At 65.7% G+C, this 113,314-nt stretch carries 102 protein-coding genes, 3 tRNA genes and 3 pseudogenes (2 of these 108 running past the window's edge); 43 read left to right on the top strand and 65 right to left on the bottom strand.

What is annotated here, in order from left to right; genetic code table 11:
* Positions 1–543, top strand: the 3' portion of a protein-coding gene (locus C722_RS0120010) for a response regulator (protein ID WP_017642222.1). The gene continues 2,226 nt to the left of window position 1, outside the view; only the last 543 of its 2,769 coding nucleotides appear in the window; its start codon lies off the left edge, out of view; the stop codon is at positions 541–543.
* Between the two features lie 4 nt (positions 544–547).
* Here the strand turns inward: C722_RS0120010 and dinB are convergent, their stop codons facing one another.
* From dinB to C722_RS0119995, 3 genes are all read right to left on the bottom strand, one after another.
* Complete coding sequence (dinB, locus tag C722_RS0120005) at positions 548–1,645, bottom strand: DNA polymerase IV (protein WP_017642221.1); 1,098 nt, start codon at positions 1,643–1,645, stop codon at positions 548–550.
* A gap of 93 nt (positions 1,646–1,738) precedes the next feature.
* On the bottom strand, positions 1,739–1,972 hold the full coding sequence (locus tag C722_RS0120000; RefSeq protein WP_017642220.1) for a hypothetical protein: 234 nt from the start codon (positions 1,970–1,972) through the stop codon (positions 1,739–1,741).
* A gap of 32 nt (positions 1,973–2,004) precedes the next feature.
* Entirely contained in the window at positions 2,005–2,322 is a 318-nt protein-coding gene (locus tag C722_RS0119995; protein ID WP_017642219.1) for a hypothetical protein, read from the bottom strand.
* Between the two features lie 173 nt (positions 2,323–2,495).
* Here C722_RS0119995 and C722_RS26475 point away from each other — a divergent pair, with 173 nt between their 5' ends.
* The 5 genes from C722_RS26475 to C722_RS0119970 all read left to right on the top strand — a co-directional run bounded on the left by C722_RS26475 (position 2,496) and on the right by C722_RS0119970 (position 7,486).
* Positions 2,496–2,642, top strand: coding sequence for a hypothetical protein (locus C722_RS26475; protein WP_017642218.1), 147 nt, complete (start codon positions 2,496–2,498; stop codon positions 2,640–2,642).
* Between the two features lie 92 nt (positions 2,643–2,734).
* Positions 2,735–2,811, top strand: a tRNA-Met gene (locus C722_RS0119985).
* A gap of 191 nt (positions 2,812–3,002) precedes the next feature.
* Positions 3,003–5,660, top strand: coding sequence for a bifunctional lysylphosphatidylglycerol flippase/synthetase MprF (mprF, locus tag C722_RS0119980; RefSeq protein ID WP_026083982.1), 2,658 nt, complete (start codon positions 3,003–3,005; stop codon positions 5,658–5,660).
* A gap of 7 nt (positions 5,661–5,667) precedes the next feature.
* Positions 5,668–6,942 carry a virulence factor family protein gene (locus C722_RS0119975; protein ID WP_017642216.1) on the top strand — a complete coding sequence of 425 codons (1,275 nt, stop codon included), beginning with the start codon at positions 5,668–5,670 and terminating at the stop codon, positions 6,940–6,942.
* A 238-nt stretch (positions 6,943–7,180) separates the two neighbouring features.
* Positions 7,181–7,486 (top strand): hypothetical protein, encoded by a 306-nt coding sequence (locus C722_RS0119970; protein WP_017642215.1) that lies wholly within the window; start codon positions 7,181–7,183, stop codon positions 7,484–7,486.
* A gap of 46 nt (positions 7,487–7,532) precedes the next feature.
* On the opposite strand, the gene C722_RS0119965 is transcribed toward C722_RS0119970, so the two are convergent.
* The gene (locus tag C722_RS0119965) at positions 7,533–9,374 is read right to left on the bottom strand and encodes a potassium transporter Kup (protein ID WP_017642214.1); all 1,842 of its coding nucleotides are present in this window, start codon (positions 9,372–9,374) and stop codon (positions 7,533–7,535) included.
* 306 nt (positions 9,375–9,680) lie between these two features.
* Here C722_RS0119965 and rimO point away from each other — a divergent pair, with 306 nt between their 5' ends.
* Positions 9,681–11,006 (top strand): 30S ribosomal protein S12 methylthiotransferase RimO, encoded by a 1,326-nt coding sequence (gene rimO / locus C722_RS0119960; RefSeq protein ID WP_026083981.1) that lies wholly within the window; start codon positions 9,681–9,683, stop codon positions 11,004–11,006.
* A 7-nt stretch (positions 11,007–11,013) separates the two neighbouring features.
* Here rimO and cadR read toward each other — a convergent pair whose 3' ends face one another.
* The 3 genes from cadR to C722_RS0119945 all read right to left on the bottom strand — a co-directional run bounded on the left by cadR (position 11,014) and on the right by C722_RS0119945 (position 13,426).
* Positions 11,014–11,484, bottom strand: coding sequence for a Cd(II)/Pb(II)-responsive transcriptional regulator (gene cadR, locus C722_RS0119955; RefSeq protein WP_017642212.1), 471 nt, complete (start codon positions 11,482–11,484; stop codon positions 11,014–11,016).
* Positions 11,485–11,673: 189 nt separating this feature from the next.
* On the bottom strand, positions 11,674–11,853 hold the full coding sequence (locus tag C722_RS0119950; protein ID WP_017642211.1) for a hypothetical protein: 180 nt from the start codon (positions 11,851–11,853) through the stop codon (positions 11,674–11,676).
* Positions 11,854–12,022: 169 nt separating this feature from the next.
* On the bottom strand, positions 12,023–13,426 hold the full coding sequence (locus C722_RS0119945; RefSeq protein WP_017642210.1) for a hypothetical protein: 1,404 nt from the start codon (positions 13,424–13,426) through the stop codon (positions 12,023–12,025).
* Between the two features lie 136 nt (positions 13,427–13,562).
* On the opposite strand from C722_RS0119945, the gene C722_RS0119940 reads away from it, so the two are divergent.
* On the top strand, positions 13,563–13,814 hold the full coding sequence (locus tag C722_RS0119940) for a CsbD family protein (protein ID WP_017642209.1): 252 nt from the start codon (positions 13,563–13,565) through the stop codon (positions 13,812–13,814).
* Between the two features lie 81 nt (positions 13,815–13,895).
* Here the strand turns inward: C722_RS0119940 and C722_RS0119935 are convergent, their stop codons facing one another.
* The 3 genes from C722_RS0119935 to tesB all read right to left on the bottom strand — a co-directional run bounded on the left by C722_RS0119935 (position 13,896) and on the right by tesB (position 16,711).
* A complete protein-coding gene (locus C722_RS0119935) occupies positions 13,896–14,264 on the bottom strand; it encodes a response regulator (protein ID WP_017642208.1) in 369 nt (122 codons plus the stop codon).
* Positions 14,265–14,289: 25 nt separating this feature from the next.
* Entirely contained in the window at positions 14,290–15,738 is a 1,449-nt protein-coding gene (locus C722_RS0119930) for an ATPase domain-containing protein (RefSeq protein WP_017642207.1), read from the bottom strand.
* Positions 15,739–15,850: 112 nt separating this feature from the next.
* Positions 15,851–16,711, bottom strand: a complete 861-nt coding sequence (gene tesB / locus C722_RS0119925; protein WP_017642206.1) for an acyl-CoA thioesterase II — start codon at positions 16,709–16,711, stop codon at positions 15,851–15,853.
* Between the two features lie 171 nt (positions 16,712–16,882).
* On the opposite strand from tesB, the gene C722_RS0119920 reads away from it, so the two are divergent.
* The 7 genes from C722_RS0119920 (at position 16,883) to C722_RS0119890 (ending at position 24,759) form a co-directional block, all read left to right on the top strand.
* Positions 16,883–18,499: a histidine kinase famiy protein gene (locus C722_RS0119920; protein WP_017642205.1), complete on the top strand. Its 1,617-nt coding sequence runs from the start codon at positions 16,883–16,885 to the stop codon at positions 18,497–18,499.
* Positions 18,496–19,128 (top strand): exopolysaccharide biosynthesis protein, encoded by a 633-nt coding sequence (locus C722_RS0119915; protein ID WP_017642204.1) that lies wholly within the window; start codon positions 18,496–18,498, stop codon positions 19,126–19,128. The genes C722_RS0119920 and C722_RS0119915 overlap by 4 nt, the downstream gene beginning before the upstream one ends.
* Positions 19,125–20,051: a histone deacetylase gene (locus tag C722_RS0119910; protein WP_017642203.1), complete on the top strand. Its 927-nt coding sequence runs from the start codon at positions 19,125–19,127 to the stop codon at positions 20,049–20,051. The genes C722_RS0119915 and C722_RS0119910 overlap by 4 nt, the downstream gene beginning before the upstream one ends.
* A gap of 12 nt (positions 20,052–20,063) precedes the next feature.
* Positions 20,064–20,840 carry an NYN domain-containing protein gene (locus C722_RS0119905; RefSeq protein WP_017642202.1) on the top strand — a complete coding sequence of 259 codons (777 nt, stop codon included), beginning with the start codon at positions 20,064–20,066 and terminating at the stop codon, positions 20,838–20,840.
* A 155-nt stretch (positions 20,841–20,995) separates the two neighbouring features.
* Positions 20,996–22,237 (top strand): zinc-dependent alcohol dehydrogenase, encoded by a 1,242-nt coding sequence (locus C722_RS0119900; protein ID WP_017642201.1) that lies wholly within the window; start codon positions 20,996–20,998, stop codon positions 22,235–22,237.
* Between the two features lie 53 nt (positions 22,238–22,290).
* Positions 22,291–23,535, top strand: a complete 1,245-nt coding sequence (locus tag C722_RS0119895) for a TIGR03862 family flavoprotein (protein ID WP_017642200.1) — start codon at positions 22,291–22,293, stop codon at positions 23,533–23,535.
* A gap of 108 nt (positions 23,536–23,643) precedes the next feature.
* Positions 23,644–24,759: an FUSC family protein gene (locus C722_RS0119890; protein ID WP_037064367.1), complete on the top strand. Its 1,116-nt coding sequence runs from the start codon at positions 23,644–23,646 to the stop codon at positions 24,757–24,759.
* Positions 24,760–24,777: 18 nt separating this feature from the next.
* Here C722_RS0119890 and C722_RS0119885 read toward each other — a convergent pair whose 3' ends face one another.
* The gene (locus C722_RS0119885) at positions 24,778–26,670 is read right to left on the bottom strand and encodes a hypothetical protein (protein WP_017642198.1); all 1,893 of its coding nucleotides are present in this window, start codon (positions 26,668–26,670) and stop codon (positions 24,778–24,780) included.
* A gap of 138 nt (positions 26,671–26,808) precedes the next feature.
* Here C722_RS0119885 and C722_RS0119880 point away from each other — a divergent pair, with 138 nt between their 5' ends.
* On the top strand, positions 26,809–28,119 hold the full coding sequence (locus C722_RS0119880; RefSeq protein ID WP_017642197.1) for a DEAD/DEAH box helicase: 1,311 nt from the start codon (positions 26,809–26,811) through the stop codon (positions 28,117–28,119).
* Between the two features lie 468 nt (positions 28,120–28,587).
* Here the strand turns inward: C722_RS0119880 and cysS are convergent, their stop codons facing one another.
* Complete coding sequence (gene cysS, locus C722_RS0119875; RefSeq protein ID WP_017642196.1) at positions 28,588–29,973, bottom strand: cysteine--tRNA ligase; 1,386 nt, start codon at positions 29,971–29,973, stop codon at positions 28,588–28,590.
* Positions 29,973–31,661 (bottom strand): glutamine--tRNA ligase/YqeY domain fusion protein, encoded by a 1,689-nt coding sequence (locus tag C722_RS0119870; protein ID WP_017642195.1) that lies wholly within the window; start codon positions 31,659–31,661, stop codon positions 29,973–29,975. The genes cysS and C722_RS0119870 overlap by 1 nt, the downstream gene beginning before the upstream one ends.
* A 145-nt stretch (positions 31,662–31,806) precedes the next feature.
* On the opposite strand from C722_RS0119870, the gene C722_RS0119865 reads away from it, so the two are divergent.
* The 3 genes from C722_RS0119865 to C722_RS0119855 all read left to right on the top strand — a co-directional run bounded on the left by C722_RS0119865 (position 31,807) and on the right by C722_RS0119855 (position 34,023).
* Positions 31,807–32,301: a peptidylprolyl isomerase gene (locus C722_RS0119865; RefSeq protein ID WP_007158996.1), complete on the top strand. Its 495-nt coding sequence runs from the start codon at positions 31,807–31,809 to the stop codon at positions 32,299–32,301.
* Entirely contained in the window at positions 32,298–33,026 is a 729-nt protein-coding gene (gene lpxH / locus C722_RS0119860; protein ID WP_017642194.1) for a UDP-2,3-diacylglucosamine diphosphatase, read from the top strand. The genes C722_RS0119865 and lpxH overlap by 4 nt, the downstream gene beginning before the upstream one ends.
* Before the next feature lie 184 nt (positions 33,027–33,210).
* Positions 33,211–34,023: an HDOD domain-containing protein gene (locus C722_RS0119855; RefSeq protein WP_017642193.1), complete on the top strand. Its 813-nt coding sequence runs from the start codon at positions 33,211–33,213 to the stop codon at positions 34,021–34,023.
* A gap of 73 nt (positions 34,024–34,096) precedes the next feature.
* Here C722_RS0119855 and C722_RS0119850 read toward each other — a convergent pair.
* From C722_RS0119850 to aroC, 13 genes are all read right to left on the bottom strand, one after another.
* A tRNA-Ser gene (locus C722_RS0119850) sits at positions 34,097–34,186 on the bottom strand.
* A gap of 533 nt (positions 34,187–34,719) precedes the next feature.
* Positions 34,720–35,457 (bottom strand): proteasome-type protease, encoded by a 738-nt coding sequence (locus tag C722_RS0119835; RefSeq protein ID WP_017642191.1) that lies wholly within the window; start codon positions 35,455–35,457, stop codon positions 34,720–34,722.
* Between the two features lie 94 nt (positions 35,458–35,551).
* Positions 35,552–36,352: a transglutaminase family protein gene (locus C722_RS0119830; protein WP_017642190.1), complete on the bottom strand. Its 801-nt coding sequence runs from the start codon at positions 36,350–36,352 to the stop codon at positions 35,552–35,554.
* Entirely contained in the window at positions 36,349–37,302 is a 954-nt protein-coding gene (locus C722_RS0119825; RefSeq protein WP_017642189.1) for an alpha-E domain-containing protein, read from the bottom strand. Before C722_RS0119825 ends, C722_RS0119830 begins: the two co-directional genes overlap by 4 nt.
* A gap of 62 nt (positions 37,303–37,364) precedes the next feature.
* On the bottom strand, positions 37,365–38,774 hold the full coding sequence (locus tag C722_RS0119820; protein WP_017642188.1) for a circularly permuted type 2 ATP-grasp protein: 1,410 nt from the start codon (positions 38,772–38,774) through the stop codon (positions 37,365–37,367).
* Between the two features lie 257 nt (positions 38,775–39,031).
* On the bottom strand, positions 39,032–39,373 hold the full coding sequence (locus tag C722_RS0119815; RefSeq protein WP_017642187.1) for a ribonuclease E inhibitor RraB: 342 nt from the start codon (positions 39,371–39,373) through the stop codon (positions 39,032–39,034).
* A 104-nt stretch (positions 39,374–39,477) separates the two neighbouring features.
* Positions 39,478–40,329: a polyamine aminopropyltransferase gene (gene speE, locus C722_RS0119810; protein WP_017642186.1), complete on the bottom strand. Its 852-nt coding sequence runs from the start codon at positions 40,327–40,329 to the stop codon at positions 39,478–39,480.
* 96 nt (positions 40,330–40,425) lie between these two features.
* Positions 40,426–40,638, bottom strand: a complete 213-nt coding sequence (locus C722_RS0119805; protein ID WP_026083979.1) for a PLDc N-terminal domain-containing protein — start codon at positions 40,636–40,638, stop codon at positions 40,426–40,428.
* Positions 40,639–40,743: 105 nt separating this feature from the next.
* Positions 40,744–41,430, bottom strand: coding sequence for an acireductone synthase (gene mtnC, locus C722_RS0119800; RefSeq protein WP_017642185.1), 687 nt, complete (start codon positions 41,428–41,430; stop codon positions 40,744–40,746).
* Positions 41,427–41,978 carry an acireductone dioxygenase gene (locus C722_RS0119795; RefSeq protein ID WP_017642184.1) on the bottom strand — a complete coding sequence of 184 codons (552 nt, stop codon included), beginning with the start codon at positions 41,976–41,978 and terminating at the stop codon, positions 41,427–41,429. The genes mtnC and C722_RS0119795 overlap by 4 nt, the downstream gene beginning before the upstream one ends.
* A complete protein-coding gene (locus C722_RS0119790; protein ID WP_017642183.1) occupies positions 41,975–42,589 on the bottom strand; it encodes a methylthioribulose 1-phosphate dehydratase in 615 nt (204 codons plus the stop codon). Before C722_RS0119790 ends, C722_RS0119795 begins: the two co-directional genes overlap by 4 nt.
* Positions 42,590–42,785: 196 nt before the next feature.
* Positions 42,786–43,949 (bottom strand): MFS transporter, encoded by a 1,164-nt coding sequence (locus tag C722_RS0119785; RefSeq protein ID WP_017642182.1) that lies wholly within the window; start codon positions 43,947–43,949, stop codon positions 42,786–42,788.
* 14 nt (positions 43,950–43,963) lie between these two features.
* On the bottom strand, positions 43,964–45,055 hold the full coding sequence (gene aroC / locus C722_RS0119780; protein WP_017642181.1) for a chorismate synthase: 1,092 nt from the start codon (positions 45,053–45,055) through the stop codon (positions 43,964–43,966).
* Positions 45,056–45,190: 135 nt separating this feature from the next.
* Between aroC and C722_RS0119775 the strand changes: the two genes are divergently transcribed.
* The 10 genes from C722_RS0119775 to C722_RS0119730 all read left to right on the top strand — a co-directional run bounded on the left by C722_RS0119775 (position 45,191) and on the right by C722_RS0119730 (position 56,205).
* The gene (locus C722_RS0119775; protein ID WP_017642180.1) at positions 45,191–46,159 is read left to right on the top strand and encodes an alpha/beta hydrolase; all 969 of its coding nucleotides are present in this window, start codon (positions 45,191–45,193) and stop codon (positions 46,157–46,159) included.
* A 44-nt stretch (positions 46,160–46,203) separates the two neighbouring features.
* Positions 46,204–46,983: a hypothetical protein gene (locus C722_RS0119770; protein WP_017642179.1), complete on the top strand. Its 780-nt coding sequence runs from the start codon at positions 46,204–46,206 to the stop codon at positions 46,981–46,983.
* 144 nt (positions 46,984–47,127) lie between these two features.
* Positions 47,128–49,509, top strand: coding sequence for a penicillin acylase family protein (locus tag C722_RS0119765; RefSeq protein ID WP_017642178.1), 2,382 nt, complete (start codon positions 47,128–47,130; stop codon positions 49,507–49,509).
* 242 nt (positions 49,510–49,751) lie between these two features.
* Positions 49,752–50,948: a CmpA/NrtA family ABC transporter substrate-binding protein gene (locus C722_RS0119760; protein ID WP_017642177.1), complete on the top strand. Its 1,197-nt coding sequence runs from the start codon at positions 49,752–49,754 to the stop codon at positions 50,946–50,948.
* Between the two features lie 11 nt (positions 50,949–50,959).
* On the top strand, positions 50,960–51,532 hold the full coding sequence (locus tag C722_RS0119755; protein WP_017642176.1) for an ANTAR domain-containing response regulator: 573 nt from the start codon (positions 50,960–50,962) through the stop codon (positions 51,530–51,532).
* A 133-nt stretch (positions 51,533–51,665) separates the two neighbouring features.
* On the top strand, positions 51,666–52,907 hold the full coding sequence (gene alaC / locus C722_RS0119750) for an alanine transaminase (RefSeq protein ID WP_017642175.1): 1,242 nt from the start codon (positions 51,666–51,668) through the stop codon (positions 52,905–52,907).
* 94 nt (positions 52,908–53,001) lie between these two features.
* Complete coding sequence (locus C722_RS0119745) at positions 53,002–53,196, top strand: hypothetical protein (RefSeq protein WP_017642174.1); 195 nt, start codon at positions 53,002–53,004, stop codon at positions 53,194–53,196.
* Positions 53,196–53,951, top strand: coding sequence for a hypothetical protein (locus C722_RS0119740; protein ID WP_017642173.1), 756 nt, complete (start codon positions 53,196–53,198; stop codon positions 53,949–53,951). Before C722_RS0119745 ends, C722_RS0119740 begins: the two co-directional genes overlap by 1 nt.
* Positions 53,952–54,074: 123 nt before the next feature.
* Positions 54,075–54,590, top strand: a complete 516-nt coding sequence (locus tag C722_RS0119735) for a DUF4142 domain-containing protein (RefSeq protein ID WP_017642172.1) — start codon at positions 54,075–54,077, stop codon at positions 54,588–54,590.
* A 403-nt stretch (positions 54,591–54,993) separates the two neighbouring features.
* On the top strand, positions 54,994–56,205 hold the full coding sequence (locus C722_RS0119730; protein ID WP_017642171.1) for a NarK/NasA family nitrate transporter: 1,212 nt from the start codon (positions 54,994–54,996) through the stop codon (positions 56,203–56,205).
* A gap of 38 nt (positions 56,206–56,243) precedes the next feature.
* On the opposite strand, the gene C722_RS0119725 is transcribed toward C722_RS0119730, so the two are convergent.
* The 6 genes from C722_RS0119725 to C722_RS0119700 are packed head-to-tail and all read right to left on the bottom strand — an operon-like array spanning position 56,244 to position 63,657.
* Entirely contained in the window at positions 56,244–56,816 is a 573-nt protein-coding gene (locus C722_RS0119725) for a GNAT family N-acetyltransferase (RefSeq protein WP_017642170.1), read from the bottom strand.
* Positions 56,813–57,349 carry a GNAT family N-acetyltransferase gene (locus tag C722_RS0119720; RefSeq protein ID WP_017642169.1) on the bottom strand — a complete coding sequence of 179 codons (537 nt, stop codon included), beginning with the start codon at positions 57,347–57,349 and terminating at the stop codon, positions 56,813–56,815. The genes C722_RS0119725 and C722_RS0119720 overlap by 4 nt, the downstream gene beginning before the upstream one ends.
* Complete coding sequence (locus tag C722_RS0119715; RefSeq protein WP_017642168.1) at positions 57,346–58,998, bottom strand: ABC transporter ATP-binding protein; 1,653 nt, start codon at positions 58,996–58,998, stop codon at positions 57,346–57,348. The genes C722_RS0119720 and C722_RS0119715 overlap by 4 nt, the downstream gene beginning before the upstream one ends.
* Positions 58,995–60,452: an ABC transporter permease gene (locus C722_RS0119710; RefSeq protein WP_017642167.1), complete on the bottom strand. Its 1,458-nt coding sequence runs from the start codon at positions 60,450–60,452 to the stop codon at positions 58,995–58,997. Before C722_RS0119710 ends, C722_RS0119715 begins: the two co-directional genes overlap by 4 nt.
* Before the next feature lie 5 nt (positions 60,453–60,457).
* Positions 60,458–61,435: an ABC transporter permease gene (locus C722_RS0119705; RefSeq protein WP_017642166.1), complete on the bottom strand. Its 978-nt coding sequence runs from the start codon at positions 61,433–61,435 to the stop codon at positions 60,458–60,460.
* Positions 61,432–63,657 (bottom strand): ABC transporter substrate-binding protein, encoded by a 2,226-nt coding sequence (locus C722_RS0119700; protein ID WP_017642165.1) that lies wholly within the window; start codon positions 63,655–63,657, stop codon positions 61,432–61,434. Before C722_RS0119700 ends, C722_RS0119705 begins: the two co-directional genes overlap by 4 nt.
* 87 nt (positions 63,658–63,744) lie before the next feature.
* Here C722_RS0119700 and C722_RS0119695 point away from each other — a divergent pair, with 87 nt between their 5' ends.
* On the top strand, positions 63,745–64,266 hold the full coding sequence (locus C722_RS0119695; protein WP_017642164.1) for a cupin domain-containing protein: 522 nt from the start codon (positions 63,745–63,747) through the stop codon (positions 64,264–64,266).
* On the top strand, positions 64,257–65,087 hold the full coding sequence (locus C722_RS25175; protein ID WP_017642163.1) for a GNAT family N-acetyltransferase: 831 nt from the start codon (positions 64,257–64,259) through the stop codon (positions 65,085–65,087). Before C722_RS0119695 ends, C722_RS25175 begins: the two co-directional genes overlap by 10 nt.
* A 343-nt stretch (positions 65,088–65,430) precedes the next feature.
* Here the strand turns inward: C722_RS25175 and aroQ are convergent, their stop codons facing one another.
* From aroQ to C722_RS0119660, 6 genes are read right to left on the bottom strand one after another with little or no spacing between them, the layout of a single operon-like run.
* Positions 65,431–65,877, bottom strand: a complete 447-nt coding sequence (gene aroQ / locus C722_RS0119685) for a type II 3-dehydroquinate dehydratase (RefSeq protein WP_017642162.1) — start codon at positions 65,875–65,877, stop codon at positions 65,431–65,433.
* A gap of 8 nt (positions 65,878–65,885) precedes the next feature.
* Complete coding sequence (aroE, locus tag C722_RS0119680; protein ID WP_017642161.1) at positions 65,886–66,704, bottom strand: shikimate dehydrogenase; 819 nt, start codon at positions 66,702–66,704, stop codon at positions 65,886–65,888.
* On the bottom strand, positions 66,701–67,933 hold the full coding sequence (locus C722_RS0119675; RefSeq protein ID WP_017642160.1) for a CaiB/BaiF CoA-transferase family protein: 1,233 nt from the start codon (positions 67,931–67,933) through the stop codon (positions 66,701–66,703). The genes aroE and C722_RS0119675 overlap by 4 nt, the downstream gene beginning before the upstream one ends.
* Positions 67,930–68,388: a MaoC family dehydratase gene (locus tag C722_RS0119670; protein WP_017642159.1), complete on the bottom strand. Its 459-nt coding sequence runs from the start codon at positions 68,386–68,388 to the stop codon at positions 67,930–67,932. The genes C722_RS0119675 and C722_RS0119670 overlap by 4 nt, the downstream gene beginning before the upstream one ends.
* A gap of 8 nt (positions 68,389–68,396) precedes the next feature.
* Entirely contained in the window at positions 68,397–68,792 is a 396-nt protein-coding gene (locus C722_RS0119665) for a VOC family protein (protein ID WP_017642158.1), read from the bottom strand.
* Positions 68,789–69,739: a ketopantoate reductase family protein gene (locus C722_RS0119660; RefSeq protein ID WP_017642157.1), complete on the bottom strand. Its 951-nt coding sequence runs from the start codon at positions 69,737–69,739 to the stop codon at positions 68,789–68,791. The genes C722_RS0119665 and C722_RS0119660 overlap by 4 nt, the downstream gene beginning before the upstream one ends.
* 93 nt (positions 69,740–69,832) lie before the next feature.
* Here C722_RS0119660 and C722_RS0119655 point away from each other — a divergent pair, with 93 nt between their 5' ends.
* Positions 69,833–70,741, top strand: a complete 909-nt coding sequence (locus tag C722_RS0119655) for a LysR family transcriptional regulator (protein ID WP_017642156.1) — start codon at positions 69,833–69,835, stop codon at positions 70,739–70,741.
* A 66-nt stretch (positions 70,742–70,807) separates the two neighbouring features.
* Here C722_RS0119655 and C722_RS0119650 read toward each other — a convergent pair whose 3' ends face one another.
* From C722_RS0119650 to C722_RS0119635, 4 genes are all read right to left on the bottom strand, one after another.
* Entirely contained in the window at positions 70,808–71,254 is a 447-nt protein-coding gene (locus C722_RS0119650; RefSeq protein ID WP_017642155.1) for an Hsp20 family protein, read from the bottom strand.
* A gap of 129 nt (positions 71,255–71,383) precedes the next feature.
* On the bottom strand, positions 71,384–71,542 hold the full coding sequence (locus C722_RS26470) for a hypothetical protein (RefSeq protein WP_017642154.1): 159 nt from the start codon (positions 71,540–71,542) through the stop codon (positions 71,384–71,386).
* The gene (locus C722_RS0119640; RefSeq protein ID WP_017642153.1) at positions 71,539–72,123 is read right to left on the bottom strand and encodes an alpha-ketoglutarate-dependent dioxygenase AlkB; all 585 of its coding nucleotides are present in this window, start codon (positions 72,121–72,123) and stop codon (positions 71,539–71,541) included. The genes C722_RS26470 and C722_RS0119640 overlap by 4 nt, the downstream gene beginning before the upstream one ends.
* Positions 72,124–72,126: 3 nt before the next feature.
* Positions 72,127–72,393, bottom strand: a complete 267-nt coding sequence (locus C722_RS0119635) for a hypothetical protein (protein ID WP_017642152.1) — start codon at positions 72,391–72,393, stop codon at positions 72,127–72,129.
* A 250-nt stretch (positions 72,394–72,643) separates the two neighbouring features.
* Here C722_RS0119635 and rapA point away from each other — a divergent pair, with 250 nt between their 5' ends.
* On the top strand, positions 72,644–75,478 hold the full coding sequence (gene rapA / locus C722_RS0119630; RefSeq protein ID WP_017642151.1) for an RNA polymerase-associated protein RapA: 2,835 nt from the start codon (positions 72,644–72,646) through the stop codon (positions 75,476–75,478).
* 414 nt (positions 75,479–75,892) lie between these two features.
* On the opposite strand, the gene dhbA is transcribed toward rapA, so the two are convergent.
* The 4 genes from dhbA to C722_RS0119610 are packed head-to-tail and all read right to left on the bottom strand — an operon-like array spanning position 75,893 to position 80,340.
* Entirely contained in the window at positions 75,893–76,648 is a 756-nt protein-coding gene (dhbA, locus tag C722_RS0119625) for a 2,3-dihydro-2,3-dihydroxybenzoate dehydrogenase (protein WP_017642150.1), read from the bottom strand.
* A gap of 10 nt (positions 76,649–76,658) precedes the next feature.
* Positions 76,659–77,522: an isochorismatase family protein gene (locus C722_RS0119620; RefSeq protein WP_017642149.1), complete on the bottom strand. Its 864-nt coding sequence runs from the start codon at positions 77,520–77,522 to the stop codon at positions 76,659–76,661.
* An 8-nt stretch (positions 77,523–77,530) separates the two neighbouring features.
* The gene (locus C722_RS0119615) at positions 77,531–79,156 is read right to left on the bottom strand and encodes a (2,3-dihydroxybenzoyl)adenylate synthase (RefSeq protein ID WP_017642148.1); all 1,626 of its coding nucleotides are present in this window, start codon (positions 79,154–79,156) and stop codon (positions 77,531–77,533) included.
* A complete protein-coding gene (locus tag C722_RS0119610; protein WP_256204553.1) occupies positions 79,153–80,340 on the bottom strand; it encodes an isochorismate synthase MenF in 1,188 nt (395 codons plus the stop codon). Before C722_RS0119610 ends, C722_RS0119615 begins: the two co-directional genes overlap by 4 nt.
* 283 nt (positions 80,341–80,623) lie before the next feature.
* Here C722_RS0119610 and fepB point away from each other — a divergent pair, with 283 nt between their 5' ends.
* Positions 80,624–81,592: a Fe2+-enterobactin ABC transporter substrate-binding protein gene (gene fepB, locus C722_RS0119605; protein ID WP_017642146.1), complete on the top strand. Its 969-nt coding sequence runs from the start codon at positions 80,624–80,626 to the stop codon at positions 81,590–81,592.
* 62 nt (positions 81,593–81,654) lie between these two features.
* Here the strand turns inward: fepB and entS are convergent, their stop codons facing one another.
* The gene (gene entS / locus C722_RS0119600) at positions 81,655–82,884 is read right to left on the bottom strand and encodes an enterobactin transporter EntS (protein WP_017642145.1); all 1,230 of its coding nucleotides are present in this window, start codon (positions 82,882–82,884) and stop codon (positions 81,655–81,657) included.
* Positions 82,885–83,010: 126 nt separating this feature from the next.
* Here entS and fepD point away from each other — a divergent pair, with 126 nt between their 5' ends.
* The 3 genes from fepD to C722_RS0119585 are packed head-to-tail and all read left to right on the top strand — an operon-like array spanning position 83,011 to position 85,804.
* Positions 83,011–84,006 carry a Fe(3+)-siderophore ABC transporter permease gene (gene fepD / locus C722_RS0119595; RefSeq protein ID WP_017642144.1) on the top strand — a complete coding sequence of 332 codons (996 nt, stop codon included), beginning with the start codon at positions 83,011–83,013 and terminating at the stop codon, positions 84,004–84,006.
* The gene (gene fepG / locus C722_RS0119590) at positions 84,003–85,001 is read left to right on the top strand and encodes an iron-enterobactin ABC transporter permease (RefSeq protein ID WP_017642143.1); all 999 of its coding nucleotides are present in this window, start codon (positions 84,003–84,005) and stop codon (positions 84,999–85,001) included. Before fepD ends, fepG begins: the two co-directional genes overlap by 4 nt.
* On the top strand, positions 84,998–85,804 hold the full coding sequence (locus C722_RS0119585; protein ID WP_017642142.1) for an ATP-binding cassette domain-containing protein: 807 nt from the start codon (positions 84,998–85,000) through the stop codon (positions 85,802–85,804). The genes fepG and C722_RS0119585 overlap by 4 nt, the downstream gene beginning before the upstream one ends.
* On the opposite strand, the gene C722_RS0119580 is transcribed toward C722_RS0119585, so the two are convergent.
* The 6 genes from C722_RS0119580 to C722_RS25170 form a co-directional block, all read right to left on the bottom strand.
* Positions 85,801–89,739, bottom strand: a complete 3,939-nt coding sequence (locus tag C722_RS0119580; protein ID WP_017642141.1) for an enterobactin synthase subunit F — start codon at positions 89,737–89,739, stop codon at positions 85,801–85,803. The genes C722_RS0119585 and C722_RS0119580 overlap by 4 nt on opposite strands.
* Before the next feature lie 11 nt (positions 89,740–89,750).
* On the bottom strand, positions 89,751–89,957 hold the full coding sequence (locus C722_RS0119575; RefSeq protein ID WP_017642140.1) for an MbtH family NRPS accessory protein: 207 nt from the start codon (positions 89,955–89,957) through the stop codon (positions 89,751–89,753).
* Positions 89,958–89,978: 21 nt separating this feature from the next.
* Complete coding sequence (gene fes, locus C722_RS0119570; protein WP_017642139.1) at positions 89,979–91,232, bottom strand: enterochelin esterase; 1,254 nt, start codon at positions 91,230–91,232, stop codon at positions 89,979–89,981.
* A gap of 83 nt (positions 91,233–91,315) precedes the next feature.
* Positions 91,316–93,505: a TonB-dependent siderophore receptor gene (locus C722_RS0119565; RefSeq protein WP_017642138.1), complete on the bottom strand. Its 2,190-nt coding sequence runs from the start codon at positions 93,503–93,505 to the stop codon at positions 91,316–91,318.
* Between the two features lie 288 nt (positions 93,506–93,793).
* Positions 93,794–94,057, bottom strand: coding sequence for a hypothetical protein (locus C722_RS0119560; RefSeq protein ID WP_017642137.1), 264 nt, complete (start codon positions 94,055–94,057; stop codon positions 93,794–93,796).
* Positions 94,058–94,360: 303 nt separating this feature from the next.
* Positions 94,361–94,642, bottom strand: coding sequence for a hypothetical protein (locus C722_RS25170; RefSeq protein ID WP_017642136.1), 282 nt, complete (start codon positions 94,640–94,642; stop codon positions 94,361–94,363).
* A gap of 371 nt (positions 94,643–95,013) precedes the next feature.
* On the opposite strand from C722_RS25170, the pseudogene C722_RS27190 reads away from it, so the two are divergent.
* From C722_RS27190 to C722_RS0119545, 3 genes and pseudogenes are all read left to right on the top strand, one after another.
* Positions 95,014–96,141: pseudogene (locus C722_RS27190) on the top strand (HAMP domain-containing protein); the annotation flags it as partial.
* A 144-nt stretch (positions 96,142–96,285) separates the two neighbouring features.
* Positions 96,286–96,999, top strand: coding sequence for a methyl-accepting chemotaxis protein (locus tag C722_RS27185; RefSeq protein WP_371099828.1), 714 nt, complete (start codon positions 96,286–96,288; stop codon positions 96,997–96,999).
* A gap of 14 nt (positions 97,000–97,013) precedes the next feature.
* The gene (locus tag C722_RS0119545) at positions 97,014–97,934 is read left to right on the top strand and encodes a substrate-binding domain-containing protein (protein ID WP_017642134.1); all 921 of its coding nucleotides are present in this window, start codon (positions 97,014–97,016) and stop codon (positions 97,932–97,934) included.
* Between the two features lie 91 nt (positions 97,935–98,025).
* Here the strand turns inward: C722_RS0119545 and C722_RS25165 are convergent.
* The 3 genes and pseudogenes from C722_RS25165 to C722_RS0119530 form a co-directional block, all read right to left on the bottom strand.
* Positions 98,026–101,069 (bottom strand): annotated as a pseudogene (locus tag C722_RS25165) (autotransporter domain-containing protein).
* A gap of 272 nt (positions 101,070–101,341) precedes the next feature.
* Positions 101,342–101,866 (bottom strand): GNAT family N-acetyltransferase, encoded by a 525-nt coding sequence (locus C722_RS0119535; RefSeq protein WP_017642131.1) that lies wholly within the window; start codon positions 101,864–101,866, stop codon positions 101,342–101,344.
* Positions 101,867–102,015: 149 nt separating this feature from the next.
* Positions 102,016–102,258, bottom strand: coding sequence for a DUF1654 domain-containing protein (locus C722_RS0119530; RefSeq protein ID WP_017642130.1), 243 nt, complete (start codon positions 102,256–102,258; stop codon positions 102,016–102,018).
* A 553-nt stretch (positions 102,259–102,811) separates the two neighbouring features.
* Here C722_RS0119530 and C722_RS27180 point away from each other — a divergent pair.
* The 3 genes and pseudogenes from C722_RS27180 to C722_RS0119520 form a co-directional block, all read left to right on the top strand.
* Positions 102,812–103,870: pseudogene (locus C722_RS27180) on the top strand (methyl-accepting chemotaxis protein); the annotation flags it as partial.
* Positions 103,856–104,728, top strand: coding sequence for a methyl-accepting chemotaxis protein (locus C722_RS27175; protein ID WP_371099827.1), 873 nt, complete (start codon positions 103,856–103,858; stop codon positions 104,726–104,728). The pseudogene C722_RS27180 and the gene C722_RS27175, both read left to right, overlap by 15 nt.
* A 175-nt stretch (positions 104,729–104,903) precedes the next feature.
* Positions 104,904–106,895: a bifunctional diguanylate cyclase/phosphodiesterase gene (locus tag C722_RS0119520; protein WP_017642128.1), complete on the top strand. Its 1,992-nt coding sequence runs from the start codon at positions 104,904–104,906 to the stop codon at positions 106,893–106,895.
* Between the two features lie 211 nt (positions 106,896–107,106).
* On the opposite strand, the gene C722_RS0119515 is transcribed toward C722_RS0119520, so the two are convergent.
* From C722_RS0119515 to tolA, 9 genes are all read right to left on the bottom strand, one after another.
* Positions 107,107–107,505 carry a hypothetical protein gene (locus tag C722_RS0119515; RefSeq protein WP_017642127.1) on the bottom strand — a complete coding sequence of 133 codons (399 nt, stop codon included), beginning with the start codon at positions 107,503–107,505 and terminating at the stop codon, positions 107,107–107,109.
* A gap of 245 nt (positions 107,506–107,750) precedes the next feature.
* Positions 107,751–108,230: a hypothetical protein gene (locus C722_RS0119510; RefSeq protein ID WP_017642126.1), complete on the bottom strand. Its 480-nt coding sequence runs from the start codon at positions 108,228–108,230 to the stop codon at positions 107,751–107,753.
* A gap of 259 nt (positions 108,231–108,489) precedes the next feature.
* Positions 108,490–108,565, bottom strand: a tRNA-Lys gene (locus C722_RS0119505).
* A 59-nt stretch (positions 108,566–108,624) separates the two neighbouring features.
* Positions 108,625–109,299 carry a 7-cyano-7-deazaguanine synthase QueC gene (gene queC / locus C722_RS0119500; protein ID WP_017642125.1) on the bottom strand — a complete coding sequence of 225 codons (675 nt, stop codon included), beginning with the start codon at positions 109,297–109,299 and terminating at the stop codon, positions 108,625–108,627.
* A 2-nt stretch (positions 109,300–109,301) separates the two neighbouring features.
* Positions 109,302–109,952, bottom strand: a complete 651-nt coding sequence (gene queE, locus C722_RS0119495) for a 7-carboxy-7-deazaguanine synthase QueE (RefSeq protein WP_017642124.1) — start codon at positions 109,950–109,952, stop codon at positions 109,302–109,304.
* 71 nt (positions 109,953–110,023) lie between these two features.
* The gene (gene ybgF, locus C722_RS0119490) at positions 110,024–110,851 is read right to left on the bottom strand and encodes a tol-pal system protein YbgF (RefSeq protein ID WP_017642123.1); all 828 of its coding nucleotides are present in this window, start codon (positions 110,849–110,851) and stop codon (positions 110,024–110,026) included.
* 6 nt (positions 110,852–110,857) lie between these two features.
* A complete protein-coding gene (gene pal, locus C722_RS0119485) occupies positions 110,858–111,379 on the bottom strand; it encodes a peptidoglycan-associated lipoprotein Pal (RefSeq protein WP_017642122.1) in 522 nt (173 codons plus the stop codon).
* A 59-nt stretch (positions 111,380–111,438) separates the two neighbouring features.
* Entirely contained in the window at positions 111,439–112,737 is a 1,299-nt protein-coding gene (tolB, locus tag C722_RS0119480) for a Tol-Pal system beta propeller repeat protein TolB (RefSeq protein ID WP_017642121.1), read from the bottom strand.
* Positions 112,734–113,314 carry the 3' portion of a cell envelope integrity protein TolA gene (gene tolA, locus C722_RS0119475; RefSeq protein WP_026083970.1) on the bottom strand. It continues 526 nt past the right edge of the window, so 581 of the gene's 1,107 nt are visible here — the last part of the coding sequence; its start codon lies off the right edge, out of view; the stop codon is at positions 112,734–112,736. The genes tolB and tolA overlap by 4 nt, the downstream gene beginning before the upstream one ends.

Genomic DNA, 113,314 nt, shown 5'->3' with positions numbered 1-113,314 from the left:
GGCACCCCAGTGCCCATCGTCGCCCTTACCGCCCACGCCATGGCCAACGAGAAACGCGCCCTGCTGCAAAGCGGCATGGACGACTACCTCACCAAGCCCATCAGCGATCGGCAACTGGCCCAGGTCATTCTCAAATGGACCGGCCTGCGCCTGCTGCACAGCTCGGCGCCCGAGGTCACCAGCCTCAACAGCGGCGGCCAGGACATTTCCACGCTGGCGGTGATGGATGCGGACGAAGGCCTGCGCCTGGCGGCCAACAAGCCGGACCTGGCCAAGGACCTGCTGAGCATGCTGCTCGCCTCCCTGGCCGCGGATCGCCAGGCCATTCGCCAGGCCCGCGAAGACGGTGACCGCATCGCCCTCATCGAGCGCGTCCACCGCCTGCATGGCGCTACCCGCTATTGCGGCGTGCCCCAGCTGCGCGCTGCCTGCCAGCACAGCGAAACCCTGCTCAAGCAGGGCGCCCCGACCTCCAGCCCGGCGCTGGAAGAACTGGACGCGGCCATCGTCAATCTGTCCACCCAGGCCAAGAGCCCGCTCTAGCGGGCTAGTCCTCGAACAGCCGCAACTGCAGCGCCGCCTCGCGCAGATCGGTCAGGCGCACGCCCACGCCGAGCAGGCGCACCGGTCGATTGCCCCGCCGATAGGCCTGCTCCAGCAGCCGCCGATAGCTGTCGAGATCGCGCCCGGCGCCCTGCTGTTCCAGGGTGGTCTGGGTGAAGTCGTGGAACTTGACCTTGATGAAGGGCCGCTCCGGGCGATAGCGATCGGCCAGGCGCGTCAACCGCTCTTCGAGCTTGGCCAGCAACTCGGGCAACTCCTTGGCACAGGCGGCGGCATCGGGCAGGTCGCGGTCATAGGTGCGCTCGACGCTGGCCGATTGCCGCTGGCTGTCCACCTTGACCTGGCGCTCGTCGATACCATGGGCCAGTGCCCAGAGGCGCTCGCCGAAGCTGCCGAATTCACGCAGCAGATCGAAGCGCGACCAGGTCTGCAGATCGCTGCACAGGACGATGCCACGGCGCTTGAGCTTGTCGGCGGTGACTTTGCCGACGCCATGCAGCTTGGCCACCGGCAGCACGGCGACGAAGTCGTCCACCTCATGGGGCGCGATGACGAACAAGCCGTTGGGCTTTTTCCAGTCACTGGCGATCTTGGCGAGAAACTTGTTCGGCGCGACGCCCGCCGACACCGTGATGTTCAACTCCTGCCAGACCCGGCGGCGGATGTCGCGGGCGATCAGGGTGGCGCTGCCATTGAACAGCTCGCACTGGGTGACATCCAGGTAGGCCTCATCGAGGGACAGCGGCTCGATCAGCTCGGTGTAGTCCTGGAAGATGGCGTGGATCTGCCGCGACACCTCCTTGTAGACGTCGAAGCGCGGCTTGACGAAGACCAGGTCGGGACAGAGCTTTTGCGCCTGATGGGACGACATGGCGGAGCGCACGCCAAAGGCCCGCGCCTCGTAGTTGCAGGTGGCGACCACCCCACGGCGATCAGGGGTTCCGCCTACCGCCAGCGGCTTGTTGCCCAGGCGCGGATCATCGCGCATCTCGATGGACGCATAGAAGCAGTCACAGTCGACATGGATGATCTTGCGCTGACGCTTGGGTGGGAGCTGGGCGGGGGAATTGTCCGGAGCCATGGAGAAAGATGCCGGGCCGGGCACTGCGGCTGATTATCCGTACAGTAAGCCAAGACCGCCCGGATTTGTCCATGGCGGACGACGAATCGCCGGTTAACCGACGTCCTGCAGCAGGCGCTGCCGATGCACGACCTCTTCGCGCAGCTCGTCGACCACCGCCTTGAGATCATGGGCATGGTGCAACTGATCGTAATAGAGGTGGCGCTCGGCGATGACCCCATCCGGGGTGGTGATCATCAGGCGCGCGAAATGCTCACTGCGCTCGAAGAACTCGATACGCCCCAGACCCTGGAGATGCTGAAGCAAGGTTTCCAGCAGGAGATTCATGGCGACCCCTTGGACTTTCCTGGTCAAACGGTTCAGTCGCGTTGCCCATCGTCGAAAGGTGCACTCTCGTCGTCGGCGATGACGATCCGCTCTTCGAAATGGCCGGATCGAACATGGCGGGACGTGGTGTCCAGCAGCGCCTGCGCGGAAACGCGCAGTGTCTTCATGTCGTCGACGAGCAATTCGACTTTTTCCACGACTTGAAGTGCCATATCGGCGGCGCCATTGGCACTACTGCCGGTCAACGCCAGCGAAAGATTGCACAACTGGGCGACGAGCGTCGCGATGTCGTGCTCCATCACGCGCATGATGCGCTGGTCCAGACCACTCGAATCCTGAGAAGGGTGCATGAGGTTCTCCATAACACCCAGCGAGGATAGCACATGGCCACCACCCGCTTGAGCGACCACGCGGCGTTTTGCTATCACCGTCTCACTTGTCAGCGCGGTGGACTCTCATCGGCTTTTCGGACTCTTTGCCGTCCTCATAGGTCGACTGAGGACGTACATCTAGGAGACCACCCATGAAACGCCCTCTATTGTTATCCTCCGCCCTGCTCGTCACCCTGGCGCTCGGCGGTTGTTTCGATCGCGATCAATCGGATCAGCAGAATCGCTCCAGTGGTGAAAAGGCCTCGGTCCAGATGCAGAAGAGCGACGGGGACAAGTGACCTCGACCCTGCCTGACTAAATTAAGCCTTTGAAGAATATTAAATTTTTCCTTGACGAATTTTTTCTTGGCCCTATACTGAGCCACATCGGACGCGGGATGGAGCAGTCTGGTAGCTCGTCGGGCTCATAACCCGAAGGTCGTTGGTTCAAATCCAGCTCCCGCAACCAAATTCGAAAAAACCACTCTCTTGAGTGGTTTTTTTTTTGCGCTGAATTTGACCGGGGTCAGATCCCAGCGGTGCGAACTCTGTAGCTACGCGAGCTACAAAGGTTGGTATAGAGCTTTTTTATCTGTACAAGGCTTGGCAAACCGCGCGCGACCAGTAATCTGACGCGCGTTCCTGTCTAGAGGAGTTTGCATGACTGCACCTGATCCAGCCAAAGAGGTCTCCTCGAAGCCGGCATCCCCTGCGGACCATCCTGTTTCGCCCCCTCAAGCACTGCCCTGGCGCCTGCTGGAGCGGTTGACGGCCTATCGACAACCCATCGAATTGGGTGTGACCCTGGTGTTGTTCGCCGCCGCGCTGGTGGTCTGCTGGCATCTGCTGAGCAGCATCGACGGCGAGGCGCTCCACGATGCCCTTCACGATATCCCACATTCATCCCTGATCGGCGCGCTGATCGCCGCCGCGGCCGGCTTCACCATCCTGCTCGGTTACGAGTGGTCGGCCATGCGCTTCGCCGACGTCAAGCTGCCGGCCCGCGCCTGGACCATGGGCGGCCTCACCGCCTTCGCCATCGGCAACGCGGTCGGGCTCTCCATGTTGTCCGGCGGCTCGGTACGCTATCGCCTCTATGCCCGTCAGGGCCTCAGCGCCCTGGAAGTGGCGCGGATGACGGTGTTTTCCAGTCTGGCGCTGGGCACCGCCCTGCCGCCACTGGCCGCCATCGCCGCGCTGACCAACCTGCCCGCCTCCACCCAGGCCCTGCGCGTACCGGAAGCGGTGATCGTTACCGCGTCCGCCGTGATCCTGATCGGCTATGCGATCGGCATCCTGGCGCTGCGTCGCTGGCGAGCACCTGAGCAGCCCTGCGCCCATGCCCTGCATTTCCGCATCGGCAAGCGCGCCCTGCGCCTGCCGACCCTGCGGCTGTCCGCGCTGCAACTGGTGATCACCATCCTCGATGTGACCGCCGCGTCGATGGTGCTCTATCTGCTGCTGCCGACGGCTCCGCCCTTCGGTGCCTTCCTGCTGGTCTATCTGCTGGCGCTGGCCGCCGGGGTGCTCAGTCACGTTCCGGGCGGTGTCGGCGTATTCGAGGCTGTCCTGCTGGCGGCCTTCGCCAACGAGCTGGGCGCCGCCCAATTGGCCGCGGCGCTGGTGGTCTACCGCCTGTTCTATGTGCTGCTGCCGTTCGTGATCGCCTGTCTGGTGCTGCTGTTCAGCGAAGGCCGGCGCCTGCTGTCGAACAGTCCTGCGGTACGGGTCGCCTCGGGACTCGCGGCACCCATCCTCGCCATCCTGGTTTTTTTTTCTGGGGTGGTCCTGCTTTTTTCTGGGGTCACCCCTGAAATAGACACCCGCCTGGAGGGCATGGATTTCCTGCTGCCCCAGCGGTTGATCGATGCCTCCCACCTGGGCGCGAGCCTGATCGGCGTCGTCTGTCTATTGCTGGCGCAGGGATTGCGCCGGCGCCTCTCCGCGGCTTGGGCGGTGACCTTGGTCTTGCTGTTGCTGGGCTGCCTGCTGTCCCTGTTGAAAGGTTTCGACTGGGAGGAAGCCTCCATTCTGGCGATCACGGCCGCGCTGCTCGCCATCTTCCGCAAATCCTTCTATCGCCGCAGCCGGCTGATGGAACAGCCCTTCTCGCCGCTGTACGTGACCGCCAGCATCTGCGTGGTCGCCGCCTCGGTGTGGCTGCTGCTGTTCGCCTATCAGGACGTGCCCTACGACACCCGCCTCTGGTGGCAATTCGCGCTGGATGCCGATGCGCCACGCGGCCTGCGTGCCGCCCTGGGCAGTTCGGTCCTGCTGCTGATCATCGCCCTGGGCTGGCTGCTGCGCGCCGCGCCGCCGCCCATCGAAGCCCCCACCAGCGCCGAGCTCGAGCGGGCCTTCGGCATCGTGCGCAAATCCAGTCAGCCGGATGGCGGCCTGGTGATGACCGGTGACAAGGCCCTGCTCTTCCACGACAGCGACGATGCCTTCCTGATGTACGGACGACGGGGCCGCAGCCTGATCGCCCTCTTCGACCCCATCGGTCGCTCCCAGCCACGCGCCGAGCTGATCTGGAAGTTTCGTGATCTCTGCGACCTGCACCATGCCCGACCGGTGTTCTATCAGGTGCGCGCCGAAAATCTACCCTTCTATATGGACATCGGACTCACCGCGCTCAAGCTCGGCGAAGAGGCGCGCGTGGACCTGCACGCCTTCGATCTCGACAGCAAGGGCAAGAAGGACCTGAGATACACTTGGAATCGTGGCCAGCGCGACGGCCTGGCCATCGAATTCCATGCCCCGGGCGAGGCGCCACTGGACGAACTCAAGGCGATCTCCGACGTCTGGCTGGAAAGCAAGCAGGTGCGCGAGAAAGGCTTTTCCCTGGGTCGTTTCGACCCTGCCTATCTCCAGCACTTCCGCATCGCCGTGGTGCGCTTCCAGGGCAAGGCGGTGGCCTTCGCCAACCTGCTGGAAACCGAACGTCCGGATCTGGCCAGCATCGACCTGATGCGGGTCACCGCGGATGCGCCCAAGCAGACCATGGAATTCCTCATGCTCGGGCTGATCCTGCACTTCAAGGCCGCCGGCTTCGCCCGCTTCTCGCTGGGCATGGTCCCGCTGGCCGGCCTGCATCCCCGCCGTGGCGCCCCTATCACCCAACGCCTGGGCGCCATGGTGTTCAGACGTGGCGAACAGTTCTATAACTTCCAGGGACTGCGTCGCTTCAAGGACAAGTTCGATCCGGAGTGGGAGCCGCGCTACATGGCGGTACCCGCCGGCCTGGACCCCCTGGTCGCCTTCGCCGATACCGCCGCCCTAATCGCCGGGGGTTACACCGGCCTGGTCAAACGTTGAGACTCCTATGCTGAAACGTGCACTCGCAGTACTGCTCGTCATCCTGCTGATCGCGGGGGGCCTGGGCTGGTGGTGGCTCCATCGTTGGCCGTCGGCGCCCCAGGTCAAGGTCCTGGAGCAGCCGGATGGTCGGCTGCTGACCATGGCCGCGCCCAAGGGCGAGCCCCATGCCCGCGTGGTGCTGGCCACGCCGTCGGACCTGCAGCTGGCGGATGCCGATCTGCTGGGCCTGGCCACCAACACCGGCGCCGAGATCGTCCAGTACGAGGTCAGGGTATCCAATGGCTGCCAGGCGCAGAGCGATGACTTCGCCAACGCGGCCAAGCAGCTGAGTGGCGCCCCGACCTTCGTCGGCGGCATCGGCCCAGGCGCCGCCCGCGCCTGGCGCTGGCTGACCACCCAGGACAATCCGAAGGCCGCGGCCCTGAGCGTCGGCTTCAACCTGGAAACCCTGGATTGCCCGGATGCCCTGCCGGCCAAGGCAGCCGCGGGTCAATGGCACATCGCCTGGAACGATCATCCGACCGACGATTCGGCCATCTTCGTGCGCCAGCAGAGCAACGCCGATCTGACCATCGCCGACTACGGCACCGCCCTGCCGGTGGTCCTGCGCACCCAGCTCAAGAATCGTCTGCTGGGCCAGCACAACGACATCCCGACCATCGAGATGCCGGCCGATCCAGACGTCAAGCCCGGTCACCCCGACGTGGTGACCATCTTCTACTCCGGTGACGGCGGCTGGCGCGACATCGACCGTCTCTCGGCCCAGGCCATGAACGAAGCGGGTTATCCGGTCGTCGGCGTGGATTCCCTGCGCTACTTCTGGCAGCACAAGAGTCCCGAGCAGGTCGCCGCCGACCTCGCCAACCTGATGCAGGAATACCGCGAGAAGTGGAACGCCAAGCACTTCGTCCTGGCCGGCTACTCCTTTGGCGCCGACATCCTGCCAGCGGTCTACAACCGCCTGCCCAAGGCCGATCAGGACCAGGTGACCTCGCTGCTGCTGCTGGCCTTCAGCCGCAAGAGCAACTTCGAGATCGCCGTGGAAGGCTGGCTCGGCAAACCGGGCGACGAGGCCGATACCCTGCCGGAAACCAGCAGAATTCCCGCCGCCAAGCTGTTCTGTGTCTATGGCGAGGAAGAGAAGGACGACAGTGGTTGCACCCAGCCGGGTCAACCGGGTGAGAAGCTGGGCCGCCCGGGCGGTCATCACTTCGACGAGAACTACGACAAGCTGGCCGACTTCATGGTCAAGGCCATCGAGGCCCGTACGCCGCAATAGCCACCAGATAGACCGGGCTTGAAGCCTGTTCAAAGTCTAGCGAGCTAGAGCTAAGCAAGGCGAAGATGGCTGAGGAAGCGGAGTTTACGATTGGTAAATGAGCATTCCGAAGCCATCTTCAACGCCGCTTAGCCGACGCGCAGCAGACTTTGGACTGGCTTGGGTCCCGGACGAACGGCCGGAACAAGGGGGCGGTCTCCAACGGTCTATGGCTGCAACAGCCACGGAGACCTCTGTCATGAGCACACCGCTTTCCGCCGACGCCGCCAGCAAGATCCTGGTGGATGCCTTCCAACCCCTCGGCTGCGTGGTATCGTCCGGCGCGGATGGCCATGACCTGGCGCTGGGCGTGGTGGATGCCCAGGGCAAGACGCTCTATACCGAGGAACAACTCAGCGAGACGGACTACAGCGATCCACTGCGCCTGGCTGGCTACATAGGCACGGTGCGCAGCGAGCTGGAAGGCCGCGGCCAGACCCTCGACAGCTGGCAGATGCCCTTCATCACCGATCCTGACACCCTACCGCCGTCGGTATTCAACTAGGCGAAGAAAAGGCCCCTGCTGGGGCCTTTGTTCTTTCTGCGCTCGGCTAGATCTCGACCTGGGTGCCCAACTCGATCACCCGGTTCACCGGCAGCTTGAAGAATCTCAGGTTGCCGTTGGCGTTCTTCATCAGGAAGACGAAGAGATTCTCGCGCCAGGGCGCCATGCCGAGGCGCTTGGAGGCGATCACCGTTTCCCGGCTGAGGAAATAGGTGGTGCGCATCGGGGTGAAATCCAGGCCTGGATAAGGGCAGTGGCTCAAGGCCAGGGGGATGTCCGGCTCGTCCATGAAGCCGTAGTGCAGCACCACGCGATAGAAGCCGTCGCCGAAGTCCTCGACCTCCATGCGCTCGCCACGCGATACCCGCGGGCGATCCTCGTAGCGCACCGTGAGCAGCACCACCTGCTCGTGCAGCACCTGGTTGTGCAGCAGGTTGTGCAGCATGGCATGGGGGACCACGTCGGTCCGGGCGGTGAGGAACACCGCGGTGCCCTTGGCGCGGAACGGCGGTTGGGCACGGATGCTGCTGATAAAGATCGGCAATGGCAGCGCGCCGTCGTCCAGGCGCTCCACCACCAGTTGCCGGCCCCGCTTCCAGGTGGTCAGCAGGATGAAGATGACGATACCGGCGATCACCGGGAAGGAGCCGCCGGAAAAGATCTTCGGCGCATTGGCCGAGAAGTACAGGACGTCCACCAGCAGGAAGCCGATCAGCAACGGCACCATGATCCAGCGCGGCCATTTCCACAGCAAGAGGATCACCGCCGACACCAGGCAGCTGGTGATCAGCATGGTGCCGGTCACGGCCACGCCATAGGCCTCGGCCAGGTTGGCCGAGGACTGGAAGGTCAGGATCAGGAAGATCACCCCCAGCATCAGCGCCCAGTTCATCAGCGGGATGTAGATCTGCCCCTGCTCCTGGCTGGAGGTGTGCTGGATCTGCATGCGCGGAATATAGCCCAGCTGGATGGCCTGGCGGGTCATGGAGAAGGCGCCGGTGATCACCGCCTGGGAGGCGATGACGGTGGCCAGGGTCGACAGCCCGATCATCGGCAGCAGCAGCCATTCCGGGGCCAGCAGATAGAAGGGATTACGGACCGCGGAGGGATCGGCGAGCAGCAGCGCGCCCTGACCGAAGTAGTTGAGCACCAGCCCCGGCAGCACCAGCAGCAGCCAAGCCCGGGCGATGGGTTTGCGCCCGAAGTGGCCCATGTCGGCATAGAGTGCCTCGGCCCCGGTCAGGGCCAGCACGGCCGCGCCCAGGACGATGAAACCCTTCACCGGATTGGCGGCAAAGAACTCCACTGCCCAATAGGGATTGAAGGCCTTGAGCACCTCAGGCTGCTGGACGATGCCATAGACGCCCAGGGCGCCCAGGGTGGTGAACCAGAGCACCATCACCGGGCCGAAGAACTTGCCGATGGTGGCGGTGCCGCGCTTCTGGATGGCGAAGATGCCGACCAGGATCACCAGGGCGATGGGCACGACCCAGGCTTCCAGACCGTCGAAGGCCAGCTCCAGCCCCTCCACCGCCGACAACACCGAGACCGCCGGAGTGATCATGCTGTCGCCATAGAAGAGCGCGGCGCCGAACAGGCCGAGCAACACCAGGGTGGTGGCCAGGCGCGGCGAGCCCTGAGCGGCGCGACGGGCCAGGGCGGTGAGAGCCATGATGCCGCCCTCGCCCTGGTTGTCGGCGCGCATGACGAAGGTGATGTACTTGAGGGTGACGACCCAGATGAGCGACCAGAAGATCAGCGACAGGATGCCGAGCACGCTGTCGTGGTTCAGCGCCAGGCCATAGTGCGGCGAGAAGACTTCCTTGAGGGTATAGAGAGGACTGGTACCGATGTCGCCGTATACCACGCCGGTGGCGAGCACGATCATTCCCAAGGCCGAAGGGGCTTTACCACCGTGCTCGTGTTCCGGACGGCTCATGCAGGGCTCCTAGAGTCTAAAATCGGCGCATCCTGCGCCGAAGCGGCGTCAGGATCAAGTTGAAAAGGCCGGTAGCGTGGCGCGGGCAACCTCTCGGCGCAGCGCTTCAAGGACCATAGACTCTCTGGTCGGCAAAAAGCTCTGTGCGGTCGCCAGGACCGGCGTACCCCTTCCAAGCAGCGGCAGAGATGGCTAGAATCGCGCGTTTTTTGATCAAGGCGCCTCCTGAGCGCCCGCCGAGGTTAGCCCATGTCCATCCAAACGTCCGCCCCCAAGGTCGGTTTCGTCAGCCTCGGCTGTCCCAAGGCCACCGTCGACTCCGAACGCATCCTTACCCAGCTGCGCATGGAAGGCTACGAGATCGTACCGACCTATGAAGACGCCGACGTGGTGGTGGTCAACACCTGCGGTTTCATCGACAGCGCCAAGGCCGAATCCCTCGACGCCATCGGCGAGGCCATCGCCGAGAACGGCAAGGTGATCGTCACCGGGTGCATGGGGGTCGATGAGGGCAACATCCGCGGCGTGCACCCCAGCGTGCTGGCGGTGACCGGTCCGCAGCAGTACGAGCAGGTGGTCAGCGCCGTCCACGAGGTGGTGCCGCCGCAGTTGGAGCACAATCCGCTGATCGACCTGGTCCCGCCCCAGGGCATCAAGCTGACCCCGCGCCACTATGCCTATCTGAAGATCTCCGAGGGCTGCAACCACAGCTGCAGCTTCTGCATCATCCCCTCCATGCGCGGCAGGCTGGTCAGCCGCCCGGTGGGTGACGTGCTGTCCGAGGCCGAGCGGCTGGTCAAGGCGGGCGTGAAGGAGCTGCTGGTGATCTCCCAAGACACCAGCGCCTACGGCGTCGATCTCAAGTACAAACTGGACTTCTGGAACGGCCAACCGGTCAAGACGCGCATGCTGGAACTCTGCGAGGCGCTGTCGGGCATGGGGGTCTGGGTGCGCCTGCACTATGTCTACCCCTACCCCAACGTCGACGACGTCATTCCGCTGATGGCCGCCGGCAAGCTGCTGCCCTATCTGGACATCCCCTTCCAGCACGCCAGCCCCAAGGTGCTCAAGTCCATGAAGCGCCCGGCGTTCGAGGACAAGACCCTGGCGCGCATCAAGCGCTGGCGGGAGATCTGCCCGGAGCTGACCATCCGCTCCACCTTTATCGTCGGCTTCCCCGGCGAGACCGAGGAAGACTTCCAGTACCTGCTGGACTGGCTCACCGAAGCCCAGCTGGATCGCGTCGGCTGCTTCCAGTATTCGCCGGTCGAGGGCGCGCCGGCCAACGAGCTGGGCCTGGACCCGGTACCAAACGAGATCAAGCAGGAGCGCTGGGAGCGCTTCATGGCGCACCAACAGGCCATCTCCGCCGCGCGCCTGCAGCTCAAGATCGGTCGCGAGATCGAGGTGCTGATCGACGAGGTGGACGAGCAAGGCGCCATTGGCCGCTCCTACGCCGATGCCCCGGAAATCGACGGCAACGTCTATGTCGACAGCGCCAATCCCCTCAAGCCAGGCGACAAGGTCTGGGTGCGGGTCACCGACGCCGACGAGTACGACCTCTGGGCAGAGGCGCTCTGATCCCTAGCTAGTCATGCAGACGGTGGGTGCCGGGCACATGGGCGTGCCCGGCCGCACTGCAGCTGGCGGTGGTCGCCGATGGCGCCGCCGGCTGACCGAGTTCGCGCAGGATGCCGCAACGGTCGCCTTCGCCTTCCCCCTGGCACTGCCGTCTCAGGGTCACCAGCTGTTCGCGCAGCTGATTCAACTCGCGAATGCGCACCTCGACATGATGCAGATGGGCGCCGATCAGGGCGTCCACCTGGGCGCACCCCGGCGTGGCGGTATCCCGTAGCGCCAGCAGCGCCCGGATCTCTTCCAGGGTCATGTCCAGGGAACGGCAATGACGCACGAAGATCAGGCGCTCGACCTGATCCTCGTCATAGCTGCGGTAGTTGCTGCTGCTACGCGCCGCCGGGCGCAGCAGGCCTTCACGCTCGTAGTAGCGGATGGTCTCGACCGCGCAGTCGGTGCGCCGGGCCAATTCGCCAATCTTCATCGTGCCTTTCTCGCTCCGCTGACATCCGGACAGCCTGCCGCGCTCGCGGCCCTGGGGCAAGGGTTCTGGAACTACCGGCAAGCGGTGGGAAGAGACGTTGGCGACCGCTCAGCCGGTGCGGACGGGCAGGCAGATAGAACGACGCCCCGGCGATGAGTGGATCGCCGGGGCGTCGCGACAAACATCAGACTAGTTGGCGTTGTTCTGGTACAGCGCGGAAGCACGGGCGGGATGTTCCGACTGGAATTGCGCTTGGGCATTGGCCCGGATCGATTTGCTGGACAGGTCGCGACTGGCCGCGGATGCGGTACCCGACAGCAGGCCCATGAACAGGACGGCAACGAGCGCTTGGATACCCAGGACTTTCATAGCGAATACCTCTTGGTTGTGCTGTTTCGATAGACACAGCGTACTCCCAGTACTAATCCGCCAAAAAGTCGCTTTTCCGTGAGTGATATTTACCTATTAGGCAAATATCACCAGGGAACGTCTTGATACTGCCTCGGACATTCGCTCATCGGCCAGGCGCGCTGCCCACCTATTGCAACTCGCTCAGCTGTTTTTCCAGGCCCATGGCCTGGCCTGCCCCGACACTGGTCAGGTGGAACAAGCCATAGGCCTCCAGATAGGTCCAGCGACTCAAAGGACCATTGCCTGAGATGCCATGTCGGCATTCGAGAGTCTTGGCCCTGCCACTGAGAGTAGCCAGCACCTTGCGCGCCTCACCCTCGCCCACCACCTTGCAGGACAGCTTGATCTCCCGCTGCTCCGCGCCCTTCAGATTGCCGGTCAGGGTCTGCCGGGCTTGGTAGCCGACCTGGCTGCCCACCGCGAGCCTCCGCCAGTCGCCGCTGAAGCTCAGTCGATCCAGGCTGGCGAGTTCTTCCACCGGCAGATTGCCGTTGTCGAGGCGGGTGCGGCGTACCAGGTCGATCAGCCCGCGCCAATTGAGCGAGTCGACCCGTGCCGCCCTGCCCTGGGCGCTGAAGCGCAACAAGCCTGGCTGCGCGCCAGGGCTGACCCGGACCTCTTCGCGATAGGCCTGGGTCTGGCCTTCGTAACGGCTCTCGCCCGCCTCTACGAAGCGCTGCACGGCCATGGCTGGCGCGGGTAGCGCCAGCGCCTTGAGCGCCTGCAGAGGCTGAGCCTGGGCCGCGGGCAACTCGCCAGCGGGCGACGGTGCAGCCGGCGTTGTCGCGGCGGCCTTGATCCCGCCCAGGCGTGGCGTGGCCAGTAAGGCATCCCGGCGGTCACAGGCGGCTTCCAGCAGGGTGCGCCGCTCGACGGGAGCGGCAGCGAAGGTCTCTTGCCCCTGGGCGCCTGGCTGGCTGTCAGTTATCCGCCCGGCGTCATCCAGGCCGTAACGCGCCAGCAGCAGATAACGGCGCGCGGTACAGTCGGCGGCCAGGGATTCGCGCCACTGGCGCACCGGAGCGCCATAGCGCGGCGTCTGCAGCTGGACGGGCAACTGTTGGCCTCCCCAGAAGCGGCGCACCCCGTTGGCGTCCACCAGGCTGTTGCGGTCGATGACCAGGGTGTCGCCACCGGCGCCGCTGGCGAGGACACGCCAATCCTCACTGGCCGGCTGGGCGCAGAGCGCAGCCACGTCTGGACGCTGCTTGAGCGCCTCGACCTTGGCGGCGCTCAGCGCCAGGGGCGCGGCATAGCCATTCACCCGTCCGGGATAGACGCGCTGATCGCCCTCCAGAAAGAGCAATTCGGCCTGTTCATCCACGCAATCCAAGGCCACCAACGCGGCGCCGCCATCCGCCAGGGCCAGCGCCAGTTGCAGGCGAGAGCCCTGGCGCAGGATGCTTTCAGCCACAACGGGCCGGGTGAAGAGCTCCTCGGCATCGGTCACCGGTTCGGCAGGCGGCTGCTGGGTGCTGCAACCGGCCAGCAGCGACAGCAGGCAGAAGGCGTAAATACGGTTGGAGATCATGGTTCCTCTCGGCTGAAAACCGCGATGGCTGTCGCGAACAGCAAATTGACCTGAACGAAATGCGTCTGGCGCGGATCAATAAGGGAAGCATGCCGCTTGGCATGACCTCTCCCGTTTCCCAACATGAGGTGCATTCATGAATACCGATCAGATCATAGGCAATGCCAAGGACGCTACCGGCAAGGTCCAGGACAGCTTCGGCGCCGCGACCGGCAATGCCGATTGGCAAGCCGAGGGCAAGGCCCGTCAACTGGAAGGCAAGCTGCAGGAGCAATATGGCCAGGCCATCGACTGCGCACGCAACGTGACCGCCGACAAACCCTTCACTGCCCTGGCCATCGCCGGCGGTGTCGGTTTCGTTCTGGGCGTACTGCTGTCGCGCTCCTGATCGGAGACGCGGGGCTGGCCGATGCGCCAGCCCCAAAACGAAAAGGCCTGCTCAGACAGGCCTTTTTGTTTTGGGACTCGCTCAGGATTCCAGCGCAACGAGGTGCTTGCGCACCGTGTCCACGATATCGCCGATGTTGAAGGGCTTTTGGAACACGGCATCGAACAGCTCAGCGCTTTCCTGGGCCAGGTGCGCCTGGGCACCGCTCATCAGGATGATGGGCAGGTGTTGTAGGCCCTGGCGTTCGCGCAGGGCCTCCGCCAATTCGCGGCCATTCATCACCGGCATCATGAAGTCGGTGATGACCAGCGACGGTAGTTCTCGATCGAAGACATCAAGCGCTCGGCGGCCGTTGCTCGCCTTGACCACCATGTAGCCTTCGTCTTCAAGAGCGAAGGCCAGGATGTCCGCTATCAGAAATTCGTCATCGACTACCAGTATCGTCGTCATGTGGAGACTCTCCCAGCCGACGCGATCATGGTTGTATTGAGGGCATGGCTGAACCGGAAAGCACCTTCACCATGTCTTTGAACGCCTTTTTCAGTTCGATTCCCGAGTTGTCTATCACCATCTCGCGTAGCGAGGGGTCATAAAGGCTATCCCGCACCTTGAGGATGGACAGAACTCTTTTGATCTCCGCCTCGGCCTCGACGAATCGCAGCAAAATCAGATTGTCCACCATGCTGGAAAGTTCGGGAGCCGGCGCTGCTATATCCGCGCCAAACATGTCCCGTAATTCCCAAGTAGCTAGAACTGTGACGCCCTGGGTACGCAGCTCGTTCAGTAATGCACTGAAGTATTCGATGAGCCGCCCCTGGGGCAAGGCGAAGCGGGCAATGGCGCCCAGACTGTCGATCACCAGCCGTTTGATGCCGTGCTGCTGGACCAGCGCAAGCAGCTTCAGACCCACTTCATCAAGGCGCAACTCGGTCGTGGGCTGCCAGTGCATGTGCAGTGCGCCCTGATCGATACGGCCGGCCAGATCGAGCCCCAGGGCGTCGGCCTTGAGCTGCAGCCGCTCCGGCGGTTCATAGAAGCTGAACATCAGACCGGGGGCCTCGGACGTGCAGGCGGCCAGGAAATTCAGCGAGATGGACGTCTTGCCGGCACCCGAGGGCCCCATGAGCAAGGTGGTCGAGCTTTCCGGTAGCCCGTTCTCGATCATCGCATCCAGCGAAGCCACGCCGCTGGTTACGCGCTGGTTCCCAATGCGATAGGTCGCGCCCACCGAGGGATCGCGATAGAGAGTTTCCAACCGTGGAAACACGGTGATGCCGGCATCGGAGATGGTGAATTCGTGGAAGCCCGGCAACGCGCCACTACCGCGAGTCTTGCGCAGTGCCAGACGGCGGATGGTGCGACTGCCGATCTCTTCCTCGTGCAGATCCAGCACGCCATCGACCATGGTGTGCTCCGGGCTACCGTCTTCGAGACGCGCGCTGGTGAGAAAGATCACCGTGCAACCGGCAAAGGCCGCATGCCCCTGCAACTCGGCGATGAACTTCTTGGTGTCGATGGGCGTTTCCGCACGCGACCGAGCGTTGAGCAGACCATCCACCACCAGCAGACTGGCCTTTTGCCGGCTGATTTCCCGCCGCAGGAGACGCACGACCTCATCCAGCCCCTCGCCTTCCATGGTATCGAAGGCGCTCAGGTACTGGACCTGATCCCCGATGCAGGAGCGGTCGAAGAAATCCAGCGTGGAAAAGAATTGGAACATCCGCTCATGGGTTTCCGACAGCATGGTTGCGAACAGCACCCGGCCACCGCCGCGCACATGGTTGAAGGCGATCTGATTGGCCATGATCGATTTGCCGGAGCCCGGACGGCCCTGGATGACATAGGACGCGCCTGCAACCAGGCCTCCCTTCAAGATCTCATCCAGCCCCTGGATACCGGTTACGACGCGCTCGAGTCGATTCAAGAACGATGCCTCAAACTAATGATGTGTCTGGGACGCCTAACTAGGCGCCCGGTGCTTCGCAGGCAAGAGCCTATAAGGGTGCTACCGAAATAGCCAGCTAGAGGGCTTGGTCTCAGCCGCGTTTGCGAATCAGTCCTTCCTGGGCCACTGAGGCCACCAGCTGTCCCGCGCGGTTGTAGATGCTGCCGCGGCACAGACCGCGAGCCCCGCCGGCCCAGGGACTGTCGATGGCGTAGAGCAACCAGTCGTCCAGGCGGAAATCGCGGTGGAACCAGACCGCATGGTCGAGGCTGGCGATCTGCAGCGAGCGATCCCAGAAACTGGTGCCGTGGGGCAGCAGCGAGCTGGGCAGCAGATTGAAGTCCGAGGCATAGGCCAGCAGATAGCGATGCAGCGCCGGCTGGTCCGGCAGATCGCCGGTGGCGCGGAACCAGACGTGGCGAACCGGCTCGGTGGGCTCCGGCTTGAAGGGGTCGGTAAAGACCACCGGGCGCATCTCGATCGGCCGCGGCCCGAGCAGCTTGTCGCGTAAGGGCGCAGGAATCAGCTCGGCGTACTTTTGCGCGTGGGCGATCTCCGATTGCAGCGTCTCGGGCGCGGGCACGTCCGGCATGGTGGTCTGGTGCTCGAAGCCCGGCTCTTCGATATGGAACGAAGCGCTGCAGAAAAAGATCGGCTGTTCACCCTGGAAGGCAGTGACCCGGCGGGTGGAAAAGCTGCCCCCGTCGCGGATGCGATCCACCTGGTAGGTCACTGCCTCCACGGCCGAACCGGCGCGCAGGAAATAGCCATGCAGGGAGTGCACCTGGCGCGCCTCGGGCACGGTCTGGCTGGCCGCTGACAGCGCCTGCCCCAGCACCTGCCCGCCAAAGAGCTGGGGAAAGCCGAGATCCTGGCTCCCGCCGCGATACAGATCGGGGGCCAGGGATTCGAGGGTCAGCAGTTCGACCAGGTTGTCCAGCACCTTACTCATGGGAAGGGTTCCTTGACAGAGAGCGATCATCATACGCAAAACCGGTCAAATCCTGTGCGTTCGCCGTGCTTCCAGACACATTACTCATCGTATGACGATAACTGGTGGAGCTTGTGGCCCCATAAGCGGTCACAATGAGGGTACCGCTGTCCGCTCGCAGGCTTCCTCCCCATGACCGAAACCGCCAACGCCTCGTCTCCCCATCCGTCCGCGGCCAAGATCGCGGAGCTGGGCAAGGGTCTCGGGCACGACGACATCTTCTTTGCCGCCGTGAAAAAGACCCGGATGCCGATGATCGTGACGGATCCGCACCAGCCGGATAATCCGATCATCTTCGCCAACGAGTCCTTCTTGCGCACCACGGGCTACGCGCTGGACGAGGTCATGGGCCGTAACTGCCGCTTCCTGCAGGGGCCGGACACGCGCCCGGAACATATCGCTGAAATCCGCAGCGCGCTGCGCGAGCAACGGGATTGCGACATTGAATTGCTGAACTACCGCAAGGACGGTTCGACCTTCTGGAATGCGCTGTTCATCTCCCCGGTGCTTGATCCCCAGGGCCAGCTGCTCTACTACTTCGCCTCGCAGCTGGACGTCTCCCGCCGCCGCGACGCCGAGGATGCCCTGCGACAGGCGCAGAAGATGGAAGCCCTCGGCCAGCTCACCGGGGGCATCGCCCACGACTTCAACAACCTGCTGCAGGTGATGGTCGGCTACCTGGACATCCTGAGGATCAATCTGGATCGTCCGGAACTGGACAAGGACAAGGCCAAGCGCCATGTCGACAACACCCGCGACGCGGTGAATCGGGCAGCCACCCTGACCCAGCAGCTGCTGGCCTTTGCCCGCAAGCAGCGCCTGACCGGGCGCGCGGTGGACCTGAACAAACTCATTGAGGCCCGTCAGGGCCGCCTGTCCCAGGCACTGGGCGGGCCCTTCCGCTTCATCTTCCGGCCGGCTCCGGCCTTGTGGAATTGCCGGCTCGATCCGATCCAGCTGGAGACGGCGCTGCTCAATATCGTCGATAACGCCCGCCTGGCCATGCAGGAGCGCGGTACCGGCACCCTGACCCTGGAGACCCTCAACGTCGAGGTCAATGGTCAGGATCTGGCCCACGGCGGCCTGGCCCAGGGGCACTATGTCTGCATCGCCCTGACCGACACCGGCTGCGGCATGTCCACCGACGTGCTCGGTCGGGCCCTGGATCCTTTCTTCACTACCCGTGACGAAGGTCAGGGCAGCGGCTTGGGCCTGTCCATGGTCTATGGCTTTCTCAAGCAGTCGGGCGGCCTGGTGAGGCTCTATTCGGAAGTCGGCATAGGCACCTCGGTGCGTCTCTACTTCCCGGTCTCCGAAGAGGAGGCGCGCGACCATCCGGCGCCCCTGCCGACCCCGCACGAGGACGGCGGCGGTTCCGAGACCATCCTGGTGGTGGACGATCGCCCGGACGTGGCGGCCCTGGCCCAGGCCATTCTGGAAGAGACCGGCTACCAGGTGCTGGTCGCCCACAATGGCCAGCAGGCGCTGGACATCCTTGCCCGCGAGCCTGCCATCGACCTGCTGTTCAGCGACCTGATCATGCCCGGCGGCATGAATGGCGTGATGTTGGCCAAGGAGGCGCAGCGGCGCCAACCCGAGCTGCGCATCCTGCTCACCACGGGCTATGCCAACAACGCCCTGGAACTGGAGGAAGGCAACGGCGAGCGCTTCCCCATTCTCAACAAGCCCTATGGCCGCCAGGATTTGACCCGCTGGATCCGCCGTATGCTGGACAACGCCCAGCCATGAAGGACGAGGCCCTGGAGCGCGAGCCCGCCAGCTGCGACACCGGGCAGGATGGCCCGGTGGATCTCCAGAGCTTTCTGGCCTGTCTGGAGCGGGTGGGCAACAGCCCCAGCCAGGTCTCGGTGCAGCACCTGATCGATGCCATCGGCAGTCGCTCCTTTGGTCCCATGATCCTTTTGCCAGGGGTACTGGCGATCTCGCCGCTGACCGGCATTCCCGGCATCGCCACCGCCATCGCCGTCTTCGTCATGCTGGTGAGCGGCCAGTTGCTGATGGGGCGTGACCACTTCTGGCTGCCGCGCTGGGTGCTGCAGCGCTCGATCTCGCGCGGCAAATTGCGCAAGTCGCTGCGCCTGCTGCAGCGGCCGGCGCGCTGGGTGGACAAGGTGGTCAAGTCGCGCCTGCGGGTACTCACCTCGCGGCCCGCGCACTTCGTCACCGCCCTGCTCTGCATTCTCATCGCCGCGACCATGCCGGTGCTGGATCTGGTGCCCTTCGCCAACACCACGGCCGGGCTGGCGCTGACCTCTTTCGCCCTGTCGCTGATCGCCCGTGACGGCCTGCTGTTCCTCCTGGCGCTGGGTTTCTGCACCGGTATCCTCTGGTTCATCCTGGAGCTCCTGGTGTTTTGAGCGCCCGCCTGCCGCTGGTCTACCACGAGGACTACAGTCCGTCCTTCCCCGCCGGCCATCGCTTTCCGATGGAGAAATTCCGTCTGCTGCACGAGCACCTGAGTGCCAGCGGCATCCTGGGCGCCGATAACTGGCGGCGCCCTGACCGCTGTCCGGACGAGTTGCTGGCGCTGGCCCATGCGCCGGACTACATCCGGGCCTTCCAGGCCGGCGAACTGGCACCGCCGCTGCAGCGCCAGCTGGGCCTGCCCTGGAGCGAAGCCCTGGTGCGCCGGACCATCCGCGCGGTGGGCGGCTCCTTGCTCACCCTAGAGCTGGCGCTGCGCCATGGCCTGGCCTGTCACCTCGCCGGAGGGACCCACCACGCCCACCATGACTATCCGGCCGGCTTCTGCATCTTCAACGACCTGGCGATCCTGGCGCTGTCGCTGCTGGAAAGCGGTCGCGCCGGGCGGGTGCTGATCCTGGATTGCGATGTGCACCAGGGCGACGGCACGGCGCGCATCCTCGCCGAGGTCCCTGACGCCATCACCGTCTCCCTGCACTGCGCCACCAACTATCCAGCGCGCAAGGCGCAAAGCGACTGGGACATCCCCTTGCCCCGCGGTCTGGACGACGCCGGCTACCTGCGGGTGCTCGACGACGCCCTGGGCTATCTGCTGCCCCTCTATCAGCCCGACGTGGTGCTCTACGATGCCGGGGTGGACGTCCATCGCGATGACGCCCTGGGCTATCTGGACCTCACCGATGCCGGTCTCGCCGCCCGCGACGGCTTGGTCTTGCGGCGTTGCCTGGCGGCGGATATACCGGTCGTAGGGGTGATCGGTGGCGGCTATTCGGCCGATCGCCTGGCGCTGGCCCGCCGGCACGGCATCCTCCATCACACCGCGACCCAGGTCTGGCAGGAGCTGGGTCTGAACTGAACGGGAGCTTCAATGAGCAAGACCGCCAAGACCTCCGAATCCAGCCAGGCGCGCCTGGCGGTGCTGATCGATGCGGACAACGCACCGGCCGCCATCGTCGATGGCCTCATGGCCGAGATCGCCCGCTTCGGCGTGGCCAGCGTCAAGCGCATCTATGGCGACTGGACCCAACCGCAACTGAACAGCTGGAAGAAGGTGCTGCTCGACCACTCCATCCAGCCGGTGCAGCAATTCGGCTACACCAAGGGCAAGAACGCCACCGACAGCGCCCTGATCATCGATGCCATGGACCTGCTCTATACCCGTCGTTTCGACGGCTTCTGCCTGGTCTCCAGCGACAGCGACTTCACCCGCCTGGCGGCGCGGCTGCGCGAGGAAGGCCTGACGGTCTACGGTTTCGGCGAGGAGAAGACACCGGATCCCTTCGTCTCGGCCTGCGACAGATTCATCTACACCGAGATCCTCAGGTCGAAGCCACGCGAAGAGGCTCGCGAAACCACCAGCGCCACCGACAAGCCCGCGACCACCAACCGTGGCAAGCCCAAGTTGAACACCATTCTCAAGCTCATCGAACAGGCCGTGGAAGACGCCTCCGACGAAGGCGGCTGGGCCAACCTGGGCATGGTCGGGGCCAACCTGGGCAAGGTGCGTCCGGACTTCGATGCCCGCCTCTATGGGCATCGCAAATTCAGTGGCCTGGTGAAGGCCCATGGCGACAGGTTCGAGGTGCAGGAACGCGATCCTGCTGATGGCAGCGCGGGTAAGGCCGTGTACATCCGCAACCGCTGACACCGTTCCGCCTGCCCGGCTCTGGCCCGGGCTTTGGCGGCGAAAAGCCACAATCGGTCGCCATCAAGGTGCCATACCACCGGTCCGACATCGCGGAACCGCTCGGCTGGCGGCGGCCTCCACCTCTAGGTAAACGCTACCCAACGGAGACCGCCATGCGAGCCTTGACCTACCACGGTGCCCACGATGTCCGCGTCGATACCGTTCCCGATCCGACCATCCAGGACGCCGACGACATCGTCCTGCGGGTGACGGCCACGGCCATCTGCGGTTCGGACCTGCACCTCTACCGCGGCAAGATCCCCACCGTCGAACACGGCGATATCTTCGGCCACGAATTCATGGGCATCGTCGAGGAAACCGGCCCGGCCGTCACCGCCGTGCAGAAGGGCGATCGGGTGGTGATTCCCTTCGTCATCGCCTGTGGCAGCTGCTTCTTCTGCAACCAGGATCTCTACGCCGCCTGCGAGACCACCAACACCGGCCGCGGCGCCATCCTCAACAAGAAACAGATCCCGCCGGGGGCGGCGCTGTTCGGCTTCAGTCACCTCTATGGCGGCGTACCGGGCGGCCAGGCCGAATACGTGCGCGTGCCCAAGGCCAACACCGGTCCCTTCAAGGTGCCCGGCACCCTGGCTGACGAAAAGGTGCTGTTCCTGTCCGACATCCTGCCCACCGCCTGGCAGGCCGTGCTCAACACCGGCATCGGCCAGGGTTCGAGCATCGCCATCTATGGCGCCGGACCGGTCGGCCTGCTGTCGGCCGCCTGTGCGCGGATGCTGGGTGCCGAGCGTATCTTCATGGTCGATCACCACCCCTATCGCCTGGCCTATGCCCAGCAGACCTATGGCGTCATCCCGATCAACTTCGACGAGGACGACGATCCGGCGGCCACCATCATCGAGCAGACGCCCGGCAAGCGGGGTGTGGATGGAGTCGTGGATGCCGTGGGCTTCGAGGCCAAGGGCAGCACCACCGAGACCATCCTCGCCAACCTCAAGCTGGAAGGCAGCAGCGGCAAGGCCCTGCGCCAGTGCATCGCGGCCGTGCGGCGCGGTGGCACCGTGAGCGTGCCCGGGGTCTATGCCGGTTTCATCCATGGTTTCCTGTTCGGTGATGCCTTCGACAAGGGCCTGACCTTCAAGATGGGCCAGACCCACGTGCAGCGCTATCTACCGGAACTGCTGGAACACATCGAGCGTGGCGACTTGGCGCCGGAGGCCATCATCACCCACCGGATGTCCCTGGAGCAGGCGGTCGAGGGCTACAAGATCTTCGACAAGAAGCAGGAGGACTGCCGCAAGGTGATCCTGACGCCGGGGCGGACCGAACCGCTGATTCCCGAGCGGCTGGAAGAACCCCTGGCGGCACCCCTGGGTCAGGCTGGCGTGGTCTAAGAACCTAGCACCTCGCGTACAATGGCGGTTTTCCGTAGCTCCTGGATGCCGCCATGTCTCTCTCCCCCGCCGCCCCTGCCGTCGCTGTCATCGGGGGTGGCCCCGCCGGGCTGATGGCGGCCGAGACTCTGGCCGCCGCCGGCATCCCGGTGGATCTCTTCGATGCGATGCCTTCCGTGGGCCGCAAGTTTTTGCTGGCCGGCGTGGGTGGCATGAACATTACCCATGCCGAGGAGCAGGCCGCCTTTCGCCAGCGTTATCGCGAGCGCGAGAGCGGAGTCAGCCCCTGGCTCGACAGCTTCGACAGCGATGCCCTGCGCGCCTGGATCCATGAGCTGGGCATCGAGACCTTTGTCGGCACCTCGGGACGCGTGTTTCCCGCCGACATGAAGGCCGCGCCCCTGCTGCGTGCCTGGCTGCATCGGCTGCGCGACCAGGGCGTGCGCATCCACACCCGCAGTCGCTGGCTGGGCTGGGACGCCGAGGGCCGGTTGCGCCTGGCCACCCCGGAGGGCGAGCGTCTGCTGCAGCCCCAGGCCACGGTGCTGGCACTGGGCGGGGGCAGCTGGCCGCGGCTCGGCTCGGATGGGGCCTGGCAGGCGCTGCTGGCGGCGCGGGGGATCAGACTGCGCCCGTTGGAACCGGCCAATTGCGGTTTCGAGGTGGCTGGCTGGAGTGACTTCCTCAAGACCCGCCACGCCGGCGCGCCGATCAAGCCCGCCGCCCTGGCCCTTCCGGGTCAGCCGCCACGCCAGGGCGAATTCGTGCTGACCGACACAGGGATCGAGGGCAGCCTGGTCTATGCGCTGTCCGCCGAGATCCGCACGGCCATCGAACGGGATGGCCAGGCGACCCTGACCCTGGATCTGGCGCCGCAGCGTGACCTGGCCGAACTCGGCCGGGCCCTGGCCAAGTCCCGCGGTAGCCAGTCCCTGGCCAACCACCTGCGGCGCCATGCCGGGATCGACGGCGCCCGGGCCGCCCTGCTCCGCGAGTTGGCTCCGCCGGTGACCTTCCAGGACATGGGCCGATTGGCTCAGGCCTGCAAGGCCGTGCCCCTCACCGTGGTCAGGCCACGGCCCCTGGCGGAAGCGATCAGCAGCGCGGGCGGCGTGCCCCTGGAAGCGCTGGACGCTGGCCTGATGCTGCGGCAATTGCCGGGCGTCTTCTGCGCCGGCGAGATGCTCGACTGGGAAGCACCCACCGGCGGCTATCTGCTCACGGCCTGCTTCGCCAGCGGCCGGGCAGCGGGCCAGGGGGTGCTGCGCTGGCTGGCCGCTGGCGGCAGCTCGGCCTGAGCGGTCCGGTCGCGATGCGCCTCTGCCGTTCGCGGCCGGCCCCTGTGCTGCCAGACGGCGCTCGGGCGCGGTAGCATAGGCAGCGACCACGGCACTCATCATGGATCCATGCCCCCTTCCCAGGCGTTGTCGGAATTCAGGCAGTTGTTGCGCGATCTGGCAGGCGATCTCCGCCAGTTCGGCCGCGACCGGCGCCGTCTGGTCGACGAACTGGAGACCCTGACCTCGGTCTTTCTGGCGATCCTGCTCGGCCACCTGGCCGGGGTTCAGCATGTCGGTTGGGCGGCGTTCAGCGGCTACATCGTGATGAGGTCATATGTCCGCGACAGTTTCTCGCGCGGCTGCCTGCGGGTGCTGGGTACCGGTATCGGCGCCGCCGGTGCCCTGTTGGTCCTGCGCCACCTGCAGCTGAACCCCTACGAGCAGGCCATCCTGCTGGGCACGGTGGGCAGCGTCACCCTCTATCTGACACTGGTGGGCCGCTATGGCTATGCCTGGTTGCTGGGCGGCCTCACCTACGTCATGGTGGTCCTGGCGAGCCTCCAGGCGCCCGATCAGCTCGAGCGATACGCCCTGTCACGGCTGTTGGAGGTGGCGCTCGGCACCTCGGCCTGCGTGCTGGTGAGCGCGCTGTCCACCTACGGCGTCCGTGCGCGCCTGTGGCCCAGGACGCCAACCACGGTGGCCTCGACGCCGCGGACCCTGGGTGTCTGGCAGCCCCTGGCGTTGCGCCATGCACTGCAGGGAGGTCTGGCCCTGGCCCTGCTGTCCCTGGGCGCGACGGCAGAGATCGGGGTGGATGTCAGCCAGGCGGCCATCACCATCCTGGCGGTCATGGTGGTTCCCTTCGACGGCCTGAGCAGCGCCGGCAAGGCGGTCTCCAGAAGGCTGTTGCATCGAATGCTCGGCTGCCTGCTCGGGGGTGGCCTGGCGGCCCTCCTGCTGCTGGTCAGCCAGGAAAGCCTCTGGCTGACGCTGGCGGGCGTTGCGCTCGGTGTGCTGATTGGCAGACACCTCGAGAACGGTCCGCTCGGTATCGGCTATCTCGGCATGCAGTTCGCGCTGGCGTTTCTGGTGGTGATGGTGCCTGACCACTATGACCATATCGACCCGGTGGCGGGCCTGGCCCGGCTGGGCGGTATCCTGCTGGGCTTTCTGGTGCTGGAGCCGGTGTACTGGCTCTCGACCTGGCTGATCAGGCGCCTGTCACCCGGAAGGCCCTAAGGCACGGCGGCGCCGAGCTCAGCCCGGGCGCTCGACGAACTCGGTGGCCGGCGAGCCATCGGCATTGTGCTGACGGATCACCGCCGGGCGCCCTTCCGCGTCCAGCAGCACCTGGCCGATGCCGGCACCGTTCCAAAGTCGCTCGCCGGCCTCGCGGCGATCCGGCAGGCGCGGTTGCAGCTCCCAGCGGCGGCGCTTGGTGAAGCCGTTGAGCGGCGACCAGGGCGCATAGAGCCAGCGATTGAGCCGGTCCAGGGTGGCCAGCAGGCGCGGCGGGAATTCGTTCTTGATGCCGCTGCTGGTGATCTGCCAGAGCCGCGGCTCACCGCGTCGGTCCCGGATGCGGATGTCGTAGACGAAGGAATAGTGCACGTCGCCGGAGAGCACCACGTAGTTGCCCGGGGTGCGGCGGTGGCGAAAGATGTTGAGCATGGTCTTGGCCGCCCCGGGGTGGGCCATCCAGTTCTCGGCATCCACCATCAGCGGCTGGCCGAACCAGGTGAAGATGCGCTGCACCGCCTCGATCAGCTTGACGCCGAACATGGGCGCGGCCGAAACGATCACCGCCGACGGATGATCCAGCAGGTCCTGCTGCAACTCGCAAAGGGCCTCCCAGTCCATCAGGCCCGACGGGTGCTCCAGGCGGAGTTCGCTGCGCCAACGGCGCGTACGGGTGTCCAGCACGATCAGCGGCGGGCTGGTCTTGAGCACATAGTGCCAACCCTGGAACCGCAGCAGATCGTCGATGCACTGATTTTGCGCCGCACAGTCCAGCTTGCCGTCGTCTCCCGCGGTGGCCAACAGGCAGGCGGTGGCGGCCAACGGCTCGGCGACCGATTCCGGCGCGTTGCCCCAGGCCTGGCAGAGCAGATAGGCCAGCAGGGCATTGCCGAGGATGCGCCGGGAGAAGGGATGCCCATAGGCCGTCTCCTCCCAGCGGGCGGATAGATTCCAGTCGTCGGTGACGTCATGGTCGTCGAAGATCATCAACGTGGGTACCCAGGCCAGGGCCCGCGCAGCCTGGGGCAGGGTCGCCACGAAGCCTTCGATGCAGCGCGACTCGGCGGCGTAACGCTCACGGTCCTTATCGTCGAGCGCCGGTGGCACGACCTCGATCAGGCTCCAGGGCGTGGGGGACCAGCAGAGCAGATAGAGCGCCAGCACCTCGCTCAGGGTCACCAGGTGATTGTGGGCATTGGTGGAGGTGAAGATCGGCTTTTCCACCCCGCCAAAGAATTTCTCGCGCAGCGCCCGATTGGACTTGAAGGCCGGCAGCAGGTCTTCGCGGTGATAGAGGTTGGCGGCATGGGCCATCAGCGCGTCGCTGTCCGCCACCACCGCGCCTTCGAGAAACTCGCCATGGAGTCCGAGGCGACGGATAAGCGCCTGCACCGCCAGCAGCATGGGCCCCGCGACATCATCGGCATAGACCTGATCACCGGTAAGCAACAGGGCCGCGGGCCGCTCCTCGGGGGTCGCACTGGCCTGCAGCAGGCGATCCACCGCGATCAGGCCATCGGCCGAGGCATGATGGGGCTTGCGACAGGAGCCATGGAGCAGATGATCGAAGCGTGCGCGCAGCACCAGGCATGGCAGGTCCCCGTCGGCCGAGAGCAGGTGTGGGGCCCAGTCGCGGATGCCGCCCGCGGTCAGCTGCAGGTCGTAGTGGATGAAGGTATCGGTCGGCAACTCGACCTTAGGCTTGACCTCCAGCAGCTGCAGGTAGGCCTGTGCGCCCAGGCGCAGGCACTGGACCTCGCTCTGTGCCTCCCACTCGGCTTCACCCTGCCAGAGCCGCGGCACAGGCGCCTCGGCGGTGGTGGTCACCAGCCAGAGCAGCAACCGCGACGACTCGACCCGGCGCAACAGCGGACCGGCCAGTACCGGGGGCAAGGTAGAGGTATCGCTCATGGGCTCTCCTGTAGACGCAGAACTGACCACTATGCCGCGTCGGGATTCAGCCCGCAGCCGCCGCCTGGCTACAAAGTTTGAGCGCGCATCACAGTCGGCCTAGAATTCGCTCCCTTTTCGTCGCCATCCGGGCCTGTCATGACCTTTGCCGACCTCGGCCTCATAGATCCGCTGCTGCAGGCGCTCACCGCCCTGGAGCACAGCTCCCCCACGCCCATCCAGCGCCAGGCCATCCCGGCGGTGCTGGCCGGTCGCGACCTGCTGGCCGCCGCCCAGACCGGCACCGGCAAGACCGGCGCCTTTGGACTGCCGCTCCTGCAGCGACTGGTGCAGGAAGGCCCGGCGGTGGCGCCCAACCATATCCGCGCGCTGATCCTCACGCCCACCCGCGAGCTGGCCGAGCAGGTCCATGCCAGTCTGCGCGACTATGCCCAGCACCTGCCCCTGCGTACCGCCGTGGCCTACGGTGGCGTGAGCATCAATCCGCAGATGATGAAGCTGCGCAAGGGCGTGGACGTGCTGGTGGCGACCCCCGGGCGCCTGCTCGACCTGTTCAACCAGAACGCCGTGCGCTTCGACCAGGTACAGCTGCTGGTGCTGGACGAAGCCGATCGCATGCTCGACCTGGGCTTCTCCCGACAACTGGGCGAGCTGTTCGTCATGCTGCCGCGCAAGCGCCAGACCCTGCTGTTCTCGGCGACCTTCTCCGACGCCGTGCGTCAGCTGGCCGCCCCGGTACTGCGTGATCCCCAGACTATCGACGTCAGTCCGCGCAACACCGCCGCGGTCACCGTCAAGCAGTGGGTGGTGCCGGTCGACAAGAAGCGCAAGACCGAACTCTTCCTGCACCTCTATCGCAGCGGTCCTCGCCAGCAGGTGCTGGTGTTCGCCAAGACGCGCAAGGGCGTGGAACAACTGGTGGAGGTGTTGCAGGCCGAAGGCCTGGCGGCGGAATCCATCCATGGTGACAAGCCCCAGCCGGCGCGGCTGCGCGCCCTCGCTCGCTTCAAGGCTGGCGAGGCGGACATCCTGGTCGCCACCGATGTGGCCGCCCGCGGCCTGGACATCCAGGACCTGCCCCTGGTGGTCAACCTGGACCTGCCCATCGTCGCCGAGGATTACGTGCATCGCATTGGCCGGACCGGCCGCGCGGGCAACCAGGGCCAGGCGGTTTCGCTGGTCTGCGCCGACGAGGTTGACCAGCTGGCGGCCATCGAGACGCTGATCGGTCAGATCCTCGTGCGCCGCGACGAGCCGGATTTCATCCCCGACCACCGCGTCCCCCAGACCGGTCCGGGCGGACTGGTCATGAAGAAGCCCAAGAAGCCGAAGAAACCCAAGGTGGGTGGACCGGTATCCGACAAGCCCCTGGGTCGCTGGGTGGAAGACGGCAAACCCAAGGTCAAGTCGGTGCGCAAGTCGCCCGGCTTCGGCAAGCCACGCAAGTAACCGTAAGGCTTAGCGCGGTGGAATGGCGGTAGACGGTTGATTGCGGCCATGACCGTAACAGACCCTAGGTTGGGCTGAGCGTAGCGAAGCCCAACAGGTCTTGCTTGGAGCTGGTTGTTGGGCTTCGACGATAAAGCCGTCTCAACCCAACCTACGGAAACAGCGCCAGCCCGTAGGAAAGGCCATTAGGTTGGGTTACGCGCAGCGAAGCCAAACGGGTCTTGCCCAGAGCCCGCACTGTTGGGCTTCGACGATGGAGCCGTCTCAATCCAACCTACGAAAACAGCGCCAGCCCGTAGGAACGGCCATTAGGTTGGGCTGCGCGCTGCGAAGCCAAACGGGTCTTGCCCAGAGCCCGCACTGTTGGGCTTCGACGATGGAGCCGTCTCAACCTAACCTACGGCGGCCCGGCCCCGTAGGAGCGGCCGCATCGGCGGACCGCCATGGCCGCGCTATGCTGGGCGTCGCTTACTCCGCCAGGCGCCAGGTGGTGCCGCCCTTGCCGTCTTCCAGCACCACGCCCAGGGCGGTGAGCTGGTCGCGGATGCGGTCGGATTCCGCCCAGTTCTTTTCCGCGCGCGCGGCGAGCCGGGCCTGGATCAGCGCCTCGACCTCGGCGGCATCCACCCGCCCCGCCGCATCAGCGCGCAGGAAGGCTTCCGGCTCCAGCTGCAGCACGCCCAGTACATCACCCAGTTCGCGCAGACGCCCGGCCAGGCCAGCCGCCGCGGCAGGATCGCTCTCGCGCAGGCGGTTGATCTCGCGGGCCAGCTCGAACAGCACGCCGCAGGCACCAGCGGTGTTGAAGTCGTCGTCCATGCACTGGGCGAAGCGCTCGGCGTAGCTTTCGCCGCCTTGCGCCGGTGCTTGCGGCAGGCCCTTGAGCGAGTGATAGAAGCGCTCCAGAGCACCCTTGGCTTCGCGCAGGTTGTCTTCCGAGTAGTTGATCGGGCTGCGGTAGTGGCTGGCGATCAGCAGGTAGCGCACCACTTCCGGGTGATACTTCTCCAGCACCTCGCGCAGGGTGAAGAAGTTGCCCAGGGACTTGGACATCTTCTCGCCATTGATGGTGATCATCCCGCAGTGCAGCCAGGCGTTGGCGTAGGTATTGCCGGTGGCCGCCTCGCTCTGAGCGATCTCGTTCTCGTGGTGCGGGAATTCCAGATCGTTGCCGCCACCATGGATGTCGAAGGTCTCGCCCAGGCAGCAGGTGGACATCACCGAGCACTCGATGTGCCAGCCCGGTCGCCCGGCGCCCCAGGGCGACGGCCAGCTCGGCTCGCCCGGCTTGGCGGCCTTCCACAGCACGAAGTCCAGCGGATCTTCCTTGGCCTCGCCCGGCTCGATGCGCGCGCCGATGCGCAGGTCCTCGACGCGCCGCCGCGACAGCTTGCCGTAGCCAGCGAAGCGATTGACCCGGTAGTAGACGTCGCCGTTACCCGGGGCATAGGCATAGCCCTTGTCGATCAGGGTCTGGATCATGGCGTGCATGCCATCGATGTGATCGGTGGCGCGCGGCTCCTGGTCGGGCTTGCGGATATTCAGCCGCGCCTCGTCCTCGTGCATCGCCTCGATCATCCGCGCCACCAGGTCGGTGAAGGGCTCACCGTTGGCATTGGCGCGCTTAATGATCTTGTCGTCGATGTCGGTGATGTTGCGCACGTAGGTCAGGTCGTAGCCGCTATGGCGCAACCAGCGGGTGATGACGTCGAAGGCCACCATGCTGCGACCATGCCCCAGGTGGCAGTAGTCGTAGACGGTCATGCCGCAGACGTACATACGCACCTGGCCCGGCACCAGCGGCGTGAAGGCTTCCTTGGTCTTGGTCAGGGTGTTGTAGAGGTGCAGCCCCATCATTGCCCCCAGGAATCGCGCAGGGTCACGGTACGATTGAACACCGGCTTGCCCGGCGCGGAATCCTTCAGATCGACGCAGAAGTAGCCTTCGCGCTCGAACTGGAAGCGGTCTTCCGGCTGGGCCTGGGCCAGCGACGGCTCGGCACGGCAGCCCTTGAGCACCACCAGGGAATCAGGATTGATGTTGTCGAGGAAGCTACCGCCCTCCTCGCTCTTCTCCGGCTGCGCCGAACGGAACAGGCGATCGTAGAGGCGCACCTCGCACTCCACGCTACCTTCGGCCGGCACCCAGTGGATCACGCCCTTGACCTTACGGCCCTCGGGATTCTTGCCCAGGGTGTCCGGGTCGTAGCTGCAACGCAGTTCGACCACGTTGCCGTCGGCATCCTTGATGGCCTCATCGGCACGGATCACGTAGCTGCCGCGCAGGCGCACCTCGCCACCCGGCTCCAGGCGCTTGTAGCCCTTGGGCGGATTCTCTTCGTAGTCGCTCTGGTCGATGTACAGCTCGCGGGTGAAGGGCAGCTGGCGCACGCCCAGATCCTGCTTGGGATGCCGTGCCAGCTCCAGATTCTCTACCTGGCCCTCGGGGTAGTTGGTGATCACCACCTTGAGGGGCTTGAGCACGCACATGGCGCGCGGAGCGTTCTGGTCCAGGTCCTCGCGGATGGCGAATTCCAGCATGGCCACGTCGACCACGCCATTGGAACGGGTCACGCCGATCATCTCGCAGAAGTTGCGGATGGCGGCCGGGGTGTAGCCACGGCGGCGATAGCCCGACAGGGTGGACATGCGCGGGTCGTCCCAGCCGTGCACATGGGCCTCGTCCACCAGTTGCTTGAGCTTGCGCTTGCTGGTGACGGTGTAGTTCAGGTTGAGGCGGGCGAATTCGTACTGGCGCGGCTGGGCCGGCACCGGCAGCTTGGCCAGGAACCACTCGTACAGCGGACGGTGGTCCTCGAACTCCAGGGTGCAGATGGAGTGGGTCACGCCCTCCAGGGCATCGGACTGGCCATGGGTGAAGTCATAGCTCGGATAGATGCACCAGGCATCGCCGGTCTGATGGTGATGGGCGTGACGGATGCGATAGAGGATGGGATCGCGCAGGTTCATGTTGGGTGAGGCCATGTCGATCTTGGCGCGCAGCACCTTCTCGCCGTCCTTGAACTCGCTGGCCTTCATGCGGGCGAAGAGGTCCAGGTTCTCGGCCACCGAGCGGTCGCGGAAGGGGCTGTTGCGACCCGGTTCGGTGAGGCTGCCGCGGTATTCGCGAGCCTGCTCGGGGGTGAGGTCGCAGACGTAGGCCAGGCCCTGCTCGATCAGGTTGACGGCCCAGGCGTAGAGCTGGTCGAAGTAGGCGGAGGCATAGCGCACCTCGCCGGCCCAGTCGAAGCCCAGCCAGTGCACGTCGCTCTTGATGGCGTCGATGTATTCCTGGTCTTCCTTGGCCGGGTTGGTGTCGTCGAAGCGCAGATGGCAGTCGCCGCCGAATTCCTTGGCCAGGCCGAAGTTCACGCAGATCGACTTGGCGTGGCCGATGTGCAGGTAGCCATTGGGCTCCGGGGGAAAACGGGTGACGATCTTGGCCTGCTTGCCGGCGTCCAGGTCAGCCTGGACGATCTGCCGCAGGAAATGCGCGGGGGCGGCTTTGGCGGCGGTGGACGAGTCGGAAGTCGGCTTGCTCATGGGATCCTTAACTGGGCAGACGCACGGCCAGGGTAGGCCGGGCAAAGGTAAACCCGTATCATAGCCCAACCCGTCAAGTCCCGGCGAAACCCTTGAGGCCTCGCCGGGTCTGGATGCTGTCCCCTTTAGCTACGGATTCGCTGCCATGATCAAGCTGCACACCAACCACGGCGTCATCACCCTGGAACTCTTCGAGGACAAGGCGCCGGAAACCGCGGCCAACTTCAAGGAATACGTCAAGAGCGGTCACTACGACGGCACCATCTTCCACCGCGTGATCAGCAACTTCATGGTCCAGGGCGGTGGTTTCGAGCCGGGCATGAAGCAGAAGCCGACCCGCGCCCCGATCAAGAACGAAGCCAACAACGGCGTCTCCAACGCGATCGGCACCGTCGCCATGGCCCGCACCATGGATCCGCACTCCGCCTCGGCGCAGTTCTTCATCAACGTGTCCGACAACACCTTCCTCAACCACACCGCGCCCACCAGCCAGGGCTGGGGCTATGCGGTGTTCGGCAAGGTGGTCGAGGGCATGGACGTGGTCAACGCCATCAAAGGCGTCGCCACTACCAGCAAGGCCGGTCACCAGGACGTGCCGAGCGAAGACGTGATCATCGAGAAGGCCGAGATCGTCGAGTGATTCTACTGGTCTCCGACCTGCATCTCGAACCGCAACGCCCGGACCTGGTCCGGGCGTTTTTGCATTTCCTCGAAACCCGTGCCCGCGGTGCCGAGGCGCTGTACATCCTTGGGGATCTGTTCGAAGCCTGGATCGGCGATGACGCCATGGGGCCCTTCGAGCAGGAGATCGCCACCGCCTTGCGCCAGCTGGCCGACAGCGGCACGGCCGTCTATCTGATGCATGGCAATCGCGACTTCCTCATCGGCAAGGCCTTCTGCCGCCAGGCGGGTTGCCGCTTGCTGCCGGATCGCCATATCGCCGACTTCCCGGGTCGCCGCGTGCTGCTCATGCATGGCGATACCCTCTGCACCCGCGACGAGGGCTACCAGAAGCTGCGTCGCATCCTGCGCCATCCCCTCACCCTCTTCGTGCTGCGCCACCTGCCGCTGGCCAGCCGCCAGAAGCTGGCGCGCAAACTGCGCAGCGAGAGTCGCCAGCAGACCCGCGCTAAGGCCATGGACATCACCGATGTCACCGAGGCCGAAGTCGAGCGCGAACTGCACGCCGCCCGGGTGACGACGCTGATCCACGGCCATACCCACAGACCCGCTTGCCATGAGCTGCTGCTCGATGGCCAGCCGGCCGAGCGCATCGTGCTGGGGGACTGGGACCGCCGAGGCTGGGTGCTGGAAGCCAGCGAAGCGGGCCTGACCCAGGTCGATTTCGCTCTCGACGAACGGTAATAGCGCGGCCAGGCATGCCTGGCTTTCTTGCAGCAATTACCTGATCAGCAAAGCAATTTTGCTTGGCTACCCGGTCGCGGCCACTCCGGCTGCGACCGATCGTCACATGACCGCTACAGAAATCCGCGCAGGCGACCGATGACGAGGGTGTAAGGAGATGTAACCCTTTTCCGCGGAGACGCCCATGCAACTCGACACCCTCTTTGCCCAGCTGCACAACCTGCCCAACGTCCCCGAAGTGGCGCAGGTCCTGATCCAGCAGTTCGACGACCCCAACACCAGCATCGAAACCCTGTCGCGCACCGTGGCGCGCGATCCAGTCATCGCCGCCAAGGTGCTGCGCCTGGCCAACTCGGCGCGCTTCCGCGGCGCCCGTGAATCCACCAGCATCGAAGACGCCGCCCTGCGCCTGGGCTTCAACACCCTGCGCACCCTGGTACTGGCCTCGGCCTTCGCTGGCGGCTTCAAGGCCGCGCCCGGCTTCGATCTGCAGGCCTTCTGGTACAACAGCTTTCTGGTCGCCAGCCTGTGCAAGCCACTGGCCAAGCAGGCCGGCCTGGACCAGGAAACCGCCTTTACCTGCGGCATGCTCCACGACATCGGCGAATTGCTGATCCAGAGCGGCGCCCCCGAACTGGCGCCGAGCCTGGCCGGTCGCGCCACCGCCAGCAGCCATCGCGCCGCCGACGAGACCCTGCAACTGGGCTTCGGCTATCCGGAAGTGGGTGCCGAACTGGCCCGCCGCTGGCAGCTGCCCCAGGTCCTGCGCGACGCCATTGGCTACCAGGCCCGCCCGCTGCAGGCACCAGAAGGCAACGGCTATGCGCTGATCGTGGCCCAGGCGGTCGCCGTGGCCGAGGTGCTGCAGGAGAATGTCGGTGACAGCAAGGTGCAGGACCTGAGCGGTCCGCTGTTCGCCAGCATCGACCTGGAACAGCTGACGGCCGTGCTGCCCAACGCGCGGGACACCGCCGCGACCTTCGCCCAGGCGGCCTGATCCACCGAAGCCTGGCCGAATCGCAGGCAAGAAAAAACCCCTGGAGCTGGGCTCTCAGGGGTTCTCTCAGATCTGGCGGTGAGGGAGGGATTCGAACCCTCGATAAGATTTCTCCTATACACACTTTCCAGGCGTGCTCCTTCAACCGCTCGGACACCTCACCAGATTTGCTCGGCGGCTGCATCTGCATCACCGAGGCGCGCAACTATAGGCAAAGGCGATTTCGATGGCAAGCTTTTTCTTCAATCGATTCATACATTTGCACGCAGGGCTGGGAAAGCCCGCTGCTCTGCGCCGTTCACGGGATGACCGGTCAGTCGCCTCTCTGCCCTGCGTTACCTTCTATACCTCCGACCAACGGTAGCGTCGCAAGCATTTTTCCAATTGCCTGAAAGCAAAGGAGAAATCGTCTAGTGCGACATTTTTGATAACCGGCTGGCCGGTCATCGCCACAAAACTGAAATTTATGTTCTATAGCTACTGGATAGTGCTCAAGCCTGCGGGTATCAGTAACTGCATGCCGCTGTCGCGCAAGCGCTTCCCGCTGAAGACGTAAAGGCTTCAAACAGCTAACAATAAAGGCCCCGAGTCATGTTCAAGAATCCCGTCCCCAAGTGGCGTCAGGCGAGTTTCGTGCTCATCGTCACCACCGTCGTACTGGTCATCCCCAATCTTTCCCGGTTCTTTGGCTGATCCCTAGCGCCAATAATCCGCTGGTGCTGCCGGCAAGGCTGCCAGCAGGTCACGCAGCCCCTCTCCCCAGCCTTTGCGCAAGGCCTGGAAGTAGGGATCGTGCTCGTCGATTCGATGGCTGCTAACCTGCGCCAGCGCATCGCGCGGATAGACCACCAGATCCAACGGCAGCCCCACCGATAGATTGCTCCGAATGGTGGCGTCGTAGGACAGCAGCGCGCAGCGCAGGGCTTCTTCCAGCGGCGTCGCGAAGGTCAGCGCCCGATCCAGGATGGGTTTGCCGTACTTGCTCTCGCCGATCTGGAAATAGGGCGTGTCCTCGGTGGCACCGATGAAATTGCCGTGGGGATAGAGGTTGAACAACTCCGGCTCCGCGCCGCGGATCTGCCCGCCCAGGAGAAAGGAACAGCTCAGATCCAGGCCATGACCGCTGGGGGCATCCTCGGCATCGCGCTGCAGGACCTCGCGCAAGGTCTGCCCTAGCAAGCGGGCGGCCTCATACAGGGTGGGCACTCCGTGCAAGTTGTCCTGCTCGCTGTCCAGGCGCTGCCGCAACAGGCTGATGACCGCCTGGGAGGTAGCCAGGTTGCCCGCCGACTGGATGGCGATCAGGCGCTCGCCCGGAATTCGGAACAGATGCAGTTTGCGAAAGGTGGCGATGTTGTCGACCCCGGCATTGGTGCGGGAATCGGCGACGAACACCAGGCCGTCGTGCAGTTTCATGGCGACGCAATAGGTCATGCGAACCTCGGGTATCGAGACGGTTTTGCCGCAGCGGCGAGGAAAAGAAAAGACGGCCCCTGGCCGTCTCTTCGTGCGCTGCCGGCAGTGCTGATTATTGCTGTTGCTGCACCTGCTGCAACGGCTCGACCAGCACCTTGGCCTCCATGTGCTCCACCCCACCACCACGGCGCATGCCGCGTACCGGGCAGGCATCCAGGTAGTCCAGGCCGATGGCCAGCCGCAGGTGGCGCTCCGGTCGGGTCAGGCGATTGGTCACGTCGTAGCTGTACCAGGCGCCGTCATGCCAGGCTTCCGCCCAGGCATGGCTGGAGAGGTGCGCGCTGTCGTCGGTGCACAGATAGCCGGACACGTAGCGCGCCGGGATGCCCAGGCTGCGGGCGCAGGCCAGGAAGGCATGGGCATGATCCTGGCAGACCCCGGCGCCCTTGGCGAAGGCCTGGGCGGCATTGCCGTCCACCTCGGTGGAGCCAGGTACATAGATCATGCGCTCATGCAGGCGCTCCATCAGCTGGATCAGGCTGTCGCGATCCTGGCGCCCGTCGCAGACCTCACGGGCGAAGGCGGTCAACGCCTCGTCGGCCTCGGTCAGCCGAGTCTGACGCAAAAAGGGAAAGGCCGAGGCCTGGCAGGGTTCCGCCTCGAAGGTCTCGTCGATCTCCACCTGGCCGCTGGCGGTGATGGTGATGGCGTCATGGGGCGTATCCAGGGTCAGCACATGGAGGATGTTGCCGAAGGGATCGCGTTGCGCCCGCGCCGGCCGTGGCAAGGCCAGCTCCCAGCCAAGGATCTTCTGGCGTGCATCGTCCTGAGGCGTGAGGCGCAGGTACTGGATGCTGGCGCGGACCTGATCGGCATAGCGATAAAGCGTTTCGTGATGGATCGCGAGCCTCATACGGCCTCCAAGTAAGCGGTGTTGATGGCGCTGGCGAGCTGGCGGACATGGACGATGAAATCACCGATCCAGGCGTGCAGGCCTTCGTCCAGCACCTCGTCGATGCTGGTGTAGCGCAGCCGCGCCTCGAGACCCGCGGCCAGACGCTTGGCCTCGCGGCCGTTCTCCCCGGGCAGACTGGCCAGCACCCGGTGCAGCTCGATCACGCAGGCCAGCAGCGAGCGTGGCAGGTCTTCCTGCAACAGCAGCAACTCGGCGCCGTTGCGCACGTTGAGGGCATCGCGATAGAGCTCGGTATAGGCCTCGAAGGCACTCAGGGCGCGCAGCAGGGCACTCCACTGATAGAAGCCGCGGGCGGAGGCGTCACTGATGGCTTCCGCCTCTTCTTCCCCCAGCACCTGGTAGCGGGCGTCGAGCATGCGCAGGGTGTTGTCGGCGCGTTCGACGAAGGTACCCAGGCGGATGAAGCGATAGGCGTCGTTTCTCATGATGGTGCCGACGGTGGCACCGCGGAACAGGTGGGACCTCTCCTTGACCCATTCGCAGAAGCGACTGATACCGAAGCGGATCAGGCCGGTGACGGCGATCTCGCGCATCTCCAGCCAGGTGGCGTTGACGTTCTCCCACATGTCGGCGGTGATGCGCCCACGCACCGCATGGGCATTGCTGCGTGCAGCTTGCAGGCAGCAATAGATGCTGCCGGGGTTGCGCTCGTCCAGGGCGAAGAAGTGCAGCAGGCGCTCGGGGTGCAGGGCGCCGTGCTTTTCCCGGTAGTCATCCAGGGTGCCGGTGATGAGCAATGGCATGGCCAGCTCGTCCAGGCCTCCGCCCTGCCCGCTCTGCGGCATCATCGACAGCGAATAGCTGACGTCCAGCATCCGCGCGAGATTCTCGGCGCGCTCCAGGTTGCGGGACATCCAGTACAGATCGGCAGCGGTACGACTCAGCATGGTGGGGTCGCCTTTCAAAGGTCCTTGCGAGGCCGCCGTGGCGGCCACTGTTTCTTGGCGATCTAGTCTTGGACCACCCAGGTGTCCTTGGTGCCGCCGCCCTGGGAGGAATTCACCACCAGCGAGCCTTCGCGCAGGGCGACCCGGGTGAGGCCCCCGGGCACCAGGCGCGTCTTGCGCCCGGACAGCACGAAGGGCCGCAGATCGATGTGCCGCGGTGCGATACCGCTCTCGACGAAGGTCGGGCAGGTGGACAGCGACAGGGTCGGCTGGGCAATGTAGGCGCTGGGATTGGCCTTGAGCCGTGCGCGGAAGGCTTCGATCTCCAGGCTGCTGGCGGTAGGGCCGACCAGCATGCCGTAGCCGCCGGAGCCATGGACCTCCTTGACCACCAGCTCGGGCAGATTGGCCAGCACATGGGACAGCTCGTCCGGCTTGCGGCACTGCCAGGTGGGTACGTTGTAGAGGATGGGTTCTTCGCTGAGGTAGAAGCGGATCATCTCCGGCACATAGGGATAGATCGACTTGTCGTCGGCCACCCCGGTGCCGATGGCGTTGGCCAGGATGACGTTACCGGCGCGATAGGCGGCCAGCAGGCCGGGCACGCCCAGCAGGGAGTCCGGATTGAAGGCCAGGGGATCGAGGAAGGCGTCGTCGAGACGGCGGTAGATGACATCGACCTTGCGGAAGCCCGAGGTGGTGCGCATGAACACCTGTTCGTCGCGCACCAGCAGGTCGGCCCCCTCCACCAGCTCCACGCCCATTTCCCGCGCCAGGAAGGCGTGCTCGAAGTAGGCGCTGTTGAACCGGCCCGGGGTGAGCACCACCACCGTGGGGTTGTTGACCGGGGTGGAGCTGCGCAGGGTATCGAGCAGGATGTTCGGGTAGTGGTCGATGGGCGCGATGCGCTCCAGGGTGAACAGCTCGGGAAACAACCGCATCATCATCTTGCGGTTCTCGAGCATGTAGGACACCCCACTGGGAGTGCGCAGGTTGTCTTCGAGTACGTAGTAGGCGCCGTCGCCATCGCGCACCAGGTCGACCCCGGCGATGTGCGCATAGATGCCATTGGGCAGGTCCAGCCCCTGCATGGCCAGCTGGTACTGGTCATTGGCCAGCACCTGCTCGGCGGGTATGACCCCGGCCTTGATGATGCGCTGGTCGTGATAGAGGTCGTGGAGAAAGAGATTCAGCGCCTGGACGCGCTGAATGCAGCCGCGCTCGATGATCTGCCATTCGCTGGCGGGGATGGCTCGCGGCAGGGCGTCGAAGGGAATCAGGCGCTCCGTGCCCTGCTCGTCGCCATAGAGGGTGAAGGTGATACCGGCGCGATGGAACAGCAGGTCGGCTTCGCGACGACGCTGGGCCAGGAGTTCCGGGGGTGTCTCACTCAGCCATTGCGCATAGCGACCGTAGTGCGGTCGACAGTGCGCCTGGGCGTCATACATCTCGTTATACAGTTGGCGGCTCATGCCGATCTCCTTGTCACCCACGGTGCAGCTTCGCAAGCCGCGTGCCAGCGCCAGAGCCTTGTGGATCAAGCTCTTGCGAGGCGGCGGGTCGCGCGGTGCACCAAAGCCAGGCACGTAAGCGTGCGCATGCACCGCAACGTTTCCGTCATGAGCCTAAGACGGTGCGCCCGGCGGAAAGTGCGATGATTGAGCGGCGGAGTGATTACAGAGAATGAGACAGGCATCCCCTTCGAGATGCCGCCTCGACAAGCCAGGGATCAGGCGGAGCTGCGGCTGACTTCCTGGGTGACGCCCCAGCCATCGAGTTGGCCGCCCAGAGGCACTACCACCGCCTCGAGATCGCTTTCGAAATCGTCGATGGTGGCGTGGGTGGCGAACATCACCTTGCTGACCTGCAGATGCCAGCCCCCCTCTTCGTGGGGCATAACCTGGGTGTTGAGGGACTCGCCGTGAAACTGGTCCGCAGCGATGCGGGCCTTGCCTTCGTCGGCGAAGATGGCGAAGAAGTCGATGGGATGGAAGCGGGCGAAGTCGAAGCCGCCCTCCTTCATCCGCTGCAGCAGGTTCAAGCTCACATCATCGGCAAACGACAAGGACATAGGACAACCCTCCTCTGGTTCGGATGATCTTCTCGCCGAGCCGTCGCTACCGACGCCCGGCGAGTTGCGGCTGAGCACTCGAACGGTGCCGCGACCGTCAGGGCTTAAGCCTTGCCGATGGCCTCCAGCACGTATCGAGGTAGAGCAAAGGCGGCGGCATGCAGCTCCGGGGTGTAGTAACGGGTCTGGATGCCGGTATCACTGTAGCGTTGCGCCAGGGTTTCGGCACCTTGCCGACGCAAGGTCACGTCCTTGCTGCCCCAGGCCAGGGTCATCACGCCCCCTATGTAGGTAGGCACCGCTGACAGATAAAAGTGCCAGTCGGCGAACAGCCCGGACATCCGGCTGGCGGTGGTCTTGACCTCGTCCAGCTGCAGGAAGGGCGTGCCATTCTGCGCTACCATCACGCCGCCGTCGTTCAGGCAACGATGGCAGGCCTGGTAGAAGTTCTCCGAGAACAGCACCTCGGCCGGACCGATGGGATCGGTGGAGTCAGAGATAATGACGTCATAGCGCTCGGTGGTGTTGGCGACGAAATTCATGCCGTCGTCGATCACCAGATTCAGCCGCGGATCCTCGAAGGCGCCAGCCGAATGACCGGGAAAGTGCTCCTTGCACATTTCCACCACCGAACCGTCGATCTCGACCATGGTGATGTGCTCGACACCTCGGTGCTTGGCCACTTCCCGCAGGATACCGCCGTCGCCACCGCCGATGATGAGCACCCGCTTCGGCGCCGGATGGGCGAGCAGCGGCACCTGGGTGAGCATCTCGTGATAGATGAATTCGTCGGCCTCGGTGGTCTGGATGACGCCATCCAGGGCCATCACCTTGCCCAGCACGGCGTTCTGGAAGATCACCAGGTGCTGATGCTCGGTACGCACCTCGTGGAGCAGGCGCTCGACGGTGAATCTCTGGCCATAGCCGTCGTAGAGGGTTTCGAGGTAGTCGCTCATGTCGATCTCCGCAGGTGGCGGGCCGAGACAGACAATGCCCGGCCAAAAGCCGGGCATTGTAAGAGCTGGATGTGACAGGCTCCAGCGTTGTGCTGGTTAGCCTTTATGGGTAGGCGCGGTGGCCGAGCGATTGCCGCGCGGACCGGCGGCGGCCCAGGCGATCAGACCGATCACCGGCAGCACGATGATGAGCACGGTCCAGCCGATCTTGGCATTGCTGGTGCTGTCACTGCGGATGACGTTGACGATGGCCCAGATGTCGAGCAGGAAGACGATGAAGCCCAGTACACCGCCGATGGTGGAATTGATCATGTCGCGACTCCCGTTGCGAGGACACAGGTCTCGTCACTTGGGACTGGCGATGAGGGCGTGGAGTTCGGCCGGCTCGCTTGGCAGCGCCGCCGGCCATGGGTTTCAAGTAAACGTGGTGAGATCGATGTCAGCAAAGGACGCCACACACGGATGGTCGCCCAGCTGGCCACCGGCACGCACCAGGCCGCAGGTCGGCAGACCGGCCTGGCGCGCGGCATCCAGCTCTTCCACCACATCGGAAAGGAACAGCAGTTCCGCCGGCGCATGGGTGGTCGCCGAGGCGATGCGGGCATAGGACGCAGCTTCACGCTTGCCGCCGGTCAGGGTATCGAAATACCCGGAAAACAAAGGCGTGAGATCGCCATGCTCGGAGCAACCGAAGATCAGCTTCTGCGCCTGGATCGAGCCCGAGGAATAGACGTACAGCGGCAGTCCGGCGGCATGCCACTGGCGCAGGGCCTGGACGGCGTCGGGATAGACGTGCCCCCGGAGGGTGCCGGCGCGATAGCCCTGCTCCCACACCTGCCCCTGCAGCGCCTTGAGCGGCGTGGCCTTGCGGTCGGTGGCGATCCACTCCAGCAGGATGGCGATCACCCGCTCCACGTCGGCGTCCAGCTCGCCGGCTTCGGCACGCACGGCATCGAGTTGCTCGGCCACCGCCGGCTCTCCGGCATGGGCGCGCACATGGGCCGGCAGGTGCGCGCGGGCATAGGGGAAGAGCACGTCGAAGACGAAGCTGACGGCGCTGGTGGTGCCTTCGATATCGGTGAGGATGGCCTTGATCGTCACGCCTCGACCTCCAGGCGCGGAAAGCGCTGGGCGATGTCCACGCCGGTGAAGTGGGCGACCCAGCCGTCGGGATTGTCGAACAGGCGGATGGCGACGAAGGACGGCGACTCGCTCATGTCGAACCAGTGCGGCGTACCGGCCGGCACCGAGATGAGGTCGTCCTTCTCGCAGAGCACGGCATAGACCTGGTCGTCGATGTGCAGGGTGAAAAGGCCCTGGCCGGCGACGAAGAAGCGCACCTCGTCTTCATTGTGGCGATGTTCTTCGAGGAACTTGGCGCGCAGCGCCTCCTTCTGCGGATGCTCGGGATGCATGCTGATGACGTCGACGGTCTGGTAGCCGCGCTCCTGGATGAGGCGATCGATCTCCGGTCGGTAGGCGGCGATCACCTCCTCCTGGCTGGCGCCGGGCGCCACCGGGGCGGTGGCCTGCCAGCGCTCGAAACGCACCCCAACCTCGGCCAGGGTGGCGGCGATGTGCTCGCCATCGCTGATCACCTTCAGCGGCTGGCGGGGTTCGGCATCGTGGTAGACGGTCAGTCGGCTCATGGACGCAGGCTCCGGGTCTTGAGTTCGCATTCGAAGAGGAATTCGAAGGCTTCCACGTGGCGCAAGGCATCGGCCATGCGCGGGCCCCAAGTATAGAGGCCGTGCCCGCGGATCAGGTACCCCACGCAGTCGGGATGCACGTTCAGCCAGGTCTGCACCTTGTCGGCCAGGCGCGGGATGTCCTGGTCGTTGTCGAACACCGGGATCTCCACCCGCACGTCGTGGGTGGTGACGCCATGCAGGGCCTTCTGCAATTCGTAGCCGTCCAGCACCAAGCGATCGCCTTCGAGCTGGCGCGAGAGCACCGTCGAGTTCACCGAGTGGGTGTGCAGCACGGCGCCGATCTCCGGCTGCCAGCGATAGAGCTGGGTGTGCAGCGCGGTCTCCGCGGAAGGCTTCTTGGCCTCCAGCGGGGTGCCGTCGAGGTCGGTGGCGAGGATATCGTCCAGCTCCAGCTGACCTTTGTGCTTGCCGGAGACGGTCAACAGCAGGCGACTGTCGGACAGCCGTACCGAATAGTTGCTGCTGGTGGCCGGCGACCAGCCGCGGCCATAGAGAAAGCGACCGGCGTCGATGATTTCCCGGGCCAGTTGCTCACGCTGCTGGATCATGGAGGGTTCTCCTTGGTTCTGTACGAAAAGTCGCCGAGCGACGGTCAGGCGAGGCGCAACGACCAACGGGAGTAACAGCCAACGGCTGGCCCAGATGGTGAGCGCCAGCGAATCAAAACGCTGAGGAAGCGGAGTTTACGAGAGGTAAATGAGCATTGCGACCGGGCTGGCGATCCAGGTGTTTTTCAACGAAGCCTCACCGAGCGCAGGCACTTTTCGTACTGGACCTAACGGACAAGAGGATTAGGAAGGCCCCCGCCAGCGCCGCCAGGGAGGCGCCGGCAAAGGCGGCAAGGGCACCGGACACCTGCCAGGCATAGCCAGCATACAGCGCGCCCAGCGCCCCGCCAGCCCCGGAAAGTGCCGCGTAGAGCGATTGGGCCTGGCCCTGGCGGCGGCGGTCGAAATGGGACTGGACGAACTGGATGGCGGCGGCGTGGAAGCAGGCGAAGGTGGCCGCATGCAGGAGCTGGGCGAACAACAGCACTGGCAACTGGTCGGCCAGGGCGCCTAGCAGCAGCCAGCGCCCGGCGGCGATCAGAAAGGCGCCGACCAGCAGGGTAGTCAGAGCGATCCGCGCCAGCAGTTGCGGCATCACCAGGAAGATCAGCACCTCGGCGACCACGCCCAGCGACCAGAGCTGACCGATGACGCCGCGGCCATAACCGAGTTCTTCCAGATGCAGGGTGAAGACCGTGTAGTAAGGGCCGTGGGACAGCTGCATCAGTGCCGCGGCGATGAAGAAGGCCAGCACCCGCGGCTGGCGCAGGGTGGTCAGGAAGGGCTCGGCCGGCGCCTCGGGCCGCTGGCCGGGGTCGACCTTGACCCCCGGCACCGCCAGCGAGGCCAGCAGGATGATCGCCATCACCAGCAGCAGATAGGCCGGATAGAGATCCAGGCTGACGTACTCGAAGGCCCAGCCCAGCCCCGCCACCGCGGCGATGAAGCCGATGGAGCCCCAGAGGCGGATGCGCGCATAGCGCTGCGGCTGATCGCGCAGATGAGCCAGGGTGATGGCTTCGAACTGGGGCAGCACCGCGTGCCAGAAGAAGGCATGACCGGCCATGATCAGCGCCAGCCAGGCGAAGCCCTGGCCGAGGTAGATGCCGGAGAAGCACAGCAGGGTGCAGGCGGCGCCGAGGCGGACGATGCTCAGCCGGCGGCCGGTGCGATCGGCCAGCCAGCCCCAGAGGTTGGGTGCCAGCACCCGCATCAGCATGGGGATGGCCACCAGTTGACCGATGGCGGTGCCGGAAAAGCCCAGGTGGTGGAAATACAGCCCCAGGTAGGGCGCCGTGGCCCCCAGCAGCGCGAAGTAGGCGAAGTAGAAGCCCGACAGCCGCCAATAGGGAACCGGCATCGTCCGTCCGCGGATCAGAGCTGGGGCAGGACGGGCGTGTGCACTTTCACCTCGGCGTTCTGCGCGCGGTGGCGCAGGAGGTGATCCATCAGCACCAGGGCCATCATGGCTTCGGCGATGGGGGTGGCGCGGATGCCCACGCAGGGATCGTGGCGGCCCTTGGTGATGATATCCACCGGATTGCCATGGACGTCGATGGAGCGCCCCGGAGTGGTGATGCTGGACGTGGCCTTCAGCGCCAGGTGGGCGACGAGGGGCTGACCAGACGAGATGCCGCCCAGCACGCCACCGGCGTTGTTGGACAGGAAGCCCTCCGGGGTCAGCTCGTCACGGTGCTCGGTGCCGCGCTGAGCGACGCTGGCGAAGCCGGCGCCGATCTCGACGCCCTTCACCGCGTTGATGCTCATCAGCGCATAGGCCAATTCGGCGTCGAGGCGGTCGAAGATCGGCTCGCCCAGACCCGGCGGCACGCCGTCGGCGACCACGGTGATGCGCGCGCCTACCGAATCCTGATCGCGACGCAGCTGGTCCATGTAGGCTTCCAGCTCCGGCACCCGGTCCGGATCGGGGCTGAAGAAGGCGTTTTCTTCCACGCTGTCCCAGGTCTTGAAGGGGATCTCGATGGGGCCCAGCTGGCTCATGTAGCCGCGCACCCGGATGCCCTGGGTCGCCAGGTACTTCTTGGCGATGGCACCGGCCGCCACGCGCATGGCGGTTTCCCGCGCCGAGCTGCGACCGCCGCCGCGGTAGTCGCGCAGGCCGTACTTGTGGTGATAGGCGTAGTCGGCATGGGCCGGGCGGAACAGGTCCTTGATCGCCGAGTAGTCCTTGGACTTCTGGTCGGTGTTGCGGATCAGCAGGCCGATGGGGGTGCCGGTGGTGACGCCTTCGAAGACCCCGGAGAGGATCTCCACTTCGTCCGCTTCCTGGCGCTGGGTGGTGTGGCGGCTGGTGCCGGGCTTGCGCCGATCCAGGTCGCGCTGCAGGTCGGCGATGTCCAGGGGCAGTCCGGGTGGGCAACCGTCGACGATGGCGACCAGCGCCGGGCCATGGCTTTCGCCGGCGGTGGTGACGGTGAACAGCGTGCCGAGGGTATTACCGGACATGCGAGGGCTCCGCGCTACGGGTGAAAGGTATAGATTCAAAATGGGAATGGGCGATTTTACACGCGCCGTGGTCTTTTACACGGATTGTGTGCGGGATAGGCCCCCACACCCCAGCCCTCCGGTGCCCTCTTCGTCATGCGTCTGCTGTTCTCCCTGCTGCTGTGCCTCGCCCTGCCCGCCCTCGCCACCGCGGCCGACCCCGTGCTCTATCGCCCCGTCCAGCTCGACACCGGCAGCGGCGTGCTCAAGGGCAGCCTGATCCTGCCCCGCAGCGAGCGGCCGCAACCCGTGGTGCTCTTCGTCTCCGGCTCCGGGCCCCTTGACCGCAACGGCAACGGACCCGGCGCGCGCAACGCGGCCTTGCAGCGACTGGCCGAGGCCCTGGGCCGGCAGCGGATCGCCAGCGTGCGTTTCGACAAGCGCGGCGTGGCCGAGAGCCGTAGCGCCGAACCGGACGAGAGCCACCTCAGCGTGGAGCGCTATGTCGACGACCTGGTCGGCTGGATCCGGCTGCTGCGCGCCGACCCGCGCTTTTCCGCGGTGATCCTGCTCGGTCACAGCGAAGGCGCCCTGATCGCCAGTCTGGCCGCCGACCGGGTGCCGGTCGCCGGGGTGGTGACCCTGGCCGGCAGCGGCCGGCCCATCGACGTGGTGCTGCGCGAACAGCTGGCCGGCAAGCTGTCGCCCGCCGGCCTGGCCAGTGCCCAGTGGATCATCGACCAGTTGCTGCGCGGCACGCCGGTGCCCGAGGTGCCGAAGGAGTTGCTGGTGCTGTTCCGCCCCAGCGTTCAGCCCTATCTCATCTCGCTGTTCCGCCAGAATCCGGCCAGGGCCTTTGCCGGCATCCACGCCCCGGCGCTGATCGTCCAGGGTACCCATGACGTCCAGGTGGAGGTCGATGATGCCCGCGCCCTGCAGCGGGCCAAGCCGGATGCCGAACTGGCGATCATTCCCGGCATGAACCACGTGCTGCGCATCGCCCCGGCGGACATCCAGGCGCAACTGCCCAGCTATGACAACCCCAACCTGCCGCTGGCCCGCGCGTTGGTCGAGCGCGTGACCGCCTTCGTCGCGCGCTCAGGTTCCCCGCACCCTGGCCGATAAGCCGGCAAGGGCGCCCACGGAGGCGCGCCCGCTGGAGTCCGCCCGTGGAAACCCCCGATCAAGCATCGCCGGCCGTCGAAGCCGTCACCAATGAGCCCCATCCCTGGGCCAGCCTGCCGCCCGAGCGCTTCCAGCTGCTGCGGCTGATGCCGCAGCCGGCGGATCGGCGGGTTGGCGTGCGCCCCCTGCGCTTCGTGCAACTCGGCCTGGTCGAGCGCCATGGCGACGAGGAAAGCCTGCTGCGGCTGACGGTGCAGATTCCCGGCCAGCTGCTGCACCGCGAGGTGAACGTGCTGGAGGTCTGGGTCGACCATCGCCTCGGCGAAATCCGCCTGGGCCCCGAACGCGGCCTGCAGATCGAGCCCGAGGAGCGCGGTCTGGGCCGCTTCCTGCTGGCCCGGGCGGCCGCCTGGACGCGCTTGCGCTGGAACCACTACCGGGTGCAGGACCTGCCCCTGGCGCGCCGCGACGCACTCGACGAAGACAGCCGCAAGCGCCGCGACCACGTGCTCGGCGCCCAGGGCTTCACCGTCGAGACGGCGGCAGACGACGAGCGCCAGCAGCTCTGCCGGGCAGCGCGGGTCAGCCAGCTGCGCGAGGACTGGAATACCGACAAGGTGCAACTGCTGTCGCTGCTGGACGGCGCCACCCTGCTGGAGCAATGCGACCGGGTGATCGACGAGCGCGATGCCAGCCTGCGTCAGCTGGAAGACCGCATCGCCCTCTATCGTCGTGATGACATCTCTTTGAGATTCGCCATCGGCTGCCTGGCGGTGTTCTGCCTGTTCCAGGCCGCACTGCTGATCTGGATGGCGCTGCGCTGAGCGGTCTGGTGCCGCGCCAGGCGCCTTTCCCGATGACCTGTCGGCAGCGCCCGGACGCCACCCCTCGCCCGAGGCTTGCTCCCCCGGTGGACCCTGCTAACGTAGCCACCCGTTCGCATCCATCCGCCGGAGTGTCCGCTGTTCATGGTCTCGCCTCTCCCGTTTCGCTCGCGCGCGCCGCTGCGCCTCGCCACCTTCGGCCTGCTGACTGCCCTCGCCGGCTGCCAGTACTTCGCCGAGGAGCCGTCGCCCCGCGGCCAGCCGCAACTCAAGGGTAGCCTGGCGCTGCGCGGCCTGGCGCAGACCGCCTCGGTGCGCCGCAATGCGGATGGCCAGCCGCTGATCGAGACCACCACCTTTCACGATGCGCTCTTCGCACTCGGCTACGTCCACGCCAGCGAGCGCCTGGCGCAGATGGTCGAGCTGCGCCTGCTGGCCCAGGGTCGGCTGGCCGAGGCCTACGGCGAAAGCCGGCTGGACAGCGACAGATTCATGCGCGCCGTGGACCTGCGCAAGGCCGCCCAGGTGGCCTACGGCAACGCCTCGCCGCGGATGAAGACCTTCTTCGAGGTCTATGCCCGGGGCGTCAACGCCTACCTCTATCGGGCCGGCGAGCGGGTCGAGCTGGATGGCCACGACTACCGCGCCGAATACTGGAAAGCCGAAGACAGCGCCCTGCTCTTCGAACTGCTCAACTTCGCCCAGGCGGTAGACCTGCGTAAGGAGACCGCGGCGCTGGCGCTGGCCGCCCAGATCGGTCCCGAGCGCCTGGCCTGGCTCTTGCCCACCTACCCCGACGAACCTCTACCGGAAGAAGAGACCGCCAAGTTGCGCGGCCTGAATCTGCGCGGCCAGCTGCCCGGACTCGACGCCCTGCTGCAGGTCCAGCGTCAATTGGCGGCGCTCGCCCCCTTCGGCGGCCCCACCGGTACCGCCTGGGCCGCCACCCCGGGCCATACCCGCAGCGGTCGCAGCCTGCTCGGCGTCGACAAGGTCAGCGCCTTTGCCGGCCAGTCGCCCTTCACCCTGGTGACCCTGAGGGCGCCGCGCTTCGAGGCCGTGGGCACCACCCTGCCAGGCCTGCCGCTGCTGCTCGACGGCTACAACGGCAAGCTGGCCTGGGGCGCCGCGACCCTGATGGGCGACAGTCAGGACCTCTACCTCGAACGCCTGCAGCGCCAGGGCGGTCGCCTGCAGGTGCAGAGCGGCGGCCAGTGGCAGCCGGCCGGCGAGCGGGTGGAGACCTTTTTCGTCCGCGGTGAAAAGCCGCGGCGCGAGACCCTCTACACCAGTCCGCGCGGTCCGCTGCTGAATCTGGCCCTGGCGCCGGACGCCAACGGCTACGGCCTGGCCCTGCGCAGCAGTCGCCTGGAAGCCGACAAGAGCCTGGACGCCCTCTTCGACCTCACCCGCGCCAAGGACGTGGAGCGCGCCTTCGAACTGGCTCGCGAGCTGCGCGCCAGTGACTGGAATCTGGTATTCGCCGATGCCGAGCATGTCGGCTGGCAGGTGACCGGCCGTTATCCCAATCGCCGCAGCGGCCTGGGGTTGCTGCCCTCGCCCGGCTGGGACGAGCGCTATGCCTGGGATGGCTACGCCGACCCCATGCTGCACCCCTACGATCAGGACCCGGCCCAGGGCTGGCTGGGCGCCGCCAACCAGCGCGTGGTGCCGCGTGGCTACGGCATGCAGCTGTCCAGCAACTGGTCGGGCCCCGAGCGCCAGGAGCGCCTGGCACAACTGGCCGGGCGCTCGGCGCGCCTCGATACCCGCGACGCCATGGCCCTGCAGCAGGACCAGACCACCACCCTGGCCGCCAAGCTCAAGACCCAGATCGACGCCCCCGGCTTCGCCGCGCCACTGCGCCAGGCCATCGCCGCCCTGCCGGCCACCCAGCGCCAGCAGGCGGAAGAAGCCCTGCGCCGTCTGCAGGGCTTCGACGGTCGCCTGGCCGCCGGTTCCGCGGATGCGGCGCTCTACGAGGCCTTCTTGCAGGCCCTGGCCGAAAAGACCTTCGCCGATGAATTGGGGGGCACCAAGAGCCCGGCCTGGCAGGCCTTCACCACCCTCAGCGACACCGGCTACAACGCCATCGTCGATCATCTCCTGGCCCGTGACGACAGCCCCTATTGGGATGACGTCAGCACGCCTGCCCGTGAAGACAAGCCGGCGATCTTCGCCCTCGCGCTGGCCGGGGCCGTCGAAACCTGCGAGGCCAAGCTGGGCAGCGATCGCGCCGCCTGGCAGTGGGGCCGCTTGCACCGCCTGGATGGCAATGCCAGCGGCGGCGACGGCTCGACCCTGGACCTGACCGCCAGCCACTGGGGCGGCGATGATCAGGCCTGGCTGGCGCCGGCGCTGCGCCTGGCGGTGGACTTCGGCCTGGCCGAGCCCCTGCAGGCGAGCCAGGCCGGCACCCCGGGCAAGAGCTGGACCCGCGGCCAATACCAGAGCCTGCCGTTGCAGCCGCAGAATCTGGAGCGCGTCTATGGCCGTGATCGCCTGCTGCTGATCCCGCAGAAGTAATCCTCCCCTGGCAACCCGTGACTTGGCGCGGGTTTTGCGCCGTCTCTGGCAGACCTCAGCCGGCGCCCCTCCTCCCGCCGCGCCGCGGACCGCCGTAGAGGCGCTGTCCGGCAGGCGCCGTGGCCGTGAGAGCGCCCGGTGATGGTGCCGTGCCTGTCACCAAAATGGTGCAGGCCCAAGCCGAGACGTCCACAGCGGTGCACAGAGCGGTGCCTGGACGTCCGTTAGCCGCCGGAGACACCATGCCTGCCCAGCCTTCCCCCCACGCCGCGCATCTTTGGGTCGCGGGTTCGGATGCCCCGGAAAAGCCCGAACTCAATCTGGGCTTCCTGCCCCTGAGCGACGCCGCCTCGCTGATCGTGGCGGCGACTCAGGGTTTCGGCGAACCCCATGGCCTGACGCTGAATCTGCATCGCCAGCCCTCCTGGTCGGCCCTGCGCGACAACCTGCTCAATGGCCAGCTCGATGCCGCCCATTGTCTCTATGGCCTGGTCTATGGCGCGCATCTGGGCCTGGGCGGCACCGCCGCTACGCCGATGGCGGTGCTCATGGGGCTGGCGCAAAACGGCCAGAGCATCAATCTGGCGCGCAGCCTGGCCCGGGAAGGCGTGCAGGATACCGCCTCCCTGGTCGAGCGGATCCGCCAACCGGACGCCAGGCCCTTGACCTTGGCGCACACCTTTCCTACCGGCACCCATATCTTCTGGCTCTACTACTGGCTGGCCGCCCAGGGCATCCATCCCCTGCGCGATGTTCGCACCGCCCTGGTGCCGCCCCCGCAGATGCCCGAGCATCTGGCCGCCGGCCGGGTCGACGGTTTCTGTGTCGGCGAACCCTGGGGCGCTGCTGCCGTGGCCCGCGGCCAGGGCTTCACCCTGACCACCACCCAGGCCATCTGGCCGGACCACCCGGAAAAGGTGCTGGCCTGCACCGGCCGCTTCGCCGAGCGCTATCCCAACACCGCCCGGGCGCTGATCCGCACCCTGCTCGACGCCAGTCGTTTCATCGAGGAGAGTCGCGAGAATCGTCTGGGCACCGCTCAACTGATCAGCGGCGCCGACTATGTGAACACCGACCCGGCGCTGCTCGCCCAGCGCTTTCTCGGTCACTACGAAGACGGCCGCGATGGCCGCTGGGAAGACCAGCACCCGCTGGCCTTCCATCGCCAGGGCGAGGTCAATCCGCCCTATCTGTCCGACGGCCTCTGGTTTCTCACCCAGTTCCGTCGTTGGGGCTTGCTGCGCGAGGATCCGGATTACCTGGCCATCGCCGAGGCGGTGCAGTGCACCGAGCTGTACCGGCAGGCGGCCATCGACGCCGGCCTGGCGATTCCGCCCACCCGGCGCAGCAGCACCCTGTTCGACGGGCGCACCTGGGACGGCAGCGACCCAGCCGGCTATGTCCGCAGCTTCGCCATCCACGCGCTCAGCGATCACTAGGGAGAACGACCTTGCGCATTCTGCTCATCGACGACACTCCCAAGCAGGTCGGCCGCCTCAAGGCCGCGCTGATCGAGGCCGGTTTCGAAGTCATCGAGGAATCCGGCCTGACCATCGACCTGCCCGCACGCATCGAGGCGCTGCGCCCGGACGTCATCCTGTTCGACACCCAATCACCCGGACGCGACGTCATGGAGCAGGTCTGCCTGGTGACCCGCGATCTGCCGCGCCCCATCGTCATGTTCACCGACGAGCACGACCCGGCGGTGATGCGCCGGGCCATCCAGTCGGGGGTCAGCGCCTACATCGTCGAGGGCATCCAGACCAGTCGCCTGCAGGCCATCATCGACGTCGCCCGCGCCCGCTTCGAGACCGATCAGGCGCTACGCGCCGAACTCCAGGCCCGTGAGCAGCAGTTGCTGGAGCGCAAGAAGGTCGACCAGGCCAAGGGTCTGCTGATGAAGATGCGTGGCTGCAGCGAAGACGAGGCCTACACCCTGATGCGCCGCCAGGCCATGAGCAAGCAACAGAAGCTGATCCAGGTAGCCGACCAGATCATCGCCATGAGCGAATTGCTGGGCTGAGACAGGCCGCGCGGACCAGTCAGATTTTTTCCTCGACAAGCGCAGCGACCTGCGGCTAATGTCCGCTGCAGGTCACCTCCTGTGACCCACGTCGCTCGGACGGTTCCGGGCGCTTACGTACTTCGAGGAACGCATGACTGATTCCAGTCCCGTGCGCCGCTTTGCGCGCATCGATCGCCTGCCCCCCTACGTCTTCAACATCACCGCCGAACTCAAGATGGCCGCGCGCCGTCGGGGCGAGGACATCATCGACCTGTCCATGGGCAATCCCGACGGCCCTACCCCACCGCACATCGTCGAGAAGCTCTGCCAGGTCGCCCAGCGCGAAGACACCCACGGCTATTCCAGCTCCAAGGGCATTCCCCGCCTGCGTCGCGCCATCTCCCACTGGTATCGCGACCGTTACCAGGTGGAAATCGATGCCGACAGTGAAGCCATCGTCACCATTGGCTCCAAGGAAGGCCTGGCGCACCTGATGCTGGCCACCCTGGATGCCGGCGACACCGTGCTGGTGCCCAACCCCAGCTACCCGATCCACATCTATGGCGCGGTGATCGCCGGCGCCCAGGTGCGCTCGGTGCCCCTGGTGCAGGGCATGGACTTCTTCGCCGAGCTGGAGCGGGCCATTCGCGAGAGCATTCCCAAGCCGAAGATGATGATCCTCGGCTTCCCCTCCAACCCCACCGCCCAGTGCGTGGAGCTGGATTTCTTCGAGCGCGTGGTGGAACTGGCCAAGCGCTACAACGTGCTGGTGGTGCACGACCTGGCCTATGCCGACATCGTCTTCGACGGCTGGCAGGCGCCTTCCATCATGCAGGTGCCCGGGGCCAAGGACATCGCGGTGGAATTCTTCACCCTGTCCAAGAGCTACAACATGGCCGGCTGGCGGATCGGCTTCATGGTCGGCAATCCCGAGCTGGTCGCCGCCCTGGCGCGCATCAAGAGCTACCACGACTACGGCACCTTCACCCCGCTGCAGGTGGCGGCCATCGCCGCCCTGGAAGGCGACCAGCAGTGCGTGCGCGACATCGCTCAGCAATACCAGCAGCGCCGCGATGTCCTGGTGCGCGGCCTGCATGAAGCCGGCTGGATGGTCGAGAATCCCAAGGCGTCGATGTACGTCTGGGCCAGGATTCCCGAGCCCTATGCCCACCTGGGGTCGCTGGAATTCGCCAAGAAGCTGCTGGCCGAGGCCAAGGTCTGCGTCTCGCCGGGGTTGGGCTTCGGTGACTATGGCGACGACCATGTGCGCTTCGCCCTGATCGAGAACCAGGACCGCATCCGCCAGGCGGTGCGCGGCATCAAGCAGATGTTCCGCGGCGACGGCCTGCTGCCCAAGGCGGCCCCGCGCAAATCCGGCGTCGAGCCGGCCTGAGTCTTCGCCGCGCCGTCGACTGGCGGCGCGGCGAATTCTTGTCAGTCCGGGTGTTCCAAGCTATAAGCGCCTAGTGCATCCCCAGGATATCGTCATGCTGAAAGGCCTGTTCAACCTGCTCAAATCGCCCTCCGCGGACGATCTCAAGCTGGCCGCGAGCATCAACAACTCCTACAAGTCCATGCGCGTGGTCGGCCGCGGCACCCTGCGCATCGATCCGGCGGAGGTCTTCGACTCCCCCGAATTCAAGGAAGACCTGGACCGCGCCCGGCGGCTCATCAACCGCTGATGTTCCTGCTGCTGCTCCTGCCGATCCTGGTCAGTGGCTTTCTCGTCTGCCACAAGCATCCGCTCTACTTCTATCGCCTGCACCGCTACGAGGGCCAGTACCTCTATCTGCAGAGCGCGCGTTTCGGCCTGTTCTGCACCCTGCTCGCCGTGATCCTGCACCTGGGCATCGCGCAAGTCCTGCAGGGGCGTAGCTGGTCTTGGGGCGAGCGGACCTTCTCGCTCGACTACTTCGCCGGTCTCGCCGAGCTGCTGCGTCGCACCGGCACCCTGGAGGATCCGCTGCAGGCCGCCTGGATCCTGGTGGTGACGGTGACCGCCCTGCTGATCCCCGGTGCCTGGGCCGCGCTGGCGCGCTGGACCATCAAGCGTAAGTACGGCCTGAGCGAGGACAACTACCGTACCTTCATCCTCGCCGGGATCCTCAAGGACAGTCCGCTGGACGATCTGCTGATGACCGCCTCCATCAACAGGGAGACGCTGATGCTGACCCTGGAAGAGCGCAAGGTGTATGTCGGTCGTATCACTACCCTCGGCGAGCCTAGCGAAACGGAAGGGGCCGACCAGGACGTCTGCATCAAGCCGATCATGAGTGGCTACCGCGACAAGGACAAACTCTGGGTGACCTTCACCACCCACTATGCGGACAAGGGCAAGGACATCTACCTGACCCTGAAACAGAGCCAGATCGTCTCGGCGACGCGCTTCGATTTCGACGCCTACGAAGCGTTTCGCTCAAGCGTAAGCCGCACCTGATCTGGCTTCGCACGCTTTCTCCAGGGAACGTATGACTTTTTAGGCAGGTCCCATTTTGCAGGCGCGTTCACTGCCAGCCGGTGACGCCCTTCCCTTACTGCCAAGAAAATCAGGAGCACGTCCATGACGCCCATGCTGAAGAAAGCCTCCAGCCTGTCCCTCGCCATCCTGCTGGCTGCCGGTGCCGGTCTGGCCCAGGCCGCCGACAAGCTGTCTCCGGCCGAATTCGTCGACGACGCCTCGGCCAAGGGCATCGCCGAGATCGAGGCAGGCAAGCTGGCCCTGGAAAAGAGCCAGTCCCAGGACATCAAGACCTTCGCCCAGAGCATGATCGACGATCACACCAAGGCAAACGAGCAGCTCAAGAGCCTGGCCCAGGAGAAGAAGCTGAAAGTCTCCACCGACGCCGAGCTGATGGACAAGGCCAAGGCCATGATCCTGCAAGTGCGTGACGATTCCTTCGATCGCTCCTATGCCAACAACCAGGTCGTGGCCCATGAGCAGACCATCGAGATCTTCCGCAACGAAGCCAAGACCGGCGATGACGCCGCGCTCAAGGCCTTCGCCGAGAAGACCCTGCCGAAGCTGGAGCACCACCTCCAGGAAGCCAAGGCGCTGCAGACCAAGTACGCGAAGTAACAGCGGCGGATCGTAGGTTGGGTTGAACCGGCCTTATCGTCGAAGCCCGGCAGTGCCATGACGCAAAGGCAGTGCTGGGCTTCGCTGCGCTCAACCCAACCTACAGGCGCAGGATGAATCACCAGGGCTGTGATCCGTACGGGTATGCCAGGCTCTAATAGAGAGCAGCTTGCTGCACCTGCGCTCGATCATTGTGCAGCACGTCGTCCTCTTTAGACGCTGCCAGCGCCGTGGGCGGCGATAAACACCAGGCTTGCGCAACTTGGCTTCGCTCTTGCAAAGACCTGGGTAGCGGTGGCCAACGGCGGTCACCCCAATCGACAAAGGCGTCAGTTCACCTCCCGGCAACGGGCAAGGGTGACTGGCGCCTTTTTCATGCCCGTGACGTGCCCGAGGTGCCTCCATGAGTCCCAGTTTCTGGAAAGCCGGCCATGCGCCGACCCTGTTCGCCGCCTTCCTCTACTTCGACCTGAGTTTCATGGTCTGGTACGTGCTCGGCCCCATGGCCGTGCAGATCGCCACCGACCTGCAGCTGACCACCCAGCAGCGCAGCATGATGGTGGCGACGCCCATCCTCGCCGGCGCTGTCCTGCGCCTGATCCTGGGCTTCGTCGCCGATCGACTGTCACCCAAGACCGCCGGCATCATCGGCCAGGTGGTGGTGATCCTGGCGCTGCTGGTGGCCTGGCAGCATGGCGTGCACAGCTATGAGCAGACCCTGGTGCTGGGCCTGTTCCTCGGCTTCGCCGGCGCCTCCTTCGCCGTTGCCCTGCCGCTGGCCTCCCAGTGGTATCCGCCGCAGCACCAGGGCAAGGCCCTGGGCATCGCCGGCGCGGGCAACTCGGGTACGGTGTTCGCCGCCCTCTTCGCCCCGGCACTGGCCAAGGCCTTTGGCTGGACCAACGTGTTCGGCTTCGCGCTGATCCCGCTGATCCTGACCCTGGTGGTCTTCGTGCTCTGCGCCCGCAACGCCCCGGAACGCCCGGCGCCGAAGAAGCTGGCGGACTATGGCCGCGCCCTGGGCGACCAGGACAGCTGGTGGTTCATGTTCTTCTACAGCGTGACCTTCGGCGGCTTCCTCGGCCTAGCCAGCACCCTGCCCGGCTACTTCCATGACCAGTACGCCCTGGAGCCGGTGGTTGCCGGCTACTACACCGCGGCCTGTGTCTTCGGTGGCAGCCTGATGCGGCCCCTGGGTGGCGCCCTGGCCGACCGCATCGGCGGCATCCGCGCGCTGCTCGGCATGTACACCGTCGCGGCCATCTGCATCGCCGCCGTGGGTTTCCACCTGCCCAGCGCCATGGCCGCCCTTGCGCTGTTCGTGGTGGCCATGCTCAGCCTGGGCGCTGGCAACGGCGCGGTGTTCCAGCTGGTCCCCCAGCGCTTCCGCAAGGAAATCGGCGTCATGACCGGACTGATCGGCATGGCGGGCGGCATCGGCGGCTTCGCCCTCACCGCCGGCCTGGGCGCGGTCAAGCAGGCCACCGGCGACTATCAGCTGGGGCTCTGGCTGTTCGCTGCCCTCGGCGTGCTCGCCTGGTTCGGCCTGCTCAGCGTCAAGCGCCGCTGGCGCACCACCTGGGGCTCGGCGGCGGTCATCGCGGCACGCGTCTGAACCAGGACCCGGCGGATCGATCCGCCGGGTTTCGTCGTTCAGGTGGCGGGACGTACATAGCTGGTCAGCACGTGATCCCGCCAGACCCCATCGATCTCCAGGTAGCGCCGCGCCAGGCCTTCGCGCTCGAAGCCAAGGCTCTGGAGCAGATGAGCGCTGCGCAGGTTATCCGGCAGATGGTTGGCCATGATGCGATTCAGGCCCAGCTCGGCGATGACGAAATCGCGGCCCAGGCGGACGGCATTGCGCATCAGCCCGCGTCCCTGCCAGGCTTCATCCAGGCCGTAGCCCAGGTAGCAGGCTTGGAAACCACCCCGGAATATCTGACTGAAATTAACCGTACCGATGACCAGCGGCCCCGTCCGCAGGACCAGGCGCAAATCGCTCAGGCCCGGTCCACCGGCACGATAGGCGGCCGCCTGCCCCTGCCACTGGGCCAGGGTATAGAAGCCATCGGAGCGCCGTGGCATCGACAACGCCAGATGCTGGCGATTGCGCCGATAGTAGTCGGCTACCGCGGCGGGATCGGCGAGGGTCAGGTCGATCAGCTCCACCGCCTCGGTCACGGCGAAGCGGGGTGGATACTGCAGCGGAACGCTCAGGGCGGTCATGACCTGACCTGCGGCGGCAATTCGTAGACCCAGGTGGCGCAGCGCTGCCCGTCCGGGCCTTCCCGATCGTTTTCCAGCACCCGGACGCGCCGGAAACCCACCCGTTCGGCGAGCCGTTGGCTGGAGTCGTTGGCGGCCGAGGTGGTGAGATAGAGCCCCACTTCGCCGCGCTGTTCGACGAAGTAGCGCAGCGCGGTGGTCATCAGGCCCTGGCCGGTATGCAGACTGTGCAGCCAGTAGCCGATCTCGTAGCGCCGCCCGCCGTCCAGTGGCGTGAGCCCCAGGCAGCCGAGCAACGCGTGACCGCGCACCAGGAAGTAGCGTTTCTCGCCCTGGGCCAGGGTGAAGGCACCGCGCGCGGCGAGCAGGCTGTCGCGGGCCTGGGCGACCGTGGTGTGTTCCCGGGCCCAGCCGAGGAAGCGGCGATGCTCGGCATAGCTCCAGTTCAGCGCCTCGGCGAAAGCCTCGGCCAGGCGCGGTTGCGGCCAGACCAGCGCGAAGTCGGCCAGGGCGATGCGCGGTGGAAAATTCATGGCGGGGTCCCGAAATCCAGGCGCGGCACGGCGGCCAGCAGGCGTTGGGTCATGGCGTGGGCGGGCGCACGCAGCACCCGTTCGGCGCTGCCCTGTTCGACGATGTGGCCGCCGTCCATCACCGCGATGCGATCGGCCAGGTACTCGACCACGCCGAAATTGTGGGTGATGAACAGATAGGCCAGCCCCCGCTCCGCCTGGAGCTCGCGCAGAAGATCGAGGATCTGCGCCTGCACCGAGACGTCGAGCGCCGAGGTGGGTTCGTCGCATACCAGCACCTGCGGCTCGACGATCAGCGCCCGGGCGATGGCGATGCGCTGGCGCTGGCCACCGGAAAATTCATGGGGAAAGCGCTGCAGGGTATCGCCGGGCAGCCCGACCCGCTCCACCAGGGCCGCGGCGCGGCGCTGGCGCTCGGCGTCATCCAGCTCGGGACGCAGCGCCAGCAAGCCCTGCTCCAGGGTGGCGCCGATGCGCATGCGCGGATCCAGCGAGGCGAAGGGATCCTGGAAGACGATCTGGATCTGCCGCCGTAGCCGCTGCAGGGTGCGCCGGTCGGCCGTGAGCAGGTCCTCGCCGCCCAGCTGGGCGCTGCCGCTGATGCGCGGTCCATCGAGCAGCCGCAGCAGCGCCTTGCCGGTGGTGGTCTTGCCGCAGCCGGATTCGCCCAGCAGCGCCAGGGTCTCGCCGGCGTGCAGGTCGAAGCTCACGCCGTCCACCGCCTTGACCCAGTCGCGGGTCCGGCCCCAGGCGCCGCGGCGGATCGGATAGTGCACGGCCAGGTCGCGCACCTCCAGCAAGCGGTCGCCCGGCTGGCGCTCGGGCAGGGTGCGTGGGCTACCGGTCAAGGTCTGGCCGCGTTTGGCGAAGGTGGGAATGGCGGCGAACAGCTCGCGGGCATAGGGATGCCGGGGCGCCTGGAAGAATTCCGCCGCCGGGGCGCTCTCGACGATCGCGCCATGGCGCATCAGGGCCACATGATCGGCCACCTGGCGCACCACCGCCAGATCGTGGGTGATGAGCAGGATGGCCATGCCCAGTTCGCGCTGGATGTCGGCCAGCAGCGCGAGGATCTGCGCCTGGACGGTGACGTCCAGCGCCGTGGTGGGCTCGTCGGCGATCAGCAGGTCCGGCTCGGCGGCCAGTGCCAGGGCGAGCATGATGCGCTGCTTCTGGCCACCGGAGAACTGGAAGGGATAGTCGTCGATCCGCCGCTCCGGCTCGGGAATGCCGACCCGGCGCAGCCATTCCACCACCCGGGCACGGGCGGCGGCACCGCGCAGCGCGGTATGGGCGCGCAGGGTTTCCTCGATCTGCTCGCCGATGCGCATGACCGGATTCAGGCTGGTGGCGGGCTCCTGGAAGATGGTGCCGACGCGCCCGCCGCGCAGTTCGCGCAGGCGTCCTTCCGGCAGTCGATGCAGGTCGGTCCCGGCCAGCAGCGCCGCGCCGCGGGCGATACCCAGCGACGGTGGCAGCAGCCGCAACAGCGAGAGCGCGGTGACGCTCTTGCCACTGCCCGACTCGCCTACCAGGGCGAAGGTCTCGCCACGGGCGATGGCCAGGCTCAGGCCACGGACCGCCTGCCGTGTGCCCTCCTCGCCCTCGACCAGGATCTCCAGATCGCGAATCTCCAGCACCGGGGTCATGGCTGCACCTCACCCTGGCCGGGACGGCGTCTGAGCCAGGCGGACCTCAGCCGGCGACTGCGTGGATCGAAGGCGTCGCGCACGGCATCGGCGAATAGATTGGCGGCCAGCACCAGGGCCAGCATGAAGGCGAAGGCGCTGAACAGATTCCACCAGATCATGGGGGTACGGGACATCTCGGTGCGGGCGTCGTTGATCATGGAACCAAAGGAATTCATGGTCGGGTCCACGCCGATCCCCAGGTAGGACAGCACCGCTTCGTAGAGCACCAGGCTGGAGAATTCCAGGGTCAGGGTGATGAGCACCAGGTAGAAGACATTAGGCAGCAGGTGCCGACGCAGGATGGTGAAATGGGAGACGCCGAAGGCGCGCGCCGCCTGGACGTATTCCAGCTCGCGTAGCTTGAGCGCCTCGGCGCGCAGCAGCCGACAGAGCCCGGCCCAACCGGTGAGGCCGAGGATCAGGCAGAGCATGAACAACCGGAGGTCGGCGCGCGCCGCACCGGTGTCGAACAGCTCCGGGTGGCGGTCGATGAACACCTGCATCATCAGCACACAGGCCGCCACCAGCAGCACCCCGGGAATGGAGGTCAGGGTGGTATAGAGATAGGTGATGACGTCGTCCACCCGGCCCTTGAAGTAGCCTGCGGCCAGGCCGAAAACGATCGCCGGCGGCAGCATGGCCAGGGTGGTCAGGCTGCCGATGACGAAGGCGGTGCGGATGCTCTTGAGCGACTGGTAGAGGACGTCGTTGCCGGTACTGTCGGTGCCCAGCACGTGATAGCCGCTGGCCAGGGCGATCACGCTGCCGGCCACCAGGCAGACGCCCAGCCAGGTCAGCAGGATGGCGCGCCAGGGGGTGGCGGTATGGCCGCGCAGGATGAGTCCGGTACGCGCGGCGAAGCTGCCCCCTTCGCGCAGCCGCGCCGCCACCAGGGCCGCGGTGGCCAGGGCCAACCCCAGACCACCGAGCAGGCCCAGCCCCAGGCGCCGGAGCACGTCGCCACGCCATTCGCGGGCGGGATCGCCCAGGGTGGTGCCGGCGTGCTTGAGGCGCGGGAAGTCGCGCAGCGGCGTGCCCTCGGCGCTGGTGCCCAAGGTTTCCTTGGTGAACTGGTGGGTGGCCAGGGGCGCGGAATAGGTCTTTTCGCGCTGGGTCAAGCTGGTGTCGGCCAGCAGGCCATCGAAGGCGGAGAGCACCGTGGGCGAATAGATCGGCGCCGTGGCACCGGGCGCGGCCGGCAACTGCGGCCGGTAGTGCACCGAATCCAGCAGGGCAATGGTGACGAAGCTGGCCAGCACCACGGCCGCGCTCATCGCCGGGGCATCCTGCAGCACCCGTCGCCAACTGGCGCGCAGCGCCGGCTGGCGACGCGCACGCCAGGCATAGAACAGGCTGCCGGCCACCAGCAGGTAGAGGGCGAGGTCGGTCCAGAGCAAGACGAATTTCGGCATGGCGGCTACCTGAAGCGAACGCGCGGATCGGCGAGGGTGTAGGACAGGTCCGCCAGGATCAGGCCGACGATGTAGAGCACCGACCCCAGGAACACCATGGTGCGGACCACGGCGAAGTCCTGGCCGTTGATGGCGTCGATGGTGTAGCTGCCCAGGCCCGGGATGCCAAAGAAGGATTCGGCGATCAGGCTGCCCATGATCAGCAGCGGAATGGCCGAGACCACCCCGGTAAGGATCGGCAGCGCCGCATTGCGCAGTACATGGCGCAGGAGCACCTGGCGCTCGGCCAGGCCCTTGGCGCGGGCGGTGCGCACATAGTCCTTGCCGATCTCTTCGAGAAACAGCGCGCGATAGAAGCGCGCCTGGCTGCCCAGGCCGGAAATCACCGCCACCACCACCGGCAGCGCCAGGAAGCGCAACAGGTTCCAGCCCTCTTCATAGCCCGAATAGGGCACCAGCCGCAGGATCTTCGCGAACAGCCACTGGCCGGCGATGATGTAGAACAGCGAGGAGATCGACAGCAGCACCACACAGAGCACCACGCCCCAGAAGTCCAGCCGGGTGGCGCGAAAGAACACCAGCAGCAGGGCGAAACCGACGCTGGCCAGCAGACCGAGGACAAAGGTCGGCAGCGCCAGCGCCAGACTCGGTCCGGCGCGCTCGGCGATCTCCCGGCCGATGTCGCGTCCGTTGTCGGCGGTGCCGAAATCGAACACCAGCAGACTGACCGACCGTTCGAAGAAGAGCGTATCGGTGAATCGCTCGACGCCTTCACGGGTGGTATTAATCAGCAGTGGCTTGTCGTAGCCGTGCTCCGCCTTCCAGTCCTCGATGGCGTCGGCGGTGACGTACTTGCCGCCGATGGCCAGGCGCGCCATGTCGTCCGGGGTATTGACGGTGAAGAACAGCACGAAGGTCAGCAGATTCACCCCGATGAGGATCAGCACGCCATAGGCCAGGCGTCGCAGCAGATAGCCGATCATGGCCGCTCCTCCCCTGCCGAGTCGCCAAAGGCGGTCTGCCGCTCGCGGCGCTTGAGGATGCGCCAGGCCGGCCAGACCAGCAGCAGGGCCACGCCCAGCAGCAACCACAGCGGCCAGAGCACCGGCTGGTTCCATTCCAGCACCTTGCGCTCGCGCAGGGCCGGGTCCAGGCGCAGGTAGCGCAGCTGGTCACGCACCATCTGGGTCGGCTTGGCGTTGTAGACCCACTGGTGGTAGGCGCCACCAGACAGGGGATTCCAGCCGAACAGCCAGGGCGCGTCCTGTTGCACGATGGTGACCATGCGCCGGATCAACGCCACCTTTTCCGGGCCGTCGTCGAGACTCTTCATCTGCTCGAACAGCCGGTCGAATTCGGGATTGCTGTAGTTGCCGGCATTCTCGCCCCCATGCTTGGCCTTGCCCTGGGGACCGTAGAAGAGAAAGAGAAAGTTCTCGGCATCGGGATAGTCGGCGTTCCAGCCCCAGAAGAAGATCTGCGCCGCACCCTTGCGCATCTTGTCCTGGAATCTGTTGTAGTCCGAGCCGCGCAGCTCCAGCTGGATGCCCAGCTTGGCGGTCTGCTGGCGCATCCAGTCGAACATGGCGCTGTCGCCACTGCTCTGGGCATCGTATTGCAGGATCAGCGGTCGCCCGCTCTGGACGTCGCGACCGTCGGGGTAGCCGGCTTCGGCGAGCAACCGCTTGGCTTCCTCGATGGGCCGCCGCTCGGGCTTGCCGTCCACCAACCGATAGACCACGGGGTTGGTGCCGGCCGGCGGCGGCTCATAGCCCAGCACGCCCGGCGGCAGCGGGCCGTTGGCGACCAGGCCGTTGCCGTTGAGAAAGACGGTGATGTAGCTCTCCCAGTCGAAGGCGATGGACAGCGCCTGGCGCAACTTGCGATTGCGCGCCTGCTGTTCGGGCGTGGCACCCTGCCCCACCACCGGATCCAGCCAGTTGAAACCTAGGTACCAGTTGGAGGCCTCCACCGCGGTGGGCAACTTTAGGCCACGTTCGCGATAGAGCTCGGCGGAGTCGAGCGAGTCGCCGGCGCGGGTGCGCAAGGCCACGCCGTATTCGCCGCGCTCGATCTGCGGCGCGTCGTAATAGCCCTGGATGAACTTGCCCATCAGCGGCACCCCTTCCTTTTCCAGGCTGAACACCGCCCGATCGATCAGTGGCATGGGCTTGCCGCAGTCGTCCAGCCGGCCCTGCTCGCGATCCTCGGCCTCGCCCTCGCAGGGATAGGGATCGGCGCGGTAGTTGGGATTGCGCTCCAGCACATGGCGGCGATTGGGGATGGATTCGGCGAGGCGATAGGGCCCGCTGCCCACCGGCCAACTGTTCAGGCTGAGATTGTGTTCGGCCATACCCGACTGGCTGTAGAAGCGCTCCGCCTCCCAGGGCACCGGCGCGGCGAAGGTCATGGCCAGCCAGTAGTTGAACTGGGGGTACTTGCCGATCACCCGCAGCCGCAGGGTGTGGTCGTCCAGTACCTCGACCCCGGGCAGCTCGCCCTGACGCAGGTCGAGCCAGGGTAGCGGTGCGTCCTTGGGCAGGCTGGCGCGCAGGGCCTTGTCGGCGGCGCGCAGGCCATCGCCAAAGGCCTGCATCCCTACCAGGTGCTCGGCGAAGATCGCGTAGCTGGGCGACACCAGCCGCGGACTGGCCAGGCGGCGCAGGCCATAGGCGTAGTCGGCGGCGGTGACGGCGCGGCTGCCGGTCTCGGGAAAGTCGGGAATCTGGTAGCGGTCGGCCAGGTCCTCGGGCGTGATCGGGAAATAGCGGTAGTGGCCCTGGGCATCGCGGGCAAAGGCCGGATGGGGCGCATAGCGGGCGTCGCGGCGGATGGGGATGTCATAGACGCTCTGGGCGATCTGCGCCGGCGGCGCATCGTCCGGCAGGCGCCGGCCCTGAGCGTCCAGGTAATAGGGTGCGACCACCCGCTCCGCGCCGCGGGGGATCAACTCATAGGGCCGCTTGAAATAGTGATAGCCATAGAGCGGCTCATAGATGTTGTAGGTGAAATTGGTCTCGTCGCCGGAATAGGAGCTGGCGGGATCCAAGTATTTCGGCGAGCGGGTGGTAAAGGCGGTATAGAGGGTATTCTGGCCCTCCGCCCCGGCGCGATAGGGGCTGTTGATCGGCGTATCAGCGGGTGAGCAACCCCCAAGCAGCACGAGGGTCGACAGCGCGAGAAGGTGTCTGGACAGTCTGGGCATCGCGTTCCGCTACCGAAAGAGATCTGGGCGGTGATGTCCGCCTAAACGACCAAGCTTGAGCTATTTTCCCGCGAGGCGCAGCACCCCATGCAATTCCGGAAAGATTTCGACAAGATCGTCCACTGGTCCCAGCTCCAGGCCCCCGACGGTCCGGGCTATCCCGACAGTGACGAACGCTTTTCCCTAGGCGCCGCCTTCGGCCGCCACTTCGGCTTCGCCCGCCTGGGCATCCATCATGAATGGCTGCCACCCGGCCGCCGCACCTCGAGGCCCCATGCCGAGGCCACCGAGGACGAATTCATCTATGTGATCGCCGGCCACCCCACCGCCTGGATCGACGGTCACGCCCACCGGCTCAAGCCGGGGGACGGCGTGGGCTTCAAGGCCGGCGACGGCGTCGCCCATACCTTCATCAACGAGACCGCGGAGCCGGTGGAGTTGCTGGTGGTGGGTGATACCCGGCGGGCGGACAATCGGCTGCACTATCCGCTGCATCCGGAATTCACCGCGAGTCTTGGGGATAAGCAGTGGCGGGACTGCCCTGAGCGGGAGTTGGGGCCGCATTTGGGTGAGGCGATGTCGCCACGAGAGGACGACGAATGCCCGTGAATCCGTTGCGACTCACTGCCTCCATTCGCGCCAACGCAGGACTCCTCACCCAGCTGCAATTGGCGCCCGATACCTGCCTCAGCTATGGCGAGCATCAGGTAGGAGTGCTCACACCGGACTGCCCTGACTACTACTTCGGCAACTACCTCCTGCTGGATCAGCGCCCGACTGCCCAGCAGGTGTTGGCCTGGTCCGCGGACTTCGAGCAGCTGCTCGGCAGCCCACAGCCCCTGGGGCATCGTGCTTTCGTCTGGCCAGAGCCGCAGGGCAAGGAGCCACCGGCGGACCTGCCTTGCGGCTACGATTATCAGCGCCTGGTCTGGATGCGTCTGGCCGCCGATGCCCCGCAGCCCGCCTCGGTCCTGCCTGAAGGACTTCACGTCAGAACCTTCCAACACCCCGACGATTGGCAACAGTGGCGTGAGCTCCAGGCAGAGGTGACTCCGGGCGCGGAACATCCAGAAGCGCACCGGCGCTATCTGGATTACCAGGCGCGACGCTATCGATCACTGAGCGACAGCGGCCTGGGCGACTGGTGGGGTGTATTCGATGGCGAGGAGCGGCTGCTGGCCTATCTTGGCCTCTATCGCCTGGGCCGACTGGGCCGGTTCCAAGCGGTTACCACGCGGGTGGACTGGCGTCGGCGCGGACTCTGCCAGGCCTTGCTCGGCACGGTGCTTCGGCACCAACGACATCACGTGGACGCCTTCGTGATCGTGGCGGAAAGCGAACATCACGCCCAACGGCTCTATGCCAAGGCGGGGTTCACCGTAGAGGGCGGCATAGGAACCCTGCTGTGGGCAGGTGCCGGCAGAGGATAGCAATTTGGCTCTCATGTTCAGGAAAACGTGCGCCTCCCTACCCGGATTTATCGCGGCCATGGGCCGCTCCTACACTGTAGGAGCGGCCCATGGCCGCGATAGCCCGTCTGCCTCCACGGCGAATGTTGTCTCCACGATTCTGGAGCGTGACAGGCCTGCCGGTGGAAGACGCTATGCGACTTCTACCCATCGTTGCGCACCTGTTGGGCTTCAGCGATGGAGCCGCCTCAACCCAACCTACGCCGATGTGCTTTCGTAGGTTGGGCTGAGCGCAGCGAAGCCCAACATCGCCCGCCCAACGTGCGTGGGAGCCCCCCTCTCCCTGTGGGAGAGGGTCGGCGACTCAGGCTTTACGCGCCGGGGCCGCGCTCACCGCCGCGCGCAGCGCCAGCAGGTAGCTGTCCACGCCGAAGCCGGCGATCTGCCCCAGGACGATCTCGGCGAACACCGAGTGATGCCGGAAGCCTTCCCGCGCATGGATGTTGGACATGTGCAGCTCCACCACCGGCACGGTGAGGATCGCCAGGGCGTCGCGGATGCCGTAGCTGTAGTGGGTCCAGGCGCCGGCGTTGATCAGTACCGCGTCGACGCCCTCCTCATAGCCCCGATGGATGCGCTCCACCATCGCCCCTTCGTGGTTGCTCTGGAAGCTTTCCACCTCGACGCCCAGTTCAGCACCCAGGGCCGTTAGCCTGGCGTCGATCTCCGTCAGGGTCACGGTGCCGTACTGCAGCGGATCGCGCTTGCCGAACATGTTGTGGTTGATACCGTGCAGCATCAGGATCTTCATGGGTTCGCTCAGGTCAGGGGAAGGGTCAGCTGGTCGATGACCGGCCGGGTCTCGGGGCGCACGCCGCGCCACCAGGCGAAGGCTTCGGCAGCCTGTTCCACCAGCATGCCCACGCCGTCCGCCAGTTGCGCCACGCCTTGTTCGCGGGCCAGGCGCAGGAAAGGCGTCAGCCCCTTGCCGTAGGCCAGTTCATAGGCCAGCGCCGCCTGGGTGAAGACCCCGGCCGGTACCGGCGGCAGTTCGCCGACCAGACTGGCCGAGGTGGCATTGATCACCAGATCGAAGGTCTCCCCTTCCAGAGCCGCGTAGCTCCGCACGCTCAGCAGCGGATGCCCGATCTCCTGGGCTAGCTCAGCCGCCTTCCGCCCATCGCGATTGGCCATCACCAATTCGGTCGGTCCGGCGGCGAGAAAGGGCAACAAGGCGCCACGCACCGCACCACCGGCGCCCAGCAACAGCACTCGCTTGCCAGCCAGGGGCTGGCCGAGGTTGACCTCGATGTCGCGCAGCAGGCCGATGCCATCGAAGTTCTCCGCCAGCACCCGCTCGCCCTCGAACTTCAGCGCGTTGGCCGCCCGCGCCAGACGTGCCCTCTCGCTGGACTCGGTGGCCAGCTGGAAGGCCTGCAGCTTGAACGGCGCGGTCACGTTCAGGCCCTGCCCGCCCTGGGCGCGAAAGCGCTGCACGTCGCCGGCGAAGTCCTCCGGCGAGCCCTCGATGGCGCCGTATTCCAGGTCTTGCCCGGTGGTGGCGGCGAACAGGCCATGGATCAGCGGCGACTTGGTGTGGTTGATCGGGCGGCCGATCACCGCGTAGTGGTCGGTCATGCGCAGGGCTCCTGGCTGAACAGCACGCCATCGGCCTGCAGCCGGGCGATCTCTTCCGCGCTGTAGCCCAGGCTCTGGGCGACGGCAGCGTTGTGCTCGCCGAGATCCGGTGCCACCTGCTGGATGGTGGTGTCGCACCCGGAAAAGCGGAATGGCAGATTGGGCATGCGCAGGGTGCCGAAGCGCGGGTGCTGCTGTTCCTGGATCATGCCGCGCGCCTTGATCTGGGGATCCTCGATCACCTCGTCGATGCGCTGCACCTTGGCGCAGGGCACGTCGATCTCGTCGAGCAACGCCAGCAGCCGCGCGACCGGATTGGCCGCCACCCAGGCCTTGACGATGGGCAGGATGGCTTCGCGATGGGCGTTGCGGCCGGAGGAGGTATGGAAGCGCAGGTCGCTGCCGAAACCGGGCTGGCCCGCGTCCTGCTCGACCAGGGCGGCGAAGCGCTTCCAGGATTCGTCCACCTGGGCGGCGATCACCAGGTCGCCGTCCTGGGCGCGGAACACACCATAGAGGGTCGAGGTGGGCATGTCATGACCTGTCTGCTGCGGCAGGATCTCGCCGCCGGACAGGGTGTAGCACTGCACGGCGTACTCGTGCATGGACACCAGAGTGTCGTACAAGGCCATGTCGATGTGCTGGCCGCGCCCGCTGGTGACCCGTCCCAGCAGCGCCGCATTGATGGCGGCCACCGCATGGGCGCCGGTGTACATGTCGCCCAGGGAGATGCGCAGCAGCGGCGGCGCCTCGCCCGGCGTGCCGACCATCTGCATGATGCCGCTCTTGGCCTCGGCGATCAGCCCGAAACCGGCGCGGTGCGCGTCGGGCCCGGTGTGGCCATAGGCGGAAATCGAGCAGTACACCAGTCGCGGATTGCGCGCAGACAACTCCGCATAGCCCAGGCCGAGCCTGTCCAGGGCGCGGGGTCGGTAGTTCTCGATGAAGACGTCGGCGCTGTCGCAGAGCTGCTGCATGAAGGCCTTGCCGCGCGGGTCCTTCATGTTGACGCTGACGCCCTGCTTGCCCATGTTGAGTTGCAGGAAGTAGCCGCTCTGCTGGTCATCCAGGACGAAGGCGTGCTGGCGACCGGCATCGCCGCTGCCGGGCCGCTCCACCTTGATCACCTCGGCGCCCAGCGCCGCCAGGCAGCGCCCCACATAGGGGCCGGCGAGGAAGTGGCTGTAGTCGATGACCCTCAGGCCATGCAGGGGCAGTGGCTGGCTCATACGGCGCCCTCCCGCCGCGGCACCATCAGCCGGTGTTCGCCGCGCTGGACCACCTCGCCCTTCTGGTTGATCAGCTCCGAGGGCAGCACCACGATGCCCCAGCCCGGCTTGCTCTTGCTCGGGCGCATGGCGCCCACGCGCAGCCTGACGTGCAGTTCGTCGCCGACGCGGATCGGCAGCAGGAAGTCCCAGGTCCAGCCCAGCGACATCCCTGGCAGGAAGCGGTAGTCGCATTGGGTCTTGAGGCCGTCGGCGATGGACAATCCCATCAGCCCGTGGGCAACCAGGCCGCCGAAGTGACTGGCATTGGCATAGGCCTCGTCGACGTGAACCGGGGTGTGGTCGCCGGTGAGGTCGGCATAGGCCAGGATGCGTTCCTTGGTGACCTGGTAGGTCGGCGTGATCGCCTCGTCACCTTCGCGGGCATCCTCGAAGTATCTTTCTGGTACGGTCATGGTCGCTTTCACTCGGCTTGACGGGCGTTGACGGCCAGGGCGTCGTGCACGGCGCGGGCCGGCACGGCCTGGATGAATTCCAGCGCCAGGCCATCGGGCAGGCGCAGCCAGTTAGGGCCCTGGGGCAGTTGCTCCACGCCCTCGAAGCGCCGGGCCGCGGCCAGGGCGGCGTCGAGGTCCTCGCACATCAGCCCCAGATGGCCCAGGCGTCCTTCCGGGCCGGCGAAGTCCGGCTTGCTCATGAACTGCATGCCGCCCAGCGTCCAGTACTGGCTGGGCGCCTCGACCGGGCCCTGCACCTCGCGCAGGGTCATGCCGAACACCTCATGGAAGAAGCGGATGTGCCAGTGGATGTCCTTCACCCAGATGGCCACGTGTTCCAGATAGGCCTTGGGAATGCTCATGGTTTGGCGTCCTCTTGTTGTCGATCGGCCAGGGCGCGCTCGATGCCCTTGATGCAGGCGACCAGGGTGGCGTTGACCGGCGTGGGCACGCGGTACTGCTGGCCGAGCCGCACCACCGCGCCGTTGATGAAGTCGATTTCGGTGATGGAGCCCTTCTGCAAGCTCTGCAGCAGGGAGGTCTTGAAGGACGGCGGCAAGCCTTCGCGCGCCAGCTCCCAGGCCGCCTGCGGCTCGCGCAGGCCGAGCTCGACGCCGGCCGCGCGCGCCACCGCGATGGCCTCGGCGACCGCCTGCAAGGCGGTGTCGCGCAGCTGCGGCTCGCTGTAGAGCTGGCCATAGGTGAGTTGGGTGATGCCGGTCAGGGCACCGGTGGCGACGTTGACCAGCAACTTGTCCCAGAGGGTGCCGCGGATGTTGCTGCTGACCGTGGTGGCCAGCCCGGCGTCCTCGAAGACGGCGGCAACGGCCTGGACGCGTGCCGAGAGCTGACCGTCGAGTTCGCCGATGAGCGTGCGCTTGCCCGCCACCCCGCTACGGATCCGCCCGGGGCCGAGCAGCACGCCGCCGACATAGGTCTTGCCGGCGATCACCCGCTCCTGGCCGACGATCTCGGCCAACAATTCTTCATGGCCGAGGCCGTTCTGCAGCGACAGCACCAGGGTGTGGGGACCGACCAGCGCCTGGGCCTGGCTCATGGCCGCGGTGGTGGCGAAGGACTTGACCAACACCACCACCAGATCCACTACCCCGACCGCCTCGGCACTGACCGCTGCCCGAACCTGAACCCGGCGCCTGCCAGCGGCGGTCTCGATGTCCAGGCCGTCGCGGATGACCGTCTCGATATGGGCATTGGGGCGGTTGAGCAGCCAGGTCTCATGCCCCGCCTCGCTCAACCAGGCGCCAAAGGTGCTGCCCAGCGCACCGGCCCCGAGGATGCAGATCTTCATGGGAGAGGACTCCTTGTTTCCGCCCTAACCCTAGGCCCACGGCCCCTATTGAGCTATACAAAGACCTCAATCCACCCATCAGGAATTCTGATAATGCTGCCTACGGACGGCCTGCCCGAACCCAAGCTGTTGATGCTGTTCGAGGTGCTCTATCGCACCCGCAGCGTGACCCGGGCCGCCGAGCAACTGGGCCAGAGCCAGCCCACCATCAGCCTCTGGCTCGGCAAGCTGCGGCAGCAATTGCGTGATCCGCTGTTCGTGCGCACACCGGGCGGCATGAAGCCCACGCCGCAAGCCGAAGCCCTGATCACGCCCTGTCGGGAAGTGCTCGAATCCCTGCGTCGGCTGGTGGCCTGGGAGGTTGCCTTCGAGCCCGCCACCGCCCAGCGGCTGTTCCGCCTCTGCCTGAGCGATGCCAGCCACATCACCCTGCTGCCACGGATATTGGCGCAGCTGCGGGAGGTGGCGCCCGGGGTACGCCTGGAGGTCGCACGGATCGACGGCAATACCGAACAGGCCCTGGAGATCGGCGAAGCCGACCTGGCGATCGGCTTCATTCCCTGGCTGGGCGGCAGCCTCTATCAGCAACTGCTGTTTCCCCAGGACTGGGTCTGCCTGGTCAGCGCCCGCCATTCACGCCTCGGCGAGCGCTTGACGGCCGCGGCCTACGCCGAGGAGGGCCATGTGCTGGTCAGTGCCGGCACCGGGCAGAAGCTGCTGGAAGCAGGCCTGGTCAGAGCCGGGGTGCAGCGCCGCATCGTGCTGGAGCTACCGGGCTTTCTGGGGGTTGGCGCGGTGGTGGGCAGCTCCGACCTCATCGTCACCCTGCCCCGGCATATCGGCACCACTCTGGCGGCCACCTACGGTCTCAAGGTCCATGAGTGCCCGGTGCCGATCGAGGGTTTCGCGGTCAGGCAGCACTGGCATGCGCGCTATCACCAGGAGGCCGGCAACCGCTGGTTGCGTGGGGTGCTGCTGGAGCTCTTCGGTCACAGCCGCTAGCGCAGCGGCCAGAAACGAAAAAGCCCCAGCTCAGGGCTGGGGCTTTAGGGCAGGACGCCTGGACGATCAGTTGTCCAGGGCCGGGCGCTGGCCGGAGATGGCGATGCGCTTGGGCTTGGCTTCTTCCGGGATCACCCGCACCAGCTCAATGCTCAGCAGGCCGTGCTTGAGATCGGCACCCTTCACCTCGATATGGTCGGCGAGGCGGAAGGACAGCTTGAAGGCGCGCTGGGCGATGCCCTGATGCAGGAAGGTCACGCTTTCGGCGCTGTTTTCGCGCCGGCCACCCTTGACGGTGAGCACGCCACGCTCGACTTCGATGTCCAGGTCATCTTCCTGGAGACCGGCGGCGGCGATCACGATGCGATACTGGTCGTCACCGTGCTTCTCGACGTTGTAGGGTGGATAGGAGCTGCCAGCGTCGTTGCGCAGAGCGGATTCGAACAGGTCGTTGAACCGGTCGAAGCCAACGGAATGACGGAACAGCGGGGCCAGGGACAGTACATTGCTCATGGTGAATCTCCTGATAGGTTCAGCAAGTTTCGTTGTTGCCTGCGGGACCCGACTTCGGCATCCCGCACGAACCTAGATAGGAATTCCCCAAAAAATTTCAAGGGCCAATCCCGACGAACGGTAGTGCCGCTATTTCTTCTTCGGCTTGCGCTTTTTCTTCTTGGCTGCGGCCAGCGGCAGGGCCTGCTCGAAGGCCGAGCGCACCTCCTGCAGGCGACGCTCCTTGAGGTCGTGGATGCGCTTGCCGCGCTCGGTGGTGAAGTCGATGAGATTGCTGTCGTCGCTCATGGGGCTATCCGGCGAAAGGTGAGATTCAGCCGCACCCCGCTGGCTTTGCGGGTCTTGGCGATCTGGTGCTGCCAATGATGCTGGGTCGCGCCGCCCATGACCAGCAGGCTGCCGTGACCGAGTTCCAGGGAATGGCCGATGCGGCTGCTGCCCTTGCGGCGGAAATCGAAACGTCGCGCAGCGCCCAGGTTGAGCGAGGCGATAAGCGGATTGGCGCCGAGACTGGCCTCGTCATCGCTGTGCCAGCCCATGGAATCCTGGCCGTCGCGATAGCGGTTGAGCAGCACGCCGTTGAAGACCTGACCACAGGCCGCCGCGACGGCGTCGCGAATCCGCTGCAACAGCGGCGTCCAGGGCAAGGCGGCATGATCCAGGCCCGCATAGCCGTAGACCACGCCGGGATCGGCGTACCAGGCCACCTGCCGCGGCACCGGGTGCCAGCGCCCGAAGACCCGCACCTGCGGCTGGCTCCAGGGGGTTTCGTCCTCCAGCTGCTGCAACCAGGCGTCGGCTTGTTCCAGAGGTAGCCACTGCGGGTAGAAGGCCAGCTCGGCGTCTTGCAGCTCCAGGTGCTCGACCATGGGCTAGACCCGCAGGTCCACCTGGACGCCCACCTGCTCCGGCTCTTCCAGGGCCTGGGCACGTTCGGCGCCGAGGCCCTGGCGCAGGGCCTCGCGCTGCCGGCGACGACGACGCGCCTCGCGATCCAGAGTGGCTTCGTCCTCCAGGGGCGCATGGGCCGTCTCGGCCGCCGGTTCCACGGGCGCCACCGGGGCCACGGGTGGGCGTACCGGGGCCGGGTCCAATTGGTTCGGCGGGGTCACGCCAAGGGGTGGAATGATGGGGATCATGACGGGCACCTCGAATTTAGCGAACTGAGAGCCTGTTCAAAATCTGCTGCGCGTCGGCCAAACCGCGTTGAAAATGCCTTCGGAATGCTCATTTACCACTCGTAAACTCCGCTTCCTCAGGCCTTTTCGCCTTGTTTGGCTCTAGCTCGCGAGATTTTGAACAGGCTCTGCGTCAAAACAGCAGGTTGGGCTTATGACTCCGCTTTGGCTAAAATAGCCGGCTTTTTGATAGCAGGGGAGAGGCTTCTACATGGCGTCACATCAACCGGGACAACGCTGGATCAGTGACAGCGAGGCCGAACTGGGCCTGGGAACCATCCTGGCCCTGGACGGCCGCCTGCTCACGGTGCTCTATCCAGCCACCGGTGAGACGCGCCAGTATGCCCAGCGCAATGCGCCCCTGACCCGGGTGCGCTTCGCGCCGGGCGACGAGGTGACCCATTTCGAGGGCTGGAAGCTCACCGTGCGCGAGGTCTCCGAAGCGGACGGCCTGCTGACCTATCACGGCTTCACCGCCGAGCGCGAGGCACGCAGCGTTCCCGAGGCCCAGCTGTCGAACTTCATCCAGTTCCGCCTGGCCAGCGACCGCCTGTTCGCCGGGCAGATCGATCCCCTGCCCTGGTTCGGCCTGCGCTACCACACCCACGAGCACCGCAATCGCCTGTTGCAGTCCAGCCTCTGGGGCCTCGGCGGCACCCGCGCCCAGCCGATCCCGCACCAGCTGCACATCGCCCGCAGCGTGGCCGACCGCGTCGCGCCGCGCGTCCTGCTGGCCGACGAGGTGGGCCTGGGCAAGACCATCGAAGCCGGCCTGGTGATCCATCGCCAGCTGCTCAGCGGCCGTGCCAGCCGCGTGCTGATCCTGGTTCCGGAAAATCTCCAGCACCAGTGGCTGGTGGAGATGCGCCGCCGCTTCAACCTGGAAGTCGCGCTGTTCGACGCCGAGCGCTTCATGGCCAGCGAAGACGGCAATCCCTTCGAGGACGCCCAGCTGGCGCTGGTCTCCCTGGACTGGCTGGTGCGCGACGAAAAGGCCCAGGATGCGGCCTTCGCCGCCGGCTGGGACCTGCTGGTGGTCGACGAAGCCCATCACCTGGTCTGGCACCCCGAGGGCGCCAGCCGCGAATACAGCCTGGTCGAACAATTGGGCGAGGTCATTCCCGGCGTGCTGCTGCTGACCGCGACCCCCGAACAACTGGGCCAGGACAGTCACTTCGCCCGTCTACGCCTGCTCGACCCCAGCCGCTTCCATGACTTCGCCGCCTTCCAGCAGGAGTCCCAGCACTACCGCCCGGTGGCCGAAGCGGTACAGGAACTGCTCGATGCCGGTGCCCTGAGCCCGGCGGCCCAGGACGCCATCGGTGGCTTCCTCGGCCAGGAAGGCGAGACCCTGCTGGCCGCCGCCGCAGCCGGTGATGCCGATGCCCGTGCCCGCCTGGTCCGGGAACTGCTGGATCGCCACGGCACCGGCCGCGTGCTGTTCCGCAACACCCGCGCCGCGGTCAAGGGCTTTCCCGAGCGCGAGCTGCACGCCCATGCCCTGCCCTTCCCGGATGCCTATCTGGACGAAGGCGTCATGCCCGGCCAGTCGCTGCAACCGGAAACCGAATTCGCCCCGGAAGACGACAATGATCGCTGGTGGCGCCATGACGGCCGCGTCGAGTGGCTGATCGATACCCTCAAGGCGCTCAAGCCGCACAAGGTGCTGGTCATCTGCGCGCGCATGGAAACCGCTCTGGATCTGGAAGACGCCCTGCGCCTCAAGTCCGGCATCCCGGCCACGGTGTTCCACGAGGGCATGAGCATCCTCGAACGCGACCGCGCCGCCGCCTACTTCGCCGACGAGGAATTCGGTGCCCAGGTGCTGATCTGCTCCGAGATCGGCAGTGAAGGCCGCAACTTCCAGTTCGCCCATCACCTGGTGCTGTTCGACCTGCCGGCCCACCCGGACCTGCTGGAGCAGCGCATCGGCCGCCTGGACCGGATCGGCCAGCGCCACACCATCCAGCTGCACGTGCCCTACCTCGAAGGCAGCCGCCAGGAACGCCAGTTCCAGTGGTACCACCAGGCACTGAACGCCTTCCTGGCCACCTCGCCCACCGGCAGCGCCCTGCAGGCGCGCTTCGCCAGCGAACTGGAAGAGCAATTGGCCGGTGGCGATGACGCCACCTGGCAGGCGCTGCTGGAACAGGGCGCCCAGGCGCGCGCGGCGCTGGAAACCGAGCTGCACAACGGTCGTGACCGCCTGCTGGAGCTCAATTCCTCCGGCGCCGGTGCCGGCGAGCAGCTGGTCGAGGACATCCTCGAGCAGGACGATCAGTTCGCCCTGCCCATGTACATGGAAGAGCTGTTCAACGCCTTCGGCATCGACAGCGAGGACCACTCCGACAACGCCCTGATCCTCAAGCCCAGCGAGAAGATGCTCGACGCCGGCTTCCCCCTCGGCGACGACGAAGGCGTGACCATCACCTACGATCGCAACGTGGCCCTGGTTCGCGAGGACATGCAATTCCTGACCTGGGAACACCCCATGGCCCAGGGTGGCATGGACCTGGTGATGTCCGGCTCCATGGGCAACACCGCCGTGGCGCTGATCAAGAACAAGGCGCTCAAGCCGGGCACCGTGCTGCTGGAACTGATCTACATCAGCGAGGCGGTGGCCCCGCGCGCCCTGCAACTGGGTCGCTACCTGCCGCCGCTGGCGATCCGCTGCCTGCTGGACGCCAACGGCAACGACCTGGCCGCCCGGGTGGCCTTCGAGACCCTCAACGACCAGCTTGAAAGCGTGCCGCGCACCAGCGCCAACAAGTTCGTCCAGGCCCAGCGCGACTCCCTGGCCAAGCTGATCGGCGGCGGCGAAGGCAAGGCCCTGCCGCGCCACGAGGAACGCGTGGCCAAGGCACGCCAGGCGTACCTCTCCGGCATGGACGAGGAAATCGCTCGCCTGGAAGCCCTGCGCGCGGTCAACTCCAGCGTCCGCCAGGACGAGATCGATCGCCTGCGCCAGCAGCGCGAAGAAGGCCTGACCTACCTGGACAAGGCCTCGCTGCGCCTGGAAGCCATTCGGGTGCTGGTGGCGGGCTAAGCCCGCCGCAATGTTGGGCTTCGCTGACGCTCAACCCAACCTACGGGTCCATCGCCTCGGCGTCATCCCGTAGGTTGGGTTGAGACAGCTCCACCGTCGAAGCCCAACACAGGCGGTCGCTGGATAACTCCTGTTGGGCTTCGCTAGCGCTCAACCCAACCTACGGGTCTATCGCCTTGGCTTCACCCCGTAGGTTGGGCTGAGACAGTCTCATCGTCGAAGCCCAACACAGGCGGGCGCCGGATAACGCCTGTTGGGCTTCGCTAGCGCTCAACCCAACCTACAGATCTATCGCCTTGGCTTCACCCCCGTAGGTTGGGCTGAGACAGCCTCACCGTCGAAGCCCAACACAGGCGGTCGCCGGACAACGCCTGTTGGGCTTCGCTAATGCTCAACCCAACCTACGAAAAGCCCTCACGCTGCCAGGGTCGCGCCGCCGTCCACCACGATGTCCTGCATGGTGATATGGCTGGCCAGGTCCGAGGCGAGGAACAGCACGGTGTTGGCGATCTCGTCGGGCTGAGCGATCTTGCGCAGCGGGATGCCCAGCTTGAAGTCTTCCGGCAGGCCGTCCACCAGGCGCTGATAGCCCTCGGGCGAGCCGAGCATGCCGGCCAGCATGGGGGTCGCCGTGGAACCCGGTGAGACCACGTTGCAGCGCACGCCCGAGCCCGCCAGTTCCAGGGCCACGCAGTGGCTCAACGACACCAGCGCCGCCTTGGAGGTGCAGTAGCCGGCCATTTGCAGGCGCGGCACATGGGCGGCGTTGGAGGCGATGTTGACGATGGCGCCCTGGCCCTGGGCCTTGAACAGCGGCACCAGCTGGCGGAACAGGTAGAAGGGCCCGGAGACGTTAACGTCCAGCAGTGCCTGCCAGTCGTCCAGGCTCAGGCTGTCGCTGGTGCCCAGACGCAGCACGCCAGCGCCATTGACCAGCACGTCCAGCCGGCGCTCCTCGGCCAGCAGGGACTGGCAAACAGTCTCGACCTGAGCCGCGTCGGCGACATCCAGCAGCTGGGTGCGGAACGGATAGCTGCTCTCGGCGAAGTGCCGGTCGAGGCCGACCACCTCGGCGCCCGCTGCCTGGAAGCGCCGCGCCACCTGCAAGCCGATGCCCTGCCCGGCGCCGGTCACCCAGACGCGCTTGCCAGTGAAATCCAGTTGCGTCATCAGAGGCTCCCTAGGCGCGAGCGCGCAACAGATCCAGCCAGCCCTGCAGGGTCGGCTGGGCGGCGAGATCGGCGAAGGTGACCGGCAGGCCGCGCTTCTGCCATTCCCCCACCAGGGTCATGACCTGCACCGAATCCAGACCGAAATCGGTCAGATTGTCGTCCAGCGCCGGCTCCTCGTCGTCGGCATCCAGCAGCGGCTGGACCTGGGCGCGCAGCCAGGCTTCGTCCAGCACGACCGCGCCCGCGCCGGTGACCTGGGTGGTGCTCAGGGTGCTGCCACAGCGAGTGGCCACGTAGCGTAGCGCCATGCGGTGCTCTTCTTCGCTGAAGTCGGCCACGGCGTCGCCGATCAGGAAGGCCTGGATGTCTCTCATGAAGGCGTCGGTACAGGTGGTCAGGCAGCCGATGTGGGCATAGACGCCGCAGACGATCAGCTGGTCGCGCCGCCACTCGGTCATCAGGTCCTGCAGGTTGGAGCGGTGGAAGGCGCTGTAACGCCACTTGGTCAGCACCACGTCACCGTCCTTGGGTGCCAGTTCGTCCACCACCTGCTGCAGTGCGGGATCGGCCTGGGTCAGACCCGGACCCCACATGTCGTTGAGCAGAGCGCGATCGGCCGGCGGCTGGTCGGTGGGCTGGGCGGTATAGACCACCGGCACGCCCTGGGCGTCGGCCCAGGCGCGCAGGGCGGCGATGTTGGCCACCACCTGGTCGATCAGCGGGCTGCTGTCGCCATAGAACTCGACGAAATAGCGCTGCATGTCGTGGATCAGCAGCACGGCGCGGTCGGCCACGGGCGTCCAGGCGACCTTGTTGGCGGGAAAGCCATCGGGCTGGGGCAAGGGATAGGAGGCAAGACGGGGAATAGCCATGGGAAACCTTAGAGACGCTCGGTGGAAGGGGTCTGCAGCTGCTCGCGCAGGCGGCGCTTGTCGATCTTGCCGACGGCGGTGAGCGGCAGCTGGTCGAGGAACCGGAAACGGTCGGGCAACTTGTATTCGGCCACGCCCTGCTCGCGCAGGTAGCGGCGCAGGGCCACTGGCTTGAGCGCCGGGTCGCTGACCACCAGGCAGGCACAGCTCTTCTCACCCATCAGCTCGTCGGCGATGGCCACCAGGGCCGCGTGAGTGATACCGGGATGGCGCAGCAGCAGGCCCTCGATCTCGGCCGCGGCGATCTTCTCGCCCCCGCGGTTGATCTGGTCCTTCACCCGGCCGACCACCTTGAGGTAACCGGCGGCATCGCGCTGGACCACGTCCCCGGAAAAGTAGAAACCCTCGGCATCAAACACCTGGGTATTGTGCTCGGGGCTGCGGTAGTAGCCGCGGAAGGTATAGGGGCCCCGGGTGGACAGCAGACCAGGTTGGCCATCGGGCACCGGCTGGCCGTCTTCGTCGGTGATGCGCACCTCGTCATCCGGGCTCATGGGCCGGCCCTGGGTGGTGAAGATGCGCTCGGGTTCGTCATCCAGGCGGGTGTAGTTGACCAGGCCCTCGGCCATGCCGAACACCTGCTGCAGCTGGCAGCCCAGTTCCACGGGCACGCGGCGGGCCTGGGCCTCGGCGAAGCTGGCGCCGCCCACCTGTACCATGCGCAGGCTGGCCAGTCGCGCGCGCTGCTCGGGCGCCGCCGCGGCCTGCAGCCAGAGCGCCACCGCCGGCGGCACCAGGGCCACCCAGTCCACCTGATGGCGCTCGATCAGCGCGAAGCAGCGCAGCGGCTCGGGATCGCGGGCCATGACTACGCAGCCGCCGGCGATAAAGACGCCCAGGGCGCCGGGCGAGCTGAGGGTGTAGTTGTGCCCTGCCGGCAGGGCGCAGAGAAAGCGCGTCGCCGGGGTCAGCTGACAGATCTCGACGCTGCGTCTGAGGCTGTAGTAGTAGTCGTTGTGGGTGCGCGGGATCAGCTTGGGCGTACCGGTGCTGCCACCGGAAAGCTGGAAGAAGGCCACCTCGCCACCCGCGGTGGGCGTCAGTTGATAACCCTCCAGGGGGGTATCCAGGCGCTGCTGCAGGCTGCGTGCATCCTGCGCGCCGTCCAGCAGCACCTCGCTCAGCCCGGGCGCCACGTCACGCAACTCGGCGACAAAGGTATCGTCACGGAACAGGTTGTGCTCGGTGGAAGCGATCAACAGCCGCGGCTGGATCTGCTGCGCATAGGCCAGCAGCTCCAGCTTCTGGTGACTGAACAGCGCATTGACCGGGGCGATGCCGGCCTTGAGCAGGGCAAAGAACACCACATAGAACTCGGCCACGTTGGGCAGCTGCACCAGCGCCGTGTCGTGGCGGTGCAGACCGGCGGTCTGAAGGTGGGCGGCCAGGCGACTGGAGCGCTCGTCCAGCTCGGCATAGCTCAGCTGCCGCTCGCCACAGAGGATCGCCGGGGCGTCCGGCAGGGCCGCGCGACTGCGGGCCAGGATCTCGGTCATCGGCAGGTCGGACCAGTAGCCGAGGGCCCGATAGCGGGCGGCCAGGTCTTCCGGCCAGGGGGTGAATTCCAGACTCACGTGGGGTTCTCCTCGTCGAGCAAGCCACAGGCGGCGCGCATGGTGCCCAGTTTGGCGGTGACCTCGGCCCATTCCGCCGCGGGGTCGGAGGCCTCGACAATGCCGGCGCCGGCGAACAGCCGCAGCCAGTCGCCCTGCACCGTGCCACAGCGGATGGTGACTACCCACTCGCCGTTGCCCTGGGCATCGCACCAGCCGACCATGCCGGTGAACAGGCCACGGTCGAAGGGCTCGATGCGCTCGATCAGCTGGCGCGCGGCCACCGTCGGAAAGCCGCAGACCGCCGGGGTCGGGTGCAGCCGGCAGGCCAGTTGCAGCGCCGAGGTGCGGCTGTCGGCCAGTTCGCCGTCGATGGCGGTGGACAGGTGCCACATGGCGTTGGTGCTGAGCAGCGACGGCGCCTCGGGCACGTCCAGGCGGCTGCACAGGGGGGCCAGCTGCTGGCGGATATCTTCGATCACCAGGCGGTGCTCGTAATGGTCCTTGCTCGACTCCAGCAGTTCGCGGGCCACCCGCTGGTCGTCCAGGGGATCGGCGCGGCGCTTGGCCGAACCGGCCAGGGGATTGGTATGGACCCGGGCACCTTGCTTGCGCACCAGCAACTCGGGGCTGACCCCGACCAGCTCGCCGCCCTCGGCGGTAGGGATGCGGAATTGATAGCCGGTGGGATTCTGCCGCGCCAGATTGGCGAGGATGGCCTCCACGTCGGCGGGCTCGGCCAGCTGGATTTCCTGGATGCGCGACAGCACCGCCTTGCTCAGCTCGCCGCGGCGGAAGGCCTCGATGGCCTCCTCCACCGCCAGGCAGAAGCCGTCCGCGCTGGGCAGGTTGCGCACCTCGCGCACCTGCGCCGGGGTCACCGGTGCGCTGCTGACCGGTGCCGAACGCGCCATCCAGGCATGCTCGCGGGGCACATAGAGGCAGGAGGGCTTGGTGGTATCGAAGGGAATGGCACCCATGATCACCGGCTCGGCGATGCCGGCCTGACGGGCACGGGCGAAGGCCTCTTCCACGGCATGCAAAAACAGACTGTCCCGGTGCGCGCCGCCGCTGGCTGGCGTCTCGACCCGGGCACAGATGCCGCGTCCGCGCAGGACACGGTCACCCGACTGGAACAGGAAGGCGGCCTGCTCCTGCTGCTCGGTGGCGATCTGCCCGACCACGTCAGCCCTTTTACTCGACATTGCTACGGACCTCTACACAAATGATAATGCTTATCAATAAGCAGAAATTAACTTTTGTATCAGCGGAAGTCAATTCGTTAGCTGCCAAACGGTTTCCCTCTACAGCACGCAACCCTTTGATCTGTTCGGCAAATCGCCGCTGGGCAGAACATCGGCAGAACTGTCGGACCGCTCTGGCCTTCCGCTTTGCACGCGCTCGCCCCTGGCCGCCATCGACAGCCCTTGCTGTAGCGAGGTGCATCTTTGAAAATGAGAGTGATTATCTTACAACCGGAAGGCGTCCATGTTCAGCTCGTCGTCAGTGTTTCGCATTCTCACCCCCCTGATCCTCGCCATTCTGGCGCTGGGTGGTACCGCCCGAGCGGCGGACTGGCCCCGACAGATCAGCGCCGACGGCAATCAGGTGACCCTGCCGGCCAAGCCGCAACGCATCGTTTCCACCAGCGTCACCCTCACCGGCTCCCTGCTCGCCATCGGCGCGCCGGTGGTGGCCAGCGGCGCCACTTCGCCCAACAACAGATTCGCCGATGACCAGGGGTTCCTGCGCCAGTGGGGGCAGGTCGCCAAGCAACACGAGGTGAAGCGGCTGTACATCGGCGAGGCCAATGCCGAGGCGGTGGCCGCCGAGGCGCCGGACCTGATCCTGGTCAGTGCCGCCGGTAACGACTCGGCGCTGCGCCTGGTCGATCAGCTCAAGGCCATCGCCCCGGTACTGGTGGTGGGCTACGACAATCGCAGCTGGCAACAGGTGGTGGAACTGCTCGGCCAGGCCACCGGTCGCGAGGACGCTGCTGCCAAGGTAGTCGCAGATTTCGACCGCCGGGTCTCCGACCTCAAGGCGCGCCTGCAGCTACCGCCGCAACCGGTGTCCGCCTTCGTCTACAACCCGGCGACGCGCCAGGCCAATCTCTGGACCGCGGCCTCGTCCCAGGGCCAGTTGCTGGAAAGCCTGGGCTTCACCCTGGCGACGCTGCCGGCCGGGCTGACCACGGGACACAGCCAGGGCCAGCGCCACGACATCCTGCAGCTGGCCGGCGAAAACGTCGCCACCGGCCTCACCGGCCAGACCTTTCTGCTGTTCGCCGCGGACACCAAGGAAGCCGAAGCGGTACGCGGCAATCCGCTGCTGGCGCACCTGCCGGCGGTCAAGGACAACCGCGTGGAAGCCCTGGGCGCCGAGACCTTCCGCCTCGACCCCTACAGCGCCAACCTGCTGCTGGATCGCCTGGAACAGCGCTACGCCAAGCCTTGAACCGAGAAATCGTGGAAAACGCTACGCGGTTTTCCACACTACGCAAGACGCACCGGAGCGGATCAGGCGCCGAGGCTTTCCGCCCGGCGCAGGCCGCGGGCCAGCGCCCAGCAGAGGGCGGCCACCCCGGTGGCGACCAGACCAAAGACGCAGGCCGCCTGCGCCGGCAGCAGCAGGCTGGCCAGGCCGCCGAACAGCGCTGCGCCGATGGCCTCGCCGCCGATGTTCTGCGCCGTCCACAGCGCATTGATGCGCCCCAGCAGGCGATCCGGGGTCAGGCGCTGGATCAGCGCGTACTGCACCAGGGAATTGAGCGCACCCAGGTAGCCGAACAGCACCAGGCACAGCGCTGACAGCCAGAAGCCGGGCAACAGGGCGAACACCGCCACCGCCAGAAAGGTGGCCACCGCGGTCATCAGCAGGGTACGGCCGGGGCGTGGTGCCTGGTTCAGTCGACCACTGGTGAGGGCGCCGATGGCCGCGCCCAGGGGTGCGGCGGCATAGAGCCAGCCCAGGTGTCCGGTATCCAGCCCCCAACTCTCGCCCAGCGACGGATAGAGCACCCGCACCGCATTGGCCATGGTCACCAGGGCGCCGACCAGGGCGACCGCGCCCAGCAGGCGATTCTCGAAGAGGAAGGCGATGCCGCCTCCCAGGGCCTGCCAGGGCGTTTCGCGCGGCTGTTCCGGCGGGGGCAGCGGCGGCAGGCGCAGTAGCACCAGCAGGGTGATGAGGGTGCCGCCGGCGGTCAGCATGTAGTTCCAGGCCACGCCGCTCTGGGCGATCAGCAAGGTGCCCAACGGCGGCGCGACGATGGCCGCCACCCGCACGCTGAGCATATTCAGGGCGCCGGCCTGCACCATGGACTCCCGACCGACCAGGATCGGCGTCACCGCCAGCAACGCGGTGACGCCCAGGGCACCAAAGAAGCCATCCCACAGCGCCAGCAGGTAGATGGCCGTCAGCGATGGCTCGGGCAGGCTGGCGTTGACCGCCAGGCCGATGAAGCCCAGGCCGCAGATGGAGCGGGCGGCGAGGATCAGCCGGCGCCGCTCCAGGCGATCGGCCAGCACCCCGCCGGTGAGCAGGCCGACGAACATGCCGATGCCGGCCATGCTCAGCGCCAGGCCCACCTTGAGCGGCGAGTCGGTCAGGGCCTGGACCTGAATGGGTATCGCCACGGCCAGCAGGCCGAGGGACAGCACGGACACCAGACGTGCGATGAACAGGGTACGAAAGGCGGCGTGGGACCTGAGCAGGCCGAAGTCGAGCAGAAAGGACGTCTTGGACATGAATCACCGGAAAAACACAGGGGACGCTATCGAGCCGCCGAGGCAAGGCTGTTAGCATGTAATACAGACTATCATGTGTTAATACGCCTTGTTCTCATCCACTCCCCTTCCTGTCGGTCGTCCCGGATGACCAGGCGCCGCCTCTTCATCCTCGGCTGCGCCGCCCTCCTGCTGCTCCTGGTGATGGCTGCCAGCCTGGCGCTCGGCTCCACCGCCATACCGCTGGCCGACGTCTGGCAGGCGCTGGGCCACGGTTGCAGCGATCCGGCCTGTCTGATCGTGCGCGAGGCACGGCTGCCACGGACCCTCGCCGGTCTGCTCGCCGGCGCGGCCCTGGGCGTGGCCGGCACCCTGATGCAGGCGCTGACGCGCAATCCCCTCGCCGATCCGGGCATTCTCGGCGTCAACGCCGGTGCCAGCTTCGCCGTGGTGCTGGGCATCGCCCTGTTCGGCGCCAGCGGTCCCGAGCACTACCTGGGCTATGCCTTCGCTGGCGCCCTGCTCGCCAGCCTGGTGGTGCTGCTGGCCGGTATCGCCGGTGGCGGCGGCTTCAATCCCATGCGTCTGGTGCTGGTGGGGGTGGCCCTGGGGGCCATGCTCGAAGGTGTCAGCTCGGGCATCGCCCTGCTCGATCCCCAGGTCTACGATCAGCTGCGATTCTGGCAATTCGGCTCGCTGGACGTGCGTCAGCTGGAGCTGCTGCGCAGCGCCAGCCCGCCGGTACTGGGCGGGGTGGCTATCGCCCTGCTGCTGGCTCCGGCACTGAATGCCCTGAGCCTGGGCACCGACCTGGCCGTGGCCCTCGGCACCCGGGTCCGTCAGACCCAGTTGCTCGGCCTGCTGGCCATCACCCTGCTCTGTGGCGCCGCTGCCGCGGCGGTCGGACCCATCGCCTTCGTCGGTCTGATGGTGCCGCACCTGGGCCGCTGGGCCATCGGCGAGGACCATCGCTGGCTGCTGCCCTTCGTGCTGCTGTTCACCCCCAGCCTGCTCCTCACCGCCGACATCGTCGGCCGCCTGCTGGTCACCAACGAGCTGCGCGTCTCGGTGGTGACCGCCTTCCTTGGCGCACCCCTGCTGATCTGGCTGGCGCGCCGTCAGCGCCAGGGAGGTCGAGCATGAACCGCCCCGGTCGCCTGCGCCTACCCGCCGTGCTGCTCGCCCTGCTTGGCGGCGCCCTGTTGCTGGCCCTGTTCGCCCTGGGTAGCGGCAGCCTGGCCCTGAGCCCTGCCCAGGTAGTGGCCGCCCTGCTCGGCGAGGCGCCGCGCGGCATCGAACTGGTGGTCACCCAGTGGCGCCTGCCGCGGGTGGCCCTGGCCCTGCTGATCGGCGCCGCCCTGGGCCTGAGCGGGGCGCTGTTCCAGTCGCTGCTGCGCAATCCTCTCGGCAGCCCGGATATCATGGGGTTCAACACCGGCGCCTACAGCGGCGTGCTGGTCGCCCTGGTGCTGTTCCAGGCCAGCATCCTCTGGAGCACCACCGCCGCCCTGATCGGCGGCCTGCTCAGCGCGGCGCTGGTCTATGCCCTGACCTGGCGCGGCAGCGGTGTGGATACCCTCAGACTCATCATCGTCGGCATCGGCGTGCGCGCCCTGTTGATGGCGCTCAATACCTGGCTGATCGTCCACGCCTCCCTGGAAGCCGCCTTCAGCGCCGGCCTGTGGAGTGCCGGTTCGCTCAACGGTATCACCTGGGCCAAGGCCTGGCCGGCGGTGGTCTTCATCCTGCTGGCGGGTGCGGCCAGCCTGGCGCTGAGTCGCCGGCTGTTCCTGCTGGAGATGGGCGACGACACCGCCTGCGCCCTGGGCGTGCCGGTGGAGCGCACCCGGCTGTCGCTGCTGGGCCTGGGCGTGGTGCTCACCGCCGCCGGCACCGCGGTGGCCGGCCCCATCTCCTTCATCGCCCTGGCCGCGCCGCAGATCGCCCGCCGCCTGACCGGCACCCAGCGTCTGGCGCTGCCCGCCGCCGCCCTCACCGGCGCGGTCCTGCTGCTGGGCGCGGATCTCATCGCCCAGCGCCTGTTCCTGCCCTATGTCCTGCCGGTGGGCCTGGTCACGGTAAGCCTGGGCGGGCTCTACCTGATCGGCCTGCTCATCTGGGAGTCCCGCCGCTCATGAACGACGCCCCTTCCTCGCGCCTGCACGCCGAGCGCCTGACCCTGGGCTACGGCCGCAAGCTGATCGCCGAGGACCTCTCGCTGACCATTCCCGATGGCGAACTGACGGTCATCATCGGCCCCAACGGCTGCGGCAAGTCGACCCTGCTGCGCACCCTGAGCCGGCTGCTGGCGCCCAGCCAGGGCCAGGTCTGGCTCGACGGCCAGGCGATCCAGAGCTATCGCACCAAGGAGGTGGCCCGCCGTCTGGGCCTGCTGCCGCAGAGCTCTCAGGCCCCGGGCGATATCTCGGTGCGCGATCTGGTGGCCCGCGGACGCTATCCGCACCAGACCCTGTTCGGCGGCGTGCGCGCCGACGACGAGCGTGCGGTGACCCACGCCATGCAGGCCACCGGCGTCTTCGAACTGGCCGACCGGGCGGTGGACACCCTCTCCGGCGGCCAACGCCAGCGGGTATGGATCGCCATGGCCCTGGCCCAGGAAACACCCCTGCTGCTGCTGGACGAACCCACGACCTGGCTCGACATCACCCACCAGATCGACCTGCTGGAATTGCTGGAAGACCTCAATCGCCAGCAGGGCCATACCTTGGTGATGGTGCTGCACGACCTCAACCACGCCTGCCGCTACGCCACCCACCTGGTGGCCATGCGCGGCGGCAAGGTACTGGCCACCGGCCGCCCGCGCGACGTGGTCACCCCCGAATTGATCAAGGCGGTCTACGACCTGGACTGCCTGATCATCGACGACCCGGTGGCCGGGACACCCATGGTGGTGCCCCTGGCACGGCGCTCGGCTGGCTAGAGTCCTTTCAGAGCCCGATTCAGCACCGGACCGATCTGCGCCAGCTGGGCCGGGGCGATGATGTCGACATGGGCGCAATCCACCTCATGGGCCTGCAGGCGGGTGATCCAGGGCGCCCAGGTGGCCTTGACGTCCATTCCCGCGGGCAGGGTGCGGCGGGCAACGAACATCAGCGCTTCGCCGTCGAAGCGAGCGCTGCGCGCCGTGGCCAGCAGCCGAACCGAATCGGCGTAGTTGCCCTCGATGGTGGCGAACAGCTGCGCCCCCTCCCCCAGCGCCGGATCGGCCAGCCCCTGCTGGGCGGCGAGAAAGGCCTCGCGCTCGCGATTCACTTCGGCCAGCACCTCCGGATCCAGCTCGCGCTGGCCCTCGCGCTCCTGCCAGTTCTGGGTTTCCGGCGGATAGGTATCGAGCAGGCCAAGGAAGGCGACCTGCTCCCCGGCCGCCTGCAACCGCGCCGCCAGGCCCTGGGCCAGGGTACCGCCCAGGGAATAGCCGAGCAGATGATAGGGACCCTGCGGCTGCACCTCGCGCAGGGTGCGCAGATGGCGCTGGATGACGGCTTCCAGATCGGCGCCCTGGGCCAGGGGGCCGTCCGGACGCGGCGACTGGATACCGAGCAACGACCAGCGCGGATCCAGGTGCCGAGCCAGCACGCTGAATTGCCAGGCGAAGCCCGAGGCCGGATGGAAACAGAACAGCGTGGGACCGTCGCCCGGGCGCAGCGGCAGCAGGGTCTCGAAGCCGGCACGGGTTTCGCGGGCCGCGTCCTGCTCCAGCTGGCGCGCCAGGCGGGCGACACTGGAGGCCACCATGATCTGGCCGATGGACACCGGCTGCCCCAGCCGCCGCCGCAGATTGGCCGCCAGGGTCATGGCCAGCAACGAATGACCGCCCAGGGCGAAGAAGTCATCGTCCGCGCCACCGATGGCGCAGCCGAGCACCTCGGAAAAGGCCGCCGCCAATTCACTCTCCAGCCCCGGCGCCAGGGGTCGGCTCGCGGCCCTGGCCACGCCCTGGGGCGCCGGCAGAGCCTTGCGATCCAGCTTGCCGGTGGCCCCCAGAGGCAGGGTGTCCAGCTCCACCAGGGCCACTGGCACCAGATGCGGCGGCAGGCTTTCGCCCAGGCGCGTGCGCAGGCGCTCCAGGTCCAGTGCGGCGCCCGGCTGGGCGATCAGATAACCCACCAGTTGGCGCGCATCGCCACCCGCGCTGTTGGCCGCCTCGCCCAGCACCCGGGCATGGGTGACCGCCTGGGCCACGCCTGGCAGCGCCAGCAGGGCATGGTCGATTTCCGCCAGTTCGATGCGCTGCCCGCGCAGCTTGACCTGGTCGTCGCTGCGCCCGAGGTACTCGACGACGCCCTCCGGCAGCCAGCGCGCCACGTCGCCGGTGCGATACAGCCGCTCGCCCTGCCCGTCCGGCGCGGCGATGAAGCGTGCGGCGGTCAGCTCCGGTCGGCCCAGGTAGCCATCGGCGAGTTGCACCCCGCTCAGATAGAGCTCCCCCGCCACACCCGGCGGCACTGGACGCAGGCGTTCATCAAGGATGTGCAGCCCGGTGTTCCACACCGGCTTGCCGATGGGCACGCTGCTGCCGGTAACAGCCGCCAGGGCGGCGCCATGGGCCGGATGGTAGGAGACGTCCACCGCGGCCTCGGTGGGGCCATAGAGATTGTGCAGGGGCGCGCCGACCCGGCGCTCCCAGGTACGGGCCAGCTCGGCGGGCAGGGCTTCACCGCTGCAGAACACCTGACGCAGGCTGGCGCAGCGGGCCACCGCGGCCGGCTCGTCCAGGCTGGCGACGAAGGCCGCCAGCATCGACGGCACGAAGTGCACCGTGGTCACCCGCTCGCGAGCGAACAGCTCCTGCAGCGCCGCGGGATCGCGATGGGCCTCGGGCGGCGCCAGGTACAGCCGGGCGCCCACTAGCAGCGGCCAGAAGAACTCCCAGACCGAGACATCGAAACTGCTCGGTGTCTTCTGCAAGACGGTGTCGCCGGCGCCGATGGGATAGCTGTCCTGCATCCACAGCAGGCGATTGACGATGGCGGCATGGCCGACCACCACGCCCTTGGGGCGACCGGTGGAGCCGGAGGTATAGAGCAGATAGGCCGGATCGCCGGGGCGCGGCCCTTCGAACACCGGATCCTGGTCCAACCCCTTCAGGGGCGCATCCAGAATCAGCACCTGGCTATCGTCCAACCCCGGGAAACGCCCGCGCTGGCTGGCATCGGTCACCAGCACCCGTGGCCGGGCGTCGTCGAACATCAGTTGCAGGCGCTCGTCAGGATAGCCGCTGTCCAGCGGCAGGTAGGCGGCGCCCAGTTCGATCGTGGCCAGCAGCGCCAGGGACAGGAACACCGAACGCGGTAGGGCCACGGCAACGATATCGCCCCGCCCTACCCCGGCCGCGCTCAGCCGTTGGGCCAGGGCCAGCACCTGCTGGCGCGTTTCCCGATAGCTGAAGGCGTGCTGCAGATCGGCCAGCGCGGGCGCCGACGGCGTGCGCGCTGCCTGGTCGGCCAACAGGGTCACCAGGGTGGTCGCCGGTAGCGCGCGCTCAGTGGCGTTGATCGCGGCCAGCCAGTTCCGGTCTGCCGGGGCCAACAGGTCTGCTTCACCCAGGGTAAGGCCAGGGTGATCGGCGAATTGCTCCGCCAGCAGGCCAAAGCGCGCGGCGTGTCCCTGCAGCAGCTCGGCGGCATAGCGCTCGGCATTGCCCAGCAGCTTGATGTCCAGGGCACCGCTCGCCTCCAGGTAGAGGGCGATCTCCAGGTCGCGCACCGGCCCCGAGGCCAGTTCGTGGGTGATGCCCGGCACCCCGGCGAAATCCAGGGCGAAATCGAACAGCTTGAGGTTGATGACTGGTCCGGTCAGCGGCTCGGCATCGCCCGGCCGGCCGAGATCGCGGGCGATCTGCTCGGCGTCGTAACGCTGGTGGCGACGCACCTTCTTGAGCTCGGCGGCCAACCCGGCAGCCAGCTCCGGCAGCCTCTGGGTCGAGTCGGTACGCACGCCCAGCGGCAGGACGTTGAGGGTCGCGCCACCGGATTTGAGCGCCACCGACCCCATGCGCCGCATGAAGATGAAGCCGGCGCTGAAGGCCGGTTGCCCGCTGAGACGGGCGAACCAGGTGGCGGCCAGGGCCACAGCCAGATCCGCTGGCGTCACCCCTTGGGCCTTGCCCTGTTCGGCCAGTCTGGCGAAGACCTCGGCAGGTACCCGGGCGCGCGCCTCCACCACCCGCGGCGTGGGCACCTGTCCCGACAGGCCACCCGGCGCCAGGGAGGCCGCCGGCGGCAAGGTCGCACCCCGCTCGCGCCAGAAGGCTTCGTCGCGCTCGCGGACGGCCGACTGCTGATAGTCCTGATACTCGCGCACCACCTCGGCGAAGGAGACGAAGGGCGAGGCCTCGGCCGTCTCGTTCCGCATCGCGGCGCTGTACAGGGCGGCCACCCGCTTGGCCAGGGCGGCGAAGCCATAGCCGTCGATCAGCAGGTGGTGATAACGCTGGTACCAGAACAGGTGATCGTCGCCCAGCTGGTAGATCCGGTTGAGCCACAGCGGACCGCCACTGGTGGCCCGCAGGTCGCCGTCGAGATCGGCGCGGATGGCCGTTCGCGCCGCATGCTCGGGATCCGCCGCATCGCGCAGATCCAGCCACTCGGGCGCAGTGATCACCGCAGTGTGGTCGATCCACTGCACCAGTTCGCCCTCACGCTCGGCGAACCTGAGCTGCAGGCTGTCCAGTTCGCCGAGGCCCTGGACGATGGCCGCCAGCAGCGCCTGGGCGTCGAGCGGCCCGCGCAACTCGACCAGATGGGCCACGGCGAAGGCATTGGCATGGGGCGACAGCTGATCGGCCATCCAGATACCGGGCTGGGCGGCGACCAGGGGCAGCTCGGGAAAGACGCAAGAGGGCGTAGAGGACACAGGAACTCCAGTCAGGAAAGCAGAGAGGCGACCGGGCGGATATCGCGCCAGTGGCTGGCCAGCCAGTCGTCGCAGGCCGCGCGCGGCGCGGGCCCGAACACCGGCGCCCAGCCGGCGGGAACGGCCATAGCCTCCGGCCAGAGGCTGCACTGGCCCCGGGCATTGCGCAGGATCAGCAGCACCTGCGCGGGATCGTCGAAGGGATTGAGAGCGTCCATCGGACCTCCTGGCAGTAGGGATTAGCGGTGGGCGTCGGCGGCGACCAGGGGTTGCCAGAGCCGGACCAGGCCGTCGAGCAGGCCCCCGCGCCACCAGAGGGCATCATGGCCCCCATCGATCTCGCGATAGTCGAGCGCGTGGCCCTGCTCGCGCAGGCGCGGGACCAGGGCCCGGGAGGCTTCGAGGATGGCCGGCTCGCGCAGCCCCGCCTCGATAAACAGCCGCAAGGGATGCCCCCTCCCCTGCCCGCTTTCCAGCGCCTCGAACAGTCGGCCTGGTTTGCCGCGTTGCGGCCACCAGAAGGAACCGGACTGGCTCAGCGCGCAGCCGAAGCGCTCCGGCCAGTGCAAGGCGGCATAGAGCGCCGCCAACCCGCCAAAGCTCTGCCCGGCGACCACGGTCGAGGTGGCCGACTGGGCATGGGCCGCCCAGTCGCGCACCTGGGGTAGCAGCTCTTCCTGCAGCGCCAGCCAGAACTCGGGATTGCAGGGCAACTCGCTACCACGCAGGGCGCGATCGCTGTGGTCGATCAGCAGATAGACCGCTTCCGGCAACTGGCCGGCATCCGTGAGCTCTTGCAACGGCACGCCGATGGGCATCGTCTGGGCCCAGAATTGCCCATCCAGCAGAATGGCCAGCGGCCGTTCCATAGGGGTGGTATTACCGGTAGCGAAGAGCCACACCGGGCGGCTGTTGCCCAGTCTGGCGCTGTCCCACTGGAATTGCTGCAGGCTCGGCCATGCCGCGGGAGACAAGGTGCGATCGGTGTCGAAGGCCGCCCAGGCCGGTTGCGCAGGCGCATCCGGCAGATGCACGCCCGACACCGCCAACCCGCGGCCACCCTGCCAGGCGCGGCGGGGATTGAGCCGGTCGGCCCGGGCCAGGGGAAAGACGCTGCGCCACCAGAGGCGGATGCCCTGCAGATCAGGCTGGGCTTCGCCTTCGAAGGGCGCCGGCTCCCCGCTGGGGATCAGGCAGTAGCTGCCCCGCCAGCGGCCATCCAGTTCGGTCTCCCAGGTCCAGACATCGGTGCCTGGCAGACGCCGCAGGCTCTGCGGCAGGCCCGGTTGATGGTGGTCGGTGACCCCGGTGATATTGAGCCAGACCCGCTGGGTACCGGAGCGCTCGGCCAAACCCTCGGGATCGCGCCAGACAAAGGTCAGGCGATAGCGCCCGGCCACAGTGGGTTCGATCAGCGGCGTGCCGCGGCAGGCGACGGCCTGCCACCAGGACTCGCTGCCCACATCGTCCCGCTGGAAGAGTGAATCTTTCATCGCATCTCAGTGCATCGTGGAAGAGATCGTCATGGCCTGCATCGCGCCGACCGACCCGAGCCTGGCCCGGGTCGGCCTGGACATCAGAAGTCGTAACGCGCGCCGACCATCACGCTACGCGAGGGGCCCTGGAAGTTGAAGGTGGAGACCGAACCTACGCGCGACCAGTATTCCTTGTCGAGAAGGTTGTTCACGTCCAGGGTCGCGGTGAGTTGCTTAGTGACCGGATAGGAGAACTTGGCATCCACGGTGGCATAGCCGGGGGCGGACACGGTGACTCCAGAGGTCTGGTTGGTCTGGGAGAAATCGCTCATCGCGGTCACCCCGCCGCCGATGCTCAGACCGGTCAGCGGACCGCCCGCCAGGGTGTACTTGGTCCACAGCGAGGCCATGTGCTTGGGCATGGCTTCGAACAGGGTATTGCCATCGCCGCTGAGGTTCTGGGTATCCATGTAGGTGTAGCCGGCGAGCATCTCCCACTGCTCGGTGAGCTTGCCGCTGACCTCGATCTCGGCGCCCTTCACCCGGGTCTTGCCGGAGCTGTCGGAATAGGTGGTGATGGCCACGCCGTTGGCGTCGAAGGGCCGGGCCGCCCGGTTCTCGTCGGTCAGCTGGAAGATCGACAGCCGTGCATTCATATCGCCGTTGAAGTAGCTGCCCTTGATCCCGACCTCGTACTGGTCACCCTCGCGCGGATCCAGCGCCTTGCCCTGGCCATCCAGCTCGCTCTGCGGCTTGTAGACCTTGGAGTAGCTGGCGTAGAGGGAATGGTAGTCGTCCAGGTCGTAGACGGTGCCCAGATAGGGGGTGACGAAGCCACTGTGCTTCTGGCTTTCCCCCGCCTCGGCGCCGCTGGCCAGGGTGGTGGTGTAGGCCTCGCCCCTGTACCAGGAAACGCGGGCGCCGCCGATCAGCGCCAGGCGCTCGATGGGCCGGAAGGTCACCTTGGAATAGAGGCCGAACTCGCGATCCTCACTATTGAAGTCGGTCTGGTAGGCGCGCGCCGGCTTGGCGAAGCGGGTTGGCGAATAGCTGTTCACATTGACCGTACCCAGGACGCTGTTGCCATTCTGGTAATCGGTGTCGTAGTGCTTGTAGTCGGTACCCACGACGAATTCGCTGACCTGCCCCAGCGCCTCGAAGGGCTGGCTGTAGCTGGCATCGAGGGAATAGGCGTCCTGCTCGAAGTCCCGGGTGCTGGCGCGGATGCTGGTGTTGCCATTGGCCTGCACCGCCCCACCGGTGAAGGCATAGAGGTAATCTGCCTCCCGGTGCGAGGCCCGGGCGGCGATCCGTCCATAGCCGCCGTTATCGAACCTGTGGGTCAGCTCGAAGATGCCGTCGGTGGTCTTGCCGTCGAAGTAGTTCCAGTCCGCCCCCAGGAAGCGCGACTGGCTGAAATCCAGCAGATTGCCCTGGGCGTCGGTGGGATAGCCGTTGTGCGGCGTGAGGTTTTTGACCTGATGGATCAGGCCGAAGGAGATCTGGGTGGCGTCGGACAGGTCGATGTCCAGATCGCCGTAGTAACTCTGGTCGGTATTGGCGTTGTAATCCACCTCGCCATTGCTGTCGGCGCGGGAGGCGACGAAGCGGCCACGGACGTTCTTGCTCGCGGTGAGCGGACCGGCCAGGTCGATTTCCTGGTAGTTGGTGTCCCAGGAGCCGTAGCGCCCGGTGATATGCCCCTGGAAGTCCTCGGTGCCGCGCTTGCGTACCATGTTGACGATGCCGCCCAGCTCGCTGGTGCTGTTGAACAGCCCGGAGGGGCCGCGCATGATCTCGACCCGGTCGAAGGGCGAGAGGATGGGCACGGTACCGAAGATGCTGGTCATGGGCGCCGGCAGGCCGTCGATGTTGTATTCGTCGTACTCGTAGCCACGCGAATAGATGGAGGAACGCCCGCTGTCGTTGGTCAGCACCCGCAACCCGGCAGTGGACTTGGCCAGCTCGTCCAGGGTGTTGAAGTTGCGATCCTTGATGTAGTCGCTGGTATAGGAGGTGATCGACTGGGGAATGTCGCGCAGGGCGGCCGGCGTCTTGGTGCCCACGGTCGCCGAATCCACGGTATAGCCGCCGGTCTGTTCCGAGGGCGCCATGTCGTAGAGGCGATTGCCTTCGATGGTCAGGGTGTCCAGTTCCGTGGCGCTCTGCTCGGCCACCGTGGCGGCCAGGGCCGTCAGCGAAAAGGGAATCAGCGCGCCGATCAGGAGCAACTGACGAAGGGCCGCGCGAGGAAGGCGGATGGGCTGGCAGAGGGTTCCTTGGGTGTTCATGGTGATCCTTGTGACCGTGGCGTTGCAGCCGACGCCGTGCACTTGAAGGCTGCTCTTCGCGGCATCGCGCGAGGGCCAGCACTTTAAATGATAAAAACTCTCATTATCAAATGTTACGTTAAGTAATAGCTGTTTGCATTGCGGCGAACAGGCAGCCATGGTCCACGCCTGGCACTGCGGGCGCAATGGAGAAGAAAGGAGGGAGAAAGCCGCGGTCGGACGTGCACGGTCCGACCGGAGGGGAATCAGGCCTGGCTTGAGCAGGCCCCAGAGAAGCCGGCGAAGTCGTTAGAGACCGGACACCGCGGGGGTCTTGGCCGCCACCTGACCGATCACCGGGCTGGGCAGCCGGCAAACGATCTCACCGATGGCATTCATCCGTGCCAGACCACCATCGCCCTTGCAGGCGTGATAGTCGGCAAGGTGTTCGGAAGGCGAGTTGCGCAGCCCCTGATCGAGCGCAACCACCAGAGCGATGACGCCCAGCCCCAGGACGACGATTTCGAGCGTGCTGCGGGCACGATACCAGTGGATCGGTCGCGAAGGGCTCATGGCGGCTCCAGGAAGAGGCGAGTGATGGCGAAGTGGCTTCCTACTCTAATCCTCCTGGCCCGGATGTAAACAGCCGTTGCTCGCCTGGGCGATAGCGGTCATCCGCTCGCCCAGGGGTATTGTCCTGCGCCTGGGCAAGGCCTTGGCATGGCCTTCTTACCTCATCCCCTGGGCACTCCGACTCGCGAGGCGCCAGGAGCAGCCCCCGCGATCAGTGACAGCAGCCGCTGTGCCCGCCCGTATCGCGCTCACCTCCCCTCCTCTGCTACCGGCCCGAAACCGGCAGCGGACCGAGGACGAGACTCAGGGATTTTCCTTGCTGGGCGTCTTGATGTAGCCGGGCACGGCGGAATCGGGAGGCGAGTGGCGCCCTTCGCTGGCTGCGGCGTCATTGGCCTGGGCACGGTCTTCCTGGGCCTTGGTCTGCTCCTGGGCAGCCCGGTCGACCTTGCCTTCGGCAGCCTTTTCCTCGGCCTTCTGGCTATGGACCTGAGCCTCCCGGGCATGGTCTTCGGAAGTCTTGTCGCACGCCGCCAGGGTTGCGGCAGTAGCCAGTACGAGGGAGCACAGCAGAACTTTCGACATCGGGTATTCCTGTGAAAAGAGACCTTTCAGAGACCTGGAGAAGCACGGGTTGGTTTCTGACCCGCCGCGCCGGCTTTGCGACCTGAGGTGTCCGTCGCACGGTGGGCGTGGCGGAACCCGCATGCCTGCCCAGCGAGCTGATAGTCGTCGAGCGCCTGAACCGCACCGCCAGGCTCTAGCGCGCGCATCTGATCATTATCGACAACAGCTGGTCGCCCGGCGAAGGCCGCACGTCCGCAGACGATGCGGAAAGGTCGGGTGATACGACTAGGCTGCGGAGCTGTTGGCCATGGACAGGCATCGAGACGCGCCATGACGTCTGCCGCCGTTGGCCTCCTGCCTCAACATCGCCAATAAAGCAGGGAACAACCATGACGCTTCTTCAACGGGTAGTCGGCGGCATCGCTCTCCTGGTGTTTCTGCTGCTGGGCATCGTCGCCGTGAGCTTCAACAGTACCCAGTCCATCCATGAACGGCTGACGGTCATCACTGAGCAGTCCGCTCCGCTCGGCCAGGCGGTCGGCGAAATCAACGTGCAGCTGCTGAGCGCCAACCAGGCCCTGCTCGGGCTGCTGGCCGAGTCCGATACCGCCCAGATCGCCACGCGCGAACAACAATTCCACCAGCAATTCGCCAACTACCTGCAGCTGCACCAGCGCCTGCCGGCGCTGTTGCGCGACCACGAGCAACTGGTCCAGGCACTCGATCAAGAGCAGAAACTGGGCAATGCCTACGGCCAGCAGGCGAAAATCCTCATCGACAGCTACCGCCAGCTGGTCACCGTGCGCCGTGAAACCCGGACCCTGCAGGGCTATGCCACGCCCGAGGCCAATCGACTGTCCAGCTACCTGCAGGCCTACAGCGCACAACGGAAGGCGGAAGGCGCCACTTCGGCGGTCCGCGCCGCCCAGTTGCTGCTGATCGAAACGGACAAGACCTACGCCGCCTTCGCCGCCCAGGCGGCACGCGTGGATCTGTCGAGCCTGGCCATGGCGCTCAACCAGCAGCAGGATGTCATCACCGACCGGCTGCGCGATCTGGCCGCCCTCGACGAGCGCAACGCGCGTATCGTGGGCGTGATGGTCACGCGCCTGCTGCACGAGATGACCGCGCCCGATGGGCTGCGCCTGGCCTACGAGCGGCAGGCTGCGGCCGAAGCCCAGTTCGACGACCAACGCCAGCGTACCAGCACGGCGCTGCAGGCGACCCTGGATGCCCTGCGCACCCTCAGCGGCGGGGCCGTCGCCGTGGCGCAGCAAGCCAAGAACGATACCGATGCCAGCGTGGCCACCAGTCGCCAGGTACTCTTCATCGTCGCCCTGCTGGCGATCTGCGCCGCCGTGCTCATCGGCCTGTGGGTCGCGCGCGGCCTGCGGCGTCCGCTGCAGGCGTTCCGCGAATCGCTGCGCCAGGTCACGGCTGGCGATCTGCGGGTCCAGTTCGATGTGAGTCGCAAAGACGAATTCAGCGAGCTGGGCAGCTATCTCAACGAACTGATCCGCTCGCTGCAAACCACGGTGACCACCCTTACCCAGTCGGCCGACGACCTCCGTCGTACCGCCCAGGCCAATGCCGACATCAGCGCCAGCACCACCCGCGCCGTGGAGGAGCAGACCGAACGCCTCGGGTCCGCCGCCTCGGCGATGACTCAGATGGAAAGCACCGTGGCCGAGGTAGCCCAGCGCGCGCTCGACACCAAGGATGCCGTGGACCACACCTTCGAGCTGAGCACCACGACCGGCACCACCGTCGCCGAGACCATCGACAGCATCCAGCGCCAGGCCCAGCAGATCCAGGTCGCCGCCCAGGCCACCGATGAACTGCAGGGCTATGGCCAGAGCATCGACGGCATCGTCGATGCCATCCGCAATATCGCCGAGCAGACCAACCTGCTGGCGCTCAATGCCGCCATCGAAGCCGCCCGCGCCGGTGAACAGGGGCGCGGCTTCGCTGTGGTCGCCGACGAGGTACGCTCCCTCGCCAGTCGCACCCAGAGCTCCACCAGCGAGATCCAGCAGCAGATCGAACAGATGCAGCAGAAGATCCACTCGGTAGTGGACATCATGGGGGTGAGTCGCGCCCACTCCGGGGAGTGCGTGCAACTGGCCTCCTCCACCCGCGAAGCCCTGCAGAACATGAGCCAGGCGGTCGGCACCATCCGCGAGATGAACACCCAGATCGCCGCCGCGACCGAAGAGCAGAGCGTCACCGTGCAGCAAACCAGCCGCATGATGGTGCAGATCAACGACGCCGCGCTCCGGGCTGCAGAAGGCGCCGAGCGTGCCGCGCACAGCAGCGAGGACCTTTCGCTCATGGCCAGCCGGCAGCGCGAGCTGCTGCAACGTTTCAGTGTCTGATCGGGGATCGACTCATGTTCAAGCCAACGCTTCGTCTCCTCGCCGGTTTCATGCTGGCCGCCACCTGCGTCAACGTGGCCCAGGCCAGTGCCCCGTTGATCGGCGTTTTGACCTCCAAGCGCGACAACTTCCGTACCGCGCTGATCAATAATGTCGAGGAACGCGCCCGTACCCTGGACGCCGATCTGTTCCTGGAAAACGCCAGTAGCGACAGCGCCTTGCAGCTACGCCAGTACCGCAACCTGATCGCCGCCCGGGTCGATGCGGTCATCGTCAATCTCATCGATGACAGCAACACCCAGGAGATGCTGTCCCTGGCGATGAGCAGCAAGGTGCCGCTGGTGTTCATCAACTATCGCCCCAACGTCTCGCCGTTGCCGGCCTATGCGGGCTTCGTCGGTTCGGACGAGGTGGAAGCCGCGACGATGCAGATGGAGGAGCTGGCCCGCCGCGCCGGCTACAAGGGCAAGGTGGCGATCCTGATGGGCGAATCGCACCACCCGGCGACCAAGCTGCGTACCGAAAGCGTCGAGAAGGTGGTGGCCAAGTACCCGGACATGCAGGTCGTGGTTAAGGCCTCGGCCAACTGGCAGCGCAGCGAGGCTACCGATCTCGTCATGCAATGGGTCAACAAGGGCGTGGCCTTCGACATCGTCGCCGCCAACAACGACGAGATGGCCATCGGTGCGATCCGGGGTCTGGAAAAGGCCGGCAAGCCACTGGCGCAATACCTGGTGGGCGGCATCGACGGCACGCCCGACGGGTTGCAGGAAATGCGCGCGGGCAAGCTGGCGGTCAGCGTCCTGCAGGATGCCAAGGGCCAGGGCGAAGGCGCGGTGGACATGGCGCTGCGCCTGGCCAATGGCCCCACCAGCAACACGCTCACCAAGGTGCCCTTCCAGCTGATCACCCCGGACAACCTGGCGTCTTTCTAGCCCTTGGCCGCAGCGGGGTCGTCCTTCTTCGGCGGCCTCGCCTCGCGCTTAACTGCGCGCCCTGCCCGTTCCGGCACTTGGCACGCCCCGTTCAGAATCGCCAGCTGAGTCGAGCCTTGAGGTCCTGGGCCTTGGTCCGGCCACTTAGTTGCCCGTCATAGCCCAGGCCTAGCGACACCGTCTCGCTCAGCGCCATGTCCAGCGCGCCCTGCATCACGGCGGACTCACGCGCGATGGGCGCCCCCATCAGTTTGAGATCCGGCCCACCGGCGAAGGCCGCCTCGTGCTCGGGCGTGGTATCACCATAGGCATGGCGCCAGCCCAGGGTGGCGCTCGGCACCACCTTCCAGTCACCTAGCGGTTTGCTCGCCAGGCGCAGACCGAGGGTGCTGAAGGTCACGTCGGTGTTCTGCCGCGGATTGTCCAGCGCCAAGGCACACTGCGCTCGTGGAAGCCGTCGGTCCGCAGGTGCACCTGGGCCAGGTTGGCGAAGGGCGAGAGGTTCAGGCTGCCCGCGTCGATCCGATAGGCCAGTTCGCCAAAGGCCTGGGTGGTGTCGGCGTCATAGTCCGGCGCCAGGTGCTGATTGCTGCCGAGGACCGCCAGGTCGCGCTGCGCCGCCACCGAATGCCAGCTGTGGGCCAGGCCCAGCTTGAGACTAAAGGCATCCCAATGCTGGCCGGCATAGAGCCCCAGGTGGTAGTTGGTGCTGTCGAGCGAGCCGGATTCGTCGCGCAGATCCAGATCGGTATGACCCAAGCCCACCAGCCCCCCGACGCGCCAGCCGTTGTCCAGCGGGATGTCACTGCCAATCAGCAAGCCATGGCTGTGGCTGTCCAGGCTGCTGGCGTCGTGACTGCCGTCGTTGCGGCCCCAGGCACCGAGCGCCTGGGTCCAGACCAGGCCGCGCTCGGGGCTGCCGGCCAAGCCCTGGATGCCGGAACCGGACGGAGCGTCGTCCTGGGCGTCGTGCAGACGCTCGGCCATGGCGTTGCGTACCAGGCGGCTGTCCTCCACCAGCACCGTCTTGGTCGAGGCATGTAGTTCGTTGCCCAGGCTCTGGAAGGTCGAGCGAGCACCAGTGGCATTGGTCGCGACGACCTGATTCCACAGCGCATTGCCGGCGCCGGCCTTATCCAGCCCCTCTGCAGCGGACCGGGCATTGCGGCCATCGGCCAGGTCGGCGAAGGCCACGCCATTGCGTGGCAGGCTTAGGATCGCCTGGTTAGCGCTGTAGCTCAGCGTCGGGGTGAGGAAGGCGAAATCGGATTGGATCTGCCCAAAGCGACCGCTCAGGCGGTTACCGGCGCTGAGTAGCTGATAGCTGCCCAGGGGCTGCCAGTAGGGGCTGGAAACCAGTGCCAGGGTGGCGCCGTTGACGGCGATGCTGCCCGTGGCGACCAGGCGATCGGCGCGGTTGCTGGCACCGGTCTCGACCTGATAGATCGAGCCTTGGTCGAGGGTGGCGTTGCCGTTGACGTCGAGCTGCCCTACCGAGTTGCCGGGAGCGAGAATGCCGCCCTGGGCGACGTGAAGACTGGCCAGACTGCCGTTACCGCCCAGGGTGGCGCCGGTATTGACGGTGACCGCCGAGTTGCCGAGGTTGCCATTGATGGCCAGGCGACCCTGATCGATGCGGGTGGTACCGGCGAAATCGCTATTGCCGGTCAAGCTCAGGGAGCCGACCCCGGTCTTCACCAGGCTGCCAGTGCCATGCAGTCTGTTGGCTAGGCTGTCGTTGACCGACTGCTCCAGTATCAGGGTGGCGTTGTCGGTGATGTCGCCGCTGCCGAAGGCCTGGGCATGGCCACGCAGGGTACCGCCATTGATCAGCGTGCCACCGCTGTAGGTGTTGAGACCAGTGAGGGTGAGTTCGCCACTGCCATTCTTGGTCAGGCTGCCGCTGCCACCGATGTTGTTGCGCCAGGCATCGAGGACGTTGAAGCCACCCTGGCTCGCATCCATGTTGACGCTGACGTTGCCGTTAAAGGCGCCGTAGCCATCGGCCGCAGCCATCAGGTTGAGCCGACCGTAGCCGTTGGATTCGTCGATGACCACATAGCCCGAGGACAACTCGGTGCTAGCCAGGATGTCGCGGCGCTGGCTGGCGCTGAGATAAGGGAAGCGCGTTTCCAGCAACACCTCGGCATTGACCGGTACCACCGGCGCCAGATTGGTCGGGCCAACGGGGGCGAAGCCGTAGGTCATGCGGGCGGTGTACAGCGCCCGGTCCCGCGCGTGCTGCGACTGCTGGTCGGTAGCCGGATCGACTTGAGCCACGCAGTTGTTGATGTCGCCGCCACACTGCTGAGCGAAGTAGGCCTGGGCCTGGGCGAAGGCATCGCTGCGCAACTGGGCGTTGTTGACCAGGTTGTCGATGGCGAAATAGGTAGCGGTGATGCGCCCACCGATCACATCCAGCGGCGAGTGCATGCCGGCGACGATGCGATTGTTGCCCAGCTCAGAGGCGCGGAAGAGTTCCTCTCCCAGGCGCTGAGGCACGGCGTAGCCGTAGCCGATGCCGGCCAGATAGGCCGCATTGGTATGGCCGCTGGGAAAGCCGCCATCGCTCGCGGGCGTTTGGCTGCGCGCCGGACGCAGGGACGGCGCCACGATGTCTTCGCTGGTTTGCCTCCAGGGCCGAGGATACTGATAGAAGTTCTTCGCCGAACTGGTGGAGGCGTCGTCGCGAATCGCCTTGACCAGTTGGGCGACCTTGCCCAGGCGCGAATGGATGTCGCCCGAGCCATTGCCCTGGTCTTCGTACTTGACCGTCTGGGTCGAGGCGTCGAATTGGGGAATGGTGGTGAAGGCTCCCGCGCCGACTCGATAGGCCTCGGCCAAGGGACCCAGGCCACTGATCAGGCTGTAGCTCTGGTCACGACGGTCGTCGTAATAGGCAGCCACTTCCTGGTCGTGGGTACGGGTGTGGGACAGATCGATCACATACTGCACGTTGCGCTGCAGGATGGGCGCGCCCAGGGCGGTCGGGGATCCAGTATTCCAGGTAGCGCCCGGCGTCCAGAGCTTATTGTATCCCGACAGCAGATCGACCCCATTGGTGGCATTGCTACCCGAGCGGCTAGCGGCCTGCACCGACACCGCCAGCAGTGATGCCGTCAACACGGCCGTGATTACCGCGGGTTTATTGCCTGAACGTTTCACCGACTCTTCCCCTTAGCCTCTTTGATACAACTTGTTACAAGTTGTCTGGGGCGGCGAGCCTAGAGGGCAGATGTGACGCTATGACAATTCTTTCGAGGCGGTTTTACGACATCTTATAGAGTACAGAACGGCGACCCAGGGTCGAGGCAGGAAAGGCATGCCCCGGGTCGCTGCCGATAGTGCTGCTGGCTGAAAGCCCTGATCCTGGCCCGGTCCCGGTCACGCAGTCCAGCGCCTGAGCGCTAGCGGCGCCTCAGGGTGTCCAGATCACACCAGAGGTGCAGCTTGGTGACAAAGGTATTGCCCACAGCGACTGCCAGCGGCTCGCGGCCAAAGACCGTGAAGCCTGCCTGTTCATAGGGCGCCTGAGCGGCATGGTTGCCTTCGGTGACCGTGAGCTGAATGACCCTGAGCCTGGACAGCTCCTGCGCATGGGCCAGCAGCTCGTCCAGCAAGGCCTTCGCTATGCCCAGGCGCCGGTACTGGATGGGCACGTACATCCCGAACAGAATCGCCTTGTGCCGGCCCTTTTCCCGCGTCTCGAGGCCAAGGCCGACAATGCCCAGCAGATCCGCGCCATGGGTCGCACCCCAGACCCGCTCGCCCGCCTGGGCGCCTTCCTGCAGACGACCCTCCCACCAACTGAGCGGCAGACTCTCCCGCTCCTGCGGGCTCGAAGTGAAGGCCTCCGGATGTGCGGTGTAAGCCTCCAACATCAGCTGCCGATAGGCCGGAGCCCAGGCCGTTCCCAAGCGCTGGATGTCCATCCTGATCTCCTTCCAAGCGACGATCCCTGAAATGGCATCTAAGCCAGCCCTACTGCACGGCCGTGACGTCGCCAGCTCTCGACCTGCGACAATGTCACGATCCGGCACGTCGTGCGACGCCTGTCCGGCGCTGTCGGCCGCGCCTTCGCTCAGTAGTCGTCGTAGCTGACCCTCCAGAACAGGTCGATGCTACCGTCATCGCGATGGGCCACGATCAGGCCTTCGGTCTCGCCAAAGGCTTCCAGCAACAGTGCCCAGTCCTCACGGCTCGCCGCCAGACGCTCCACGTGCACGTGCTTGTCGAGGATCCCGCGCGCATTGTTGACCAGCCGCGACACTCGCATCGTCAGGCGCTCATAGGAGGTCGGCTGGGGCGGCTGGCTATGAGCCATGGGCACAGGCTCCATAACTGTCTATTTACACAGTAGCCCTCGATCCAGGCGACTGGCAAGTTTCCGGACACCAGCAGAACCGGTGGTGCGGGCAGAGGTGCCCAGCGCCGAACGGCAATTGCCTAACAAGCGTTCTCCTGCACTGACGCCAGACGAACGCTCCAGGCCAAGCACCTCGATTTGCTGACGGCCCCGAGTCAAGGTCATGGATCCTACTCCGCCTGCGTTCGGCTGATCAGCCCCGAGCCATCAGCCAGAATGGCAATAAGCCGTCTATCCAGAGATAACCGCCAGCCATCCCCCCAAAAGCTGTGACATGGATCACTTTTTCACTCTTAAGGTCAGACTAACTCGCAACATTTAGGTTGTCCGTAAAGACGCGCGCCACTGGGCTCATCACTGCACAGATCTGGTGAGCGGCTGGTAGCAAAAAATCACACTCCATCGCGCTAGCTATTCCAGGTGCCCTCTTACACCGATAGGTATTGCGATAACAAAAAATGTATGTCCGGCTGAGGCTCACTCAACCCCGCCCCCTATCCAGGTAGTCACCATGCAGCACAATGGCTGGAATCTTCTCAGCAACATCAGCGTTCGGGCCAAGCTGACGCTTGGTTTCTCCCTACTCATTGGCATGATCCTGCTGGTGGCCTATACCGGATGGCAGGCCACGGACGCTCTGCGCGACCGCAGTGAAAGGATCAGCGATATCTCCGGATTCAGTACCCTGGCGCGCGACATGCGCATCGAGCGGCTCGTCTATATCGTCAAGGCCGACGATACCCAGGCGGCCAAATGGCTGGCCGCGCTCGACAAGATCGAGGCTCAGTTGCAGAGCGTCACGCCCAACTTCAATTCGAAGGCCAACGAAGCCCTGCTGAGCGAAGCCAAGGCCGCCCTCAAGCGCTATCGGGACTTCTACAACCAGGTGGTGACGGCAACCCGCGAACGCGCGGCCGTCCAGCAGGCTGCCACCGCCACGGCGGAAGCGGCCAACACCTATCTGCTGGCCCTAGCCACAGCAGCCAATGCCCAGGAGGGGCGTTTCGAAGACCGCCAGCAGGTGGCGGCCCTCTTCATCGATTTGCAGCAGATGCGCATTGCCCTGCGCAGCTATGCCACCACGCCCGGCAAGGAAAACGAGAGCGCTGCCCACCGCGCCTTGGATGAGATTCAGGCAAAGGTCAAGCTGCTCGGCACGACCAGCGGCCTGCCGACCGAGGCCCTGCAGACACTTGGCAATGAAATCGCGGGCTACCAGCAACGCCTGCAGCAACTGATCACCACCCAGGTACAGGTGGATCAGGGTCAGGCCGGTATCACCACGACCATCACGTCGCTGCTGTCGATTGCCGACAAGCTCACCGCGATCCAGAAGGAATTGCAGCTGACGGATGTAAGCGGTGCACGTCAGCTGTTGCTGGTATGGCTGGCCATCGCGATCGCCCTGGGCCTCATCGGCGCCTGGCTGATCACGCGGTCCATCGTCCATCCCCTGAAGGACACCGTCCTCCTGGCGCAAACGGTCGCCAACGGCGATTTCACCCGTCAGTTGGAAGTGACCCGCAAGGACGAACTGGGCGCGCTACAGATCAGCATGCAGCAGATGACCACCAACCTGCGTGGGCTGATCGGCGAGATGAAGGACGGCGTCGTCCAGGTTGCCAGTGCCGCCGAACAGCTCTCGGCGGTTACCGAACAGACCAGCGCCGGCGTGCAATCCCAGAAGAGCGAAACCGATCAGATCGCCACCGCGATGCAGGAAATGACGGCGACTACCCACGAGGTGGCGCGCAATGCCGGGGCAGCCGCCCGCTCGGCGCTGGAAGCCAGTCAGCAGGCTCAGCAGGGCGACCAGGCCGTCAGCAAGGCCGTCGCCCAGATTGAGCTGCTGGCCAGCGAGATGGTGTCGACCAAGATCGCCATGACCACCTTGCGCGGCCACGCCGACAGCATTGGCGGCGTGCTCGACGTGATCAAGGCCGTGGCCGAACAGACCAATCTGCTGGCGCTCAATGCCGCCATCGAAGCCGCCCGCGCAGGCGAGGCGGGACGCGGCTTCGCCGTGGTCGCCGACGAGGTCCGCGGTCTGGCCCAGCGTACCCGCTCCTCGACGGACGAGATCGCCCAGCTCATCACCGGTCTGCACCAGAGCACCGACCGCATGGCGACGGTGCTCGACCATAACGTGCAGTTGACCGACAGCAGCGTCGGCCTGTCCCGCGAGGCGGGCGAGATGCTCAAGCGGATCACCCAGTCGGTCAAGGACATCGAGTCGATGAACGGCCAGATCGCCTGCGCCGCGGAACAGCAGGGTGCGGCGGGCGAAGAGATCAGCCGCAGCGTCACCACTGTCCGCGACATCTCCGAACAGACCGCTGCGGCCAGCGAAGAGACGGCTTCGTCAAGCCTGGAACTGGCACGTATCGGGGTGCGGCTGCAGGAGACGACCGCTCGCTTCAAGGTCTGAAAAGACCCTAGCCTCCTCCGCGGTGCGGAGGGGGCGAGCCGTCAGGTTCTCCAACTCAACCGCCGGTCATGTGGGCTGAATCTCTAACCGAGAGGCCGGTCACAAAGTGCCATCATATTGCCACCAAACGTCAGCCTTCGGACCTTGCTATTCACCCTGTCAGCCCGGACCCCCTATGAAAACCTCTCCAGAGCTTGGTCGGCTCGTCGATCAGACGCTTGCCGTGCCCGTGGGGCCCTTTTCCTTCGCGCCGGTGCTGGAGCGCTTGTTTCATCAGGACATCCATGAACAGCGTAGCCGCCATCTCACGCGCTGCCTCCTCATCGGGACCCTGAGCTACAACAGCTTCCTGCTCTGGTGGTGGCTGCTGATGGAAGATGCCCTGCCGTGGGCAGCCGGCCAGATGCTGGGAATAGCCACCCCCTTCACACTGCTAGTCATCTGCCTGCTGCGGGTAGTCCCCGTTCGTTGGCGTGAAGCTCTGGCCTTGCTACCGTTCTACGTCGGTCTGCTGGTGGTCTACAACTTGGTGATCAATGGCCCGGCCGGCAAGGAAATGAACCAGACGCTGTTCATTTTCACCTGGCCGCTGATGCTCACCTTCGTCAACACCTGCATGAAGAGCGCTCTGCCGCCTGCCCTTGCGTTCAACGGCTTCGCGCTAACCGTCATCTGCATCGCCGTTCACGAAGCCCCCGTATCGGCCATCGTGGGCGGTTTGATGATCACCAATGCCGTCGTGATGGCGTTCTTTTCCCTTCTGGCCAGTTACTGGCTCAATGTCGAGGGTCGTCGCACCTATCTGTACAAGTTGCGCGAAGAAGTCCGCCTGGCGTCCTTGAATTCGGCCAATCAGGACCTGCAGATCCTCTCGGAAACGGATTCGCTCACCGGCCTCGCCAATCGCCGTCAGTTGCGTCCGCTGCTCGAAGCCTTCTGGCAATCGCGCCTGGCAGGTGAGCAAGGCGCCGTGCTCCTGATCGACGTGGATCATTTCAAGCGCTACAACGATCACTATGGCCACCTCGCCGGAGACGAATGCCTACGCACCGTGGCTACCACCCTGGCAGTAGGCCTAGGCGCTGGCGACCTGGTTGGCCGTTACGGAGGCGAAGAGTTTGTCGTCATCCTAAGGCACGTCGGTCCGGCTCAGGCACTCGCTGCGGCGGAAACCATCCTGCAACGCATTCGTGACCTGCAGATTCCGCATCAGGGGCGTCAAGACGACAAGACCTATGTCACCGTCAGCATAGGCATCGCGCGTAGCGGCATCGTCGGCTTGAGTACCGCGGACGATCTGCTGGATTGCGCGGATCGAGCCCTCTACCGCGCCAAACGCGATGGCCGTGATCGGGTGTTCGAAGGTGGTGTCGAGGCCGTCCTGGGTGCGCCTCTTGAGCATGCGGCATTGCTCACGCCGGACGATGTCCGCAAGGGACTCGCCAGTAATGAATTCCTGCTGCACTACCAACCCATCTATCGCGTTCAGCCGCAGCAGGTGATCGGCTATGAGGCGCTGCTGCGCTGGAACCACCCCACCCTCGGCATGGTATCGCCGGACATCTTCATTGCGCTGGCCGAACAGGGCAACTTCATCATCGCCCTGGGCGAATGGGTAGTGAAGGAGGCCTGCCTGGCAGCCAGCCAGTGGTCGCCTCACCTGAGCGTTTCCATCAATCTTTCACCGCTGCAGTTCGCCGACCCCATGCTGCACGAACGGGTATCCGCGGCGCTCAGGCTCTCCCGTCTCGCCCCCAGTCGGCTGGTCCTGGAAGTCACCGAAGGCGTGGAACTGGTCATAGATACCAAGACCCGTCAGTCCTTCGCCCTCCTCCAGTTGCTGGGCATCCGCATGGCCCTGGATGATTTCGGCAGTGGCTATGCTGGATTGGGCCCCATCCTGGAGCTGCCCTTTCAGCTGATCAAACTTGATCGCCGGATTCTGGCGATCAAGGATGAAGAACAGCGCGGCCAGGTCCTGACTTCCCTGCTGTTGCTCGGCGAGGCCATGAAACTGGAAGTGCTCTGCGAGGGTGTGGAAACTGCTGATCAGTTGGCGCAGCTGCGACACCTGGGCGTGCGGCTCGCCCAGGGCTATCTGCTGGGCAGACCCGAGGCAGATCCGGATGGCCAGGAGCGGCAGCTTACGGCGTCTCTGGAAGCCTGACGCGCAATAACCAGCCACTGCCCTCGACTCGTTCCGAGCGGCGACCACGACGCCCCACCACAGACTGCCTAGGTTTTGTACGAAAAATGCCTACGCTCGGTGACGCTTCGTTGAAACAGGCTTCGGAATGCTCATTTACCGCTCGTAAACTCCGCTTCCTCAGCCTTTTTCGCCTCGCCTGACCTTCGCTCGGCGATTTTTCTTACAGAACCTAGAAGATCGCCATTCCGTCCAGCACCGCCGTGTAGAGCGCGGTTCCGTAGGTCACCACACCGAGAGGCACCCCGACGGCAGCGCCCAGGATCAGTGTGCAAACCAGCAGCGCCAGCAATGGGATTCCGAACACTGGCTGCGCGAGGAAAGAGCCATGACTGCCCTGCTCCACCGTCTTCGCCTGGGGCGTACCGGTCGGGCTGTCGGCTGCGGAACGGGAGCGCTTGGAAGGGTCAGGTTGCTGCCGCCCAGGCCTGGCCTTGCCCTCCATCTCGATAAGATCGGCGATATCGGCGAGCGTGCCGTTGTTGCGGGTGATCTGCTCGTGGGCAGCGCGGAGCGAATCGGGCTTGGCGGTGCGGCCCGCGCCGCGGGGAGGTCTTCGTGAGGCAGTCATACGTACGAGAAAAGGCTGAGAAGGTACTAAGAATGACACAGGTCGATGTTAAGGTTATTAACCTTACCTGTCAGAGTAGCCAATTGCCACTACGTCCTTTTTTGCAGCGAGACTTCGTTGGATACGCCATTCGCTCAATGCCTGCCGGACAGTCAGGCGCTCCTGGCTCCGTTGCCAATCCTCCGCAGGGTGTGAGGACCTACCATCTTGGCTAAAGGCTGATCAAGGCAGCTTTACGAGAACCCTTAGCGCTTGGACCTGGGAGGCAGCCCCTGGTAACTCGCTCCGCTAGCCTCCTCATCAGCTGCGAGCTCCGCCATGGCCAGGCGCGTGGCTTCAATCAGATCTTCTTCGGAGTAATCCGCGAACTCCTCCTCCGGCAGATCCAGTCGCTGCTCATGCTCATCGAACGGATGCAATTCAAGGCCTTCGGCGGGACCCTCTTCAAGATGCCGAATCAGCGTATCCATAGCGCCTTCCTCATTCGCTCCGGCAAGGCAAATGGTCTTGTTCATGCACGCCTGGGGCAAGGAGTCGTAGGCAAGGGTCTGCTCATAAACAGGTACCGCTTCCCCACTGCCCTCGGCGTTGAGGGTCAGCGAAGCCATATCACGCACCAGTTCAAGGGTGTCCACTTCACCAGTTCGGTAAAGCTTCAACAACCGGGCATCTGCGTACCCTAGCAGGAGGAAACCCTCTGTCACTTCGCTGCTATCTGGGCTCATTGCCGTGCTCCGTGATGGTGTGAAGAAAGTGCACCCTGAGGTGGCGGGTCGGTTAAGTAGAACGCACCCAGATCGTAAGATCTTGCGGTATGCAAGCCTTCTTCTCGACTCATGGCCTGACACGGCAAGGATCGTCACGCCTCTGCCACATCATTCAGTGGGCAAGCGGCAGTGTAACCAGGGATCAAACGTACCGATCGCGGCCTTTCAAACACCCTGAAACGCAAAAACCCTCCTTGCGGAGGGTTTCTGGTGAAGATGGTGGGTCGTGTGGGATTCGAACCTACGACCAATTGGTTAAAAGCCAACTGCTCTACCGACTGAGCTAACGACCCGTTAGTGGCCGCCATTCTAGCGATTTTCTCAGGAGAATCAACACCCTAGATGAATTTTTTTACTGGTAGCGGGTGGGGTCGGAAATCTTGGCCGCCTTGAAGCCTTCGGCGCGCAGACGGCAGCTGTCGCAGCGGCCGCAGGCTTCGCCTTCGCCGTTGGCCTGATAGCAGGACACGGTCAGACCGTAGTCCACGCCCAGCCGGGTACCAGTCTCGACGATCTGCGCCTTGGACAGGTACTGCAGCGGGGCTTCGATCCTGAAGGTATCCCCTTCCACACCCGCCTTGGTAGCGAGATTGGCCAGGCGCTCGAAGGCCTCGACGAACTCCGGCCGGCAATCCGGATAGCCAGAGTAATCCACCGCGTTCACCCCGATGAAGAGATGGCGAGCGCCGATCACCTCGGCCCAACCCAGGGCTAGCGACAGGAACACGGTGTTGCGCGCCGGCACATAGGTAACGGGGATGCCCTCGCCCGGCGTCTCCGGCACGGCGATGTCCGGGTCGGTGAGGGCCGAGCCACCGATCCCGTTGAGATCCAGGCCGATCACCTTATGCTCGACGACACCCAGCTGACGCGCTACGCGCTCGGCGGCCTGCAGTTCGGCGCGATGGCGCTGGCCGTAGTCGAAACTCATGGTGTAGCAGGCGAAGCCCTGGGCCTTGGCCATGGCAACGATGGTGGCGGAATCCAGGCCGCCGGAAAGAAGGATGACCGCTTTAGGCTGACTCATGCTCAATGTCCCGGCTCGTCGTTCCAGAGAATCTTGTGCAGCTGCAACTGGAAACGCACCGGCAGATTGTCGGCCACGATCCATTCCGCCAGCTCACGCGGCACCACCTGGCCATGGCTGGGCGAGAACCACACCTCCCCCGCCCGCTGATCCAGGCGATATTCGATCAGCTTGGAAACCGCCCAGTCGTAGTCTTCACGCGAGCAGATGACGAACTTGACCTGATCGTTCGGTGTGAGATGAGCGATGTTGGCGTAGAGGTTGCGCCCCATTTCCCCGGATCCCGGGGTCTTGAGGTCGACGACCTTGCTGACGCGCAGGTCCACGCCACTGACATCCAGAGCACCGCTGGTTTCCAGGGATACCTCGTAGCCAGCATCACACAGCTGCTCGAGCAGCTTGAGGCAATTGGGCTGCGCCAGCGGCTCGCCACCGGTCACACAGACATGGCGTGGCCGGTAGCTGGCGACCTGCTCCAGGATGGCATCGAGATGATGGATCTCACCACCGGTGAAGGCATAGGCCGTATCGCAATACTGGCAGCGCAGGGGGCAGCCGGTGAGCCGGACGAAGACGGTGGGAAGACCGACGGTGCGGGCCTCACCCTGGAGCGAATAGAAGATTTCGGTAAGACGTAGGGTATCTTTTTGCATAGAAGCCACGGGCGTGACGGCTAAACAGGCCATCCGCCTCCGTTGCGGGAGATAGAAGAAAAAAGCCTGCGCTAGGGCAGGCTTTTCAGATCCCGCTGCGCCAGCTGCGCAGCGGAGGTTCCGGGATATTGGCTGATGACCTGCTGGTACATGCCCTTGGCCCGATCCGTGCGGCCGAGCTTCTGCTCGACGCCACCCAGTTTGTACAGCGAATCCGGCACCTTGTTGCTGGTGGGATAGGCTTGGCTGACCTTGGCGAATGCCTGGCCAGCGGCCTGCAGATCGCCCTTGGCCAGATTCACTTCACCCAGCCAGTACTGGGCGTTGCCCGCATACTGGCTATTGGGATACTTGCGCAGAAAGGCGTTGAACGCCTGACTGGCCTTGTCGAAATCCTTGGCTTTGATCAGATCGAAGGCAGCGTCGTAGTACAGCTTTTCCTTCGCCGGATCACCCGGTTCGCTACTGGCGGCCGGTGCCCCCGCGGAAGCAGGCGGCGTTGGCGCGTTGTTTGCCGCGATGGCGCCACCCTGGGCGGCGCCTGCAGCGGCTCCGGCACCTGCATTGGCAGGAGCGGAAGAAAGCTGGGAGAGTCGACCATCCAGATCCTGGTAACGATCCAATCCTTCCTGCTTGAGCTGGCGGATCTCGTTTTCCTGAACCTCGACCTGGCCACGCAGGCGAGCGATGTCATCCTGCATCTGTTGCAACTGCATGAACAGTTGACCCATGCCGGAAACGGGAGCCCCGTTTCCGGCACTGGCCGCGCCTGCGTTGCCATAGCCTTGCCCAGCGGACTGGGCAACACCATAACTACCATCCTGTACGGGAACCTGAGCCGCGGCGACAACCGGTACACCAAGGGTCAGGGCGATCAAGAACTGCAGGCGCTTGGACATCGTTTATTACTTCTTCAGCTCGACGCGACGGTTCTGAGCCCAGGAAGACTCGTCGTGACCGACGGCAACCGGACGCTCTTTACCGTAGGACACCAGCTCCAGCTGAGCCGGGGATACGCCCTGCAGCACCAGGTAGCGCTGAACGGCCTTGGCACGACGCTCGCCCAGCGCCAGGTTGTACTCGCGGGTACCGCGTTCGTCGGTATGACCTTCCAGAACGACGCGCTGGCCGCTGGCCTTCAGGTCGCGAGCGTGAACGTCCAGAGCGCGCATGGCTTCCGGCTTCAGGTCGGAGCTGTCGTACTCGAAGTAGAAGGTGGTGATGGCGCGCAGAGCGGCTTCATCGCCCATGCTGCCGTCAACGGCACCGGCGTTGGCACCGTAGCCAGCGTTCGGGTCGACAGCACCGGCGCCAGCGCCAGCACCAGCGCCTTCACCGGAGGCGTCGCCGCCCTTGGAGGAACAGCCCACGGCGACAGCCATGGCCAGAGCCAGTGCAGCGAACTTGCCGAATTTCAGCATTTCCATCATGTAACTCCTAAAAGAACCGCAATGTTGGTGTTTCTAAGGACTTTTCTAATTAGCCGTCAGTTCAGGTAAGGAGACCAGGAAGGCTCGCGCACGTCACCCTGGGCGGTGGGAAGAGGAATCCGGACGCGACCATTGATGGAGACAAGCATCAGTACGCCTCGGTCCTGCTGGCGGGTGGCGTAGATTAGCATGGTGCCATTGGGCGCAACAGTGGGCGAATCGTTGAGGCTGGTGTTGGAAAGTACCCGCACAGAGCCGCGCTGGAGGTCTTGCGCAGCGATCTGGAAGTTGGTGAAACCTTCCTGGCGATGCACCATGACCAGCGTCTTTTCATCCGCCGAAAGTTTCGGGTTGGCGTTGTAGTTGCCAACGAAAGTCACGCGCTCAGCACCCCCGCCACTGACGCTGGCCTTGTAGATCTGCGGCTTGCCGGAGCGATCGGAGGTGAAGTAGATGGTCTGACCATCCTTGCCCCAGAACGGCTCGGTATCGATGGAGGAGTCATTCGTCACACGACGAATGGCACGGGAGCCCAGGTCCATCACATAGATCTCGGGGTTGCCGTCCTTGGACAGCACGAAGGCCAGACGATTGCCATCGGGCGAGAACGCCGGAGCGCCATTCAGACCTTCGAAGTTGGTCAGCTGCTCGCGACGACCGGTATCGATGTACTGCAGGAAGATGCGCGGACGCTGTTGCTCGAAGGAGACGTAGGCGATGCGCTTGCCGTCCGGCGCGAAACGCGGCGACAGGATGGGTTCGCGCGATTGCAGCAGGGTCACCGAGCGGGCACCGTCATAGTCGGCGCGCTGCAGGGTATAGCGGGTGTTGGTCGCGGAGAAGCGCTCGGCGGTCACATAGAGGATGCGCGTGGAGAATGCACCTTTCACCCCGGTCAGCTTTTCATAGGCCTGGTCGGAGATGAAATGCGCCATGTCGCGCAGCTGATCGGTGCTGCCGCCGACATTGCCGGTCAGGACCTGCTGTTCGGTGGACACGTTGAACAGAGCGTAGCTGATCTGCAGTCGACCACCGTTGGGCACGACGTTGCCCACCAGCACATAGTTGGCGCCCAGGGCCTTCCAGTCGCGGAAGATCACCTCGCTGGCCTGGCTCGGCTGGCTCAGCATGTTCTGGCGCGGAATCGGCGAGAACACCCCAGAATTGCGCATGTCGTCGCTGACGATGTTGGCCAGATCTTCCGGCAGTGGCTGACCACCCTGCCACCCGAATGGCACGACGGCGATCGGGATGGCGCGATCACTACCGCTGGAAATCACCAGCGGATCGGCCGCCTGGGCGGAGCCCACCACCAGGACCAGGCCCAGCAGAATGTAACGGATCAGGGTGTTCACAGACTCAGGTCCTCCGGTTTGAAGATCATGCGGCGCTGACGGTACAGCTGATCGAAGGTCTTGCGATCCAGCTGCTGCAGCTCACGGATACGACCGACGTTACGCACGGCCGATACCGCTGAATTATCGAATTCCTTGTTGCCACTAGAACGGGTCACCGTCGCGCTGGTGATGGTCCCATCCGGCAGCATGTTGATCTGCACTTCGACGCTCATGCCGTTGCGCGCCGATTGCGGACGCGTCCACTGCTCGCTGACCAGACGCACGATCAGGTCATCGAAGCTCGATGCCACCTCGTCGCCCTGCTCTTCGGCCAGGGCCTGCTGCCGCTGGGTATCATCGGACAACAGCTCCGCCAGCGCCTGAGCCTTCTTGTCTTCTGCCGCCTTGCGTGCAGCTGCCTGGGCAGCCTTCTTCTTGGCGTCGTCAGCCGCTTTCTTCTTCGCCGCTTCCGCTGCCGCTTCCTTCTTGGCAGCCTCGGCTGCGGCCTTCTGCTTGGCTTCTTCCGCCGATTTCTGCTTGGCCGCTTCTGCCGCCGTTTTCTTGGCCGCTTCGTCGGCCGCCTTCTGCTTGGCGG

The organism is Pseudomonas sp. 313 (genome assembly GCF_000316965.1).
GTDB lineage: Bacteria > Pseudomonadota > Gammaproteobacteria > Pseudomonadales > Pseudomonadaceae > Chryseomonas > Chryseomonas benzopyrenica.
Note: the sequence above shows the minus strand (reverse complement) of the source record. Positions and strands in the feature narration are given on the sequence as shown.

Excerpts from the sequence above, each read along its gene's own strand:
- dinB (WP_017642221.1), bottom strand. The coding sequence starts at position 1,645 with ATGGCTCCGGACAATTCCCCCGCCCAGCTCCCACCCAAGCGTCAGCGC.
- C722_RS0120000 (WP_017642220.1), bottom strand. The coding sequence starts at position 1,972 with ATGAATCTCCTGCTGGAAACCTTGCTTCAGCATCTCCAGGGTCTGGGG.
- C722_RS0119995 (WP_017642219.1), bottom strand. The coding sequence starts at position 2,322 with ATGCACCCTTCTCAGGATTCGAGTGGTCTGGACCAGCGCATCATGCGC.
- C722_RS26475 (WP_017642218.1), top strand. The coding sequence starts at position 2,496 with ATGAAACGCCCTCTATTGTTATCCTCCGCCCTGCTCGTCACCCTGGCG.
- mprF (WP_026083982.1), top strand. The coding sequence starts at position 3,003 with ATGACTGCACCTGATCCAGCCAAAGAGGTCTCCTCGAAGCCGGCATCC.
- C722_RS0119975 (WP_017642216.1), top strand. The coding sequence starts at position 5,668 with ATGCTGAAACGTGCACTCGCAGTACTGCTCGTCATCCTGCTGATCGCG.
- C722_RS0119970 (WP_017642215.1), top strand. The coding sequence starts at position 7,181 with ATGAGCACACCGCTTTCCGCCGACGCCGCCAGCAAGATCCTGGTGGAT.
- C722_RS0119965 (WP_017642214.1), bottom strand. The coding sequence starts at position 9,374 with ATGATCGTGCTCGCCACCGGCGTGGTATACGGCGACATCGGTACCAGT.
- cadR (WP_017642212.1), bottom strand. The coding sequence starts at position 11,484 with ATGAAGATTGGCGAATTGGCCCGGCGCACCGACTGCGCGGTCGAGACC.
- C722_RS0119950 (WP_017642211.1), bottom strand. The coding sequence starts at position 11,853 with ATGAAAGTCCTGGGTATCCAAGCGCTCGTTGCCGTCCTGTTCATGGGC.
- C722_RS0119945 (WP_017642210.1), bottom strand. The coding sequence starts at position 13,426 with ATGATCTCCAACCGTATTTACGCCTTCTGCCTGCTGTCGCTGCTGGCC.
- C722_RS0119940 (WP_017642209.1), top strand. The coding sequence starts at position 13,563 with ATGAATACCGATCAGATCATAGGCAATGCCAAGGACGCTACCGGCAAG.
- C722_RS0119935 (WP_017642208.1), bottom strand. The coding sequence starts at position 14,264 with ATGACGACGATACTGGTAGTCGATGACGAATTTCTGATAGCGGACATC.
- tesB (WP_017642206.1), bottom strand. The coding sequence starts at position 16,711 with ATGAGTAAGGTGCTGGACAACCTGGTCGAACTGCTGACCCTCGAATCC.
- C722_RS0119920 (WP_017642205.1), top strand. The coding sequence starts at position 16,883 with ATGACCGAAACCGCCAACGCCTCGTCTCCCCATCCGTCCGCGGCCAAG.
- C722_RS0119915 (WP_017642204.1), top strand. The coding sequence starts at position 18,496 with ATGAAGGACGAGGCCCTGGAGCGCGAGCCCGCCAGCTGCGACACCGGG.
- C722_RS0119905 (WP_017642202.1), top strand. The coding sequence starts at position 20,064 with ATGAGCAAGACCGCCAAGACCTCCGAATCCAGCCAGGCGCGCCTGGCG.
- C722_RS0119900 (WP_017642201.1), top strand. The coding sequence starts at position 20,996 with ATGCGAGCCTTGACCTACCACGGTGCCCACGATGTCCGCGTCGATACC.
- C722_RS0119895 (WP_017642200.1), top strand. The coding sequence starts at position 22,291 with ATGTCTCTCTCCCCCGCCGCCCCTGCCGTCGCTGTCATCGGGGGTGGC.
- C722_RS0119890 (WP_037064367.1), top strand. The coding sequence starts at position 23,644 with ATGCCCCCTTCCCAGGCGTTGTCGGAATTCAGGCAGTTGTTGCGCGAT.
- C722_RS0119885 (WP_017642198.1), bottom strand. The coding sequence starts at position 26,670 with ATGAGCGATACCTCTACCTTGCCCCCGGTACTGGCCGGTCCGCTGTTG.
- C722_RS0119880 (WP_017642197.1), top strand. The coding sequence starts at position 26,809 with ATGACCTTTGCCGACCTCGGCCTCATAGATCCGCTGCTGCAGGCGCTC.
- cysS (WP_017642196.1), bottom strand. The coding sequence starts at position 29,973 with ATGGGGCTGCACCTCTACAACACCCTGACCAAGACCAAGGAAGCCTTC.
- C722_RS0119870 (WP_017642195.1), bottom strand. The coding sequence starts at position 31,661 with ATGAGCAAGCCGACTTCCGACTCGTCCACCGCCGCCAAAGCCGCCCCC.
- C722_RS0119865 (WP_007158996.1), top strand. The coding sequence starts at position 31,807 with ATGATCAAGCTGCACACCAACCACGGCGTCATCACCCTGGAACTCTTC.
- C722_RS0119855 (WP_017642193.1), top strand. The coding sequence starts at position 33,211 with ATGCAACTCGACACCCTCTTTGCCCAGCTGCACAACCTGCCCAACGTC.
- C722_RS0119835 (WP_017642191.1), bottom strand. The coding sequence starts at position 35,457 with ATGACCTATTGCGTCGCCATGAAACTGCACGACGGCCTGGTGTTCGTC.
- C722_RS0119830 (WP_017642190.1), bottom strand. The coding sequence starts at position 36,352 with ATGAGGCTCGCGATCCATCACGAAACGCTTTATCGCTATGCCGATCAG.
- C722_RS0119825 (WP_017642189.1), bottom strand. The coding sequence starts at position 37,302 with ATGCTGAGTCGTACCGCTGCCGATCTGTACTGGATGTCCCGCAACCTG.
- C722_RS0119820 (WP_017642188.1), bottom strand. The coding sequence starts at position 38,774 with ATGAGCCGCCAACTGTATAACGAGATGTATGACGCCCAGGCGCACTGT.
- C722_RS0119815 (WP_017642187.1), bottom strand. The coding sequence starts at position 39,373 with ATGTCCTTGTCGTTTGCCGATGATGTGAGCTTGAACCTGCTGCAGCGG.
- speE (WP_017642186.1), bottom strand. The coding sequence starts at position 40,329 with ATGAGCGACTACCTCGAAACCCTCTACGACGGCTATGGCCAGAGATTC.
- C722_RS0119795 (WP_017642184.1), bottom strand. The coding sequence starts at position 41,978 with ATGAGCCGACTGACCGTCTACCACGATGCCGAACCCCGCCAGCCGCTG.
- C722_RS0119790 (WP_017642183.1), bottom strand. The coding sequence starts at position 42,589 with ATGATCCAGCAGCGTGAGCAACTGGCCCGGGAAATCATCGACGCCGGT.
- C722_RS0119785 (WP_017642182.1), bottom strand. The coding sequence starts at position 43,949 with ATGCCGGTTCCCTATTGGCGGCTGTCGGGCTTCTACTTCGCCTACTTC.
- aroC (WP_017642181.1), bottom strand. The coding sequence starts at position 45,055 with ATGTCCGGTAATACCCTCGGCACGCTGTTCACCGTCACCACCGCCGGC.
- C722_RS0119775 (WP_017642180.1), top strand. The coding sequence starts at position 45,191 with ATGCGTCTGCTGTTCTCCCTGCTGCTGTGCCTCGCCCTGCCCGCCCTC.
- C722_RS0119765 (WP_017642178.1), top strand. The coding sequence starts at position 47,128 with ATGGTCTCGCCTCTCCCGTTTCGCTCGCGCGCGCCGCTGCGCCTCGCC.
- C722_RS0119760 (WP_017642177.1), top strand. The coding sequence starts at position 49,752 with ATGCCTGCCCAGCCTTCCCCCCACGCCGCGCATCTTTGGGTCGCGGGT.
- alaC (WP_017642175.1), top strand. The coding sequence starts at position 51,666 with ATGACTGATTCCAGTCCCGTGCGCCGCTTTGCGCGCATCGATCGCCTG.
- C722_RS0119745 (WP_017642174.1), top strand. The coding sequence starts at position 53,002 with ATGCTGAAAGGCCTGTTCAACCTGCTCAAATCGCCCTCCGCGGACGAT.
- C722_RS0119740 (WP_017642173.1), top strand. The coding sequence starts at position 53,196 with ATGTTCCTGCTGCTGCTCCTGCCGATCCTGGTCAGTGGCTTTCTCGTC.
- C722_RS0119735 (WP_017642172.1), top strand. The coding sequence starts at position 54,075 with ATGACGCCCATGCTGAAGAAAGCCTCCAGCCTGTCCCTCGCCATCCTG.
- C722_RS0119730 (WP_017642171.1), top strand. The coding sequence starts at position 54,994 with ATGAGTCCCAGTTTCTGGAAAGCCGGCCATGCGCCGACCCTGTTCGCC.
- C722_RS0119725 (WP_017642170.1), bottom strand. The coding sequence starts at position 56,816 with ATGACCGCCCTGAGCGTTCCGCTGCAGTATCCACCCCGCTTCGCCGTG.
- C722_RS0119720 (WP_017642169.1), bottom strand. The coding sequence starts at position 57,349 with ATGAATTTTCCACCGCGCATCGCCCTGGCCGACTTCGCGCTGGTCTGG.
- C722_RS0119715 (WP_017642168.1), bottom strand. The coding sequence starts at position 58,998 with ATGACCCCGGTGCTGGAGATTCGCGATCTGGAGATCCTGGTCGAGGGC.
- C722_RS0119710 (WP_017642167.1), bottom strand. The coding sequence starts at position 60,452 with ATGCCGAAATTCGTCTTGCTCTGGACCGACCTCGCCCTCTACCTGCTG.
- C722_RS0119705 (WP_017642166.1), bottom strand. The coding sequence starts at position 61,435 with ATGATCGGCTATCTGCTGCGACGCCTGGCCTATGGCGTGCTGATCCTC.
- C722_RS0119700 (WP_017642165.1), bottom strand. The coding sequence starts at position 63,657 with ATGCCCAGACTGTCCAGACACCTTCTCGCGCTGTCGACCCTCGTGCTG.
- C722_RS0119695 (WP_017642164.1), top strand. The coding sequence starts at position 63,745 with ATGCAATTCCGGAAAGATTTCGACAAGATCGTCCACTGGTCCCAGCTC.
- C722_RS25175 (WP_017642163.1), top strand. The coding sequence starts at position 64,257 with ATGCCCGTGAATCCGTTGCGACTCACTGCCTCCATTCGCGCCAACGCA.
- aroQ (WP_017642162.1), bottom strand. The coding sequence starts at position 65,877 with ATGAAGATCCTGATGCTGCACGGTATCAACCACAACATGTTCGGCAAG.
- aroE (WP_017642161.1), bottom strand. The coding sequence starts at position 66,704 with ATGACCGACCACTACGCGGTGATCGGCCGCCCGATCAACCACACCAAG.
- C722_RS0119675 (WP_017642160.1), bottom strand. The coding sequence starts at position 67,933 with ATGAGCCAGCCACTGCCCCTGCATGGCCTGAGGGTCATCGACTACAGC.
- C722_RS0119670 (WP_017642159.1), bottom strand. The coding sequence starts at position 68,388 with ATGACCGTACCAGAAAGATACTTCGAGGATGCCCGCGAAGGTGACGAG.
- C722_RS0119665 (WP_017642158.1), bottom strand. The coding sequence starts at position 68,792 with ATGAGCATTCCCAAGGCCTATCTGGAACACGTGGCCATCTGGGTGAAG.
- C722_RS0119660 (WP_017642157.1), bottom strand. The coding sequence starts at position 69,739 with ATGAAGATCTGCATCCTCGGGGCCGGTGCGCTGGGCAGCACCTTTGGC.
- C722_RS0119655 (WP_017642156.1), top strand. The coding sequence starts at position 69,833 with ATGCTGCCTACGGACGGCCTGCCCGAACCCAAGCTGTTGATGCTGTTC.
- C722_RS0119650 (WP_017642155.1), bottom strand. The coding sequence starts at position 71,254 with ATGAGCAATGTACTGTCCCTGGCCCCGCTGTTCCGTCATTCCGTTGGC.
- C722_RS26470 (WP_017642154.1), bottom strand. The coding sequence starts at position 71,542 with ATGAGCGACGACAGCAATCTCATCGACTTCACCACCGAGCGCGGCAAG.
- C722_RS0119640 (WP_017642153.1), bottom strand. The coding sequence starts at position 72,123 with ATGGTCGAGCACCTGGAGCTGCAAGACGCCGAGCTGGCCTTCTACCCG.
- C722_RS0119635 (WP_017642152.1), bottom strand. The coding sequence starts at position 72,393 with ATGATCCCCATCATTCCACCCCTTGGCGTGACCCCGCCGAACCAATTG.
- rapA (WP_017642151.1), top strand. The coding sequence starts at position 72,644 with ATGGCGTCACATCAACCGGGACAACGCTGGATCAGTGACAGCGAGGCC.
- dhbA (WP_017642150.1), bottom strand. The coding sequence starts at position 76,648 with ATGACGCAACTGGATTTCACTGGCAAGCGCGTCTGGGTGACCGGCGCC.
- C722_RS0119620 (WP_017642149.1), bottom strand. The coding sequence starts at position 77,522 with ATGGCTATTCCCCGTCTTGCCTCCTATCCCTTGCCCCAGCCCGATGGC.
- C722_RS0119610 (WP_256204553.1), bottom strand. The coding sequence starts at position 80,340 with ATGTCGAGTAAAAGGGCTGACGTGGTCGGGCAGATCGCCACCGAGCAG.
- fepB (WP_017642146.1), top strand. The coding sequence starts at position 80,624 with ATGTTCAGCTCGTCGTCAGTGTTTCGCATTCTCACCCCCCTGATCCTC.
- entS (WP_017642145.1), bottom strand. The coding sequence starts at position 82,884 with ATGTCCAAGACGTCCTTTCTGCTCGACTTCGGCCTGCTCAGGTCCCAC.
- fepD (WP_017642144.1), top strand. The coding sequence starts at position 83,011 with ATGACCAGGCGCCGCCTCTTCATCCTCGGCTGCGCCGCCCTCCTGCTG.
- fepG (WP_017642143.1), top strand. The coding sequence starts at position 84,003 with ATGAACCGCCCCGGTCGCCTGCGCCTACCCGCCGTGCTGCTCGCCCTG.
- C722_RS0119585 (WP_017642142.1), top strand. The coding sequence starts at position 84,998 with ATGAACGACGCCCCTTCCTCGCGCCTGCACGCCGAGCGCCTGACCCTG.
- C722_RS0119575 (WP_017642140.1), bottom strand. The coding sequence starts at position 89,957 with ATGGACGCTCTCAATCCCTTCGACGATCCCGCGCAGGTGCTGCTGATC.
- fes (WP_017642139.1), bottom strand. The coding sequence starts at position 91,232 with ATGAAAGATTCACTCTTCCAGCGGGACGATGTGGGCAGCGAGTCCTGG.
- C722_RS0119565 (WP_017642138.1), bottom strand. The coding sequence starts at position 93,505 with ATGAACACCCAAGGAACCCTCTGCCAGCCCATCCGCCTTCCTCGCGCG.
- C722_RS0119560 (WP_017642137.1), bottom strand. The coding sequence starts at position 94,057 with ATGAGCCCTTCGCGACCGATCCACTGGTATCGTGCCCGCAGCACGCTC.
- C722_RS25170 (WP_017642136.1), bottom strand. The coding sequence starts at position 94,642 with ATGTCGAAAGTTCTGCTGTGCTCCCTCGTACTGGCTACTGCCGCAACC.
- C722_RS27185 (WP_371099828.1), top strand. The coding sequence starts at position 96,286 with ATGACTCAGATGGAAAGCACCGTGGCCGAGGTAGCCCAGCGCGCGCTC.
- C722_RS0119545 (WP_017642134.1), top strand. The coding sequence starts at position 97,014 with ATGTTCAAGCCAACGCTTCGTCTCCTCGCCGGTTTCATGCTGGCCGCC.
- C722_RS0119535 (WP_017642131.1), bottom strand. The coding sequence starts at position 101,866 with ATGGACATCCAGCGCTTGGGAACGGCCTGGGCTCCGGCCTATCGGCAG.
- C722_RS0119530 (WP_017642130.1), bottom strand. The coding sequence starts at position 102,258 with ATGGCTCATAGCCAGCCGCCCCAGCCGACCTCCTATGAGCGCCTGACG.
- C722_RS27175 (WP_371099827.1), top strand. The coding sequence starts at position 103,856 with ATGCAGCAGATGACCACCAACCTGCGTGGGCTGATCGGCGAGATGAAG.
- C722_RS0119520 (WP_017642128.1), top strand. The coding sequence starts at position 104,904 with ATGAAAACCTCTCCAGAGCTTGGTCGGCTCGTCGATCAGACGCTTGCC.
- C722_RS0119515 (WP_017642127.1), bottom strand. The coding sequence starts at position 107,505 with ATGACTGCCTCACGAAGACCTCCCCGCGGCGCGGGCCGCACCGCCAAG.
- C722_RS0119510 (WP_017642126.1), bottom strand. The coding sequence starts at position 108,230 with ATGAGCCCAGATAGCAGCGAAGTGACAGAGGGTTTCCTCCTGCTAGGG.
- queC (WP_017642125.1), bottom strand. The coding sequence starts at position 109,299 with ATGAGTCAGCCTAAAGCGGTCATCCTTCTTTCCGGCGGCCTGGATTCC.
- queE (WP_017642124.1), bottom strand. The coding sequence starts at position 109,952 with ATGCAAAAAGATACCCTACGTCTTACCGAAATCTTCTATTCGCTCCAG.
- ybgF (WP_017642123.1), bottom strand. The coding sequence starts at position 110,851 with ATGTCCAAGCGCCTGCAGTTCTTGATCGCCCTGACCCTTGGTGTACCG.
- pal (WP_017642122.1), bottom strand. The coding sequence starts at position 111,379 with ATGGAAATGCTGAAATTCGGCAAGTTCGCTGCACTGGCTCTGGCCATG.